This window comes from Sphingomonas sp. PP-F2F-A104-K0414 (assembly GCF_004340945.1).
GTDB lineage: Bacteria > Pseudomonadota > Alphaproteobacteria > Sphingomonadales > Sphingomonadaceae > Sphingomonas.
This window is the reverse complement of record NZ_SLYD01000008.1, coordinates 114,221-196,043: the sequence shown is the minus strand read 5'-3', so window position 1 is coordinate 196,043 and position 81,823 is coordinate 114,221. Positions and strand designations below refer to the sequence as shown.

61 protein-coding genes and 1 pseudogene are annotated in these 81,823 nt (G+C 64.4%); 29 read left to right on the top strand and 33 right to left on the bottom strand.

Annotated elements, in window-relative coordinates; all coding sequences use genetic code 11:
• The first annotated feature begins 497 nt into the window (after positions 1–497).
• Both C8J46_RS17945 and C8J46_RS17940 read left to right on the top strand, forming a co-directional pair.
• Positions 498–1,694, top strand: a complete 1,197-nt coding sequence (locus tag C8J46_RS17945) for an MFS transporter (RefSeq protein ID WP_132741974.1) — start codon at positions 498–500, stop codon at positions 1,692–1,694.
• A 132-nt stretch (positions 1,695–1,826) separates the two neighbouring features.
• Positions 1,827–2,372: a GNAT family N-acetyltransferase gene (locus C8J46_RS17940; protein ID WP_132741972.1), complete on the top strand. Its 546-nt coding sequence runs from the start codon at positions 1,827–1,829 to the stop codon at positions 2,370–2,372.
• A gap of 62 nt (positions 2,373–2,434) precedes the next feature.
• Here the strand turns inward: C8J46_RS17940 and C8J46_RS17935 are convergent, their stop codons facing one another.
• From C8J46_RS17935 to C8J46_RS17920, 4 genes are all read right to left on the bottom strand, one after another.
• Entirely contained in the window at positions 2,435–2,962 is a 528-nt protein-coding gene (locus C8J46_RS17935) for an AAA family ATPase (protein ID WP_132741970.1), read from the bottom strand.
• A gap of 72 nt (positions 2,963–3,034) precedes the next feature.
• Positions 3,035–3,433, bottom strand: a complete 399-nt coding sequence (locus tag C8J46_RS17930; RefSeq protein ID WP_132741968.1) for a VOC family protein — start codon at positions 3,431–3,433, stop codon at positions 3,035–3,037.
• A 138-nt stretch (positions 3,434–3,571) separates the two neighbouring features.
• Entirely contained in the window at positions 3,572–3,850 is a 279-nt protein-coding gene (locus tag C8J46_RS17925) for a hypothetical protein (protein ID WP_132741966.1), read from the bottom strand.
• A gap of 151 nt (positions 3,851–4,001) precedes the next feature.
• Positions 4,002–4,442 (bottom strand): hypothetical protein, encoded by a 441-nt coding sequence (locus tag C8J46_RS17920; protein ID WP_132741964.1) that lies wholly within the window; start codon positions 4,440–4,442, stop codon positions 4,002–4,004.
• 188 nt (positions 4,443–4,630) lie between these two features.
• Between C8J46_RS17920 and C8J46_RS17915 the strand changes: the two genes are divergently transcribed.
• On the top strand, positions 4,631–5,101 hold the full coding sequence (locus C8J46_RS17915; protein WP_132741962.1) for a hypothetical protein: 471 nt from the start codon (positions 4,631–4,633) through the stop codon (positions 5,099–5,101).
• A gap of 506 nt (positions 5,102–5,607) precedes the next feature.
• Here the strand turns inward: C8J46_RS17915 and C8J46_RS17910 are convergent.
• A complete protein-coding gene (locus C8J46_RS17910) occupies positions 5,608–6,696 on the bottom strand; it encodes a DUF5694 domain-containing protein (RefSeq protein WP_165886629.1) in 1,089 nt (362 codons plus the stop codon).
• Between the two features lie 439 nt (positions 6,697–7,135).
• Between C8J46_RS17910 and C8J46_RS21125 the strand changes: the two genes are divergently transcribed.
• Complete coding sequence (locus C8J46_RS21125) at positions 7,136–8,524, top strand: hypothetical protein (protein WP_207894218.1); 1,389 nt, start codon at positions 7,136–7,138, stop codon at positions 8,522–8,524.
• Between the two features lie 162 nt (positions 8,525–8,686).
• On the opposite strand, the gene C8J46_RS17895 is transcribed toward C8J46_RS21125, so the two are convergent.
• A complete protein-coding gene (locus C8J46_RS17895) occupies positions 8,687–9,391 on the bottom strand; it encodes an alpha/beta hydrolase (protein ID WP_243643492.1) in 705 nt (234 codons plus the stop codon).
• A 543-nt stretch (positions 9,392–9,934) separates the two neighbouring features.
• Between C8J46_RS17895 and C8J46_RS17890 the strand changes: the two genes are divergently transcribed.
• Positions 9,935–10,321: a hypothetical protein gene (locus tag C8J46_RS17890; protein WP_132741958.1), complete on the top strand. Its 387-nt coding sequence runs from the start codon at positions 9,935–9,937 to the stop codon at positions 10,319–10,321.
• Here the strand turns inward: C8J46_RS17890 and C8J46_RS20970 are convergent.
• From C8J46_RS20970 to C8J46_RS17880, 3 genes are all read right to left on the bottom strand, one after another.
• A complete protein-coding gene (locus tag C8J46_RS20970; protein ID WP_165886628.1) occupies positions 10,314–10,721 on the bottom strand; it encodes a hypothetical protein in 408 nt (135 codons plus the stop codon). The two genes, C8J46_RS17890 and C8J46_RS20970, sit on opposite strands and share 8 nt — an antisense overlap.
• An 88-nt stretch (positions 10,722–10,809) precedes the next feature.
• On the bottom strand, positions 10,810–11,601 hold the full coding sequence (locus C8J46_RS17885) for a hypothetical protein (protein ID WP_132741956.1): 792 nt from the start codon (positions 11,599–11,601) through the stop codon (positions 10,810–10,812).
• 361 nt (positions 11,602–11,962) lie between these two features.
• Positions 11,963–12,814 (bottom strand): hypothetical protein, encoded by an 852-nt coding sequence (locus C8J46_RS17880; RefSeq protein ID WP_132741954.1) that lies wholly within the window; start codon positions 12,812–12,814, stop codon positions 11,963–11,965.
• A gap of 395 nt (positions 12,815–13,209) precedes the next feature.
• Between C8J46_RS17880 and C8J46_RS17875 the strand changes: the two are divergent.
• Positions 13,210–13,788: pseudogene (locus C8J46_RS17875) on the top strand (recombinase family protein).
• A gap of 249 nt (positions 13,789–14,037) precedes the next feature.
• Here C8J46_RS17875 and C8J46_RS17870 read toward each other — a convergent pair.
• Together C8J46_RS17870 and C8J46_RS17865 are read right to left on the bottom strand one after the other, a co-directional pair.
• A complete protein-coding gene (locus C8J46_RS17870) occupies positions 14,038–14,910 on the bottom strand; it encodes a LysR family transcriptional regulator (RefSeq protein ID WP_132741952.1) in 873 nt (290 codons plus the stop codon).
• Positions 14,911–15,396: 486 nt separating this feature from the next.
• Positions 15,397–15,948: a hypothetical protein gene (locus tag C8J46_RS17865; protein ID WP_132741950.1), complete on the bottom strand. Its 552-nt coding sequence runs from the start codon at positions 15,946–15,948 to the stop codon at positions 15,397–15,399.
• Positions 15,949–16,494: 546 nt separating this feature from the next.
• Here C8J46_RS17865 and C8J46_RS17860 point away from each other — a divergent pair.
• A complete protein-coding gene (locus C8J46_RS17860) occupies positions 16,495–17,088 on the top strand; it encodes a DUF2235 domain-containing protein (RefSeq protein WP_132741948.1) in 594 nt (197 codons plus the stop codon).
• 135 nt (positions 17,089–17,223) lie between these two features.
• Here the strand turns inward: C8J46_RS17860 and C8J46_RS17855 are convergent, their stop codons facing one another.
• The 8 genes from C8J46_RS17855 to C8J46_RS17820 form a co-directional block, all read right to left on the bottom strand.
• Positions 17,224–18,336 carry an MFS transporter gene (locus C8J46_RS17855; RefSeq protein WP_279388910.1) on the bottom strand — a complete coding sequence of 371 codons (1,113 nt, stop codon included), beginning with the start codon at positions 18,334–18,336 and terminating at the stop codon, positions 17,224–17,226.
• 108 nt (positions 18,337–18,444) lie between these two features.
• Positions 18,445–21,306: a beta-galactosidase GalA gene (galA, locus tag C8J46_RS17850; protein WP_132741946.1), complete on the bottom strand. Its 2,862-nt coding sequence runs from the start codon at positions 21,304–21,306 to the stop codon at positions 18,445–18,447.
• On the bottom strand, positions 21,303–23,366 hold the full coding sequence (locus tag C8J46_RS17845; protein ID WP_132741944.1) for a phospholipase C, phosphocholine-specific: 2,064 nt from the start codon (positions 23,364–23,366) through the stop codon (positions 21,303–21,305). The genes galA and C8J46_RS17845 overlap by 4 nt, the downstream gene beginning before the upstream one ends.
• Positions 23,363–25,171 carry a M61 family metallopeptidase gene (locus C8J46_RS17840; protein WP_165886627.1) on the bottom strand — a complete coding sequence of 603 codons (1,809 nt, stop codon included), beginning with the start codon at positions 25,169–25,171 and terminating at the stop codon, positions 23,363–23,365. Before C8J46_RS17840 ends, C8J46_RS17845 begins: the two co-directional genes overlap by 4 nt.
• Positions 25,168–26,505: an ethanolamine permease gene (eat, locus tag C8J46_RS17835; RefSeq protein WP_132741940.1), complete on the bottom strand. Its 1,338-nt coding sequence runs from the start codon at positions 26,503–26,505 to the stop codon at positions 25,168–25,170. Before eat ends, C8J46_RS17840 begins: the two co-directional genes overlap by 4 nt.
• A 15-nt stretch (positions 26,506–26,520) precedes the next feature.
• Positions 26,521–27,900, bottom strand: a complete 1,380-nt coding sequence (locus C8J46_RS17830) for a 6-phospho-beta-glucosidase (protein ID WP_132741938.1) — start codon at positions 27,898–27,900, stop codon at positions 26,521–26,523.
• The gene (locus tag C8J46_RS17825) at positions 27,884–28,819 is read right to left on the bottom strand and encodes a carbohydrate kinase family protein (RefSeq protein ID WP_132741936.1); all 936 of its coding nucleotides are present in this window, start codon (positions 28,817–28,819) and stop codon (positions 27,884–27,886) included. The genes C8J46_RS17830 and C8J46_RS17825 overlap by 17 nt, the downstream gene beginning before the upstream one ends.
• Positions 28,816–30,219, bottom strand: coding sequence for an amino acid permease (locus C8J46_RS17820; RefSeq protein ID WP_132741934.1), 1,404 nt, complete (start codon positions 30,217–30,219; stop codon positions 28,816–28,818). The genes C8J46_RS17825 and C8J46_RS17820 overlap by 4 nt, the downstream gene beginning before the upstream one ends.
• Before the next feature lie 161 nt (positions 30,220–30,380).
• On the opposite strand from C8J46_RS17820, the gene C8J46_RS17815 reads away from it, so the two are divergent.
• The 5 genes from C8J46_RS17815 (at position 30,381) to C8J46_RS17795 (ending at position 41,334) form a co-directional block, all read left to right on the top strand.
• The gene (locus C8J46_RS17815; protein ID WP_132741932.1) at positions 30,381–31,280 is read left to right on the top strand and encodes a MurR/RpiR family transcriptional regulator; all 900 of its coding nucleotides are present in this window, start codon (positions 30,381–30,383) and stop codon (positions 31,278–31,280) included.
• 331 nt (positions 31,281–31,611) lie between these two features.
• Complete coding sequence (locus C8J46_RS17810; protein ID WP_132741930.1) at positions 31,612–34,488, top strand: TonB-dependent receptor; 2,877 nt, start codon at positions 31,612–31,614, stop codon at positions 34,486–34,488.
• Positions 34,489–34,637: 149 nt separating this feature from the next.
• A complete protein-coding gene (locus C8J46_RS17805; protein ID WP_165886626.1) occupies positions 34,638–37,418 on the top strand; it encodes a TonB-dependent receptor in 2,781 nt (926 codons plus the stop codon).
• A gap of 18 nt (positions 37,419–37,436) precedes the next feature.
• On the top strand, positions 37,437–38,987 hold the full coding sequence (locus C8J46_RS17800) for a CehA/McbA family metallohydrolase (RefSeq protein ID WP_243643496.1): 1,551 nt from the start codon (positions 37,437–37,439) through the stop codon (positions 38,985–38,987).
• The gene (locus tag C8J46_RS17795) at positions 38,977–41,334 is read left to right on the top strand and encodes a GH92 family glycosyl hydrolase (RefSeq protein ID WP_132741924.1); all 2,358 of its coding nucleotides are present in this window, start codon (positions 38,977–38,979) and stop codon (positions 41,332–41,334) included. Before C8J46_RS17800 ends, C8J46_RS17795 begins: the two co-directional genes overlap by 11 nt.
• Here C8J46_RS17795 and C8J46_RS17790 read toward each other — a convergent pair.
• Positions 41,318–42,352, bottom strand: a complete 1,035-nt coding sequence (locus C8J46_RS17790) for an SIS domain-containing protein (RefSeq protein ID WP_132741922.1) — start codon at positions 42,350–42,352, stop codon at positions 41,318–41,320. The two genes, C8J46_RS17795 and C8J46_RS17790, sit on opposite strands and share 17 nt — an antisense overlap.
• Before the next feature lie 90 nt (positions 42,353–42,442).
• Here C8J46_RS17790 and C8J46_RS17785 point away from each other — a divergent pair, with 90 nt between their 5' ends.
• Genes C8J46_RS17785 through eutC form a run of 3 tightly spaced genes read left to right on the top strand, consistent with a single transcriptional unit; the run spans position 42,443 to position 46,004 of the window.
• Positions 42,443–43,882, top strand: coding sequence for a glycoside hydrolase family 125 protein (locus tag C8J46_RS17785; protein WP_132742000.1), 1,440 nt, complete (start codon positions 42,443–42,445; stop codon positions 43,880–43,882).
• Entirely contained in the window at positions 43,879–45,261 is a 1,383-nt protein-coding gene (locus C8J46_RS17780; RefSeq protein ID WP_132741920.1) for an ethanolamine ammonia-lyase subunit EutB, read from the top strand. The genes C8J46_RS17785 and C8J46_RS17780 overlap by 4 nt, the downstream gene beginning before the upstream one ends.
• A 2-nt stretch (positions 45,262–45,263) precedes the next feature.
• Entirely contained in the window at positions 45,264–46,004 is a 741-nt protein-coding gene (gene eutC, locus C8J46_RS17775) for an ethanolamine ammonia-lyase subunit EutC (protein ID WP_132741918.1), read from the top strand.
• 7 nt (positions 46,005–46,011) lie between these two features.
• Here the strand turns inward: eutC and iolG are convergent, their stop codons facing one another.
• Positions 46,012–47,001, bottom strand: coding sequence for an inositol 2-dehydrogenase (gene iolG, locus C8J46_RS17770; protein WP_132741916.1), 990 nt, complete (start codon positions 46,999–47,001; stop codon positions 46,012–46,014).
• Between the two features lie 110 nt (positions 47,002–47,111).
• Between iolG and iolC the strand changes: the two genes are divergently transcribed.
• From iolC to C8J46_RS17725, 9 genes are all read left to right on the top strand, one after another.
• Entirely contained in the window at positions 47,112–49,052 is a 1,941-nt protein-coding gene (gene iolC / locus C8J46_RS17765) for a 5-dehydro-2-deoxygluconokinase (protein ID WP_165886625.1), read from the top strand.
• Positions 49,004–50,875, top strand: a complete 1,872-nt coding sequence (gene iolD, locus C8J46_RS17760; protein WP_207894217.1) for a 3D-(3,5/4)-trihydroxycyclohexane-1,2-dione acylhydrolase (decyclizing) — start codon at positions 49,004–49,006, stop codon at positions 50,873–50,875. The genes iolC and iolD overlap by 49 nt, the downstream gene beginning before the upstream one ends.
• On the top strand, positions 50,872–51,747 hold the full coding sequence (iolE, locus tag C8J46_RS17755) for a myo-inosose-2 dehydratase (RefSeq protein WP_132741914.1): 876 nt from the start codon (positions 50,872–50,874) through the stop codon (positions 51,745–51,747). The genes iolD and iolE overlap by 4 nt, the downstream gene beginning before the upstream one ends.
• On the top strand, positions 51,748–52,563 hold the full coding sequence (iolB, locus tag C8J46_RS17750; protein WP_132741912.1) for a 5-deoxy-glucuronate isomerase: 816 nt from the start codon (positions 51,748–51,750) through the stop codon (positions 52,561–52,563). It abuts the gene before it with no gap.
• Positions 52,564–52,906: 343 nt separating this feature from the next.
• Positions 52,907–53,815 (top strand): tyrosine-type recombinase/integrase, encoded by a 909-nt coding sequence (locus C8J46_RS17745; RefSeq protein ID WP_132741910.1) that lies wholly within the window; start codon positions 52,907–52,909, stop codon positions 53,813–53,815.
• Between the two features lie 6 nt (positions 53,816–53,821).
• Positions 53,822–55,015, top strand: a complete 1,194-nt coding sequence (locus tag C8J46_RS17740; protein WP_132741908.1) for an IS91 family transposase — start codon at positions 53,822–53,824, stop codon at positions 55,013–55,015.
• A 765-nt stretch (positions 55,016–55,780) separates the two neighbouring features.
• Positions 55,781–57,562, top strand: a complete 1,782-nt coding sequence (locus tag C8J46_RS17735) for a trypsin-like peptidase domain-containing protein (protein WP_132741906.1) — start codon at positions 55,781–55,783, stop codon at positions 57,560–57,562.
• Positions 57,555–60,593 carry an ATP-binding protein gene (locus C8J46_RS17730; RefSeq protein WP_132741904.1) on the top strand — a complete coding sequence of 1,013 codons (3,039 nt, stop codon included), beginning with the start codon at positions 57,555–57,557 and terminating at the stop codon, positions 60,591–60,593. Before C8J46_RS17735 ends, C8J46_RS17730 begins: the two co-directional genes overlap by 8 nt.
• A 19-nt stretch (positions 60,594–60,612) precedes the next feature.
• Complete coding sequence (locus tag C8J46_RS17725) at positions 60,613–62,532, top strand: DNA/RNA non-specific endonuclease (RefSeq protein WP_132741902.1); 1,920 nt, start codon at positions 60,613–60,615, stop codon at positions 62,530–62,532.
• Between the two features lie 145 nt (positions 62,533–62,677).
• Here C8J46_RS17725 and C8J46_RS17720 read toward each other — a convergent pair whose 3' ends face one another.
• From C8J46_RS17720 to C8J46_RS17695, 6 genes are all read right to left on the bottom strand, one after another.
• Positions 62,678–63,058: a hypothetical protein gene (locus tag C8J46_RS17720; protein ID WP_165886624.1), complete on the bottom strand. Its 381-nt coding sequence runs from the start codon at positions 63,056–63,058 to the stop codon at positions 62,678–62,680.
• A gap of 97 nt (positions 63,059–63,155) precedes the next feature.
• Positions 63,156–63,731 carry a hypothetical protein gene (locus C8J46_RS17715; protein WP_132741898.1) on the bottom strand — a complete coding sequence of 192 codons (576 nt, stop codon included), beginning with the start codon at positions 63,729–63,731 and terminating at the stop codon, positions 63,156–63,158.
• Positions 63,732–63,743: 12 nt separating this feature from the next.
• Positions 63,744–64,886, bottom strand: coding sequence for a DUF4236 domain-containing protein (locus tag C8J46_RS17710; protein WP_165886623.1), 1,143 nt, complete (start codon positions 64,884–64,886; stop codon positions 63,744–63,746).
• A 121-nt stretch (positions 64,887–65,007) separates the two neighbouring features.
• A complete protein-coding gene (locus C8J46_RS17705; protein WP_132741895.1) occupies positions 65,008–65,322 on the bottom strand; it encodes a hypothetical protein in 315 nt (104 codons plus the stop codon).
• Between the two features lie 26 nt (positions 65,323–65,348).
• Positions 65,349–67,853, bottom strand: a complete 2,505-nt coding sequence (locus C8J46_RS17700; protein WP_132741893.1) for a S8 family peptidase — start codon at positions 67,851–67,853, stop codon at positions 65,349–65,351.
• Positions 67,846–69,051, bottom strand: coding sequence for an ATP-binding protein (locus C8J46_RS17695; RefSeq protein ID WP_132741891.1), 1,206 nt, complete (start codon positions 69,049–69,051; stop codon positions 67,846–67,848). The genes C8J46_RS17700 and C8J46_RS17695 overlap by 8 nt, the downstream gene beginning before the upstream one ends.
• A 429-nt stretch (positions 69,052–69,480) precedes the next feature.
• Here C8J46_RS17695 and C8J46_RS17690 point away from each other — a divergent pair, with 429 nt between their 5' ends.
• The 4 genes from C8J46_RS17690 to C8J46_RS17675 are packed head-to-tail and all read left to right on the top strand — an operon-like array spanning position 69,481 to position 74,053.
• Entirely contained in the window at positions 69,481–70,698 is a 1,218-nt protein-coding gene (locus tag C8J46_RS17690) for a nucleotidyltransferase (protein ID WP_132741889.1), read from the top strand.
• Positions 70,695–72,422, top strand: a complete 1,728-nt coding sequence (locus C8J46_RS17685; RefSeq protein ID WP_165886622.1) for a ThiF family adenylyltransferase — start codon at positions 70,695–70,697, stop codon at positions 72,420–72,422. Before C8J46_RS17690 ends, C8J46_RS17685 begins: the two co-directional genes overlap by 4 nt.
• The gene (locus C8J46_RS17680; protein WP_132741885.1) at positions 72,419–72,874 is read left to right on the top strand and encodes a Mov34/MPN/PAD-1 family protein; all 456 of its coding nucleotides are present in this window, start codon (positions 72,419–72,421) and stop codon (positions 72,872–72,874) included. Before C8J46_RS17685 ends, C8J46_RS17680 begins: the two co-directional genes overlap by 4 nt.
• 33 nt (positions 72,875–72,907) lie before the next feature.
• Complete coding sequence (locus C8J46_RS17675; protein ID WP_132741883.1) at positions 72,908–74,053, top strand: SAVED domain-containing protein; 1,146 nt, start codon at positions 72,908–72,910, stop codon at positions 74,051–74,053.
• Between the two features lie 118 nt (positions 74,054–74,171).
• Here the strand turns inward: C8J46_RS17675 and C8J46_RS17670 are convergent, their stop codons facing one another.
• From C8J46_RS17670 to C8J46_RS17645, 6 genes are all read right to left on the bottom strand, one after another.
• Positions 74,172–74,636, bottom strand: a complete 465-nt coding sequence (locus tag C8J46_RS17670) for a hypothetical protein (protein ID WP_165886621.1) — start codon at positions 74,634–74,636, stop codon at positions 74,172–74,174.
• Between the two features lie 161 nt (positions 74,637–74,797).
• Positions 74,798–78,775 (bottom strand): hypothetical protein, encoded by a 3,978-nt coding sequence (locus C8J46_RS20965; protein WP_165886620.1) that lies wholly within the window; start codon positions 78,773–78,775, stop codon positions 74,798–74,800.
• 21 nt (positions 78,776–78,796) lie between these two features.
• On the bottom strand, positions 78,797–79,222 hold the full coding sequence (locus C8J46_RS17655; protein WP_165886619.1) for a hypothetical protein: 426 nt from the start codon (positions 79,220–79,222) through the stop codon (positions 78,797–78,799).
• A gap of 46 nt (positions 79,223–79,268) precedes the next feature.
• Entirely contained in the window at positions 79,269–79,475 is a 207-nt protein-coding gene (locus C8J46_RS17650) for a hypothetical protein (protein ID WP_132741877.1), read from the bottom strand.
• A gap of 525 nt (positions 79,476–80,000) precedes the next feature.
• Complete coding sequence (locus C8J46_RS20960) at positions 80,001–80,174, bottom strand: hypothetical protein (RefSeq protein ID WP_165886618.1); 174 nt, start codon at positions 80,172–80,174, stop codon at positions 80,001–80,003.
• Positions 80,162–80,743 carry an Rrf2 family transcriptional regulator gene (locus C8J46_RS17645; RefSeq protein ID WP_132741875.1) on the bottom strand — a complete coding sequence of 194 codons (582 nt, stop codon included), beginning with the start codon at positions 80,741–80,743 and terminating at the stop codon, positions 80,162–80,164. The genes C8J46_RS20960 and C8J46_RS17645 overlap by 13 nt, the downstream gene beginning before the upstream one ends.
• A gap of 331 nt (positions 80,744–81,074) precedes the next feature.
• On the opposite strand from C8J46_RS17645, the gene C8J46_RS17640 reads away from it, so the two are divergent.
• Positions 81,075–81,707 carry a PAS domain S-box protein gene (locus C8J46_RS17640; protein WP_132741873.1) on the top strand — a complete coding sequence of 211 codons (633 nt, stop codon included), beginning with the start codon at positions 81,075–81,077 and terminating at the stop codon, positions 81,705–81,707.
• The last annotated feature ends 116 nt before the right edge of the window (positions 81,708–81,823 follow it).

Sequence of the window (81,823 nt, the reverse complement as noted above, 5' to 3'; positions counted from 1 at the left end):
GTCTCTAGCCACGGTGCAAACCACGGTGCTTGCACTGTGGCTAACATCTCAGCTCAGACCATCACCCGCCAGATGCCCCTCACCGGATGCAGACGTTGATCGTCCTGCATGTAACTGCGGAAGACGGTGATCGAATCCGGATGGCGGGCCTAGCCGTCCCTGACTTGACCATTTGGCTTACAACCTTCGAAATCAGCACCGTCATTGAGTTGGCTACTGGTTTCGCAGTAGCATGGGGGGCTATACGCCGAGTGAGCGTCTCAGCGGTACTTGCGATCCTTCCTTTTCGCTCTGCTGCACTTACGACGGGTAAGGCTAGACGGGTTCGCAGGAATCGGCGCGGCAGCTGCGCTTCGCCCGTGAACGACGATGAGGATGGGGAGGGACTGTCACTAGCAGGCTGAAACGAAAGGTTGCAAATCGATCCAGGCATCACCTCATTCAATCATACCGGCGTGCATATAAGCGATGTTGAGCTTGGCGCTTGGAGTGCGAACATGCAGGCAATCGACGTCAGAAAGAGATGGGGTTGGCTGCTCCTGGGCGCGATCACGCTTTCAACCATTGGCGACGAAATATCGCTGATAACTCTCGTGTTTCGCACCGCTAACAATCGTACGCCGTTCGCCGTGCCAATGCTGCTCGTCGCGCAATTGTTGCCGGGGTTGATTGCGACGCCTTTCATCGGCCGGCTTGTGGATTCACGCGACGCCGGCCGTTTGCTGACGGTGACGGCGTTGATCGATGCCATCGTCATCGCATGGATGGCTGGGCATCCTGATTTGGCAACGACTATCCTTGGAGCTAGCGTTCTCAGCATTTCCTTCGCGATCGGCGGGACCGCGAGCTTCGCTCTCATTCCGGTTCTGGCCGCGCGACTTGGGATGACGCTACCGCGAGCGAATGCGGTGTTGGAGTTTGTCCGCAGTGCCGGGATGTTGGCGGGACCGGTGGTGGGCGGTGCTCTCGTGGCTTGGGGAGGTGTCGGAAGGGCGCTCCTGATTGATGCGGCCAGCTTCGCGCTATTAGCCGCCGTCGTGCTGGCAAGCGGATTGCGCCGCCCGGTCGAACCGAAGGACGCCGAAAGGCAGACTCTGTTGTCGGAATATATGCCTGTCCTGAGAAACCGGCGAACCACGGTCATGATCGGAGCGCTGATGCTCGAGGTCTACGCGATCTCGATCGCCGATGTGGCGTTCGTGTTCCTCATCACCGTTACGCTCGCGGCCGGACCGACCGCGTTTGGTTTGCTGACTGCATGTTGGGCCGGGGGAATGATGGCCGGTGCTACTGCCTCAGGCACGTTGGCGATGCCGCGTCCTGCACCGATCGCATTCGTTTCCGCGGTGGTGATGGGCGCAACGATGTTGGCGATTGGTATCGCTGCTCTGACGTTGACGGGTGGGGTCATCTTTATAGGCATTGCGTTCGTGTTCGGCGGTGCAGCCAACAGCTTGCAGAACGTTGCAGTTCGCACAATGCTGCAACGAGAAGCGCCAGCAGAATCACGCGGCAAGGTTGCAGCGATATATAGCGCTGGAACAAGCGCGGCCGCCATGCTTGGCTATATGACTGGCGGTTTATTTACGCCAGACAATGCCATTAGCGCGTACGTCTTCGGTGGTGCTCTCGGCATTATCTCCGGCTTCGCTGGTTGGCTGCTTTTTCGGCATTCCAAACCAAAAGACATTTAGTCAGGACTAACAGCTTACGCAGTCCTGAACGGAACGGGTAGCAAGACGTCATAGGCGTTCCCGGAATCGATCGAGATTTGGGAAGCGGGCCAATAGTTGCGGTGGCCACGCACGCCGGTCTATCCAAAAGTAATGAACACCGACCTGTCATTGGGCAATCGGCCCGATCTCGCCACCGAACGCCTATCCCTTCGGCGTCCTAACGATCGCGACGTGGACGCCATTGTAGGCGTGGTAGGGGATTGGGAAGTGGCGCGCCGCTTGGCGCGTGTTCCGCATCCGTATGGCCCGGCCGATTCCCGCTTTTTTTTAGATCATGTCGTGCCTGCCGAATGGGTATGGGCTGTCACTCTGCGGGGGTCCGACACGCTTCTGGGCGCGATCGGCCTGACGCCGGAAGAATGCGCTGACGCCGCTGAGTTGGGTTATTGGCTATCCCCTACCCATTGGGGAAGTGGCATCGCGACCGAAGCCGCAAGGGCCGTCGTTGCCTTTGGCTTTGAAAGTCTCGGTCTTCCGGTCCTCACGTCTGGCTATTTTGAGGATAATCCCCCGTCGGGTCGCGTGCTCCGCAAGCTCGGCTTCGTGGAAACCGGGCGCGTCATGCGGCCTTGCCTTGCGGCAGGTGGCGAGGTGCCGTCGATAAGGATGGAACTGGCGCACCCAACGCGAGGATAACTACGGGCAAAGGCCGCTCATGCAGCCTTCCCGCCAACGATGCTTAAACGAGAATATGCGGCTTAACGTCTCAAGCCGTTGGCGCGGTAGAAGGCCGCCAGCGCCCCGGTCGTAGCAATCTGCATCTTGGGCAGGCTGATGCCATCGATCATGTTGCGGTAGCGGATGCGGTTGGCTCTGGTGGCGACGACGATGTGCCGGATCATATCCCATTTCACGCTATCGCGACCGCCCTCCAGAGCGCCGCGCCGATCTCGCTCGAACCAGCAGCGTCCAACGTACCTATACAGGCTGGTTGTCGTCGGTACGTCGAGAAGAATAAAGCCGGTCGCTCGTTCCATCCGTTGCGGGAGTAGCCGGGAATAATTGCCTTCGATCACCCAGCGGTCGCCAGCAATCGCCTTATAGTGAAGCGCCGCAAACTCATCTGGCGGTCGTGGAACCCAGTCGGTGTGCGGGAGATGGTGTAGCTGATCGAGGTGGACCACCTCCAAGCTCCGCGCTCGCCGTATTGCCTCGGCGAGAATCGATTTGCCGCTGTTCGACGGTCCCATGATACAGATGCGTGTGCCCAGCTCGTCCAGCGTCATGGCGCAGAATACCTCCCCACGGTATGCGATACGTCTGCGGGCGGGATCTCACAACGGATGCTCAATAGGGAATCATTGCTCACCGGCGGTAGGTTCGATCAGATCCCATCGGTTGCCATAGAGGTCCTCGAAGGCAGCCACGATGCCATACGGTTCATGGCGAGGTGCCTCAACGAAGCGGACACCCTGCTGCGTATAGGCAAGATGGTCGCGGGCGAAGTCGTCCGTTTCGAGAAACAGGAACACTCGACCGCCGCTCTGATCGCCGATCGCTTCACGTTGCCTGTTGCCGACGGCCCGCGCCAGTAACAGTCCGCTTGCCGCGCCGTGCGGCGCGACCACCACCCACCGTTTGCCATCTGTCAGCGCGGTGTCGTCACGCAACTCAAAGCCAAGCTTCCCGACGAAGAATGAGATGGCGGTGTCATATTCGTCGACGAGGAGGGCGGTCAGGTTCAAGCGTTGATGCATCCAGTGACGCTGCCCTAATCTGGACGTCGAACCAACGCCTGCTTCCCGTCTAAGAGCGAATTTCGAGAATGTCCGACTTGGGAAGGAAAGCGGACGGGCGGCTTTGGGGGCGATCCGCTGGAAAGCGGACGCCGTGGATTACCGACTTGTAAGCAGCCGCTTCCTATACAGCGCGTCCGGGGCCTTGGCCGCTTCGATCCTGATACGGCGATGTAGCACCCCCACTATCAACGGACCGCCTACTAGAAGTAGGCCGACCAGCACCTCTATGAAACCGGGCAACCAGCCAGCCAGAAGAGCCGCCCCATAGATCAGCGCGAAGAACGCGAACCATGTGAATGCTGCGGCATCAACGAGGAGCAACGGCTTCCTATTCTGATAGCGCTGGTGTGCAAAACGCCAAAACGCCGCCTTCATGCTGCCCCCTGTCTCTATTCCGGACAATCGTATCGTCGGGTTTCAAGAAGCGCCACCTGCACTGCAAGCGGCAACAATTGAGCGTAAGCCGATGGCCGGGATGGGAAGGAAAGCGGACAGGCTGCTTTCGGCGGGACGAAACGCGAGTGTACTAGGTTGGCGCAGCCTCTAGGCACGCCTCTCGCAGACTGCCGTCAAGCAACGCCGCGAAGGCTCGACGGAAAGCATCGAGGTCAGAATAGCTTAGCATGATGGCGACCTGCACGCCGTTGTGATCGGGTTTACTCTGAGGCCAGACAGGTGTCGCGAGGGCGACCCACAGTCGCAACTCACCTCGTAGTCCCGCAGGCTCGATTCGAATCGAAATGTGGGTATGATCAAGCTTGTCGTCGTCACTCCAGAAACCACCGGCCAAGGTGAGTTCCTTTCCCGGCACGATTGGAAATGTGTCGAGGGTTTCACCAAAAGCTCGTAGATGCTCCATGCTGAACCATGCAGATGATCTGCCCGAAAAGGCTCCGTTTTCGACATGGGCTGTAATCTCGCCATGCCGCTCGTCCTCTGGTTGGTATGAAAGAGTGAGCCGCTGCATCTTCGGAACCTGAACGAATGACCGCTGCTAGGCAAAGGCAATGTGGCCCACGAACGTCTTACAATGGGCGTTCTGGTACGATCCGGCTTTCTCGCGAGGGATCATGATATGGGACTGCGCTGCTCGAACCGATCGGATTTCGCAATTGTCGTGGCTTAGCAAAGCATGGCGTGACTAGGAGTGTGCAAGTGAGTAGCGAGGAATGGACGGCTGGCTGGTCAGTCATCGATAACGCAAAGTACCAGTCCCTGGGAGATGATGAGCGGAACAGGTTGCTCATATTCATGGCTTCGCATTCACTATTAACCCTAGCCGATTACGAAATACCGAAGCGAGTAGCAAATGACAGCGTCTCGGCATGCGTTCGCTATATGGAAGATCGATCGGTCGATGCCAGATCAATATCGATCTATCTAAATAATGCCGACCCAAATTTCGACTTGAGTGCACAATATAGTTTTGTTGGCGCTGACATAGCTGCTTACGATGCACTCGATATCGTCTGCTTTGCTACAGGCGCGGTGGCAAGAACGGCCTACTTACATCAAAGGCTGAGCAGCCCCCCTGAACCAGTGATTCTAGCTACACCTAATGTCACAGTTGAAGCATTGGAGAAATTTAGGAGGATGCTCCGGATGGGAATCGTGCGCGCGGATTAGACGTGCCAGTTCGGCTTTTCGCAACGTGATATATGAATCTTCGCGCGGCCGGCTGTTCCCAAAAACGAACGGCCAACGAGAAACAGGTAGCGTTCTCGAAATCGATCGCATTTCGGGAACGCGGGCGTCAAATTTCGTTCGCCTCCGCATGACAGGACCGCCTGAAGTTTAGTGCGGGCCAACAGCCATATTTCCGAAGCGATAACAGTCTCTATTATCGCCCACCATCTTAACGTCCGTCACCCGCTCGGCTGGGTCGGTCGTCACCAACAATGTGCAGGGATGTTGGTCATCGGTAGCTTTCCACGTGTATCTGTTTCCTCCTGTAAAGGGCTCTTTATGATCAGGTTGGCCGTAGCGCTGCTCTAGGCTTGCTAGCGGTTTTCCGTTCAAAGATAAGTTACGGGCCATATTACCGGCCAAACATCCGGTCAGGCCTAAGGAACATGCCGCCACAACGATTACACGATTCATAAATCACCTTCGATAAAATCAACCGCGTCTATTTATCTCAAGACGGTTTCAGCATCCGCCAAGCGAACATCGTGCATCTGATTAAGGTATGCTTCATAATAGCCCTTGTGCGACGCGCCGACGATGGCGAGCATCCGCGTGCCTGGGTAACGCCCCAGCACGTCACGAATGTTTGCAACCATGCGAAGATTCCGCGTTTCCCAATAACCGACATAGTTTCGGCCGAATTGCTGCGGTGATGGCTCAACGAGCGCGGCACCAAAATCTGCGTGGAAGGCGAGCTTTGGCAAGGTCGAAGCGTTTAGCGCACGGTACATCGTCAATACGCCGTCTGGCTTGGCCAGCCCCGCATCAAGCCGGGCATCATCGATTTGCCGTTCGTGGGCAGAGGGGTTGTTCCACGCTTTGGCAATCGCGTCACCGTACGCCTTCCGCTCAGCCGGATCGGGACCATCTGCGGTATCGGCCGAATGATCGTCTACACTCCAAACGCGTTCCAGCCCCAAGCGCGCAGCTAGTGCGGCGCCGATCAAGGTGGACTCGTTCCGCCCGTTGCCGAACTTCGTCAGCGCGGCGGCCAGATCATCGTTCAGACCATCGCCAGCGTGACGCTCTGCCTGTGGCAGCCGCAACCACTGGACCAGCGCAGAGTTGCGCTCTCCAGCTGCCATGAAGATGGCGGCGAGATGCCGACGATCGGTCGCCTTCGGCGAGGCCGGCCAAGCGGCAAGAAGCCGTTCCGCTTCTGCGTTGGCGGCGGGTACATCCAATCCCGTCGCCTGGCCTGCTGCTGTCGGATCGGCACAATAAGTCTGCACGGTTTCCGCATAACGGGAGGGGTAGCGACGAAGGGCATCACATTGGAGGCCGGACATATCCTCCGTCGCAATAGCGGTCGGGTGCCATGTCGCCAGTCGATCGATCAACGGAACAAGCATAGGGGGCTTGAAGTCCTGCGACGCGCCAGACAAATGGGTCGAGCCTAAGACTAGCACGTCGTTAGGATGACCCGCAGGCGGCCCCTTCAATGTTTCGGGCCGAAATACGGGTTGGTAGCTCTGCCCTTGCGCGGGTGAGATAGCGGTCAGAAACGCAATGCCAACGGCCAAAACAATACGCATACGACCTCCGAAACCGGTATGTCGGCCGGTGTATTGAGCACCTACGACCGAGCCATTCTTTCCAATCCATCATGCATATGCTAGATGGTGCTATGCCGTCTTAATACACCGCTACGCGGGTGTCTAGCTGGATCAAGGAAGAACCGTGGCTGCCTATTTCGCAAGGCACCGCCAGCGAGACGGCGAGGGCTTTCCCGAGAGGATCGAATTTTGGGAAAGTGCCTACTGATCTATTCAGCCAGTAGGCTGTGGATGTCAGAGCTAATCCGCACGGTCTGTCAGAGCTAAATGTCACCCGCACCTCAAGGGGTAGCCCGAGCGCGATCAGCCTTAGACGAGGTGGCTTCACAACGAATGATGGTCCGCACATGATGACTTGCAGACAGCGCTCGAACAAGGCCACCTTGCCGGACCACATATTGAGCGCGAAGGCCTAGCAATGTTCAGGAGTATGATCGCCCTATCTCTGCTGGCGCTGGCTGCACCCTCGGTCGCGGCCGAGCGCATTACGAAAGAGCCATCGAACTCCGAGATGACGGCCATCTTCGACGCAGACCAGAAAGCGCGACAAGGCCCAGATGTCGACTGGGCAACGGTTGGTCCACAGGATGAGACGCGTCGGAAACGTACCCAAACGTTATTGGATGTGGGAGCGTTGAAGAGCGGGGATGACTTCTTCCATGCCGCGTTCATTTTTCAGCATGGTGGATCGCCCGACGATTATCTGAAAGCACATTTGCTTGCTATGATCGCCGTTGCGAGAGGTAATGCAGGAGCGACATGGATCGCTGCTGCCACACTAGACCGTTATCTTCAAAATATTGGTAAGCCCCAGATTTTGGGCACTCAATTTCACACCGGCCCTGACGGTCGCACGACCCAGGAGCCATTTGACCGCTCCCTTGCCTCTGACGCCCTGCGAGGCACTCTTGGTGTTCCGCCACTCGCGGAACAGGAGGAGCGCCGTAAGTCGCTTGAAAAGACGGCTCGGCCAGTGCTCCCAACTCTCCCGAAGCCTGCACTTCAAACGCTCGCGCCGGCACCGTCAGCGAGAACGTTCGAAGCCAAGCTGCGCCTCGTACAATGCGGCCCGATTCCTGGGGCGGAGGCACTAATCAATCGCACCGACCTCGGCTGGATTGTGGTGGGAGAAATGCACGGCACCAAAGAGACGCCAGCAATTTTTGGTGATCTCACTTGCCTAGCTTCGGCGTCCCGGCCAGTGATCGTCGCGGTCGAACAAATGACCACCGAACAACCCGCTATTGACGAGTTCATTGGTTCCGATGGAGGTGCCGCGGCGATATCGCACTTCTTGAGCAGCAGAATATGGACGCAGCCGATGAAGGACGGCCGATCCAGTGAAGCGTACTTCCACCTTTTCCAGAGGCTGCGCGAATTACGAGCGGCAGGGCGGATTGCGAGCGTCGTTGCGTTCCAACCCTTGTACAATCCCGGTCGAGGCGGATTCAAAGCGAGCGATTACGAGAATGCACTTGCCTCGTCACTGGTCAGCAGGGTGAGGCAAGGCGCGCGGGCGCTCGTCTTGGTCGGGAACATTCACGCAATGCGAACTGCTCCTACATGGGCCAAGCCAGCTTACCTGCCGATGGCTGGCTACCTTCCAGCCCAGACCACCATCAATCTTGACGCGAGGTGGGTTGGCGGATCCTATTGGGCTTGTACTTCGGACACCAGTTGCGGTGCACAAACTGTGCCCTCATCAGGGACAAGACCGGCTCGCGGTATCACCATGGACGTTACCGGTGGACCTTATGCGGGGGCGCTTAACCTCGGCGTCGAAGTGACAGCTTCACCTCCGCAGTAACGAGCTTACGGCAACATCCGTTAGCTGCCATTACGCCGTCTTTGCAGCAGGTGCAGCGGGTTGGCGTCCGAGCGTGCGGTACACAGTTGGGCGCGAAATTGAGAACACCTCGGCGAGATCGCTGACATCTACAGTAGGCTGTCGCTCACCGCTTCTTCTCGATCATAGCATGCCGATGTTATGCAGCCATTGCTTGACCTGTCCGGGCCATTCCCGCGAAATCGGATCAGCCGTGGGCCGCATTCCGAAAGCGTGCCCTCCCTTGGCATAAAGCCGCATATCGACTGGCACGCCGGCATCACTGAGTGCCAAGGCATAGGCCATAGGTTGCCGGATTGGGTCAGTAGGGTCGTTCATGGCGTGAAGAATAAACGTGGGCGGCGCCTTCGGGCTGATTGTCACCCATGGCTTGAGTTCAAGGCTGTTCCTGCCCTTGCTGTCGTCTAGCATACGCGCCGTGTAGGCGACGATCGCAAAGTCTGGCCGGGGCGATTGCTGGTCAGCCGCATCCGTCAGCGGATAGGTGCGCTCATCCGTGTTGCTCAGGCTCGCTGCCAAATAAGCACCCGCTGAAAAGCCGATCACACCGACTTTATGCGGATCGAACCCGTAGGATGCTGCCTGCTCCCTCAACAGCCCCATCGCGCGCTGCGCGTCCTCCAGACCCAATAGCACCTTCGGCCGTTGTCCCTGCGGCCACGCTTGCGGCACCCGATATTTCAGCACCGCACAGGTCATACCCTGTTGCACCACCCAATCGCAGATTTCGGTGCCCTCTAAATCAGTCGCTATGACTTCGAAACCGCCGCCCGGCAGGACCAGCATCGCGGTGCCGACGTTTCGCCCCTTCGAACGATAGAGAGTCATTGTGGGCCGGGTGACATAGCTCGCCCAATGCCATTTACGTCCTCCCACAAGTCCCGTCCCATTACCGGTCCCCTCAGGCCGATCGCCGGAGTCCGGTTTGACGAGAGGCGTGCTCGCAGGCCAGAGCGGCGTCTGAACCCCCTCCTTAGGAGCCTGCCACGTGCCCGCCCGCTCATTTTTCGGGAGGACAACCTTGGCAGGCAAATTGTTGGCCTTGCTAATCTGCCCGCAGGCCGCACCGGCGATGCTGATTGCAAGGAGAGAGGGCACGACGAACCGGAACCGCGACAAACCATATCTCCTGCTTTGAGGAAGCAACCTTCCTGTGAGATCAGGCGATTGCAGAAGCGGAGGTTAGCGGGCCAAGCTCATCACGCAACTGGTAGCTCCCCGCATGGGAACGGCGCGCGAGACGGCGCGGGCGTTCTTGGAAACGATGGTTTATCGGGAATTGTGGATGCAGGATGGCTGTCTTTCGGGCTTACGCCTGATAGGCTACGCAGTATCGCCTGTAAGTGACAGGTGGAAAGTCCCGGAGGGTGCATGCTGCTTCTGATGACCGCGCTGCTCGTAGCTCAACAGGCTCCGGTCGAACCCGAGCCGACAGAAATCGTAGTTATTGGTCAGCGCCTCTCACGGTGGACAGGCAAGTACGCGATCCGGGGCAGTAAGCTCCGCTGTGCTACTAAAACATCCAGTGGTGATCGAGCTGTTGATGCTATTGGTTGCGAAGCGTTCGATAGTTGCGCTAATCAACTTTCTTCCCGGATAGCGGCAAGCGATGAAAAGTCACTTTCGAAGGAAAGTCGCCTTTCAATAAAGGAGGGCGTCAAGCGCGATCTATCGACCTGCGTTGCTGATAAGAGAGTTGCTCTAATAGCGGATCTTGCCAGTCGCCGTAAAAACCTACTCTCAAATATACCTAATTAGCGTCAGCATCTACCATCTTTTGGACAACCCGGGATAACACAGTTATAGGATCACGCCCGCTACCATAACCGTAGTCTGTTGCCTCTTTCTTGTTGCAGCGCCTCTCACCTTCGAAGATGCCGCACCGTCCAGCGGGTCTTAACGCATCTGTGCCTGTAAGTGCTTCGCCACCGGGGCGATCGCGGGCTAGTTCACGCTCATTCGGAAGCGGCAACCGATAGCTTTGCCGCTTCGTTCCGCAAACCACAATTTCATCACCCGTCGTATTGCCGCTACAACGCTGAACGATAATACTCGATTTCGCGGGACTACGGGTTTGGGTAACGTTTGCTAAATCAAAGACTATCGTCTCAGGTGGCGCTTGGGCTGCCTGTAGAGCGATGGTCAGCCAGAAGGACATGGGTCCCCACAATCTGTTTGATTAGAGTTCCGCAAACTATCGCTGAATGGGCGATCAGAGTTCACGTAGCCGCCATTATTGATCGAACTTATTTCGCGTTATTCCAAGGTGGAGATGCGGATGTTCCAGACCCAATTTCGAGAAAACCGTCAAAGGGGAAATCAGCAGTTACTGGTTGAACCTCTACACCTCGCGGTTTGTCACGAGGCTCGCCGATCGGTTGAGGACCACAGGTTTCAAAACAGACCCAAGCGCTACCAGCGCCTCCCACCATCATCAGAGTGACAGTGTAGTCCTTCGGCAAAAGGCTGGCTGTCGACGGCCAGCGTCCGCTGGGTACGATGATATCGGTTTTCTGGGCATGTAGCCCCCCCATCAAAGCAAGCACCAAGCCGTTCACCTTCGGCTCGATGGCAAGGAGGTTCTTCGCCATTTGTGCATTTCTATCGGCTGAACCGTTAGAGACGATCGGATCAATAGCGACGACGCGCGCGATCTTGTTTGCACGATAGAAGATTCGAAGGCGATCGAACATGTCGAACGTGGCTACGCTCGATCGACCATCCTTGCCCTTGGTCCGCCACATGGGCGCTTTAGCAAACGCCGCCCGAGAGGGGGCATTCCCGTTAGAATGTATGAAGGTGTCGATACTTAGCTGATTATCTACCGTCTGCTCCACCGCTACCGCGAGCGGACGGCGTTTTGTGGCTGCCGAGCAGATGAAATCTGTCATCGCTACTGGCATCTCTGCGGTGCCATGCATCTCGCCCAAAATTATCCACTTGGTGCGGGTTTGATCTGCAATCTCACCCGCGCCAGGCATCGGCGTGCAAGAACTCGCGGACGATGCCGCCATTACGATAAAGCCAAGAATGCTCATGGCTTATCGTGACAGGACAGAGGGTGGGCCGCAAGTCGGTTAGCTGCTTGTGCTGAAAACCGACTCCCACAAACGAACCGTCAGTGAGAAGGCACCGGCGTTCTCGGAATCGATGCAGACCGTGCGAAAACTCAGCGTCGACCTCAATGGGAGCATGTTGCTCGTAATATAGTATCGCTGATAACCGTTCCCACGCGCCGTAGTTACGCGCTTAACGGGCGTAGCGCGGTTATATTGCCGGGCTAGATTCCGTGTTAGAGTTTTCGCACGGTCTTGATGGTGTTACGGGAATGACCTGGTTTGTGTCGGAAGCGCAATGGCGCTTCTGAGTATTACGACACCGGTAAGCTGTTACCCAGAATTACCCCTGCTTACGCAGATAGAATGTAGAGGCATCGCCTCTGGTAGCTGCTTTCGAAGTAGCTTTCATGGTTTTACCATTATCGATTACAGTCATCGTAAGGGAGCTACCGATCACACCATTTATTGCGTCCGTCTCGATTATTGTGTTCGAGTTTGGCATTACCACAGCGGCAGTACCTCCGGCATCATCGCCTTTTATGCGAACAGGAGGGCCGTCAATTAAGGCGTCATACCCCACGCCCTGAGGAGTCCGGAAGCTGATGCGATTACCGTCAACATTCAAGATCCAATCGTGGGCGCCCTCGACAACGTTTATCTCTACCTGTTGCCACGTACCCGATATGGCGTGATCGTTGACGGGCTTACGGCCGATTCGGCGCTGCTTTAGCCTACTATGAACAGCAACCCTATCTGGATTGGCATAGTTAGTTACCTCCCAAGTCAGTGTATTCCCGTCGGGTGAGGCCGTATAAACGACGATATAAACCGTCCTACCACGTATTTTATCTACCTCACGAACAGAATGACTGTTGATGATGGTAACCTCCGCTTGATCGACGTATCCGTCCCCGGGAGTGGAATGAAATACTCCATCCGCCTTAATCCCGCGATCGCCTTTCTTTGAATCTCGACGAAAGAGGCCTTTGCCGAGTGAAATAACTGTTGGCAGAGCGTTCGTTTTGATAGTTGAAGCGTCAGGACGCCACCTGCCGTTGAAGACGCTATTAATTTTTAGCTGCGGCGTATCAGCATAATTTGCGAAATCATTCGTCGAGCGCTGTTCCTGAGTAGCCGTCGATGCACCCGGTTGGCACGCGGCGTTGACCAATATTAGGGTGGCAACGATCAAACATCTGAGGCTGCGAGAACTCATAGGGTTCACGATACGAGGTTCTGCCGACATAAGCTAGCTGGCTCGACTAACAGGTAATGGTTAGGCTATTTTTGGGGTGCGGGTTTGATCTGCAATCTCACCCGCGCCAGGCATCGGCGGGCAAGCACTCGCAGACGATGCCGCCATTGCTATAAAGGTAAGAATACTCATGGCTTTATCGTGACAGGACAGAGGGTGGGCCGCAAGTCAGGTAGCTGCTTGAGCTCAAAACAGATTCCTACAAACGAACGTGGAGCGGGAAGCCGGCGCCGCCAATCACGCTGATGGACGCCTGTGGGTTTCGCTTTCCCAAAATCTGTTCCCGTTTTAAGATTCCCGAAATCGCCAATTTCGATGGGAAAGCGGGAAAGATGCTGATTGGCTATGCGCGTGTTTCGACGACTGATCAGGACTTGGCGCTGCAAACCGACGCCCTGAACAAAGCGGGATGCGAAAAGCTGTTCACCGACAAGGCGAGCGGCGCGAAAGCTGATCGGCCGGGGCTGGTGGAGGCCCTGCGCTTCGCGCGTGCCGGCGACTGCATCGTAGTCTGAAAACTCGATCGCCTCGGCCGCTCGATCCAGGGCCTTATTGCGCTGGCTGCGGACCTGTCGGCACGGAAGATCGACTTCCGATCACTCACGGACGGTTTCGACACGTCCACAGCCTCGGGACGACTCCTCTTCCATATTCTCGCCTCCGTGGCCGAAATGGAGCGCGAGTTAATAAGGGAGCGGACGATCGCCGGTTTGGCTGCAGCTCGTAGGAAGGGTTCTATCGGCAGTGGCCGGAAACCGGTGCTGACGCCGGACAAGGTGGATACGGCACGCAAGCTGCTGGCGGCGGGAGACAAGCCCGCCAAGGTCGCGAGGGTGCTACAAGTCGGCCTATCGACCTTCTACCGTCACTTCCCGGCGAGTGAGAGGGCGGACGTAACAGATGCAGGCTGACTTTTATCTCTGACAGACCCTTGCCAATTTGCGTCGATATCTACAGCTGCATGAATGCTCAAATAGTCGTTCGAATACCCAAATCGTGGATTGCGGACACCGCGAACGCTGCTGTGGCTGAAATTCGGGCGCCGTCGTAAGTACTTGATCGACGTCAGTTGCGAACGTTAACCAGGAGTTGCGTTCGACCGCCTATTCGGGGAATGGGGTGAGAATGTCGGCAAAACCGGTTGACGCCTTTGGATCGACCTACTTGTCGACGCCGATTGGCGATAGCGCATCCGTCAGAGCATCAATGACCCGCCTGCCGCTGAGGTCGATGCCCTTTCGGTAGAATGCCCGTATCTGGGTGGGCTGCGGTTCCTCCCTCGTCATCAACCGTACGAGGCGACCGTCGCCAAGCGCAGCGGCGACGACGAAGTCAGGAAGCTGGGCAAGCCCGATGCCCGCGACGGCCGCCGCAGCTGCAGCGTCCATATCCGGCGTGATCATGGCCGTCTTGGCCATCGCCCGGGTTCGCTCGCCCAACTGCCACGTCGCCGCAGCCCCGTCGTCGACGACGACCGCGAAATGACCATCGAGGTGCTTTGCCTCCTCGGGTGTTCCGTGGGACGCGATATATGCCGGAGAGGCGCAGATGATCCGCCGCGACGAGAAGACATCGCGATACTCAAGGTCCGGCGTCACCTTGGCGGCTATGATGACGTCTGCTTCGCCCGCGTTGGCATGGTCTTGGGTCGCCGCGAAGCGAAGGAGTATCCGCTCGTTTTGGAGCTTGGGGTTCACGCGGGCTATCGCAGGAACCAGCACATGGCTGATCATTGCAGTGTCGGCGGAGATGGTCACGCTTCGACGTTCCGTTTGCGGAACTGCGAAGGAGTCGAGCTCCTCCAGCGAGGCGAGGACAAGCCGTGCCCGTCGTTCGTACTCGAGTCCAACCGCGGTCGCCTCGAAACGACGACTTGCACGTTCGATCAGGGAGACACCTAGTCGCTTTTCGAGATCGGACAGCCGGCGACTGACGGCCGACTTGGCAATGCCAAGCTCAGCGGCGGCGGCATTGACGCCGCCCGCTGACATCACGGTTATGAATGTGCGGAGATCTTCGAATTTATCGGCCACGGTTCGTCCGGTACGGCCAGCGGCATGCCGGCTTCAGCTGACAAATAGCATCTACACGTCGGAAGGTGCCAGCCACGTTAAAAAAAGCCGGACCGGATACGGGTGCGCTTGGTCCATCGGCTCCAACGATGGGCTTCACTATGAGCCGGAAGTCACGCCAGTCACGATGTGGCGAGCGAAAATCCTTTGTACCCGCCGCAACTATCCGGGGCGATCGGAACACGTTTGGCGGTAACGCGCGTCTGCTGCGTCGCCTTTTGCGCCAAAGGTTGGAAAATCGGGAACAAGCCAGTGTGCTTGCCGGCATTCAACAGCGCTTCGCGCAGAGGCCATGCGGGGGCACCGACCGAGGTATGGGTTTTTGACGGAAGAGTAGAGCGGCAAAAGCGAGGGCAGCGGCCCCGCGGCTCCGCCTGTACTGAAGACGAATGCAGAAGTCGTCTCGCGGATTAGATCGGTAGCCGGGTAAGCTACCGATCCCAACCGTCATTCGGCCTGTTCGAAGGTCGTTGCTAGCGCGTCGATGTCGAGCACGGTCATGAGCGCTCCGATCGGCGCCACGACGGGAGCCTTGCCGGGCTTGCGTGCCGCACGCGCGAGGACGGCCTTACGCGCGAGCTCGTAGCCGGACTCGTGGTAGTCGCCGACCATGTCCTTAAAGATCACGCGACCTTTGCAGTTGATCTTCACCACGGTGTGGAGCGCTGGAAAAAGAAGCACCGCCGGGCTTTGGCGGTCCCGCTTCCAAAGGCGGCCATCTGGAATCGCGAGCGCCTGCTTCAGGCCGTCCGTCATGACCGCGTGGAACCCGCAGGGGCCGTCGTGGGGGTTGGACGGATCGAAGGACGCGAAGATCATCTGATAGTTCTTGCGCAATCCAAATCTCGCCAGTTCGGTCTCGTCCGCATGCGATGGCGGTGGTCCGCCAAGAAAGATCGTGTCGACGTCGGCATGCCGACGACCGCGGCGCGGAGTCATTTCGTGGCACACGGCTACGGTCACGTCGTTGATGCCATGTGGGTCGAATGTGCTGCTCATGGTGGGTCCTTCGCTGCGCCCGCGGGCGCGAGGTTCTGATGAATGAAGTCTTCAAGAAGTTTTCCCCTTCCTGACGATCTTCGATCAACAATCTCCATGGTGATCACCAAGCGATAGACGCGTCGAAGCTCCCGCGAGGATCGCTCTCTGCAGTTGTCGAGCATGCGCGCGAATGATGAGGATCTCTACCGGACGCACCGGCCTTTCGGTCCGTGGAATCGTGAGGCATCGGCTGCGCGAAATGTCGGCTTGTCGGTCATCAACCGCGAGCTTGGGATTTTGCCGAACGGGCTGCGTCGCACTGTACGACGCCGGATGCATCTGACCGCTCGCGAAGGTCGGTGCGAGTACCGTGTTCAGCACGATGCGCTGACGGGATGGCGAAAATCCGGACCGCGATTTTGTCTGGCTCCCCAAAACACTGTCGAACACCTTCAGAGTATTCATCTCCACCGGTTGTCGAATAATTTCACGCGTGCGATGCTTCGGGCGGAGGTAGGCGAGGGGGCTGGCCGATCTCTGGAAGCGTCGGTTGGGGAAACGACAATGAGCAAGAACATCGTGATCTTCGCCGATGGAACCGGTCAGGCCGGCGGAGTTCGCCCTGATCAGAGGCTCAGCAACGTCTACAAGCTGTATCGCGCCTGCGGGACGGGGCCGGACAGCACCATCGATCCGGACCGACAGATCGCCTTCTACGATGCGGGCCTCGGTACCGATGACGACGCTGCGGGAGCGCCGACCCGTATGGTTCGGTCGTTGCGCAAGACACTCGCTTCGGTGACCGGCCGCGGCATCACGCGCAACATCACCGACTGCTACGAACACGTCCTCAACAACTACGAGCCGGGCGATCGCGTCTTCCTGTTCGGGTTCAGCCGCGGTGCCTACACCGCCCGCTGCATCGCGAACCTACTCGAACTCTGCGGCGTGCCGACGCTGGGGAAGGGCGGTGGTGCCCTTCCTCGCCACAAGCCGGAGACGCGGGAGATCGCCGACAAGGCGGTTAGGGAGGTCTACGAGCACGGCGCTGGTCGTCTCGCAGCGGATTTCGACGACGAACGCAACGAACTCGCGCGACGCTTTCGCGCACGATACGGCTCCAATGGTCCGGACGGATCGAATGTCCATCCGCGGTGACGTCACGGAGCCTGAAATGGGCTCCTGCTTCCTACACGAATGGGGCCTGACCATAGTTCTTCTCGCCAGGGGGCCAGCTCCGTCGCGCGTCTATGCAGGTGGCGGCGAGGTGCTATTTTCACGGTCACCGGCACTTCAGCCGGAATCCGATTTCCAAGCGACGCTCCAAATCGCGAGGCCCGCTAGCGCCAGGAGGCTACCAACCCAGCCGGTTGCCTCCCAGCCGAAGCCTGCGGTGATCGCGAGGCCACCGGCGAACGGGCCAAGCCCATTGGCGAAGTTGAACGCCGAATGGTTAAGCGCGGCGGCGAGTCCCTGGCCTTCTTTCGCCAGGTCCATCAACCGTGTCTGCAACACAGTGCCGAGACCGCCGCCGAGGCCGATCGCGAAGACCGCGAGGGTGATCGTCCAGAGCGATCCGGCGGCGAGCGAATACAGGCCGAGCATGACCGCGCTCCAGACAAGCAACGCGCCTGCGGTCGGCATGAGCGCGCGATCGGCGAACCGCGGCACGATCAGATTGCCGAGCGTCATGCCGAGGCCGAACACCGCGAGCACCAGCGGCACGATCACTTTCGACACGTGCGTGACGTCCAGCAGCGTCGACGCCAGATAGGTGTAGACCGAGAACAGCCCGCCATAGCCGATCGCGCCGATCGCCAGCGTTAGCCAGATCCGGCGATCGCGCAGTACACGCAGTTCGGCGAGCGGGCTTGCGGCGCGGTCGGGAACGTCGTGCGGCGCGACTAGCGCGATCGCCGCAGCAGTGACCGCGGCGATGATCGCAACGATCCCAAACCCCCAGCGCCATCCGAAGATCTGGCCCAGCGCGTTGGCGAGCGGCACGCCGACGATCGTCGCCACGGTCAGCCCGAGCATGACGCGCGCGACCGCCTGCGTACGTTTGCCGTGCGGGACGAGCGAGGCCGCAACCAGCGACGCGATCCCGAAATAGGCGCCGTGCGGCAGCCCGCTGACGAACCGGAACACGAGCATCGATCTATAATCCGGAGCGACCGCGCTGAGCCCGTTGCCGAGCGCGAACAGCAGCATCAATGCGATCAGCACGGTGCGTCGGCTGAAGCGGCTCGCGGCGACCGCGAGCAACGGTGCGCCGATCACGACGCCCAGCGCATAGGCGCTGATGACATGGCCCGCGGTGGGTTCGTCGACGCCGAGGCCCCCCGAGAAAAACGGCAACAGGCTCATGGTCGCATATTCGGTGGTGCCGATCGCGAACCCGCCCAGCGCCAGCGCGAGATGGACGAGACCGACCGGGAAGACGCGGACATGAGCAGAGGAGGGCGCAAACCCGGGGGCAGCAGAACGAGGCAAGGCGAGACTTTCTGTGGAGCGTCAGGTGGTGGTCGTGGCGGTCACGGTGCCGGCCAGGCCGAACGGGATCGCCCGGCCGCCGGTGTCGAACAGCACTTGCAGCACATGATCGCCCGTGCCGGCGGGCAGCGGGACGATCACGCGCGACGTCGCTGGATCGGCCTTGGTGTGGATCAGGCTGCCGTCGAGCCAGATCCGCGCAGGCCCCGCGACCGCGGCGAAGACGATCTCGCCTCCCGTCGCTGCGACCATGCGACGCGGGGTGAAGACGACGCGGAACAGGATGTAGCGCGAGCCGGTGCTGCCGGTCTCGGTCGATCCGGGCTTGAGCCAGGCCCAGCTGTTCATGTCGCCGTCGGCGATCGGACGGTCGAGATCGGGGAGCGTCGCCGACGGCGGTGCCTGGCGCCATTCGGTCAGGCTCTGGCGGCCATCTTGCTGTGCGACGATGGCGCGCGTGCGCGACACGACCGCGAGCGGAAGGCGCGCGATGGCTAGGTCATCGGCTTCGGCGGTCAGAACCAGTCGCGATCCGCCCGGCGCCTGCACCAGCACCTGCGCCAGGCCGTTGAACAGGAACCGCGCAGCGGTGCGTCCGCCGTTTGTTGGCAGGTCGCTTTCGTGGCTATTGGGATCACCGTTGCCGACGCCCAGGATCGTGCCGCCGTCGATGCGGAAGCGGACCGCGGTGTCCGCGACCGGCACTGCGCGGCCCTTCGCGTCGATCGCCTCGACCGTTACCGGCACCGTGTCGCGGCCGTCGCCGTCCAGGGCACCGCGATCGGGGGTCAGCCGCAGCGCGACGGCAGACCCCGCCGTCTCGATCCGTCGATGTACAACCGCTCGACCGCTGCGATATGCGATCGCCTCCAGCCGGCCCGGCGCATAGGGCAAGGTGATGCTCGCCATCGCGAACCGGTCGACCGGCTGATCCGCGACGACGCGGCCGTTGAGCCGCATCACGACGCGCTCGGCATTGGTAATCGCCATGATCGTGATCGGCTGGCCTTCGAGACCGGGCCAGGTCCAGTGCGGCGACAGTTCGAGGGCGGGTGCGTCGCTCCACAGCGCGCGGCGGATGTGGAACGCGCTTTTCGCAAATCCGCACAGGTCCATCGCGCCGAACGAAGCACCGACGCTCGGCCATTCGAACGGCGTCGGCTCGCCGCGATAGTCGAACCCGGTCCAGACGAACCCGCCCGCCATGAACGGGCGCGTCGCGATCGATTCCCAGGCGGCCCGGTGGCTCAACCCCCAGCCGGCATGCTCGCTGTCGTCATCGGCCAGCACGTGCGCGGCGCGGTCGGTGCGCAACGCGCCGCGCGTCATGTAGGCGGACGTGTCCTCCGAACTCAGCAGCGGCCGATCGGGATAGGTCGCGTGATAGCGATCATAATGCGCGGTGCCGTAGTTGAAGCCGACGACGTCGAGTTCGTCAGCGATATTGGGTTGGGCGAACATCGCGCCGTTCAGCGCGGCGGTGATCGGGCGCGTATCGTCGAGCGCGCGGACCACTGCCTTCATCCGCCCGATCATCGCGACGCCGACCGCGCTCGATTGCAGCGATTCCTCGTTGCACAGCGACCACAGGATGACGCTGGGATGATTGCGGTCGCGGCGGATCAGCCAGCCGAGCCGGTCGAGCGTGTCGTCGGCCGCGCTCAGTTCGCGGTGCTCGTCCATCACCATGATGCCGAGCCGGTCGGCCGCATCGAGCAGTTCGGCGGCGGGTGGATTGTGCGCGCACCGCAGCGCGTTGGCGCCCATCGCCTTGAGCCGCCGCAGCCGATAGTCCCACAGGCTGTCGGGTACCGCGACGCCGACGCCGGCATGGTCCTGATGCGCGCAGACGCCCTTGATCTTCAACGCCTGGCCATTGAGGAAAAAGCCGCGGGCGGGGTCGAACCGGAGTGTCCGGAAGCCGATCGCGGTGTCGACCGCGTCCTCGACTTGGCCATCGCCGATCACGCGCGTCGCCACCCTGTAGAGCGTCGGCGTCTCGGGCGACCAGGGGTGCGGGGTTGCGACCGGGATCGACATTTCCGCGACCGTCCGGCCGTTCGCGGCGATGGTCGCGGTCGTCTGTGCACGTGCGACCGGGCGGTCGTCAGAGTCGAACAGGATCGCTTCGACCGTCACACCAGCGTCGCTCGACAGCGTATTCGCGAGCGTCACGGTGACCGGCACCGACCAGCCTTCGCCATCGGTGCGCGGATCGGCATGGACGCCATCGGTGGCGATATGCACGGGCGCGCGCTTCACCAGCCAGGCATGGCGGTACAGGCCGGCACCCTCGTACCACCAGCCTTCGGTGGCGTTCGCATCGACCCGGATCGCGATCGTGTTGAAATCGTCGCCGAACAGCGCGAGCGGCCCGAGATCGATCGTGAAGCCGGTGAAGCCGCTGAAACTGCGATATGCGAGCGTACCGTTGATCCAGACCGTTGCATGCGTCGCGATACCGTCGAACTGCAGTTCGAGATGACGGCCACGATCACTTGCGTCGAGCGCGAAGGTGCGGCGATACCAGCCGACCCCGCGGCGGCGAAATCCCTGGTCGATGTTCTGCGCGGGCTCGAACGGCTGGCCGAGCGCCCAGTCGTGCGGAATTTTTACACGCGCCCAGTCGCTGTCGTCGTAATCGCTGGCGGCGGCGCCGGTCGCGTTGCCGGCCTTGGCGTTGGCATAGGCTGCCTCGTGATCGAAAATCGGCGGAAACGCGATGTCGCCTTCGTGGAAGCGCCAGCCCTGGTCGAGCGACAGACGCTGGCGGGGCGAGACAAGGGTGCGCTCCGCAACGGCGGGTAGCGATACGCCGGTAGCGGCAAACCCGCCGAGCGCTGCGGTACCGGCGAGCATGCCGCGTCTGGTGGGGGGGATCATGTGCGTGACAGCGGTGGTTCGGACCAGGAGGGGCGTCCGGTTTCGAGCCGGCCGGCAAGGCGGCGGCGGAAGGCGGGATCGGCGGGGTCGGTGACCAAGATATCGTACCAGCCGCCGGTTTTCGCGAGGGACAGCAGATGTGCCCGCCCGTTGCCGCGCCAGCCGCGATGCGCGTCGGTATGGCGCAGCGAAACCGCCTTCAGGCCGGATGGCACCGTCAGCGACAGCGTTTCGCGCGCCGGATCGAGCTGCCACGATACGGCCTTGTCGGTCCCTTGCCCGGCAAAGTGGCGATGGAAGCCGTTCGGGCCGAGCAGCCACAGATCATATCGGCCGTGATCGTCGAGCGGCCAGCGCGCCGCCACGCGGTCGCCAGGCGCGAGCGTGTAGCGCCGCGGGATTTGGTCGAGACGATGGCGATCGTAGACGTGGACGACGACCGGGGCGCCGCGGCAGGCGAGGTCGAGTGTGATGCCCATCGCGTCGATCTGCGCGATCGTCGCATCCAGATCATAGGGGAGCGCGCGGGAGGGCCGGATACCCGGTTCCTGTGGCGGGCGCGTACCGGCAGCCGGTGCGTGCGGTTCGGGCTGCCCCTTCAGGGCGGCGGCGCGTGTGGCGGTCGCGCGCGGGTCGGGCAGCGGGGCAGGGGCTGCGCCGTTTGCGCGGGTGAAGTCGAACGCCGAGGTCAGGTCGCCGCACACCGCGCGGCGCCACGCCGAGATGTTGGGCTCGGCCACCCCGAAGCGCGTTTCGAGGAAGCGGATCACCGAGGTGTGATCGAAGACCTGCGAATTGACCCAGCCGCCGCGGCTCCAGGGCGAGACGACGTAACATGGTACGCGCGGGCCCAGACCGTAAGGGCGGCCGCGACATTCGGGCGTATCGGCCTTGGCCTCGCCGGGGCTGGCGACATGATGATAGTCTGCGGCCGTGGCGATGCTCGACGCGCCCGCGAAACCACCGGGTGCGCTCGCGTCGGGCGAGGGCGGCGCGGGCGGCGGCACGTGATCGAAGAAGCCGTCATTCTCGTCGAACATCACGAACAGCGCGGTCCGCGCCCAGATTTTCGGATCGGCGGTCAGCGCTTCGAGCACCGCGGCGGTATAGGCGGCACCCTGCGCCGGGCTCGACGGGCCGGGATGCTCGGACCCGGCCGCATTCGCGATGATCCACGACACTTGCGGCAGCGTCCCGCCGACGACATCGGCGCGCAACTGGTCAAGCCCGTGCGTGGTCATCGCGCGGTCGTGCAGCGCCGAGCCGGGCGCGGCGCCACGATAGGCTGCGAACCCGGCCAGCGGGTTGTCGGTAAAATTGTCCGCCATGTCCTGATAGATCCGCCAGTCGATGCCGGCGGCCTGCAATCGCTCGGGATAGGTTGTCCAGCGATAGCCCTCGGGCCAGCCGCCATCGGCGGGCAGGCTGTCGTGCGAATTGCCGATCGCCGGGCCGCCGTGCGTGCCGGCGGGATCGTTGGTGCCGGTCCACAGCATGATGCGGTTGGTGTTGGTGCCGGTCTGGATCGCGGCGTGATAGGCGTCGCAGATCGTGAACGCCTCGGCGAGCGCGAACTGGAAGGGCAGGTCGGCGCGTGCGTAATGGCCGAGCGAGCGTTCGGTCTTGGCCGCGGGCCAGCGCGCCATCCGGCCGTGATCCCACGCCGCCTGCGCATCGGGCCAGGTGTGTGGCGTGCCCGCCATCCGCATAAGCGCGAAATGCTCCTCGGTCGACAGATGGAACGGCGCGACGTGGCGGCCGTCCGTCGTTTCCTGCGCCCAGATGTCGCGGTTTCCCGGCCCTGGAACGGGGAGCGGAATCGGTAGCGGATCGGCAAAGCCACGGACCCCGCGCAAGGTGCCGAAATAATGATCGAAGCCGCGATTCTCCTGCATCAGGATCACGACATGATCGACATCGGCGATCGTGCCAGTGCGGACATCGGCGGGGATCGCGAGCGCCCGCCCGATCGCGCTCGAGACGGTACCGGGCAGCACGCCCGTCGTGGCGGCGGCAAGTCCGGCGCCGATCAGTGTCCGGCGGGTGGGATGGTCGATCATCGTGGCTCCAGCATCGAGTCGAGCCCGGCGGGGGCCGGGCCTGCGCGGACCAGCGTCGGATAGCGCAGCCCGCCCGTCCACGCGATCGTGACGAGGCGCTGCATACCCAACTGGCGGACTGTGAGCGCGACCGGACGGCGCCTGCGGATCGCGGCCAGAAGCGCCGCGTCGCTATACGGTCGCGTGCCGACGCGGAGCAGCGTCGCGCCGGGGGCGAGGCCTGCCCGAAACGCCGGACCATCCCAGGCAACCTCGCGCACCGCGCCGCCGGATCCGATCGACAGGCCGATCGAATGGCGCAGGTCGATCACGCCGGCACGATGCTCGATCGAGCGCCAATAGAGTGGCGGCGCGGCGACGAAGGTGAGGCGGTAGCCGCCCCGTTCGATCCAGCCGAGCGGCGGTCGCCCCGGCTCCTCGACATGCGTGCGCAGGAACGCGTCCCAGTCATAGGGCATGACGGCACCGAGCGCGGCGACGACGTCGGCGCGGGCATAGGGTGAGGCGTGGTTCGGATCGCCATCCGCCGCGAAGAACGTCCTCGCGAAATCGTCGAGCGAGCGGCGGCCCGCGGTGCGGTCGCGGATCAACTGGTCCGCCTCCAGCCACACGAGCTTGCCCGCCTCGTAATAATCGGATGATCCCTGATAATCGGGCCAGCCGCGCGTATCCGCCATCACCACGTCGGCGGTGGTGTCGCCGATGCTGCGCCAGTCGAACGCGGGCGCGGTCGCGTAGAAGGCGGCGATCCTGGCCAGACCGTCGAGCGTGTCCTGCCGCGATACCAGTCCGCTGCGCGCCTGCAGGACATAGTCCCAGAACCGCGTCTGCCCTTCGTAGAGCCAGAGCAGATCGCCGTGCATCGGCTGTGCGTAATCGGTGGTCGTCAGGTCGGCGGGTCGCCGATATTTGCCGTTCCACGCATGCGTGAACTCATGCGCCAGCAGGTTGCGCCGTGCCGCCATCAGCGGCCACTGCGTGAAATAGCCCGCCGGGACGCCATTCTCCGACGAGCGACGATGTTCGAGGCCCTGGTTGTCCATCGTGTCCGACAGCCACAGCAGCAGATCGTAATGATCGAACGGCGGCCGGCCAAATATCTTGAGCGCTTGCGCCACCATCTGCCGGTGGAGCGCGATCTGCGTCGGAGTGGCGGCGAGTTGCTCGGGCCGGTCGGCGGCGATGTCGAGGCGGATGTCGGGCGCGAGCGTCTCCGACCGCATGTGGCGCGCGGCAAGCACGGGCGAGTCGACCAGCGTTGCGTAGCTGACCGCCGGATAGGCGACGCGGTCCCCCGACAGGCCCGGCGCGAGCGCGGTCGCGGACCGCCAGCCGGCGGGAAATACGGCGCTGGCCTGCACGCGAAGATCGCCGACCGCGCCCCCGGCGGGGTAAAGCGAGACGGTGTGCCACGACAAGACCGTCATCGCTGGCGTCATCGTTACGTCGCCCTGCGAAACGTCGGTCGGCGAGAGATAGTCGAAGCGGATGATGAGCGGCGTGGCGGCGCGCAGGTTGAGGTGGAAGCTGTACGGATCCTCCACGTCCCTCTGCCAGGACACCGTGCGGCCATCTTGGCTGAAATGCAGTCCCGCGATCCGCGCGATCGGTCCGGACGGGCGGTGCGTGCCCGGTATCCAGCGTGGATAACGCAGCGTCAGCGGCCCCGCCCGGTCGATCGGCAGCGTCTCGGTCACCGCGACGATGCCGTGCGCGACATCGGTCGCGTCGACCGCGAGCGTGATCGGGGGTGGATTGGCGGCGCCCATCAATGCAGGCACCAGCAACAGCGCGAGACGTTTCACGTTTTGCCTCGCGCGCTGACTACGACGGCGATTCCGACGATCGCCACGAAGCAGACGCATAGCAACGGGTTCGACCATGCCATCGTCGCGAACGCACCGGTCGCGAGGATGAGCGCGAGTGTCGGGGCGGCGGGGTAGAACGGCGCGCGATAGGGGCGGGCGAGCGCGGGTTCGCAGCGGCGCAGGTGGAACAGGCTGGCCATGCTGATGATATAGGTCGCGAGCGCGCCGAACGCGGAGACAATCACGAGGCTGGCGGTGAGAGACTGTCCGGCGAGCGAGAAGCGCGCATCCGCCATTATAGCGCCGATCCCGACGATCGCGCCCGCCAGCGTCGCGATATGCGGCGTCTGTAGCGTGGGGTGGATGCGGCCGAGGATCACGGGCAGGTAGCCGGCCCGCGCGAGCGCGAACATCTGCCGCGCATAGCCCATGATGATCCCGTGCAGCGACGCGACCAGCCCGAACAGCCCAAGCCAGACCAGCATGTGCAGCCAGCCGCTCGACCGGCCGACGACGCCGGCCATTGCCTGCGGCAAGGGATCGTTGAGGTTCGCCAACCGCGTCCAGTCGCCCGATCCGCCCGCTAGGATCATCACCCCGAAGGCGAGCAGCGTCAGCGTGCCGATTCCCGCTAGGTAGGCGACCGGGATGGTTCGCGCAGGATCGCGCGCTTCTTCGGCAGCGAGCGCGACGCCCTCGATCGCGAGGAAGAACCAGATTGCGAACGGCACCGCAGCGAGGATGCCGGGGACCGCGCCTGCGGTGAACGTGTCTGCGCCCGCCCATCCGCCACGCGTAAAATTCGTCCATTCGAACGCGGGGGCAACGACGCCCATGAACACCAGCAGTTCGAAGACCGCGAGTAATGTCACGACCAGCTCGAACGTCGCCGCGATCTTCACCCCGACGATGTTGAGCGCGACGAACACCGCAAACGCACAGCCGGCGAACAACTGTGGCGAGATGCCGGGAAACTGGACGTGAAGGTACGCGCCGATCGCCAGCGCGATCGCGGGCGGCGCGAACAGGAATTCGACCAAGGTGGCGAACCCCGCCACCGCGCCGCCGACCGGACCGAATGCCCGGTAGGCATAGGCGAACGGTCCGCCCGCTTGCGGGATCGCGACGGTCAGTTCGGTGAAGCTGAAGATGAAGGCGAGATACATCGCCGCCACCAGGCAGGTCGTGACGAGGAAACCGAGCGTCCCCGCCTGCGCCCAGCCATAGCTCCAGCCGAAATATTCGCCCGAAATGACCAACCCGACCGCAATCCCCCAGAGGTGGAACGCGGACAGCGTGCGCTTGAGCGTCGGGGGCGGGGTGGTGGTCACTGGGCGGTCACCCGATCAGCAATGCTGGCACGTCGGGTCGAGAAGGTCCGCGAGCAGAGCGCCGGTCGGATCCCATTCACCGATCGCAGGGTGGATCAGCAACGCTTTTCGCGCGGTCGGGCGCTCGCCGGTCAATGCCGCCTCGATCGCGGCGCGCTCGTACGCCTTGATGCCGTGGACGAGGCCGATCGCAGGATCGGGTAGCGGCGCGATCGGCAACGGCGTGATGCGGTCGCGTTCGATCCTCGAGGAGGTCTCGACGATGTCGCGATCGGGCAAGCCGGGTATAGCGCCGAGATTGCGCGTATTGACGACGATCGTCGCGGGCACCGCGCCGGTCAGGCCGCTCATCACGTCGATCGCGATCTTGTGATAGCCGCTGGCGACGCGGAACGGATCGATGTCGAAAGTCGAATCGGGGTGGAACGCCGAGCCGCCCTCGGCCTCGAGCTTCATGTACGAGCCCGAACGGCGGTTGAGATAGGCGGCATAGGCGGTGATCGCGCCGGCTCCGTCGTCGGCGCCGAGGCGATCACGTAACGTCGCGATCAGTTCGACGTTGAGTGCCTCGACCTCGGTGCCGCGGCTCGAGCCGTGCTTGCACTGGTTGGCGAGCGCGCGGCGGCGTTCGTAATAGAAGAAGAGATATTCGGTCGGGATCAGCCGCAACGCGCGGATCATCGCCTTGTCGAACACCGGCGCGGAATAGAGCTTATCGAGCACCGCATCGTCGTCGAGCACGCGGTCGAACACGTCCTCGCCGTGGAGGCGGATGCCGCGCACCCAGCCGAGATGGTTAAGCCCGACATAGTCGCATTCGACATCCGCCAGCGTCGCGCCCAGCGCATGCGCGATGTTGTGGAACAGCTCGGTCGGCGTGTCGCAGATGCCGACGATCTTGGCGTTGGTGTGGTTCGCGATCGCCTGCGTGATCAGGCCCGCCGGATTGGTGAAGTTGACGATCCATGCATCGGGGCTGAGCCGTTCAACCAGTCGTGCCTGCTCGATCGCGATCGGTACCGTGCGCATCGCCATTGCCGCGCCCGCCGGGCCGGTGGTTTCCTGCCCCGGATAGCCGTGCTCGATCGCCTTGCGTTCGTCCGCGGCGCGGCCGGTGATGCCGCCGACGCGGATGCTATTCATCACGAACGATGCGCCCTCGACCGCGTCCTCGATCGAGGATGCCTCGCGTACGACCAGGCTGCCGCCCTCCTGCTTGACGATCGCTCGGCCGAGCGACGCCATGATCGAGAGCCGGTCGGCATCGGGATCCCACAGCACCAACTCGCGCGCGCCGAGTGCCTCGGCCGCTTCGTTGACGCCGAACGTGACGAGGGGGGTGCGGACGCCGCCGCCACCGATCAACGTCAGTTTGCGGTCAGTAGGTACGGTCATGGGTGCTCCGGAGTTCGTGACGGTCGGGAATGGCGGCAAGCGCACCCGGTTTGCGGGTCGACAAGGCGCCGGTGATACAGCCGCGTTGCAGGCGGGCGGCGGCGTCGCCACCGTCGAGCAGCGCGTCGATGAAGCCCGCGTCGAACGCATCGCCCGCGCCGGTCGCGTCGACCGCGATAACCGACGGCGGCGTGATGCGGACGATTTGCCCAAACTCTATCGCCGCGGCACCGCGCACGCCGAGCTTGAGCATCGGATGACGAAGCGGCAGCAAGGCTGCGTGCGCGAAATAGGCGACGGGGTCGGGGCTGCCACAAAGCAGCTCCGCCTCCTTCTCGTTGGGCAGCAGGTGGTCGATCGCGGCAAGCGTCGGTCGGTTGGCCGGATCAGCGAGCCAGGCGGGCTGGTAACCCATGTCGAGCGAGGTGGTGATCCCTGCGGCGGCGAGCACCGGCAGCACCGCATCGGCGACGTCGCGCGGCAGGGGCATCGCGAAATGGACATGGCGCGCCTGTCGCAGCACCGCGAGCCCCACGCCGGCGCAGAGCGCGCCGACCCGATGGTTGACGCCGATATGCGTGAAGAACGAGCGGTCCTCCGCGGTCGATACGCTGATCGTCGTGCCCGTCGCGCCATCCCCGACGACCAGCCCGTCGGCGACGACTCCGTAGCGGGCGAGGCCGGTCGCGAACCAGTCGTGGTCGTCGGCACCGACGAGGCCGACCAGCGCGACGGTGCGGCCGAGCCTGGCGAGACCGCACGCGGTCGCTGCGGCCCCGCCGCCCATCGCGCGAACATAGGCGTCGGTGACGACCTCCTCGCCCGGCTTCGGCCAGGATGCGAAGCCGCTGAAGACGTGGTCGACATAGATCTCGCCGATGATGGCGACGTCGAACCTTGGCGTGGGTAGCGCGGTCATGCGAACGGCCAGCGCGCTTCGCGACGCGCGAGCGCGAGGAAGACGAGCACGCCGAGCGCCATCATGCCAAACGCGGCGGCGACGTGGACCGGGCGGCTGGTGCCGACGATGAACAGCCAGCCGACCAGCGTGACGACGATCGGCAGCGGATAGAGCGGCATGCGGAAGATGCTTTTCGCATCGGCGCGCTTCTGGCGGCGCAACGCGACCACCGCGAAGCATTGCGCAGTGTATTGGAACAGGATCTGGACGATGATCAGCACCGCGATGAGGTTTTCGAGCGATACGACCGAGGCGACCGCGGAGGCGACCCCCATGAACAGCAGCGACACCGCGGGGAAGCCACCCTTGGAATGCAGTTTGGCGAACGGCGCGAAGAACTCGCCTTCGGCTGCCGCCGCATAGGGGACGCGCGAATAGCCGAGCAGCATGACCAGCGCCGAGCCCCAGCTGGCGATCAGGATCAGGATCGCGACGGTGATGCCGCCGATCGGGCCATAGATCGCGCTCATGAAATCGGCGACCACCGCCTGGCTTTTCATCGCCTGCTGCCACGGCAGCACGCCGAGGATCGCAAGGTTTAGCCCGACATAGAGCAGCGCGACGAGCGGGATCGACACCAGGATCGCAAGCGGGATGAGCTTGCGTGGTTCGCGTACCTCGCCGCCCAGCATGCAGACATTGTTGTAGCCGCCATAATCATAGACGCCGATCAGCGTCGCGGCGCCAAGCCCCATCCAGAAGCCGTGCGACAGCGTGAACGCGCCGGCTGGAAAGTCGAACGCGCGCGCGGTACTGAAGCTCGGTACGCCGCTCAGGATGATCCACAGGCACGCGCCGATCACGATGACGCTGATCGCCACCGAGAGCCGCTGGATCGAGCCGACGTCGCGGTAAAGGAGCATTGTGTTGAGCAGGCACAGCCCTACCGCGAGCGCGGCGAGGCTCCAGCCGTTCAGCGACGGCCACAGGAAGGTTGCGTAATGTGCGAAGCCGACGGTTCCGGACGCGATCGACATCGGTCCGATCAACAGCGTCTGCCAGAGATAGAGGAAGCCGAACAACCGACCGAGCTTGGCCGATCCGAACGCCTCGCGCAGGTAATGGAACGGTCCGCCCGAGCGTGGCAGTGTCGCGCCGAGTTCGGCCCAGACGAACCCGTCGCACAGGCACAGCAGCGCGCCGAGCAGCCAGCCGAGCAACGCCTGCGGTCCGCCCATCGCGGCAAGCGCAAGCGGGATCGTGATGAAAGGTCCGATCCCGATCATGTTGAGCAGGTTGGCCGACAGCGCACCGGAAAAGCCGATCAGACGGGCGGGCTCGCCTGATGGTAGGGCGTTGCGGTATGTCGGTCCGGCCGCGGTACGCGGGCCGAACCCGGTCGGTAGCGCGGCCGTCATCGTGACAGTGTCCGGTCGTCAGCCATCGCGTTGCCCCTCAGCCCGTGTCTTCATAATAGACAGATATTACCGTATGTTTGTCAATATGGAATTTTCATTCCATGCTGACGGATTGTAATCGTATCGCTGGTTCGTATGATCGCTGACCATAGGAGAATGGAATGAGCGATATGCCAGGTCCGGCGCCTGCGACGGCGACCGAACTGCGTGATACGATCCTCGCGCGGTACGATGGTTTCAGCAAGCGGTTGCAGCATGTGGCGCGCTATGTGCTCGATCATCCCGACGACATGGCGCTGCAGACGCTGACGGTGATCGCGGAACGTTCGGGTACGCAGCCCTCGGCGATCGTGCGCTTCGCCAAGTCGCTCGGCTATACCGGCGCGGGACCGATGCAACGGCTATTGCGCGACAGCCTGCTCGCGAACAACGCCTCGCTCGGGTATGGCGAGCGGGTGCATCAGTTCACCGCGACGGTCGATCATTCGGTGTCCGCGCGCGGCGTCGGCGCGCTGATCGACGAGTTTACCGAAGGCGATATCCGCGCGCTCCAGAATACCCGCGCGACGATCGGGCAGGAAGGGCTGGCCGATGCGGTCGCGCTAATCCGCAAGGCGCAGATCGTTCATATTGTCGGCATGCGCCGCGCGTTTCCGGTCGCGACCTATCTCGCTTATGCGATCCCGCAGGCTGGCAAGCCGACCGTCCTGATCGACGGTGTTGGCGGTTTGGCGCTGCAGCAGTTTCGCGCGATCTCCGCAAAAGATCTGGTCATCGCGATCAGCTATCATTCCTACGCTCCGGAAACGATCAGCGCGGTCGAGGCGGCGTCGATCGCCGGCGCGAAAATTCTCGCGATCTCCGACAGTCTCGCTAGCCCGATCGCCAAGCTGGCGACTCAAACGATGGTAGTCCGCGAGTCGGAGGTGCGCGGGTTCCGTTCGCTATCGGCATCGTTGTGCGTCGCGCAGGCACTGGTCGTCGGCCTCGCCTACGAACAGGAGCGCGGCGCGTTGCGGCGGGGGCGTGGCAAAACTTCGGTCGCGGCGGATGCCTCCTAAGGAGGATAGCCCGCGGATCCCCAATAGTCCCCTGTAGAGGTGGCTGGCGCTTGCCGAACGGAGGGGGCGGACATGAAACAGAAGTGATCGCTTGCTTCCCCCTCCCGCGCCTACAGCGCTCCCCCCCCAATGGGGGAGGGCCGAGACAGGGAGTTCAACCGCCAAAGGCTGTTGATCTACAGCAACCCAGAGTCGCAATTTAATACCATGAAATAGAAAATCCTGTTCAATTTTATATCATTGAGAAAAATCATATTGACATAAAAGTGACATTGGCATTCTTTGCCGTTCAAGAATGCCGGCGAGGGGCCGGGCTGCCTTGGGGGTCATGATGAGCCGGATGAAACTGCGTGCACGGTTGTTGGTGGGGATCTCGCTAGCGGGGGCATTGGCCGGGGCACTCGTCTTGCCGGCCACGGCGCACGCGCAAGACGCGGTATCGGGGCCGCTCCAGACTGACGCTGCGGCGCAGGCCGCCGCCGCGCGCAAGACCGACGCATCTGGACCTGCCCAAGCCCCTGATGTCACGCCGGCCGCTGCCGGCGATGCCGCGGGAGGCGACATCCTCGTGGTCGGCAACCGCTACGATGCAACCGATCTGCAGATGCGCTCGGCTAACACCACTAACGTGCTGTCTGCGGACGACCTGGCGCACACCGCGGTCCATAACGTTGCCGAGGCGCTGGGCCTGTTGCCCGGCATCAACGTGATGAACACCGGTTCGTCGTTTGCCGGCGGCGTCGATGGCGCGTCGCGCGGCGAAGGCATGTTCGTGTCGGTCCGCGGGCTCAACGCCGAATACAACCTCAACCTGATCAACGGCGTCAACGTCGCCCAGGGCAATCCGTACAGCCGCGGCGTCCAGCTCAGCCTGTTGCCGCCATCGGGTCTCCAGACGATCGTCCTCAATAAGACTTCGCAGCCCGACATGTTGGGCGATGCGATCGGCGGCACGATCGATTTCCGTACGCCATCGGCGTTCGATTACAGCGACTCGATGCGGGCTAGCATCACCGCTGGCGGCCGCCTCGAAAGCCGCGCGCGCGCCTATGGCAAGAACGGGCTCGGCTATAATGTCGGCGCCGACTTCTCGACCAAGTTTGGCCCGGACAAGCAGTTCGGGTTCTACGCCAGCGGCTTCTACGACATCCGCCACTATGCCAACAGCTTGGTCGGCGGCATCCAGGCGTCGGGCTGTTGCGATTTCGGCTATGACTTCGCGGTGCAGAACGCCGACGGCTCGAATCCGAGCAACCTCGATCCGGCAGCGAACCTGATCCTGACCGGTGCCAATTTCGGCATGTCGTCGGGATCGACCGAACGGTACGGCGGCAACGCCACGTTTGACTGGCGTCCCGACGACGACACCGCGGTGTATGCGCGCTTCACCTATGCGCAGGCGAACACCGAGCAGAACAGCCACCTGACGCAGATCATCGGGATGAACAAGCAGACCGGCTCGAACGGCACGCCGCTCGGCAATGGCCTGTACGCGCCGATCATCAGCAACGTTTCGACCCGCTTCTGGTACGAGACCAACCCTGCGCTCGCCAAGCTCGGCACCGCGCAGATCGGCGGCGAGAAGCATCTCGGCGCGCTGACGGTCACCCCTAACGTCTTTTACAGCTGGGGCACCAATGCGCGCCCCAACCATATCGAGGTCGCGGCGCGGACGCTGGGCTCGGACGGCAATGGCCTCGCCTTTGGCAGCGGCACGTTGTTCGGCTACAATAACGGCTATCCCGTCCCGCTGCTAACGCCCGCACTTTCTACCGCGCTTAACAATATTCCGGCGATGCCTGCGGCCGGTGGCGCGCCGGAATACACGCCGCAGACGAGCGGTCAGAAGAAGGGCGGCGCCAAGCTCGACCTGCAATATGATTTCGAGGGCAGCGCGCTCAAGTTCATCAAGGTCGGCGCGCGGATCGAGAAAAGCCGCCGCATGCTCACCAACCGCGACTACACCGTGCCCAATTACGGCGGCGCGACGAGCTTTGGCGACCTCGGTCTCATCTCGAAGACCTATCCGAGCGTGTGGCCGGGCCGGTATGGCTGGGCGGTGCCCGAGATCGACCAGGGCAAGCTGTTCGCGTTGTTCGACAAGTTGGGCGGCGCGACCGATGCGACCATCGATACCTGCGGCAGTAACCCGATCAACAGCTTCAACTGCAACACGCAGCGCGCGACCGAGACGGTGTACGCGACCTATGCGATGACGCAGGTGGATGTCGGCGACCTCCAGCTGATCCCCGGCGTGCGCTACGAGCATACCGACATACACAACGTCTTCTGGGTAACGCCGAACGTCAATGGCGTGACCGGCACCGGCGCCTTCGACAGCAATGTCGCGCGGTTCGATGCGGTGCTGCCGAGCATCGCCGCGAACTACCGGCCCAACCGCACCTCGGTCTACCGCGCGTCGATCTGGACCAGCTATGTCCGGCCGCCGTTCCTGCAACTCGGCGGCGGCGCGAACACCGTCGTATCGGGCGGCGTCACCACCATCACGCAGGGCAATCCAGACCTCAAGGCGATCCGCGCGCTCAACCTCGATGCCTCGGGCGAATGGGATTTCGACCAGGGCGGCCACATCATGCTTGCCGGCTTCTACAAGCACCTGCGCAACTATATCTACGACAACGGCAGCAGCGCCGGGATCGTCACCGGGACCAATGTCGGCGTGACGCAGGGGACCGTCACCTACAAGCCGCAGAATGGCGGGGACGGCAACATCTACGGCATCGAACTCGCCGCACGCCAGAAGCTGTCGGGGCTGCCCGGTTTTCTCAGTGGCTTCGGCGTCGCGGGGAACATCACCCGGCAATGGACCAAGGTCGACGTGCTCGGCGACGGCACGCGGATGGACCGGATCCAGAACGCACCCGACCTGCTGGGCAACGCGCAGCTGTTCTACGAGAGCGGTCCGGTGACCTTCGACATCAACTACAACCACGCCGGCAGCTATGTCTCCATCTATGATACGCTCGGCAAGGGGGCCAAGTGGGACAATGTCTGGGTCCGGCCGATCAACCGTGTCGACCTGCACGCCGGGTTCGCCGCGACCGAGACGCTGAAGTTCGACGTGTCGGTGTCCAACGTCTTCAACACCTACAGCTATTGGGCGCATATCGGGAAGAACAGCCTGGCGGTGTCCGACATCGTCAATTCGGGCACCACCTCGCTGCTGACAGCGACCTGGAAGATGTAGATCGGAAAGGGGTTGGGATCTGGAACGATAATCCATTCGCGGCTGCAATATAAAAAAATCAAATTGACTTAAAAATGACTGATACGGTTTGTATCGAGCGAGCTTTCGATGCGCGGACGACGCGCACGTCAGTTCCAAAGGGGGGCTATATGCAACGTCAAGCAAACAAGGGAATTCTTCTGTCCGGTACGATGGCGTTCGCCGTCGCTGCTGCGGTCACCGCTATGCCGATGGTGGCGACTGCGCAGACTGCCGCGACGCCAGCGGCGGATACCGCGCAGACCGCAAGCGAATCTCTGACCAGCGACATTGTCGTCAACGGCCGGCGCCAGCGTACCGCGCTCAACGAGGAGCATGACGCGGTCGGCGTCGTCGACATCGTTACCACCGGCGACGTCGCGATCAACTCGCAGACCGGCGTGGCCGATCTCGCCAAGGCACTACCGGGTATCTCGGTCAGCCGCGACCAGGGTCGCAACCAAAGCGCGACGGGCGAGGCGCAATATGTTTCGATCCGCGGGTTCGACACCGGCTACAACGCCTATACGCTCGACGGCCTGCGCCTGCCGCAGGTCGCGGGCAGCTCGCGCGCGATCTCGCTCAACCTATTTTCGCCGTTCGCGATCGGCGGGATCGCTGCCGACAAGACGCCGGGCGCCGCCAAAGATTCGGATTCGATCGCGGGCATCATCGATCTGCGCACGCCGACCGCGTTCGATTTCGGCGCCGACTTCACCCGTGCTCGCGTGCTCGGCCAGGTCGCGGGGCTCGCGCTCGACCGCAAGCAGAAGGCGTTCGGCGGCGCGGTCGGTATCGACGCGGCGCGCCGCTTCGGGTCGGATCGCCAGTTCGGCGTGTACGTGGCCGGCTATTACGAAGAGCGCGCCAACGCCGCTGAATCGACCGCAGTCCAGAACGATTACAAGACCACCAATTTCAACGTCGGCACCGCGCGCGCCAATGGCGATGCGCTGTCGGCAGACGGTGTGCAGTGGAACTTCTACAACAACGAGATCAAGCGCTACGGCGCGACCGGGGCGCTTGATTTCCGCACCGATTCGGTCGAGCTGTTCGCACGCGTCAACTATGCGACGTATCTGAACACCAACACGATGAACCAGACCGCGCTGCGCAACGAGCTGACTCGCGGCCAGACCAACAGCAATCCGGTCCGCACGCTCAGCAACGGCGGCACGACGCAGGCGTACAACGCCGCCGGTATCTACACCCCGCTCGGCATCAATCCGGCGAGCTATTTCCGCACCGAGGACGTCGAGCAGGAACTGTTCTCGGCGCAGATTGGCGGAAAGGCGCACTGGAACGGCTTCACCGCCTCGCTGGAAGGCGCATATGCCGACGGCCGGTTCGATCAGCCGCAGCGGATCGAGGCGGCGTTCCGCGGTGTCGCGTACAATGGCGCGGCCAGCAACACCGGCGCGTCGAGCGAAGGCGTGGTCGTCGACTTGTCCAACCCGAAGTCGCCGCGGCCCGTGCTGTCGTCCGGCGCGACCGCGTACGTCTCGTCGCTCGATCGCCCGACGCAGCTCTATGTTCAGCAGGGCTATGACTATTTGTCCGAAGTGAAGAAGACCGTGAAGAGCAGCGTCGGCTGGGAAGGCGAGGGCATTCTCGCCAGCGTTTCGGTCGGTGGCCTGTACGAGGATTCGGACCGCAAGGGCCGTACGCTAGCGCCCGACGTGACGCGCTATCGCTTCCTGACGCCGCTCCAGAACGGCAGTGTGCAGGGGCCGACGATCAACCAGTATCTCGGCAACGTCCTGACCGATTTCCTCGATTACTATCCGGCGCGCGGGATCAAGGTGCTCGAGCGCAGCCAACTCGACGCACAGGTCAGCCAGTATGTGAACCAGGCCGCGGTGTCGCAGACGATCATCAACCAGGGGCTGCTCAAGGGCAACGAGAAGCGCAAGGCGGTCTACGCCACGGGCACGCTGAAATTCGGTACGCTGGAGGTGATGCCGGGCGTCCGTTATGAAGACAACAGCTTCACGGCGAACTATTTCGTCACCAATGCGAACGGCGTCGGCGGAACTTTCGTGAATGCCGGTCGCGATTACGATCATCTCGATCCGAGCTTGCTGGCAGCGTGGAAGCCCGACAGCCGGTTCGTGGTGCGCGGTGCGGTCCGGTCGAGCTATGCGCGACCGGCGTTCGATCAGCTTGCGGGCCCGACGCGGCGGAGCGAACCGGATTCTAACGGCGTGATCACGGTCAGCCAGCCCAACCCTAATCTCAAGCCGGTCGAGGCCTGGAGCTATGACGCCGGCGTCGAATATTATGGCGGCGTCGGACGATATCTTCAGGTCGCGCTGTATTACAAGGACCTGAAGAATATCCTCGTGCCGACCGGTACGCGGTCGGTCAGCGAGACCGTCGGCAGCGTCACGACGATCCAGACCGCCAACGGGCGCAGCGGCAATGCCAAGGGGATCGAGGCCTCTGGCCGCTTCACGCTCGGCGACATGGTCGGATCGGGCATGCTCGGCAATTTCGGCGTGGGCGGCAACATCACCTACCAGAACACCGAGGCGACCTATCAGATCTCGGCCACCGACATCCGCACCTCCAGCCTGCCCCAAGCGCCCGACCTGATCTACAATGCCGAGGTCTTCTATGCCGGCGGCGGCGTCCGCGCAAACGTCTGGTACAACCATACCGGCCGGATCCTGGCGGCGGTGCAGGACAGCCAGCCGGACATCTATGTCCAGCCGATCAGCGAGCTGAACCTCGGCCTCGCCTTCGAGGTCACCGAGAACCTCGAAGTCGGGTTCTCGGCACGCAACATCCTCGACCAGCACACCTATTGGGCGACCGTGGGTAAAGCGACCAAGTACATCTCGAACGATCGCAACGGCGGCTATATGAAGACCGGCCGCGTGTTCCAGTTCAGCCTGACGATGAAGATGTGACGAGGTGATCAAGTGACGATGGCGCGGTGGTCGATCCTGTTCCTGCTGGCTTTTGGGCTGGGATCGCCTGCTGCGCCGGTGTTTGCCGAACCGGTCGTCGCGCCGTTGGCGACCGGGTTACCCCGCGCTGCCGACGTGACGTTGACCGGCGTGCTAGAGGGGCGGGACCGTGCGACGAAGCGCGATCTCGCGTTCGAGGTGCCGGCGGGCACCGCGCAGGTCCATGTTACGTTCGCCTATGAAGGCCGCGACCGCGGCGTCACGATAACCCTCGGCGTAGCCGACCCGATCCGCTTTCGCGGCTGGGGCGGCGGCACCAAATACGACTTCTCGATCGGCGAGGCGTTCGCGACGCCGTCTTTCCTGCCGGGGCCGATACCGGCGGGGCGGTGGCGACTGATGATGACCGTGCCGAGCATCCGCGCCGCTGACCGATCGGCCTGGACCGCGCGGATCTGGTTCTCGCGGCAGACGAACCTCGACGAGGTCGCGTTCGCCACGCAGCCGATCCGCACCGGCGCCGGCTGGTATCGCGGCGATCTCCACACGCATAGCGGCCAGAGCGACGCGCGATGCCGCAGCCTGGCCGGGCGCGAGGCAGGGTGTCCGCCATTCTACACGCTGCAGGAGGCGGTCGCGCATGGGCTCGATTTCGTCGCGCTGACCGATCACAACGTCACCTCGCAGTTCATCGAGATGGGGTATCTCCAGCCGCATTTCGACACGTTGCTGCTGATGCCGGGGCGCGAGCTGACCACCCGCGACGGCCACGCCAATCTGCTCGGCTATATGGGGTTCGTCGAGACCGATATCGGTCGCCCGGGCGCCGAGACGCCGAATGCGATGCTCGCCAGCGCGCATGCGACCGGCGGGTTCCTGACGATCAACCATCCGTCGCGACCGACCGGCGAAGACTGCCTCGGCTGCGGCTGGGCACCGACCGACACCGATTACGCGAAGGTCGACGCGATCGAAGTCGTCAACGGTGGCAGCACGATAGAAACGTCCGGCAAGACTTCTGGCGACCGCGAGGCCGCGATTGTCCGCCAGGTTCGCTATTGGGAGGCGCTGCTCGACAAGGGCTACCGGCTGGTCGGGATTGCGGGCTCGGACAATCACGACGCGATCCAGTATCGCGGCAACTCGCCGATCGGCGCGCAGGCGGCGATCGGCAGCCTCGCCACGGTGATCCGCGCCGACGACCTGTCGCAGGGCGCGATCCTGCGTGGGTTGCGGTCCGGACGGGTGTTCGTCGATCTCGACGAGGGTCGCGGGCGCGTGCTCGACCTGACGGCGCGGCGCGGTGGCGACCATGTGGCGATGGGCGGAAGCCTGCCCGTACGCGCGGGCCAGATCGCAGGATCGGCGCATGTCGAGGGCGTCGCCGGTGGCCGGGTCGAACTGGTTGTCGATGGTCGCCGCGTCGCGCTGGCGAACAGCGCGGTCGTGGGCGATACCGCCGATGTCCCGTTTGCGCTGCCCCACGGCGCGCGGCGCTGGTTTCGTACAGATGTTCGCCGCCCCGACGGGCGGCTCTGGTTGATCGGGAATCCCATCTATGTCCGATGATCGTTCGTTCAGCCGTCGCGCCGTGATGGCCGGGGCGGGTGTCGCTACCCTAGCGGCGAGCCTGCCGGCCGCCGCAATGGCCGCAAAGGGCGGCGAAGACCCGTGCGATCTCGTCGATCCGTTCATCGGCACCGGCGGGCACGGCCATACCTATCCCGGCGCCGCGCGCCCGTTCGGCATGGTCCAGCTCGGGCCCGACACCGACAATGCGCGCTGGGACGCGTGTTCGGGCTATCACCATGACGATGCTTCGATGCTCGGCTTCTCGCACACGCATCTGAGCGGCACCGGCGTCGGCGACCTGCTCGACATATTGGTCGTGCCGCGCGTCGGGCCGGTCGTGCTTGATCCGGGTTCGCTCGCCAAGCCGGAAGGCAGCTATCGCCAGCGGTTCACGCATGCCGACGAGCGCGCTTCGCCCGGCTATTACGCGGTGTCGTTTCCTGACAGCGGGATCGCCGCGGAACTTACGGTGACCGATCGCGTCGGCCTGCACCGTTATCGTTTCCCGGGCGGGGGGCATCTGCTCGTCGATTTCGCGCATGGCAGCCGCGACGAGCCCGACGCGGCGAGCATCGGCTTCGATCCGCCCAAGCCGACCCCGGTCACCGACGCGTCGCTGCGGCTGGTCGGGCGAGACATGCTGGTCGGCAGCCGGCGCGTCCAGCAATGGGCGGGCGGGCGCGTGATCCACTTCGCGATGCGGCTGTCGAGACCGTTCGCGGAGGCGCGTTTCTATAGCAACAATGCTCCCGTCGATGGCCTTCGGGTCGCGGGTGCCGCGCTGAAGGTCGCGCTGATTTTTCCTGATGCGGGCTCGGCACCGTTGCTGGTCAAGATCGCGCTGTCTGGCGTCGATGTTGAGGGCGCGATCCGCAATCTCGATGCAGAACTGCCGCACTGGGATTTCGACCGGGCTCACCGCGAGGCGCGGGCGGCCTGGGCGACCGAGCTCGCCAAGCTGACGGTCGAGGGCGCGAGCCAGACTGATCGGCGGATCTTCTACACCGCGTCCTACCATGCGCTTCTTGCGCCGACGCTCTTCTCCGACGTCGACGGACGCTATCGCGGGATGGATACCGCGGTCCACCGCGTCCCGGCGGGGGCGCACAACTACAGCACCTACTCGCTGTGGGACACGTATCGCACGCTGCATCCGCTGCTCACCCTGGTCCAGCCGGAGCGCAACGCCGATCTGGTCCGGGGGCTGGTCCGGATGACCGACGAGAGCCCGCACGGACCGCCGATCTGGCCGCTCCAGGGGATCGAGACGCATTGCATGATCGGCTGGCATTCGGCCGTGGTGATCGCTGAGGCGGCGGCCAAGCGCGTGCCCGGAATAGACTATGCTGCCGCCTGGCCGCGCTTTCGCGCACTGGCGTTCGACCGCGACGTGAAGGGCCTCGATCCGTACCGCCGGCTCGGCTTTATCCCCAGCGACAAGGTGGCGGAGGCGGCGAGCAAGACGCTCGAATACGCCTATGACGACTGGGCGATGGCGACGCTCGCCGAGGTCGCGGGCGCGCCCGAGGATGCGGCCAGACTGCGTGCGCGGTCGCGGAACTATCGCAACCTGTTCGACGCGAAAACCGGGTTCATGCGGCCGCGGCTTGCGGATGGGCAATGGGCAGAACCGTTCGATCCGCGCGCGCTCGGTCACGACACGACGCACTGGCGCGACTTCACCGAATGCAATGCGTGGCAGGCGACCTTCCTCAATCAGCACGACGTCTACGGCCTAATCGACCTGTTCGGTGGCGACGCGAAGTTCGAGGCCAAGCTCGACGCGCTGTTCGCGGCGGAGAGCGGGATCGCTGGCGAGTCGGTCCCCGATATCACCGGGCTGGTCGGCCAATACGCGCACGGCAACGAGCCGAGCCACCACGTCGCCTATCTCTACGCCTATTGCGGCGCGCCGTGGAAGACGCAGGCGCGCGTCCGGATGCTGCTCGCCGGTCAGTATCGCGCCGCGCCTGACGGCCTGTCGGGCAACGAGGATTGCGGGCAGATGAGCGCTTGGTACCTCATGAGCGCGATGGGGCTGTATCCGGTCGATCCGGTCAGCGCGGTGTACGTGTTCGGCGCGCCGCTGTTCTCGCGTGCGACGCTGGCGGTCGGGCAGGGGCGCCGGGTGGTGATCGAGGCGCCGGGCGTCGGGGTCGACGCGGTTTATGTCCAGAGGGCGACGTGGAACGGCAAGCCCTGGACGAAGAGCTGGATCGCGCATGCCGATCTGGCGAAGGGCGGGCGGCTGGTGTTCGAGATGGGCAACCGTCCCAACCCCGCCTTCGGCCGCGATCCCGCGGACCGGCCGCCGTCCTTCGGCGCGCTCAGACCGTCTGCGTGACCTTGGCGAGATGCGGCGGCGCGTCGGGGTTCAACCCGCGTGCCAGCGAGAGCGCGGTGGCCGCACGGTAGAAGCTCTGGAGCATCAGGATCGGCTCGATCGCGGGATGCGTCTTCGCCGCTGGTAGCGCGCCGCCGCCGGTCGAGTCCGCCAGCAGCACGCGTGCGCCACGCTCGGCGAAGTCCTCCGCCACCGCGCGTACGCTCTCGCCGGACACGTCCGATCCGGCGATCGCGAGGATCGGAAAGCCGGGCCCGACGATCGTCATCGGCCCGTGGCGGACTTCGGCAGCGCTGAACGCCTCGGCATGCAGCGCGCACGTTTCCTTCAGCTTCAGCGCCATTTCCTGCGCGATCCCGAAGCCATAGCCGCGGCCGACGACGAACAGGCTGGTCGCCGACACCAGCGCGATCGACAATGCTCGCCAGTCCTGCTCGAAAGCCTTTTCAAGCTGGGCGGGCAGTGCCTCCACCGCATCGGCAAGCGCGGGATCGTCGGCGATCGCTGCGACGATCGCGGCCAGCCCGGCCATCGCCGCGATGCAGGACTTGGTCGCGGCGACCGAGCATTCGGGCCCGGCACTGAGCGCGATCACCGTGTCGGCAAGCGCGGCAAGCGGCGACTCCTCGTCGTTGACCAGCGCGACGACATGCGCCCCCGCGCGCTGCCACGCACCAACCGTTGCCAGCAGATCCGGGCTGCGCCCCGATTGCGAGATCGCGATGCACAAGGTGTCCGCGCCGCCGCCCGCCGGCGCACCGAACAGCGACGCGATCGATGGCGCCGCGGAGACGACGGGCAGGGCCAGCATCGTCTCGAACAGATATTTGCCATAGGATGCGGCATGGTCGGACGATCCGCGCGCACACGTCACCACCAGCCGCACGCGGGTCGCGCGCAGAGTCGTCGCCAGTGCGGCGATCGTCGCGCGGTTCGCGGCGAGCAGCCGCGTCACCGCCGCACCCGCCTCGCGCGCTTCGACGAACATCGCTGTTGTGCTTTCGACAGGATCGGTCATCTTGGTCCCCGCTGGTGATACGTGAACCAAATATTCCATTGCTAGCATAATTGCTAGATTCGTTTCGAAAGTCCCGATATCTTCGTGGCCATGACGTCGACCCCGACCCGCCGGACCGTACTCACCGGCCTTGCCGCACTCGCCGGAACCAATCCGGTTCGTAGCGTCGCAGCCATATCGTCACGATCGACAAGACGCCCGCCGGTCGGTGATCGGCGCTTTGTCAGCCCTGCTGTGGAAACCGAAATCGCGCGCGTCTCTGCGAAGATCGGTGACCCGGAACTGCGCTGGCTGTTCGACAACTGCTACCCCAACACGCTTGACACCACCGTCGAGATGGGCGTCGAGATGGGCATGCCCGACGGCCGTCGCGATGCGTTCGTCATTACCGGCGACATCCCCTGTCTGTGGCTGCGTGACAGCGCTGCGCAGGTGCATGGCTATCTGCCGCTCGCGCACCGCGATCCCGCGCTGCGCACGCTGTTCCGCGGACTTATCGGCCGACACGCGCGCTGCATCCTGATCGATCCCTATGCCAACGCATTCACCCGCGACGCCGGCGCCGGCACGCCGCTGTCTTGGGCGAAGGACGACCTGACGACGATGAAACCGGGTGTCGCCGAGCGCAAATGGGAGGTCGATTCGCTCTGCCACGTCGTCCGGCTCGCGCATGGCTATTGGCGTGCGACCGGCGACCGTGCGGCGTTCGACGCGCAATGGGGCGAGGCGGCACGCACGATCGTCGCGACCTTCCGCGCGCAACAGCGCAAGGACGGCGCCGGCCCTTACCGGTTCCAGCGTGCGGCGGAGAGCGCGACCGATACGCTGATCCTCGATGGCTATGGCGCACCGACGCGGAAGGTCGGCCTGATCCATTCGATGTTCCGGCCTTCGGACGATGCTTGCGCCTATCCATTTCTGATCCCCGCCAATCTGTTTGCGGTCACCGCTTTGCGATGGCTCGCGTCGCTGGCACACGAAACGCGGGGCGACACGGCGCTCGCGACCGATGCGACCGCGCTGGCGGACGAGGTAACCGCGGCGTTGCGCGCGCATGGCCGGATCGGCGAGGGCACGGATGCGGTCTGGGCGTACGAAGTCGACGGCTATGGTAACACGCTGTTCATGGACGACGCCAACGCGCCGAGCCTCTCGTCGCTGGCGATGCTCGGCTGCGTCCCGCGCGACGACGCGTTGTTCCGCCGGACCGAAGCACGGTGCTGGAGCGCGGCGAACCCCTATTTCTTCCAAGGGAAAGCCGGCGAGGGTATCGGCGGACCGCATGTCGGGCTCGGCATGATTTGGCCGATGTCGCTGATCGTTCGCGCGATGGGAAGCGACGACGACGCGACGATCCAGCGCTGCCTCGACATCCTCAAGACCACGCACGCGGGCACCGGCGTCATGCACGAGGCGTTCGGCGCGGATGATCCGTCGCATTTCACACGCCCCTGGTTCGCCTGGGCGAACAGCCTGTTCGGCGAGATGATCGTCAACCTTGTGAAGCGTAAGCCGGGCTTGCTCGCATGAGCTACGCGGCGACGCTAGGCGGCACGCGGTATCGGTTCGACGATCTGCGGATGCTGCTGGCGCATGCGACGCCGCTGCGCTCGGGTGACGAACTCGCAGGACTCGCCGCGGCGACCCAGGCGGCGCGGGTCGCGGCGCGCTATGCGCTCGCCGACCTGCCGCTCGCGAGCCTGCTCGACGCGCAGGTCGTGCCGTATGAGACCGACGAGATCACCCGGCTGATCGTCGACACGCACGACCGCGCCGCCTTTACCGAGATCGCGCACCTCACCGTCGGCGGTTTCCGCGAATGGCTGCTGAGCAATTTGGTCGACGACGCGGTCCTCGCGCGCGTCTCACCCGGGATTACGCCGGAGATGGCGGCGGCGGTGTCGAAGCTGATGCGCAACCAGGACCTGATCGCGGTCGCCGCAAAGCGCCGGGTCGTGACCGGGTTTCGCAACACGATCGGCTTGCAGGGCCGGCTGTCGGTGCGGTTGCAGCCCAATCACCCGACCGACGACCCTGCGGGCATCTCAGCCTCGACGATCGACGGGCTGTTGATGGGCTGCGGCGATGCGGTGATCGGGATCAACCCCGCGACCGACAGCGTCGACGGCGCTGCGACCTTGCTCCACCTGCTTGACACAGTGCGCGAGAGATTCTCGATTCCGACCCAGACCTGCGTCCTGACGCACGTCACCAACAGCCTTGAGCTGATCGCACGCGGCGCGCCGCTCGATTTGTGCTTCCAGTCGATCGCCGGGACCGAGGCGGCCAATCGCGGCTTCGGCGTCGATCTTGCGCTGCTCCGCGAGGCGCACGACGCGACGCTGGCGATGAAGCGCTGGAGCGTCGCCGACAACGTCATGTATTTCGAGACCGGGCAGGGCTCGGCGCTGTCCGCCGACGCGCATCATGGCGTCGACCAGCAGACGCTCGAATGCCGCGCCTATGCGGTCGCGCGCCAGTTCAGGCCTTTGCTCGTCAACACCGTGGTCGGCTTCATCGGCCCCGAATATCTCTACGACGGCAAGCAGATCATCCGTGCCGCACTCGAGGATCATTGTTGCGGCAAACTACTCGGCCTGCCGATGGGCGTCGACGTCTGCTACACCAACCACGCCGCCGCCGACCAGGACGACATGGACAGCCTGCTGACGCTGCTCGGCATCGCAGGCGTCACCTTCGTGATGGGCGTGCCGGGGGCGGACGATGTGATGCTCAACTATCAGTCGACCAGCTTCCACGACGCGCTCTACATCCGCGACCTGCTCGGGTTGCGCCCTGCGCCCGAGTTCGAACGCTGGCTCGGCGAAATGGGGCTGGTCGGCGAGGACGGCCGGATGCGCCCGATCGAACAGCTCGGCGCGCGCCACCGCCTGCTGGCGTCGTCCTGACGATGGCCGACCCGCCAATCTGCGATCCGTTCGCCGCGTTGCGGGCGGCGACCAGCGCGCGGATCGGCCTCGGGCGGGCGGGGCAGGGACTGCCGACCGCAGCGATGCTCGCCTTCCAGCGCGATCATGCGCTGGCGTGCGATGCTGTGCACGCCGTACTCGACGTGGAGGCGCTGATCGCGGGGCTCGGCGAGGACACTATGGTCGTCGACAGCGCGGCGACCGATCGTGCGACGTATCTGCGGCGGCCCGATCTCGGGCGACGGCTCGCCGGTGATGTGACGCTGGAAAGCGGCGATCCGGTCGATCTGGCCATCGTTGTCGTCGATGGCCTGTCGGCGACCGCGATCAACGTCAACGCGGTGCCATTGGTCGCGGCGCTCAGGCCTTTGCTGACGGGCTGGCGGATCGCGCCGGTCATGCTGGTGCGGCAGGGGCGCGTGGCGATCGGCGATCCGATCGGCGCGGCGCTCCGCACGTCGGCGGTCCTCGTCCTGATCGGGGAGCGGCCCGGTCTCGCGGCGGCGGACGGGATCGGCGCTTATCTCACCTGGGATCCGGCGCCCGGCCGCCGCGACAGCGAGCGTAACTGCGTGTCGAACATTCGCGACGGGGGGCTCGCCCCGGCAATGGCCGCGCGCAGCATCGCATGGCTGCTGGCGGAGGCACGGCGGCTGCAACAGACCGGCGTTGCGTTGAAGAACCGCTTCGATGGGCAGGCGGCGCTCGATGACGGCAGCTGACAGGTGGTCAGGGTGCCTCCATCTTGCCCGAGCGGACCGACCGCTCCGCCGCCTCGGCAAGTACCAGCGCAGCGATGCCGTCGTGCAGCGTAACCTGCGGTGCGACACCGTCGATTACGTCGGCAAAGTGCGCGATCTCGGTCCTGTAGGCCTGCGCATAGCGATCGAGGAAGAAATTCTGGAGCGAATCGGTGCTCCCGCCGGTTGGACCCCAGGTTTCCAGCATCGTCTCGGTGACGTTGCCGACGCGGATCATGCCGCCGGCGCCATACGCCTCGATCCGCTGGTCGTAGCCATAGCCGCTGCGCCGGCTCGAACTGATCGTGCACAGTCGTCCGTCGGCGGCGCGCAGGATCGTGCGCGCGGTATCGACGTCGCCGACCGCGGCGATTCCCGGGTCGACCAGGCAGGCGGCGCTGGCGAACACGCCGACCGGTTCCGCACCGAGAAGCCAGCGCGCCATGTCAAAATCGTGGATCACCATGTCGCGGAACAGGCCGCCGGAATTGGCGAGATACGCGGGCGGCGGCGGTGCGGGGTCATGGCTGACGATGTGGATCGCTTCGATCGTACCAATCGCGCCCGACGCGAGCCGCGATCCCAGCGCGGCGAAATGTGGATCGAAGCGCCGGTTGAACCCGATCAGCACGCGCGCACCGATCCGGTCGAGCCGTTCGACCACCGCGCGTGCGCGCGCGAGGTCGAGGTCGATCGGCTTCTCGCAGAAGATCGCGCGTCCGGGGTGCGCTTCGGCGGCGGCGAGCATGTGGTCACAATGCAGCGCGGTCGGACTGGCAATCACCACCGCGTCGATCGCGGGGTCGGCCAGCGCGGTGGCGACATCGCGCGCGACCGAGCCATGCCGTGCAGCGAGCGCCTGCGCGGCGTCACTGGCGACATCGGCGACACAGGCGAGCCGCAGCCGGGGGTGCGCAGCGACGTTGGCCGCATGGATGCGGCCGATGCGCCCGGCTCCGATCACTGCGACGGCGTGCACGTCTTCCTCCTCGACCCGTTGTCGGCTCCATTCCACGTCTGCGCCATGTCGGGCAAGCACCACGTTGTCAAACCGGTGGGATCACCTTATGCGCCGGGATCGTGGAAGCGATGCGCAGCGAACCGATGATGAAGCTGGAGCTGATCACAGTCGGGCGGTCCTGCGTCGACCTGTACGGCGAACAGATCGGCGGCCGGCTCGAGGATATGGCGAGCTTCGGTAAATATGTCGGGGGCAGTCCGACCAACACCGCGATCGGCGCCGCCCGGCTTGGCCTGCGCAGTGCAGTGCTCACACGGGTCGGCAATGACCACATGGGGCGCTTCATTCGCGAGCAACTGGTGCGCGAAGGTGTGGCGACACGCGGCGTGCTGACCGATCGCGACCGGCTGACGGCGCTGGTCCTGCTCGGCATCCGCGATCCCGAGACGTTCCCGCTGATCTTCTACCGCGACGACTGCGCGGATATGGCGCTGTGCGAGGCGGACGTCGATCCGGCGTTCATCGCCACGGCCGACGCGGTGCTGGTCAACGGCACCCATCTGTCGCAGCGGGGCGTGTTCGCGGCGAGCATGGCGGCAGCGCACATGATGCACGAGGGCGGCGGGCGCGTGGTGTTCGATGTCGATTTCCGGCCCGTGCTCTGGGGGTTGACGCCGCGCGACATGGGCGAGAACCGATTCGTCGCGGATTTTGCCGTCACCGCGACGATGCAGCAGGTGCTACCGCTGGTCGACCTGGTGGTCGGTACCGAGCAGGAGATTCACATCCTCGGTGGTTCGCTCGATACGTTGGTGGCGCTGGCGGCGATCCGGCGGCTGACGGCGGCACCAATCGTGGTGAAGCGCGCGGCAGCGGGCAGCGTCGTCGTCGAGGGCGACAGTCCCGCCAGGCTCGAAGACGCCTGCGTGGTGCCAGGCTATCCGGTCGAGGTGTTCAATGCGCTCGGCGCGGGCGACGCGTTCATGGCCGGGTTCCTGCGCGGCTGGCTGCGCGGCAAGACGCTGGCGACCTCGGCGGCATGGGGCAATGCGTGCGGCGCGCTGGTGGTGTCGCGGCATGGTTGCGCGCCGGCGATGCCGGGGTGGGACGAACTGCGCGGCTTTCTCGCGCGGAAGAGCTGGCCGTACCGGCTGCGCCAGGACCGCGATCTCGAACAGCAGCACTGGATTGCCCACCGCGCGCGGCGGTATGACACGCTGACCGTGCTGGCGGTCGATCACCGGACGCAGTTCGACGAGATGGTGCGGATGTCCGGGCCGGACGCGCGCGGTCGGGTCGCGAGCTTCAAGATGCTGGTACTGCGCGCGACCGATCGGCTGGCGGCGGGGGATCGCAGTTTCGGCGTATTGCTCGACGGCGGCGACGGCGCGCGCGCGCTGGAGGCTGCGGCGGACCTGCCATACTGGACGGGGCGCCCGATCGAGGTCGCGGGATCGCGACCACTGAGGTTCGAGAGCGGCCTCGATCCGGCGGTGACGCTGCGCGGTTGGCCGGTGACTCAGGTGGTGAAGTGCCTCGTCTACTACCGGATGGACGACGCGGACGATCTGCGCGCGATGCAAGACCGCCAGCTGGTCCGGCTGTTCGAGGCGTGTCGGGCGACGCGGCACGAACTGCTGCTCGAGGTGATCGTGTCCGCGCACGGCGATGTGGCGCCCGACACGACCGCGCGGGTACTCGACCATCTTTACGGTCTCGGCATCCATCCCGACTGGTGGAAGCTGGAGCCGGCCGAGGATCACGCCACCTGGAACCGGATCGCGGCGGTGATCGATACGCATGATCCGGCGTGCCAAGGGGTCCTGCTGCTCGGCTTGTCGGCGGCGCCTGCGGTTCTGCTCGAACGGTTCGAGGTCGCCGCCGCCTATCCGATCGTAAAGGGCTTTGCGGTCGGTCGGACGATCTGGCACACCGTCGCGACGCAGTGGCTGGACGGCGCGATCGACGAGGATGCAGCGATGAGGCAGATCACGGCGAATTTTCAGGTGCTTGTCGAGGCTTGGCGTACGGCGCGGGCGCGATCCCTGCCGGCTGTGGCGGGCGGGTGAACGGCACCGCCCGGCTAACGGCCGCGCAGGCGCTGGTCCGCTGGATGACGGCGCAGCATGTCGAGATCGACGGCGTCGCGACGCGCTATTTCGCGGGAGTTTGGGCGATCTTCGGCCACGGCAACGTCGCCGCGCTCGGCGAGGCGCTGGCCGGCGTACGCGAGACTTTGCCGACCTACCGCGCTCATAGCGAGCAGGGCATGGCGCATGCCGCAATCGCGTTCGCCAAGGCGCACCGCCGCGACCGCGCGATGGCGTGCACTAGTTCGATCGGTCCGGGCGCCACAAACATGGTTACCGCCGCGGCGCTCGCGCATGTCAATCGTTTGCCTGTGTTGTTCCTACCAAGCGATGTGTTTGCCAGCCGCCGCCCGGATCCGGTGCTGCAGCAGGTTGAGGCTTTCGCGGATGCGACAGTCAGCGCGAACGACTGTTTCCGCCCGGTGTCACGGCTGTTCGATCGCATCGTCCGCCCTGAACAGCTGATCGACGCGTTACCAAGGGCGATGGCGGTGCTGACCGACCCTGCCGCCTGCGGTCCCGTGACGGTGTGCCTGTGCCAGGACGTGCAGGCCGAGGCGTTCGATTATCCGCTGTCGTTCTTTCGCGAAAGAATGTGGCGACGGCGCCGTCCCGAACCCGATCGCGACGAACTTGCCCGGCTCGTCGCAGCGGTGCAGGGGGCCAAGAGGCCGTTGATCGTTGCCGGCGGCGGCGTGCTGTACGCGCGCGCGGAGGCGACCCTGGCGGCGCTGGCGACGGCGACCGGCATTCCCGTCGCCGAGACTCAGGCGGGGAAGGGGGCGCTGGTCTGGAAGCATCCACAGTCGCTTGGCGGGATCGGCGTGACCGGGACGGCGGCGGCGAATGCGGCAGCGGCGGCGGCGGACGTGATCGTCGCGGTCGGTACGCGGTTGCAGGATTTCACGACCGGATCGCGTACTTTGTTCGCTGCGGATGCGGTGCTTTTCCAGGTCAACGTCGCGCTCCACGACGTCGCCCGGCACGATGCCGAGCCGGTGCTCGGTGATGCCGACGTGACCTTGCGCGCACTCGTCGACGCTTTGAAGGGATGGCAGGTGCCGGATGCTTGGCACGCGGCCGTCGGTAGCGCCCGGGCGGCGTGGGATGACGCATGGCGGGCGACGACAACGCCCGATGGGGCCATACCCTCCGATGGGCAGGTCGTCGGGGCGATCTGGCGGCAGGCTACGACAAATACCGTGGTCGTGTGCGCAGCAGGCGGGCTGCCGGGCGATTTGCACAAATTGTGGCGTGTGCTGCGACCGGGCGGCTATCATGCCGAATACGGTTATTCTTGCATGGGTTACGAGATCGCCGGCGCGCTTGGCGTGGCGATGGCGCTGCCGGTGCGCGACGTAATCGCGACGGTCGGCGACGGCAGCTATCTGATGCTCAATTCGGAACTGGCGACCGCCGTGATGCTGGGCGTGAAGTTGACCGTGGTGCTGGTCGATAATCGCGGTTTCGGCTGCATCGAGCGGCTTGCGTGCGCTAGCGGCAGCGAAGGGCTCGGCAATCTCCTTCCCGACGCCGCGCCGCGGATCGATTTCGTCGCCCACGCGCGCAGCCTCGGCGCAGTTGCGGAAGCGGTCGATGATATCGCCGCGCTAGAGGCGGCGCTGGCCCGTGCTCGGTCGGCGCGATCGGTAACAGTGATCGTCGTTAAGACCGATCCCGCACGCGCGACGGCAGCCGGCGGCCACTGGTGGGATGTCGCGATCCCTTCGGTATCCTCCCGGCCAGGTGTGGTCGCTGCCCGCGGCACCTATGAGCGCATTGTTCCGCGAGTGACGTCGTGATCCGCTGGGGTGTCAGTCCGATCGGCTGGGCCAACGACGACCTTCCCGCGCTGGGGGCGGGGACGACGCTTGACACGATCCTGTCGGATGCGCGCGCGATCGGGTTCGACGGCATCGAGCTCGGGCATCTCTTCCCGCGCGACCCTGCGATACTGGCGCCGATCATGGCGGCGCACGGCCTTGCGACGATCGGCGGCTGGTATGGCATGCGGCTGCTCGAGCGCGACGCGGAAGCGGAGATCGATGCCATGACGCCACATCTCGATCTGCTGGCTGGTGTCGCTGGAGGAATAGTGATCGTCGCGGAGACGTCTAACTCGACGCATGTGAATGGAGCGAGCCCATTAAACCGGCCGCCACGATTGCCAGCCGACGCATGGCCTGAATTCAGCCGACGGCTCGATCAAGTCGCGGCGCATGTCGCATCACGCGGCATGCTGCTCGCTTATCACCACCATCTCGGCACGGTCGTCGAGACCGTCGACGACCTCGACCGGTTGCTTGCAAACACCGGGCCGGCGGTGGGCCTGACGATCGATACTGGACATGCGCGCTATGGCGGGATCGACCCGGCGGCGGTGGTTCGCGACTGGCCGAAGAGAATCTTCCACGTCCACGCCAAAGACGTTCGCCCCGATCGTCACGTCGCAACCCTCCGAACCGGCGGAAGTTTCCTCGATGGCGTCGCAGCGGGCATCTTCACCACCCCAGGCGATGGCGAGTATGATTTTGCGCCGTTGATCGCAGCGCTGCAGGGGATCAACTATGGAGGCTGGATCGTAATCGAGGCTGAACAGGATCCGGCCATGGCCGATCCACGGGCGTATGCCGCGTCTGGTTTCGTCACGATGCGACGATTGGTAGACCGCTGAATGTCTCGCTTGCGGATCGCCTCGAGCATACCGGCGGATGACGGCGTCGTCGTGTCGGTGACGCCGTCGAGCGCCGGATGGACGCACGTTGGGTTCTCTGTCGTCAGGCTCGCCGCCGGACAGCGGTATCGCGGCGGCGATCCGACGCGCGAACTATGCGTAGTGATACTGTCCGGGACGGTCGATATCGTCGCGGGCGACCGATGCTTCACGACATTGGGTAGCAGACGCACCGTATTCGACGGGCCGCCCGTCGCGATGTACCTGCCGGCCGGGTGCGACTATACCATCACCGCTTCAACAGTAGCGGAAATTGCACTCTGCACCGCTCCCGGCACGACGCAGCGATCGGTACGTGTGATTCCGCCCGACGCGATGCCGTGCGAAGTACGCGGCAGCGGCACCAATACCCGTTTCGTCCGCAATATTCTGCCGGAAGGTGCGGAGGCGGACAGCTTGCTGGTCGTCGAAGTCGTCACGCCTGGTGGCCACTGGTCGAGCTATCCACCGCACAAACACGATAGTGACTCTTTTCCCGAAGAGACGCAGCTAGAGGAAACTTATTACCACCGTCTCTCGCCACGAGAGGGCTTTGCGATCCAGCGGGTCTATACCGATGATCGCAGCTTGGACGAGACGATCGCCGTCAATGATGGCGACGTGGTGCTCGTCCCGCTTGGCTATCACCCTGTCTCAGCCTCACCCGGCCACGACCTGTACTACCTCAACGTGATGGCTGGGCCACGACGTTCCTGGCGTGTTCGCACCGACCCCGACTATGTTTGGCTCGATTTGTCCGCCCCGCCACCGATCTGATGACCTACGTGAAACATCGTCGGATTTTAGCGCGTCGATCTTGCCGTCGTAATCTGATCCTGACGTTGAGAGGAGGCAGTGGAGCAGGAATTTGCCCTGGCAGAGATCCAGATTAGCGGGCAAACTTTGTGAGCTAGTCGTGACGACGCGCCAGCTATCGCTGATAGGACTGTACTGATCAGCGCCTTGACGTAACGCATCTACAGTACTTGGTGGAAGCACGAACCCGCTGCGCGGGAGGGTCGTGCGGGGGGCGGTTGACGTGACATCGCAGGTGTAGCGCGCCGGTTGAGCGCTGCGGGCGGCAGGCAGAGCATCGGGGTTCCACGAAAGGAGCCCTGCCATGACCATCCTCATACCCGTTGTTGCCGTCAGCCCGCTACGCCAGCGTCTCATCGACGAGATGGACATACGGCGGTTCGGCCGCGAGACGCAGCGCAACTATATCCGCGATGTCGGGCGGTTCGCGACGTTCCTCGGGCGCTCGCCGGACACGGCGACGGCGGAGGAGGTGCGGCGGTTCCAAGTCGAGCAGTGTGAGCTGGGCGTGCCGGCGCCGACGATGAACGCCATCGTGGCGGCGCTGCGGTTCTTCTTCACGCAAACGCTCGACCGGCCGGACCTGGCGCGCAAGCTGGTCCGCATGCGGCACGTGCGCAAGTTGCCGGTGGTGCTGAGCCAGGACGAGGTGGCGCGGCTGCTGGCGGCGACCACGTGCCTGAAGCATCAGGCGGCGCTGTCGGTCGCCTATGGTGCCGGGCTACGCGCATCCGAAATTGCGGCCCTCAAGGTGCGCGACATCGACAGCGAGCGCATGCTGCTCAGGGTCGAGCGCGGTAAAGGCGGGCGGTATCGCAACGCCATGCTGCCGTCCGGTCTGCTGGCATTGTTGCGCGAGTGGTGGCGAGTTGGCCGGCGGGAGGGCGTGTTGCATGTCGACGGCTGGCTGTTCCCGGGCCAGCACTATTGCAGGCCGCTCAGCACCCGGCAGTTGCACCGCATCGTCGTCGAGGCGAGCGTAGCGGCGGGCATCGGCAAGCGGGTCGGGCCGCACACGCTGCGGCACTGCTTCGCAACGCATCTGCTCGAGGACGGAATCGACGTCCGCATCATTCAGACGTTGCTCGGGCACGCCAAGCTGGAAACCACCGCCTATTACACGCAGGTCGCTACCCGGGTGCTGCGCAATGTCACCAGCCCGTTCGACAGGCTGGCGACGGCCGCCATGGAAGCAACGACGTCCAGCGGCTGAGCGGGCATGCGCGCCTCCATCGAGGTCGCCGACATCTTCCGCGCTGCCGGACCCGCGTACCGGGCCGCCCGTGCAGGACACCAGAGCCTCGACCAGTTGAAGGTCATGTCGGCCATCGAACATTGCCGTACCGCCGTCATGGGCGGGCACGTCGAAGCCTGCACCGACTGCGGGCACTGGCGGGTTGCCTACAACTCCTGCCGCAACCGGCACTGCCCGCGGTGCCAGGGCGCGGCCGCACGCACCTGGCTCGCCGAGCGCGAGGCCGATCTGCTGCCGGTTGGCTACTTCCACGTCGTCTTTACCCTGCCGGCCGAGGTCGCCGACATCGCGCTCCAGAACAAGGCGGTGGTTTATGGGCTGCTGTTCCAGGCAGCGTCGGAGACGATGACGACCATCGCGGCCGACCCGAAGCATCTCGGCGCCCGTATCGGCATCACCGCGGTGCTGCACACCTGGGGCTCGGCGATGACCCACCATCCGCACATCCATATGATTGTCCCGGGCGGCGGGTTGTCGCGGGACGGCAGCCGCTGGATCTCGTCACGGCCGGCGTTCCTGCTGCCGGTCCGCGTGCTGGGCAAGCTGTTCCGCCGCCTGTTCCTGACCCGGTTGATGGCGCTGCACGGTGCGGGACGGCTCGCATTCCACGGTAGCCTCGTGCATCTTTCCGAACGGCGTGCGTTCCTGCGTCACCTGGCGCCGGTCCGGAGGAAGCGCTGGGTCGTCTATGCCAAGCCCCCGTTCGCCGGACCGGAGACGGTGCTTGCCTATCTGTCGCGCTACACCCACCGCGTCGCGATCTCGAACAGCCGGCTGCTGCGCTTCGACCAGGCCGGCGTCACCTTCCGCTACAAGGATTACCGCCGGGGTGGCGGTGACCGCCAGCAGGTCATGACGCTGGCCGCCGACGAGTTCATCCGCCGGTTCCTGCTCCATGTTCTGCCAAAGGGCTTTCACCGCATCCGTCACTATGGCTTGCTCGCCGGCGCCACTCGCAAGGCGCATCTCGAACGCGCCCGCGAGCTGCTCCGGGTAGCACCGCTCGCGGCGCCCGACACGCGGGCCGAACCGGACGACATACGGCCGCCATGCCCGTGCTGCGGTGGGCGTATGGTCGTCGTCGAAACCTTCGAACGCCAAAGTCAGCCCCGCGCACCGCCGGCCCATGCTCTTCTATCCGGGATGCAGGCGTCGTGACCCGGCACGGCCCAAGGACAGCATACCCCGCAGCGCCTGTGCTTGCGGAGACGATGTCATTTGCGCCGACCGCCGCCAGAGAGGCAATCGCAACATACAGAGCCGAGCTACCCGCGCTGGCGAGCCCGTCAGGCCGACCTGAAACCGGCCGGTCCGCATTCAGGTTCGCGCCCGCGTCCTCCGTGTCGCTGCTCGCCGCACCCGGCCAGAAACCGAAAATCCCATAGCGCACCGCCTGTCGCCCGCGGGTTCGGGCTTCCAAGACTTTCGTACGCCTACCGGCATCCGAAACTCTTCAGGAAAGCGGCCGGTCCGCTTTTGGGCGGTGATTGCGGTAAATAGACGTTCGTTCATTTGGTGGGGCAGGGGGGCTAATCGGCCGTTTCCTGGTGGATTACAGCCTGACCGCTTTCGGGGTTGCAACACCGCTCGATTGCTACGCGGACGCAGCCATTCGCTCATTTGAGTAGACTGATCACCTCTCCGTCCCTTTAGCTATGTCGGAGGACCGTCTGGAATGTCCGGACCGCTACTTGCGCGGGCTGTCGCAGTTGCTAGCATCCTGGGCGGGGGGACAAGCTGTCGACGTTGCTCAGCCTTGCGACCGACGCCGGCATGCTCGAACAGCCTCTGTCGGACGGCGACGTCGTCTAAACCGTGGCGGAGTCTTGAGGTACATGAGGTCGATGGGCAGCTCCAGTTGGGCCGCGTCGCTGCGAGCCGGCATGTGCAACCGTGGAGCTTTGTTTCCGGGGAGCGCCAGCCGTGTTCACGCCTGACGAGATAGCGATCGCTGTGGAGGCGAACCGCTTCGCGGCGGCGGACGCGCTGTCCGCGGTTCAGCTGCTCGATCGTCCGGATGCCGCCGCGACAGGGGCCCGCAAGGTGCTTGTGGCTGATGCGTTGGACGCAATGGCGGACCAGTTGGGAGAGCCCAGAGGCGAGTTCTGGGTAGGAAGGATCGAGGCCAAGCATCTACTTCCGTCGTTCGCGCGGGCGCTGAGCGTCCGGGGGGTCGAAATCGATCTCGACGCCGACCCGATGGACGAGACACACGTCGACACCGAGACGGCTGCGAGATTTCCGGCGGAAGCGATGTCATTCCGGTGCCGCATCCTTCGCGGCGGAGCGCTGTCGGGGTCCGGAGTGCTCGTAGGGCCGAGCACGGTGCTGACCGCCTGGCATGTGGTCGCGCCATCCGCCGCCTACGACCCAGCGGCTGATATTGCGGGCATCGAGGTCCGACTTTCTGACGGGCATACTTACACCGCGTCAGTCATCGCCTTCTCCCCCTGCTCCGAGAGCGAGTTCGGTGCTAAGCTGCCGAGCGACGACGGCGCCGTGGCGGACCTTCACGACATGGCCTTGCTCAAGCTGGATGCCCCGGCGGGGGCCGCCTTGGGCTATGCGAGGCTGCCCGCGACGCCGACGCCATACAGGAAGTCGTCGCCGATGTTTCTCGTGCACTATCCAAATGGCGTCGACTGTGGGCTTGGCTCGGGCGTGACGGGGAAGATCAGAAGCATCACCTCGCGTGTGGGCCACAGCGTCCAGTCGCTCGGCGGGTCTTCCGGTGGCGGATGCTTCGACACGAAGCGTCAACTGATCGGCATTCACCAGGGTAAGCAGACCAACGGCAATGGGCGCTACGTCCCGCTGGAGCGCTTCGTGGACAAGGCTCGGGACATCGTGACGGCGGACGTTGCCCCACCCAATCTCTGGTCTTCGGACGACACGCCGGACGGACGGCTGGTGATCGGTCGACGGAGCTTGTTTCAGTCCTTTGCGGCCGCAACGGTCGGCGGCAGGGTAAGGGGAATCCACGTCAAGCGGACTGATCCAGAGGGCGAGGCGGGCCAACTTGAGTTCACATATGACATTCTTCAGAGCCTCATCGCCCGGAACCCCGGCTCCCGCCTGTGTCGCATCACTCTAGGGACCCTCATCGAAGACATCCCCGCGGAGATCGTCAGGCGCGTCGCCGACATCGGCCTTGCTGTGGGGACGATCGAGGAGCGACCCGGGGTCGCGACTGGCGAGACCGCGCCCGAGGCCGTCGGGGCCGACCGTGGCGCGCGCGCCGCCGACATGGTCGAGCGCGCAGCGGCCGGCGCTGGGGTCATCCTGTGGCTATTCTTCGACCAGCCGCGGGTATCGTTCGGCGACGAGCAAAGGTCGGCTCTCGAGGGCTTCATCGCCCGTCTGCAGAGGATGGAGCATCTTCGGATCGTGGTCGCGGGACTTGAGGCCGCTGCGGTCCCGGGTCAGGACTACTATCCCGGTGGCGCGGCGGCCGACGGCGCGGTGGGTCTTATGGTAGACTACGTCAGAGGCTTTGGTCGTGTAGATGTCCTGGCTGCGCTGAAGGCTGCGGCGTCAGCGGCCAAGCGTGACATTGACGACGCTGAGGCGGGTGCTCTCGCCGATCAGGCACTCGCCGGTTTGGCTTCAGCCAACGGCATCTACGCCCCTAGCCTATCTGCGTCGGTCGCCGATCGCCTGGCAGCCGACGTCCGCGCGCTGTTCGAGGATCCCGCAAATGGTTGAGTGGCGTACCGTGCCGGGCCCAAGGGGGCTGGCGGAGGCACTTGAGTTCGCGGCGCTGTCTGGCCCGTTTGATCCCGCGTCCGCCCTGACGGCCGTCGATCGCAAGTCGCGTGAGGCAAGGGCGGAGGTCGCGTCTGCCCTGGCCAAGGCCTGCGATACCAACCCCGACCAAAGCAACAGGTGGCTGATGCTCGCGTCCCAGCGGCAACAGACCTTGCGGCGCCTGGCAGACTCCGGTGAGCTCCAACCTGCGATCGGCAGGCGTCGCGCGGCAGACCCCGACGACAGGACGCGCGATCTCCTAGACGCGCTCACGGGGGAGGGTCAGTTCAGCTTCGACAGGGTGGAGGCCGCGTTGGGGACCGCCGCCCGCGAATGGCTGGTCCGCCTGACCACCGTCCTTGACTGGGCGGGTGGGTTCGCGGATGCCGGCAGCCTGCTCGAACCGTCGCGGACTGCCATGAAGCGCCTGGAGCGCACGGAGCGGCGCAAGGATGTGCTGTCACTCCCGTTCGTTGGCCGGGACAGAGAACTGGGCCAGCTCATGTCGCGCTTGGCGGCGGCGCCCGGGAAGGAAGTGAGGGGCGTGTTTCTGAGCGGCCCGCCCGGCGTCGGCAAGTCGGCGCTGCTCGAGCAGGTGATCGCGCGCCACATCGACGAGCATGGCAGCGTCGTGGTCCGCCTGGACTTCGACCGCGCTGGCCTCGACGTGACTGACCTGCGCATGCTCACGATGGAGGTCGCGCGACAGATCACGGACCGAGTGATCGACGGCACGGAGCAGCTCGCTACGGCCCGGCTGCAGACGGCCGGATACCGCGAGGATGCGGAGAGCGTCGTCGAGACCCGGCGCGCTTTCCCCGCTGCGCTCGGGAGAGAGATCGCCCGCACTGTCGGGGTTGCGCGGAGGCCGCTTCTCGTAGTCGTCGATACACTCGAATCCCTCCAGGCCCGCGGTGCCACGCATCTCGACCAGTTATTTGCTTGGCTGCAGCAGCTCGCGGACCATGGCGTCGCGGACATGGCGGTACTGGTGGCCGGGAGGGCGGCTCCTTCTCCTGAGTTTCGCAGGGTCGTCGGGAAGCCGCTGGCGCTCGAAGGCCTTGCGGAGTTCGCCGCCCTGGAATTCACTGAGCGCCTGTCGGTGCTTCCCGCGGACAGGCCGGTCGTGGTAGATCGGGCCGCCGGGATACCACTCGCGATCAAGCTGGCTGCCGACATCGTGAGGACCGACGGCGTCAAGGCCCTCCCCGCCGGTCGGCCGAACGCCAAGCTGGCCAGCGCCCTCCTCTACCGTATCCTCCTGTCGCGCATCGACGACGACGTCCTGCGCCGGCTGGCGCACCCGGGTCTGATCGTGCGGAGGATCAGCGCGGACCTGCTGCGCGACGTTATCGCCCCGGCCGTGGGTCTGCCCAGGCTGGCGGACGGCGAGGCGCGGTCGCTGTTCGATGCGCTCGCGCTCCAGCACTGGCTGGTTGAGATCGATCCGGCCGATCCGAGCTTCGTACGTCACCGCAGCGACATCCGGCGCGATCTGCTGCCGCTGATTTACGAGGACAAGCCCGCACTGTGCGCCAAGATCGACCGCGAGGCGACGCGCTGGTTCGCCGCCCGAGGCGACCGCGAGAGCCAAGTCGACGCGCTTTACCACCGGCTCCAGCAGCTGCGGCGCAACACGACGCGGCCGGCTGTGTCGGAGGATCTCGCTCGGTCGCTCGACGCCGCCACGCTGGAGGAGCTACCGGATAGCGCCAGGGTGCTCGTCAGGCAGATCGCCGGCGAGTTCAGCGGCGTGGCGCAGAGCCGCGCGGTGGGGTTAGGGGCCAGCGACGACCCCCGGCTCGTCCGCGAGCTGGTCAACATCCTGGCGAAGTCCGACTGGGCCGAGGGTCGTTCGCTCGTCGATCGCTACGCGAATACGGGCTCGCTCGACCCGAGAAGCCGCCTGGCCGACGCTGTACGGGCATTTTGGTGGCGCGCGGGCCAGTGGTACGACGCGAACTGGCTGCTGCGTGAGCGCGACCGCCTCGGGGGGGACGACGCCGACATTGGGGAACTCGAGCCCGTGCTCGCGGTCGCGCGGATGGAGATGCGGGGGGAGTACGGCCGGGCGGCCAAGCTGCTGGGGGATCCAAAAGCGCTTCTGGAGCGGACACCACTGCGGTCGAGCGCCACTTCGGTCAGCAGATACGGCGGACTGGCCTTTCGCCTGAGGAAGGCCAGTCCGGACATCCTCGCGGCCTTCGAGCTCGAGGAGGCACCCGATCCCGTGTCGCTTGCCTTCGACCGGTGGACCTACGACCCACCGGCGCCCTGGAACGCCCATTCGGTCGAGTTCGCCCACCGTCGCCTGATGTCGGTCGGGCCGACCTTTAGGGGCCCCGCCAGGCCTTGGGTCGAGACCCAGACCATGGCTTCGCTTACGCCTTACGCCGGGGTGGTCGTGAACCTCGCGCAGGGCGACAGGCGGCTGTCCACCCTGGCGCGCGAGGCCGCGCAGACCTTGCTCGGGGGGCACCATTCCCCGCTCGCCCTGGCCGACGAGATAACCGTCACGTCAAGCGTCGGCATCGATATCGAGCCGATCGCGGCGATCGCGAACGCAGGGCTTTTAGCCGAGTGGGCGGAGGCGCTCGGCTTCGTTCTCGAGCATCCCAATCTGCGAAGTGTCGGTCGCGCCGCAGACAATTGGCGGAGGACGATGGCGGGCGACTGGAGATACGGGCGTCCGCCGAGGGGGTGGCGCCCCCGGGGCATCGACGAGGTACTTGCCGCCCGGATCGACCGCCACCGCGCGAGCCACGATCCCGTAACGCTGGCGTTCCTGCAGCTCGCTGCTTGGGTGCCGCACGTTGGATCCGGCGAGGATGTGTGGGACCTCATCCGCCGAAGGGCGCCCGGCGCGCTGGAGTCGGCGTCGATGGCGCGGCGGGAGGGCGGCACTGAAGCCGCCGCTGCGAAGCTCCGCCGCTACAGGATTCCGACGGCGTTCGTGCCGTCGGTTATCACGCTCATCGAGGTTGGATAACGACAAGGGGAGACGAGGCATGGACGACGTCAACATCGAGACACTGCGCAAGGCGATGACTCCGACGATGATCGAGGCGATACGCGCGAAGGTCGCGCGCGGAACGCTGCCGCCGGGCGCGCTCGAGGCGATGTCCCAAGCTGCGATCGAGTCGATCGCCGCCGACGCCGCGCCGCTGGAGAGCGTGGTCCCATTGGCGGCGCTCGAGGCAATCGTCCAGCTGACCGGGCGGCCGCCGCTCGTTGTACGCAATGGGGCGATCGTGATGGAGCCACTGACCGATCTGCCGACAGGAACCGACGGGCTTCTGGTCGGCATCGAGAGGCTTCTTCCGTCCGTCGGCCGGGTCGAGTTCCGGAACTTCGACATGGCGTGGGGCGGCACGGGCTGGGTGATCGGCCACGACAAGGGGGATATTTTGGTCGTGACGAACAGGCACGTCGCGAAGCTGGTAGCGAAGCGGACGGCGGGCGGGGGAGCAGTCTTCATGCGGTCACCGCAGGGCCCGCTCTACGGTGCCGCCATCGACTTCGGCGAGGAGGTGTCCAGCCCCGTAGGCGACGTCTCCAAGACGGTCAGGGTCACCGACATCGACTATCTCGCCGATGATCTCGAGGCTGACGTTGCGCTACTGCGGGTCGGATCGCCCACGTTAAAGCCGACGCCGCTGGCTCTGGCGGCGACGGAGGCAGCGCTCAAGGACCCGGTCGCCCTCATCGGCTATCCGGCCTACGACTCCCGGAACGACGCCTCGGCGCAGTCGCGCTACTTCCGCGACCTCTACGATGTGAAACGCGTCGCTCCGGGTCTCATCACGCAGGCGCTGGGTGGCGACAGTCTGCTGCAGCACGACTGCACTAGTCTGGGCGGGAACTCGGGATCGCCGCTGATCTCGCTTCAGTCCGGCGAAGTCGTGGGCCTCCACTTCGCCGGGCTCTACGGCAAGGGCAACAGCGCGGTCGGCGCGGGCACCCTCAGGAGGCTGCTGGACGGTGAGCGGCTCCTCGTCAGCGTGCCGGAGATGCCAACCGAGGCCAAGGACGGCGTCCATCCGGCAGAGCACTTCAAGCACAGGGCGGGTTTCGAGCAAAATGGCTACCTCGACGGAGTGTCGACGCCGTGGCCCGCACTCTCGGCCGAGGCGGGGGCTGGCCTAGCGAAACCCTCGGACGCTCCGCCCGAAGCGGGTGAGCTGCGCTACACGCATTTCGGCGTTAAGTATTCGGGACGCCTGCGGATGCCGCTGATGACCGCGGTGAACATCGACGGCGGGGCGGCCGTTAGGATCAAGCGAAGCGGGGATCAGTGGTTCGCGGACGGCCGGATCCCGCTCGATGTCCAGCTGGTCGCCGCGAACTTTAAGAATCTCGAGATCGACCGCGGCCACATGGTCAGGCGCGAAGACCCGAACTGGGGCGAGGACGCAGAACGCGCCAACTTCGACACGTTCCACTATGTGAACGCGGCTGCGCAACACAGTCGGCTCAACCAGGGCAAGCAGCTGTGGCAGGGCCTGGAGAACTTCATACTCGACAGCGCCCGCACCGCTGGCTTTAAGCTGTGCGTGTTCACCGGTCCCGTGCTGCGCAAGGAAATGGAGGAGATCGATGGCGCGCTCGTCCCACTGGAGTTCTGGAAACTCGTGGCGGCGGTGAACGCGGAGACCGGCGGACTGCACGCCACCGCGTACCTGCTGAGCCAGGGCGACCTCATCCGCGATCTCCTCGAGAAGCGCAGCCAGTCCGAGGGAGTCGAGGGGGTGGCCCTCGGCGCCTACCGGACCTTTCAGATCGCGATCGCGGACCTGGCCGAGGCGACGGGACACGACTTCTCGCACTACGTCGGTGCCGATCCGCTGGCTACGGGCACCGAGGGCCCGGCTAACGCGGCACTGCCTAGGTTCGTGCCGCTGGAGGTGCTCGAGTCGATCACCTTGTGACGGGCTTGCCGGCGGTTGGATCGGCCCCCGACACCCCTTCTTTGCGACTTGTCGTTTGCCTGATGGCCGACGGTCGCTCAGGGAGCCAGGAACTGGACGCGCGCGAGGTCGGACCGGCAGCGGTCCATGTCCGCGAGCAGCTCCGTCAATTCGGCCTGCGTGGTCCTGATGGTCCGGCGGTGGCCCTCCTCGCCTTGCTCGCAGGCGGCTCGCCGCGTGAAGGGTCGGCGTTCACGCCCGCCAAGGAGTGGACGATCAGGTTCCGGGCTTGCCGTACGCGGTCGATCCGGTGCGTCAGGTCGGCCAGGTCGGGATGAAGCCCTCCCTCGCGCTGGGCCAGCGCATCCAGGTGGGCGCGCATCGCGAGCGAGTGCTCGTGGAAGGCGCCGCCTACGCGGCGGCCCGTCGCGGTGCGGCATGCCAGCGCCAGCGCTTTCTCCAGCCGGACCCACAGAAACATCAGGCTCCCGAGGCTCTCCTTCAGGAGCCGGAACTGCTCGCCCGGGTCGGGTCGCTCGTAACTCACGGTCCGCCGATGCCATGCGCGCTCGGTCCGCACAACGTCGGGTCGGCAGGTGTCCGTCGGCGGAAACGCGCGGACGCCGCCGCCGCCCGTCTGCGCTTCAGAGCTGCATCGCCGCTTCCGCGTAGCGGTACTGAAAGTTGATGTTGAGGCACCCGATCGCCTCGTGGAAGACAAGCGAGACGTTGATGCCGTCCGCCGACAGCCACTCGCCCGTCGAGAAGCTGTCCGGACTGTCCTTGAAGGCGACCTCCCGGCCATAGCGGAGGCGCAGGGCGTTCGCGATCCCGTCGAAGTCGGCGGCGGACGGGCCGCCGTTGGTGGCGATCGTCACTTGGGTCAGCCCGCCGTCTTTGAAGTAGAACTGCACCGAGTAGTCGTGGCCGGCGAGCTGGAGGCTAGGGATCTGGAGCAAGCTCGCCGTCCCGTCGCCTAGTAGTCTGGCGTCGATTGAGGGCACCGCCTCCGGGCGGGTCCACCGCACCTCGCCCGGTGTCATTCCGTACGCCACGTCCTGCCACAGCGGGGGCTTGGCGGCCGGCGGCGTGATAGGCACCGGAAGGTCCGGTGTCGGTGGCTCCGGGTAATTTGCAGTGGTCGTTGGCGGAGCCGCGACGGGCAGCTGAGCCGCCACGGCATCCGCTGCGATCTTGCGGCGGAAAAGGCCGAACACCATCGCTGTTTCTCCTCAGAGTGCGGGCAGCGCGGCCGTCTGCTCTCGGGCGCCCAGCACCGACGCAAGGCGCCGGGCTGCCGAGGCGAGCGGCTGGGCTCGGCCGTTGGTCGACACCTGCAGAAGCTCGTTCAGCCCGTTGCCGCTATGCAGGTGGATTGATTCATAGAGGCAGATCGGCAGCTGGCGGTTGTTGGCGAACCGGCGGTCCGGGCCACCGTTCTTGTTGGGATGCTTCCAGGTCTGCCCCACGACCTGCGCGTCGCGCGGCACCGCCTCCTCCTCAATGAACCGGGAGTCCTGCCACTGGACCGTGAGCATGTCGTAGGCGACCGCCCCGACCTTGCCGCTTTCGACCACCAGCAGCACGTCCGGCAGCCAGTACAGGGTCTCTTTGCCGACCTTCATCGATGGCGGCGTTACATTGGTCTTGAGAACGCGGGGAAGCCCGTAGCAGAACTCGGTCGGGCGCTTGTTGAGGATGGTCGTCGCGCCGGCGTTGCGTTTCCAGGTGTGGAGGTCGCGTACGGCACCGCCGGAGTCGACGTGCCACTTCATTGTGGAGGCAGCAAGGTCGTCGAAGGCCTTGGTCAGCGTCTCGTAGGCCTCGGCTGCGTCCCCCTCGAGGTCGTAAAGCACTACCGCGGATCGCCGGTGCGCGTCCAGCCTCGATCCAACGAAGAGCGCGGCCGCCACCACGACGGCTCCCGCCGCCGCCCCGTTGATCCCGGCGGCGATGGTGGCGAACAAGGCGACCACGCCGGCGACCGAGCCCAGAACCACCAGCGACGACACGGCGTTCTGCTTGGAGTTCAGTTCCTGGAGCAGCTCGCCGTAGCGCTCGTCGGTCATCCCGAGCACGCTCGCGGAGGAGACGGCCACCATCTCGACGTTCGGCTCACGGGGCTGCCGCGGAGGGCGGTACCTGGGTGGAGGCGTCGCCTGTGTCGACGTCGAATGGCCCCGGCCTCGGCTCTGACTGTCCCCGCCGAGCGCTGACCTGTAGTAGAGGCCGCCGCGGCCGGCGTGCACGTAGTGGCCGCGCGGCCCCGTCCCGAAGCGCAGTCCCCGGACGCCGACCGACACCCCGACCTCGCCTGACAACAGGTTGAACCTGAACGGCCCCGCCGAGACCGACTTTCTGAAGTAGAATGGCAATGGGCGCCCCTCCCTTGTGCGTTGGGTGACACGGGGCATGGCGTCCGTCAAACCGAATAAATGGTCAATTCGGCGACGTTCTATAAGTTCGCTGGCCGTGCAGCCACATCCCTCGACCCGTCTACCCAGCGATGGCGCTCAGGGCCTTCTGCATCGAGAACCGGCCGGTCGATCCATCCTCGTACGTAATTCCGAAGCACTGCGTCGTGAACCCTGGGCCGCGTTCGTGGACGGGCTGGAAGGTCGCCGCCGGACTCGGCGTGGTCCATCCCGTCTTGGCGCAGTACGCGTCGTAGGCGGCACGGATGTGCTCCTCGTCGGCACCGGCGAAAGGCTCCTTCAGGTCCTGCGCGTCGAGCATGGCCGAGAAGTGTTCGACGCCCGCCGAGATCGACCCGAACTGCAGGCCCGTGGTGAGAGTGACTGACTTCGGCATGGCGATCTCCTTTGCTAAACGCGCGGTCAGACGCGTGGCGTGATGCGGGCGGCGGTGCGGATGTCGGCGATCTGGGTTCCCAAGGCCTGGAGGTTCTGCCGCATGTCATTGAAGACGGGCTGCTCGTTCTTCGGGTCGCTGATCGTGACGATCGCCGTGAAGGGCACCCCTTCCTCGGGCATCACCTCGCCGGTGCGCGTCAGGTAGTCGACGAAGAGGCGCCAGTTGGATGACGCACCGACCCCCTGCGGGAAGGTCTTCGCCAGCACCTTCACCGGGCTCCACTTGAGGTCATGCTCGATGCGCTCGGCTTCGATCGCGGGGGAGTCTCGCCTGGACGGGAGGTAGAGGGGCTCGAGCTGCCCCTTCCACCCGCCATTCTCCTTTTCCTGCTGGAGCGTCGCGTTGATGTTGATGCGGACGAACTCCGATCCGAACCGCGCGTCAAGTGGCGGGGTCGACACGAGCGTGATTTTGGCCCGGCCGCGGCACTTTCCGCCCGGTCCCACGAGCGATGGCGGCCATGCGAAGCGGAAGTTGATCTGCTGGTCCCGCTGGATGCGCGATGCGAACACAAGCGTGATTGCGTGGTCGCCGCTGTCGAGAATGCGTTCCGCGGGAGGGGGCATCCCGAACCCGACCAGGTGCCTGGCGACCGGGGCGAGTTCTTTCGACCGGAGCGACGCAGGCAGCTCGGCATGGTGGACTAGGAGCCCGATGAGGGTCTCCCGCGACACCTCCCCCTCGATCGCATGGTCGAGGACCGCGGCGGTCTTGGCGGCTAGCGGCGCGGCGTAGCTCGTGCCGCAGCCGTCGATGATCGTCCCGTCCGGCAGCAGCGAGAACAGCCCGTGCCCCAACTCGGCATGTCGGGTTCCGGAGCCGCCGACGTGCGCCAGGTCCGGCTTGACGCCCGCCCTCATCCCGGGTCCGCGCCGGCTAAACCGGCTCGGCGCGAACGGGACGCAGCCGCCGTGGCCCGGCGGGTTGAGTGCGGCCACCGCCACGTTGCGCGAGCTCTCCGCGGGCGTGAGCAGGCCGTCGTTCCGCGCGTTGACGAGGTTGGCGAGGGCGGCGCTGGCGTCGGTCGGCCATTCCCCGCGCTCGTCCTGCTTCCCGATGTTGCCCGCCGAAATGAAGATGATCGCGTTGTTAGCCTCGGCGATCTGGTCGAGGCGTGCCGCGTGCTGACTGTAGCGGTCGGGCGTGGTCGGCTGCAGGACGTTCAGGCTCATGTTGAACACGCGGACGCCGTGACGGGCCCGCGCGTCCGACACGGCGTTCGCCATCTCGTCAAAGAACTGTGGCAAACCCTCGGGATAGTAGGACGCAAAGGCTCCGGCCTTAGCCTCGTCCGGGAACACCGCGACGTCCACCAGCTCCGCGCCGTCCGGTTCCGGGCATGTCTCGACGCCATTTAGGGTGCCGCCAACGGCCGCCAGGCCGCCGATGAACGTTCCATGCGCGTGGTCGGTGTCCTCATCTGCGAGAACGTCCCAGCGGTCGATGACCCAGTCCGAGAGGGCGTCGCTGATCCCGCCGTCGATGATCCCGATCCGGGGATGGGTGCGACGGCTGTCGCGGATGGGCACGGCGAGACCGGCGGGGCGCGTCCGGGCGGACTGCACGACGGGGGCGTCGGACCTCACAACGATGCCGGGGAGCTCGATGCGGCGGACGAGTGGATGGTTGTCCAGGAACGACAGCAGCCGGGCATGCCGGTCCACGTCGGGGTTGAACCGCGCGACCGACCGCCGGCGGTCAATCTGGGAGGTGTCGCTAAGCCGCAGGATCTGATCGGCGGACTGGTCGAGGCGGACGGAGAGGACAGGCTGCCGGTTGCGACCGCTGGGGAGACGCTCTACCGCGACGCCCTGCCCGAACGCGGCGAACCCGGCGATGAAGCTTTCGAGTAGCTGGCGCCGGCCGGGGTCGAGCCGGTCCCATTCCGATCTCGCGGGCGGGCTGTCGAACAGCTCGACGAGGTAGTTGCTGCCGGTCATCGGGTTGGCCAGCCACGCGACCGCCTCGTCGACCGAGAAGCTGCGGCGGTCCGCGGGCCCGTACATCTCGATCCGCTCGATCGCGCCCGCCTCGCTCTTCCGCCCGCTCGGATGCGGCACCTCCTTCTGCTTGTACTCGTTGTACCTCATCTCGGTGTGGATCTCCGCCTTCGCGACTTCGGCGGAGACCTGAGCGAGCGAGGTTGGGCGGACTTCGACCAGCATGACGCCCAGATCTCCGCCGCCGACCACTGGCGTGCGGTCCGGTCTGAACAGGCTCGCCACGGGCCGGTGGCTCTTTGCCCACGCCTCACGCCGCAGCACGACCTTGGCGAAGCCGACGTCGCCTTGGCGTTGGGCGCTGAGGACCTCCGAGATCGTATCGATCTGGCTGATCAGCGCCGAGCGGTGGATTCGGAACTCGTTGTCTCGATGGGCGAAAAAGTCCTTCCGCCCGCCGCCACCCGCCGTTTCGCGCACTTCCTGATAGTTTTCCGGATTGAGAACGACCTGGATCGGGCTAGCCATGTTGCACCTCGCCCTCGTCCACCCGTGCCGCTCTGCCGATCTGTCGGCTGACGGTGGACTTGTCCCTGCCTGCGATCTCGCCGATGTCCGTCATCGAGAAGCCGAGGTCGGGATCGTCGCGCATCGCGCGGAACAGATTGCTGGTGTCGTCGAAGAGCAGCGCGCGCCGCTCGCTCTGCACGCGCGCCGCATTGAGCGTCGCAAACTGTCTGAGCGTGTCGAGCAGGCCCCGTCGATCCCCCTCGCGGATCGCAGTCGCCTTCTTGTAGCTTCTGACCAGCGACTCGATCTCGGCGCCCGTTGCCCCCTCCGTGAACCACGAGATGAGGCGCAAGTGGGCGTCGGGCGCCTGTACCGGGGGCGCGAAGTGCGCTGCGATCGCCTTGCGCATCTCGAAGTCCGGCTTAGGAATCTCGAGCTGGACCTCGAAGCGGCGCCACACCGCCGGATCTAGCAGCTTGGGGTGATTGGTGATGCCGATGGTGAAGCCCACGTCGCGGCGGACGTCCAGATTCTGCAATAGGGCGTTCACGACCCGCTTGATCTCGCCTACCTCCTGCGGGTCGTCACGCACCTTGGCAATTGCGTCGAACTCGTCGAGCAGAAGGATGCAGCGGTAGCGGTTCGCAAAAGCGAACAGGTTGCCGATGTTGCGAGCGGTAGTGCCCAGGAACGACGACACGAGACCGTCGAGCTTCACGAGCACAACGGGCAGGTCGAGTTCTTGCGCGATCCAGAGGGCGAGCCTGGTCTTGCCCGTCCCCGGTGCTCCGTAGATCAGGCAGGTCTTCGACGGCCTGATGTCGATCTCGGCCAGCGCGTCGAAGTGCGCCCACTCCTCAATGATCGTGCCGACGGCCTCGCTCACGGTCGGGTTGAAGAGGGGAGCGGTCGGCTGGATGTCTGCAGGGAAGATGATGTCGGCAAGCGCCGCGGCCGTTTCCCGGTCGACGGGTACCGGTGTGCTCCGGGTCAGCGCCTCGCCGGCGATCGGCGCTCTCGATCGCTCGATCCGGCTTGGCGACAACTCCCTCGTGCGCTCGGCCGCCGTGAGGATGCTTGTGATGGCTGCCGCCTGCTTCGGATCGCCGTCCTTTGCGATCGCGTCGCGCAGCCGCTCTATCTGCTTGCGAGCCGCCGGTGAAGCGTCAGCGATGGCCGCCCGACAAAGCGCCTGAATGATGGTGAAGTGTTGCATGCAGCTCCCGTGACGCATTGCGCCAATCGAATTGTCTGTTGCACTTAAACTGCAAAAAGGTGCGTTGCAATCTTAATTGTTGCGTATTAATTGATAATCGGTGCATGAAACTTGATGTCGTTGCACGTAAGGAAGGGGTTGGTTTAATGGCGGTGATCCCGACAAAGATACGTTTGGCGACGATGACGAACGCCGAGTCTGCGGCCGAGCCGGGCCAGCGGTCACCGTCGGATGGGCCCCCGAGTAGACCGACGAAGGAGCCATTTAGATACATGTCGTCTTGCGTCAGCAGGCTACAGTCGTCGAAATTCCATCCGTAGCGGGCTCTTCCTGTGAATTCTGTGGAAGGTGCTCAGGCCCACGTGGAACGCAACTGCAGTGAAACCTACAAGAACAAATCACGAAATAATTTCCATGGGGGACTAATCGATGCCTTCGGCCAATGCGTCATCTAAGCGTTATCTCGCCGCGCTCGCGGAAGAGCTCGACATCAGCGACACACGCTACGAACAGGCAGAGAAGAGCTACAATTCGCTAGGTCGCTGGCTGAATAGGCCGGAGTCCACGCTGAAGGACTACGGTCCGGCGGTCTACGTGCAGGGCTCCTTCGGCCTCGGTACGGTGATCAAGCCGCTCAACGAGGACGAGGATTACGACGTCGATGCGGTCTGCGAGCTCAAGTATATCGGTAAGACGCAGCTGACCCAGCAGCACCTTAAGGAGCTGCTGCGCGTGGAGATGGAGTCCTACCGGCGCGCCCAGAGCATGAACAAGCCGCTTCACGAGGGGCGTCGGTGCTGGACGCTAAATTACGCGGATGGCGCGCAGTTCCACATGGACGTCGTGCCGGCTCTTCCGAACGGGGAAAGTGTGCGCAGGATTCTGCAGACCAACCGCTACGACGCTCGCTGGGCTGGGACTGCGATCGCAATCACCGACAACGAGCACTGGGACTATCGCCACATCACCGACGATTGGCCGCGCTCAAACCCGAAGGGCTATCTGGAGTGGTTCAAGAGCCGGATGGCCGTCGTCCTCAACGAGCGCAAGCGCGCCCTCGCGAGGTCGATGAACGCCAGCGTCGAGAAGATCCCGGACTACAAAGTGCGGACGCCGCTCCAGCACTCGATCATGATCCTCAAGCGCCATCGGGACATGATGTTCGCGAGGGACGAGATCAACTGCTGCCCGATCTCGATCATCATCACGACACTGGCCGCGCACGCGTACGAGGGTCAGGAGGATGTCGCCGACGCATTGCTCTCGATCCTCTCGGGAATGGAGCGGCACATTCTGCGCGACGGCCACAATCGCGCCCACATCGCGAACCCGAGCGATCCCATGGAGAATTTCGCCGACAAGTGGGCAGAGCATCCGGAGCGCGAGCAGGCCTTCTACACGTGGCTGCGTCAGGCGCAGGCCGACTACGCGAGGGTCGCGGCGATGGAGCAGGGCTCCAGCATGGCCGACGCACTTTCGCCTCACATGGGAACCGCGCTCGCGAAGCGTGCCGAGACACGGTTCCGCGGTGGATCCAGCGGACTTTTGCGTGGTGCAACGGCGGCGACGGCCGCGACCGTGGCCTCGTCGACTCCGTCGTTCGGGTCCGTCCCGCGGGTTCCGAGCAAGCCGCAGGGCTTTGCGTGATCTGGTGGACCGCGCAGCCCAGCCGTGCGCGCAGCGAGGGTTTCGCGATCGACGCGCTGCAGGAGCAGAACGAATGGCTCAGGAACGTCGAGTGGACCGTCGAGAAGGGCGGCAGCCTCTCCGCTAACTTCGAGATCGAGCGCCTAGGTCGGCTGATCCCGCTGACGATCAGCTACCCGCGCTTTTTCCCGGACATGCCGCCGCAGGTGTTTCCACGGGAGGAGATTCGACTGTCCAGCCATCAGTGGGGGGCGGGGGGCGAGTTGTGCCTCGAGTATCGACCGGACAACTGGGTTCCGGCCTTCACTGGTGCGATGATGATCGAGAGCGCGCATCGACTGCTGCAGGGCGAGGAGCCGGCGCAGGGTGTGGCGGCGCGCGTGGAGAGCGCGCACGCGACCACCGTCGGGCAGGACATCCGCGGCTTCCGGATGCGGTTTCTGCTCACGGACGACTTCGCCGACGCCGTGTCGTCGCTGGATATCTGCCGGCCGGTAGAGCTTGAGCTGTCCGAGAAGGCGATTGCCAGCCACTGGGTGGCGGTGCCCAGCCAGCTCGGCCCCGAGGACGCGGCGCTGTGGTCGGCGGGGCCCGACGTGGCGCGGTTTCGCCGGCGCAAGGGCTTCGCCGTGCGGATGGGCGGCGGCGTGAAGGCGACCATCCGCACCGAGTATGATCTGGTCAAGGTGATCGCGGAGACAATTGGCCACGAAGGCCTTCTGGAGGTCGTCAGGGGTTCGGAGGAGGACGCCGTCGTCCTGGTCGAGTGTGATGGCGACTTCCACCTCATGTGGCTTCCCAGTGGCCGGGGCCCGCGCGAGATGCTCGCCTACACCACCGTGAAGGCTCCCTCGAGCGCCAACAGGCTGCCGGGCGCGTATGACCGGCTGGCGTCCGCATCCGTCGGCATTGTCGGCTGTGGGTCGGTGGGCTCGAAGATCGCCGCGTCGCTCGCCCGGGCCGGGTTGAGCCGGTTCGTGCTCGTCGACGGCGACGTCCTCTTCCCCGACAACCTCGTCCGCAACGATCTGGACTGGCGCTCCGTGGGCCTCAACAAACCCGATGCCGTCGCCAAGCGTATCCGCGAGATTAAACCGTCCGCTAACGTCACGGTCAGGCGACTGGTCTTGGGCGGCCAGGAGAGCTCGTTGTCGACGGATTCTGCGCTGGTCGATGTCGGGGGCTGCGACCTGATCATCGACGCAACGGCCGATCCCCAGATCTTCAACTTGTGCGCGTCGGTCGCGCGAAGCGAAAAGAAAATGCTGGTCTGGGGCGAGGTGTTCGCCGGCGGGATAGGCGGGTTCGTCGTCAGGCTCCGACCCGACATCGAGCCGGCTCCGCACGCGGCCCGTCGGCAGCTGCTGCGCTGGTGTGACGATCGGGAGCGGCCGATGCCGCTGGGAGAGGGGGTCCAGTATGCGCTGGCTCTCGACGAGAGCCCTCCGCTGATAGCCGACGATGCCGACGTCAGCGTGATCGCCGCCCACATGACCCGGATGGCCCTAGACGCGCTGACGAGGCAGAAGACAGCCTTCCCGCATCCGGCATATGCCGTGGGTCTGAAGGCGGAGTGGATATTCGAGGCGCCGTTCGACACATGGCCGATCAGCCTTGTGCCCGAGGGGGAATGGGGACCTCAGAAGGACGAGAATGCGGAGGCCGAGCTAGCCGCTCTAGCCAAGCAGCTCTTTCCAGACGCGGGAACGGGCGATGCGGTATGAGGCTGGCGATGCCGCACGAGTTCAGGACGCGCCTCCACGGGGCGGTGAGGGAGGCTGGTCGGCGCGAGATCGGCGGCGTGCTAATGGCCGAGCAGATCGAGCCGGGCAGCTTTCGCCTCGTCGATTTCTCAGTCGATAGCCGCTCCGGCGGTGCCGCGCACTTCGTTCGGTCGGTGGAGCATCATCAGGAGGCGCTCGAGGCGTTCTTCGAGTGTACCGGCGCGGACTATGGCCGCTTCAACTATCTCGGCGAGTGGCATTCGCATCCAAACCACCTGCCTGTGCCCAGTGGCGAGGATGCAGCCTCGATGCGGGATCTCGTCGGCGGCGAGCGCGACATCCCGTTTGCGGTGCTGCTGGTCGTGCGCGCTTCGAGACGGGGTCTGATGTGCACGGCGACATTGTTTGAACATGGCGCGGACGTTGCCGAGATCGCTTTGCAAACGGAGTGAATCGGCGCGTCAGCTAACGGAGAGTTGAAGAGAATGGCGAAGACGAAGCCCCCTCAAAAGATTGCCGCCGCCCTGTGGGCGCTCGCCGGTGGGCGTTGCGAGTATCGCGGTTGCAACGAAAACCTGGTCGGAGATTTGATCTCAGGAAAGCGGGATGCGCTGTTCGGCTACATCGCCCACATCGTCGGCGACAGCGAGGATGGCCCCCGGGGCGACAAGGTTCTCTCGCCGAAGCTCGCGAAGGAGCTGAGCAATCTGATGCTGCTATGTGGAAGGCATCACAAGCTCATCGACGTCGACGATGAGGAGGGGCACCCGGTCGAGTTGCTCCACGCAATGAAGGATGCCCATGAGACGCGCATCGCCACGAACACCGGTATCAGCGAGGAATACGCATCGCACGTCCTCCGCTTCGGTGCATCCATTGGCAACCACGAGGCGCTCGTGTCGACGCAGGCGATCTTCGCCGCCATGCCCCCCGACCGGCATCCTGCCACCAGCCAGACGATCGATCTCGAGATGCTCAACCAAGCGATCAAGGATGACGAGCCGGAGTTCTGGGAGCTGCAGCGGAAGAACCTCGACCGGCTGTTCGCGGATAGGATCGGCGGGCGGATCGAGCGGCAGGAGATCCGTCATCTCAGCGTCTTCGCGCTCGCTCCGCAGCCATTGCTGATCGAGCTTGGCCGTCTGCTGAACGAGATCGTCCCGATAACCGTGCACAACCGCCACCGCGAGCCGACGGCGACATGGAACTGGCAGCGGGACCGGCCGGTCCTCGACTTCCTCGTGTCGCGTCCCGAGGCTCGGGCGACGGGGAAGATCGCACTGAAGATCGCGGTGAGTGCGACCGTGAACGACGATCGGATCACTAGGGTGCTCAGTGACGACGCCGCGATCTGGACCATCACGATCGCGAAGCCCGGCAACGACGTCGTCCGCCAGCCTGAAGATCTGTCGGTTTTCCGCACAACGGTCCGCGACGTCTACAACGAGATCAAGGCGCGGCACGGCGATGGTCAGGTGATCCACCTCTTCCCGGTGATGCCGGCATCGCTCGCCGTCGAGACGGGACGGATCTGGATGCCGAAGGCCGATCTCGAGATGCTCATCTACGACCAGAACAGGGAGAAGGGGTTCGTGCCCACGTTATCGATCGGGGCGCCGGTGGCGAAGTGATGCCTGCGGTTGTCGGGAGCCGCAGCTCTGCTCCGGTTGAACTCGGCCCCGGATAGGTATCGCCAGGTCGGGACCAATGGCTGGACGTCGTGCCTTAGGGGAGATGCATTGGCTCGGTCTACTGACGGATGTCCGTCCCGATCAGCAGATCTAGTTCGATGTTCACGGCCCGGAGCTTCAGTACCTTAAAATGTGCATCGGTTCCAAAATAGGTCGCCGGCGCTTCCGGGGTCGACGCAGAAGCCACATGCATGCCGACCGGCGCGCCCTTCGTGAGCCAGCCGCTGTAGTGAAAGAAAGCGGAAAAGATCATGTTCAGCGCCGCCGTCTCGCGATCCTCATACAGCCTGCGAATGGACGCCATCACGGATGACAGGGCCGCGATATACTCTCGCGCCATCGGAATAATGAGGATGATGGCCTCGCCGCTCGGTCCTTCTCGAACCATGGCATCCGCCTCGTCGAGGACGGACGTCTTGAACTCCCGTTCATTCGGAGATCCGAGAGCAGAAGATAGGGCGTGACCGTGACGTGGTGCCGTTCGCTTTCCGGGCTCGATCCGGTTGGCCTCGTCGCGGAGCACTGGGACGTCCTGCAGGAAGAGGTGTCGGCATCCGAGACGGTGAGCGGCAACGCGATGTTCGAACCGGCCGGGCCCGCGGCTCGCTGAGCTTACTGTGGAGGCCCGACGCGGCCGATGGAACGTCGCGCCGGGCCCCCGTCTTCCCGATGGTACGCGGCTCGTCAGCCGGGTTCCGCGACGTCCACGACGATCACGCTGATGGACTGCGCGCCGTCAGCCGGCAGGTTCGCAACAAGGAGGTCCTGAAGCTCGGCGGCACTGCCGGGGCGTGCGGTCCTTCCCGGAGGGGACGGAACGGGCCGGTCGGCGCCGAACCAGAACACGAGATAGATGCCGTGGCCGTTGGACCCCGCGGAACGGCAGTATGGCAGAAGCTGATCCTCGACCGCCGTCCATAGCTGCGCGTTCCAGTGCCGCTTCGCCTCGATCGGGACCGAGGCCGACCCGTCTCCCAGCACGATCATGACGTCGGCGCGCCGGTCGTCGCCGCTGCGGTCCTCCGTCTGAACCTGCCGTACCGGAATGCCATATCGACGGAGCCGATCCGCGAGGCGATCGGTGAGCAGGTCGCGGCAGTCGTTCTCGATCTTGGGCGTGTTGACAGGTTCCGGCACTTTGCTGGTCTTCGAAGGCCGGTTCCAGAAACCCTTCCAGGGCGACGTGTCTCCGTGGCGAATGTCCTCCGCCAGCTCCTCGATGCTTTCCCTGATGATCGCCCGAAGGTCGCCGGCGGTCGCTGGCGGACCGGCCGCCAGCGCGGCCGCCACGGCGGCGGGTTCCGGCGGTCTGAACTCCGACCGCCGACGAAGCTCCATCTGGCGAGCCAGCTGATGCTTCAGCTGCTCGTGCCACGCTGCGAGGTCGGGCGCCGCGAGGAAGGCACCGATCATGTCGGACGCGGCGACGGTCGGTATCTGCGAGAGCTGAGCGATGGACGCGGCGACGGCGCCGACAGCGCCGCCCCTGAACGCCTCCATGTCCCTTCGCGGTTCGTGACGAGGCGCAAGTCCGTCGATCACCGTGCGGAGACGGGTGAGCGCCTCTTCCCCGTCCATTTTGGCGAGCTTGCCCAGATCGCCGGCGAAAAGCTCGGCGAAGAGCTCGTTTCCGTCCGGCGTCGAGAACTCGCGGGCCAGGATGTCGGGCTGGCTCGCCGGATCGAGCATGAAGGCTACGAACGCCCATAGACGCCTCGAATTAGTCGGTAGCGGTCGCGCGAGCGCGTTCCGTGCCAGGGAAAGCAGTGTCGACGGACCCAGGGCCAGCGCGGCCAGTCGCAGGGCCTCGCGAAGTGCCTCCTGACGCAGTGCCGGGCGACGCTGAAGGAAGGTACGAAGCGCACTTCGGACGACCGGACGAGCGGGATCGAGGTCGTGGGCGAAGGGCAGGCCACGTGCTCGACCGGCAAGAGCCCCCGTCCAGAACGCCACGATCGCGTCCGCCGCTTCCGGCAGATCGTAGATCCGGGCGAGCGCAGCAGATCGTACCGCCTGATCCCGCTGGTTCGGCAACGCGAAGGCGGTGTGGGCGACCGTGAAGAGCGTCGGCATCGACAGATCCAGCCCTTTGCCTGCCGCCACGCAGACGTCGGCCCATGTCACGCACACCATGTCGGCACGATACACGGTCGAGCTTGCGGAACGACGCCCGGCCTCGGCGGCCGTGCCGCCCTGGCTCTCGGAGAAATTCTGCCAGCCGGTCAGGATCGCTTCGACGATCTCATCGCCGAACATCCCGCGCAGTCGATCGAGCGCCTTTCCGTCGCCGGGGGCATGGCCCAGATACTGATCCGCGGCGAAGAACAGCCCTTGGCCGGACGTGCCCGATCGAACCTCGTCGAGATGCGCGCTATACCAGTCGGTCTCATTCGCGCGCATCCTGGCCTGCTCGGCGTTTCGCTCCCGGTTCCGTTCCGCGTCGCGGACATGCCAGTCGTGAAGGGTACAGGTCTTCAGATCGGCGAACAGTCCGGACCCCGGCGTCCGCCCGTGTAGCGTCTCCCAAAGACGCCAGAAGAGCTCGGGGCAGGCGTCGAGAGGCCGCATCATCGAGAACGCGATGGTCGCGACACGAAGGAGGTCGACGTCGGCGGCATTCTCCGCGCGTTCCACCAGAGCGGTGCGCAGAGGAAGGAAGACGTCCGTACCGACCAGACGCTGGAAGTCGTGAAGCACCTGCCACGCCCTGGTTCCCTCGTTGGCCGCGACGACGGCGTCCAGCAGTTCCAGTTCGCGACCGGCTTCGGCGGCTAACCATTCCCGGATGGCCGTGCGGATGATGTCGTCCGGCGTGCTGAGATCGTCCAGGCTGGCGTTCGCAAGCCAGGACAGAAGCCGAACGGCGCGAAGATCGCTGGTCGCACGTATAGCCGCGGCCAACGCGCGATCGAGAAGGGTGCTCACCTCGTGATGGCGGGCCTCACCCGTGTGTCGCCTGATCTCGAGAGGGTGGTCGAACAAGGCGGGTTCGGGGAACTGGTTGAGCTTGGTGCCGAGCGGTCGTGCATATCCCATCGGACCGTCCCGGGTGGCCGCGTAGGCGAGGAGGGTCGCCCGTATCTCTTCGATCGCCGCGCCCGGGATCAGATTTGCGAGAACCTCCACGCGGAGCTGAACCGACGCTGCCGAGGTCTGCTTCGAAATGGCGTCGAGGACGGCGCGATACGTGCCGGGCGTCGCGCCGACGATACCCTCGTAGGCGCGCAGCGCGAAGCGCCGCTCGAAATGATCGTCGGCGTCTTCGCTGGTAAGTATCTCCCAGACCTTCCCGGCAAGTTCGGGAACGGGCTCTCCGTCCCCGAGGGCGATCAGCACGAACGTCCGGCGGTTCGCGGTCTCGTCCGGATCGACGAGGATCGCCTTCATCTGTTCGGCGAGGTCGCTGCGTGCGAAGCCAGCAAGTGCGGTGGTGCCGTGATTGCCACCCAGGAACCATGGGTCCTCCCGTCCGACGGCATCGAGCAGCGCGCGTCGATGGGCGGTCGGCAGCATCGCCGCGTCGCCGTGGAAGAGTATCGCCTCCGGATCGCGCTTGACGAGTTCCAGGGCGCGGTCGGCATGGACGGTCTGCGAGAGCGCGGTCACGAACCACGCGTAGATGCCGGTCAGCGCCGGCGCCGGGCGATCGTCGTCACCGTGCAGAAAGGCGATCGCGCGGTTGAGGGAGAGCGCGGCCCTGCCAGGATCGGCGGGCGCGGTCGCTCGCGCCAGCGCTCGGCCCCCGAGGTACTCCGCCACGAACCGGTGCGTTGGGACGAACGTCTCGCCGTCGCCGCTGAACATCGGCGTGTCGAGCGCCGCGCGCAGCGCCTGCGTATCGACGTGAGCCGGAAGAAGGTCGTCCCGCGTGACGAACAGCCGATCGGTCGGCACCGCTGCGTGCATCCAGAGGTCGGTTCGGACCGAAAGCAGCAAGACCAGGCATGCAGCTTCCGCGGCTTCCATGATCCGGGACGGCGGCGGGCGGTCCGATCGCTCAGGCATGGCCGGATTGACCTCATGGGCCATCTGCCGCGTGGCCTCGGCAAGGAGTCCGCCCCGGGTGGTGATCGGGACTTCCGCACGGTCGAGGGTGTCGTGCAGCAGAAGGAGGGTGGACGGGTTCCCCATCAGTGCGGCCGCGCTCATCGTCTCGACCCGCCTCTGGAATGCCGCCGGGTCGGATTCGCCAATCGCGCTCAGGATGCGACGCTGGTCGGCGAAGTCCAGCGGTTCGAGCTGAAGAGTGGCGAAGTCGCCAAGCCGATCCTCGATCCGAATGGCGTCCGATGGCGGAAGCGAGATCGCCCGGCACGCGATGCGCCACTGGTCGTACCCGCACGTCTCGAGCGCGTCGATCAGGGACTCCAGCCGGTCGACGCCCACCTCGCCGATGCGATACTCCTCCATCGCGTCTATGAATACCGCGCGTCCATTAGGCCGCTTCCCGGCGACGAACTGTCGCGCGGTGGTGATCCGGGAGCCGACCGCGCCAGCCTCCCGTGCGAAGGAGGTGGACTTCCCGCTACCCGGCTCACCGAGGAGCACGTAGCTCGTCAGATCCCGGAATTCCGACAGGCGGCGGCGCTCAGGCGTGTCTTCTCCGCGGACGCTGACGTGACGATCGACGTCGGCGGAGGTCCTCACGCGCTGCAACCTCACTGCGGCCGTTCTTGTGAAAGCCTATGCAAAGAACGGGTCGTTCAGCTGGTGAAGACGGCAGGTCGCGAAGTCGTTCGGGCCCGTCCACTTCGTTTCCGCGGACTTGCGTTTATCGGAATCGAAATAGGGAGCGGTCAAAGCGGTAATCACGCGCTTTTCGAGCTTGATGGTCTGCCCGAGTTTTGTCGCGGTCGCCGCCAACGCGGCGTCAAACGCCGCGATAGCTGCGTTGCGATCGGCGAACGTTCCCCACAGCGTCGTGTTCGGCAGCCGCAGAACTTTGCGAGTTCCCTTCGTCTGGTAGATGTACAGCAAGCCTGACGGCTCCGCCTGCAGCAGGAATTCCTTGTGGGGATCCTTGCCTTGGACGGCAGGTCGTAAGTGATCAGAAAATCCGGCATCTTTCCCCCTTACTTGGTAGATGGGGACAAACAATGCGGCTGTCACTCCCGCAGGCGGAAACGTACTACCTTTGCGACGATGTCGACCTGGATCAACTGTCCAGGCGGAGCTGCTTCCTCAGCGCCGTGTCGACCGAGGAGGCGGGAGCGAAGCGCCGGATGAAGGCCACCTTCCGTGCGACCGAGCCGGCCGGGTAGCGCATCCTTGGCTTTCCGTCGGTGGCGGCCCTCAGCACTGCCTGCCCTACGACGTCCAGCTCGTCGGCCTTTTCCATCGTACCGACCAACATTTTCTGCATGTGCCTGCGCGGCGTCGTACTCTTTGAGCGGAGCGTCCAGCTGGATCATGTTCTTGTCGAATGACGTCCGCATATATGCCGGTTCGATCAGGCTGACCTGGATGCCGGCATGGCGCAGCTCATGATCCAGCGCTCTGAGTACCCTTCACGCCGCGCCCGACGCCAAAGCATGCCCCCTGATCATGGGCGGCGCGCGACAACGTGCGCGAGCATGTCGGTGTGCAGGCGTGGTTGAACCCGCGAAGTGAGGGCTGCCGCTTCCTTCTTTTCCACGCGAACGGGGGGCGGCCTGCCCTCGCCTCTTTCGCCCAAAAGTGGAGATCCGCTTCATGGCGAGTCCTGCCGTTCGAAATATCGCCCTGGAACGGCAGGAATGTCCCAAACCTTTCCGTCGACCGAAATCGTTTGGCCCGATGGACAGGCGACGCGTAGCACATGAACCAATGTCCGCTTTCGGGAGGCCGTAATAGCGCTGCGAATGGCCGGGTATGGGTCTTCAAACCAAGGTAGCATTATGACGCCTACCTACAGTCGGCCTTGCTCGGAAATTTCAGCGATGCGATCACGAACAGTCTGAAGGCATTCATCCGCTCGAATACCAATCAAAAGCTCATTGCATTGATCTGCAATATAAACGGCGTTCTGGGCGGCTTGCTCGATCAAGGCCAGCTGCTGCAAACGGGCTTTCACTTCTGGCATATTTTTACCTCCGTCATCTCAGCAGATTTCGCGATGCCCTCTAGCGAACTCGATGTTCGCCGCCTCGTTTGAGATCTGTTTTCTAGCCATATTCGGGTCTCTTCCCGAAACTCAGCGGGAACCCGCGTGGCGGCATGATCAGCCATGTCGCGAAGTGTTCTCGCTTTCAGAACATCCTTCATCCGCGCGTCGGCTTCCAGCATCACGGCGTGGATCCCGCATACGCCGGACGTCGCCCAGGCAGGGGGCGTTTGACCGTACAAGGGGCATGCATGCCTAACATTGCGGCAGTCGAAGAGCGCTTTTTGGCCGTCGACTGCGATCACGACGTCATAAAACGATATTTCTTCAGCCGGTCGGGCGAGGCGAATGCCGCCCCGCATACCCTCGGTCGCGACGACTATCCCCGCCTTGTTAAGCTTGGTCGTCACGCCTGCCATGAACTTCACTGGCAGTGCGCGCAGCGTAGCCAGATCCTTGGAACTTGGCGCCGCTGCGTCGTCAGGCAAGTCAATGATGTAGAGCAGGGTATGAAGTGCATACTCGACTGCCGTACTGATATGGCTCACGTGAAACTCCGACCCGGCGGGTGGTAGTTAAACCAATCGCTCGCTCACGGCAAACGCTGAGTTTCTCACGCTACCGAGCACCTGAGCGTTCACTCCGCCCACGCTTTGACGCCAGCGGCAAAGGGTCTTACCGCAGTCGATTGCCAACAGCATCAAACCCCGCATCTTTGTGCGTTTTCGATCGTCTTTTAGTTGTGCTAGATGGGGGGGGTAACAACCGGTAGCAGTCACGTGCCAAGCATACGAAGTAAGCCGATCTCGTAAACCTTGAGAAAATTAACTTAAATTATTCGGAAGGCGCTGAATGCCCGTCGCTCATTGTGTATCCAGCATGGCAGGGATCATTCTAGATTTTGATGACGGGTTCTGTCGACTGGTTCAGCGCAGGCCTGATCAGTTAATTGGTATATCGTACAAAGCTATTACCGCTCCTGCTGATCTCTCCAGAAGTAGTAAAATGCTTACGGGGCTGATAGATAAGGCCGCTCCAACCCATCTGCGCAAAGCATATGTACGTCCCGATGGCAGCCTTATAAAAGCGGATCTTTTGGTATCCAAGTTCGGCGATGAAGGACGTTTGATAACGACATTGTCTTGGATTGACGGGAGGCAGGAACCGTCACCGTCACGGCTTTGGAAAGCAGCCCTTCGGGTCAAGCATGTTTATGACGCGCGGCTCATCGAGTTAGGAAAAGATCTTTTTAGCGATCATGTGGGCCTGATTCTACTTTACATGTATCTGGCAGAGGCGGAAGGTCGTGTGGTGACGGCTTCACAAGTCGCAAAATTAATTAACCTTCCAGAACAATCTATGGATCGATGGGTAAAAGCTCTGGTTCATCGTGGCCTCGTAGAAATCCCGGTCAGTAATTTGGGATACATTCAGCTAAGCCAGGACGGAATTATAAGGCTTGAACGCCTGTTTTTCGCGACGTTAGCGCCTGAGCCGCTCGCAGTTGCCTAGGCGGACCTTCCTTTTTCGCGTTTTCGCCGCAAGTAACAGTTAGATGGCTCTCTCACCCGACTATTATTCTGTTCTAGGCGTGCCCTCGACGGCAAGTCGCGAAACTATTCATGCCG

Excerpts from the sequence above, each read along its gene's own strand:
- iolB (WP_132741912.1), top strand. The coding sequence starts at position 51,748 with ATGTCTCGCTTGCGGATCGCCTCGAGCATACCGGCGGATGACGGCGTC.
- C8J46_RS21125 (WP_207894218.1), top strand. The coding sequence starts at position 7,136 with ATGTTCAGGAGTATGATCGCCCTATCTCTGCTGGCGCTGGCTGCACCC.
- C8J46_RS17925 (WP_132741966.1), bottom strand. The coding sequence starts at position 3,850 with ATGAAGGCGGCGTTTTGGCGTTTTGCACACCAGCGCTATCAGAATAGG.
- C8J46_RS17740 (WP_132741908.1), top strand. The coding sequence starts at position 53,822 with ATGCGCGCCTCCATCGAGGTCGCCGACATCTTCCGCGCTGCCGGACCC.
- C8J46_RS17640 (WP_132741873.1), top strand. The coding sequence starts at position 81,075 with ATGGCAGGGATCATTCTAGATTTTGATGACGGGTTCTGTCGACTGGTT.
- C8J46_RS17650 (WP_132741877.1), bottom strand. The coding sequence starts at position 79,475 with ATGCAGAAAATGTTGGTCGGTACGATGGAAAAGGCCGACGAGCTGGAC.
- C8J46_RS17890 (WP_132741958.1), top strand. The coding sequence starts at position 9,935 with ATGCTGCTTCTGATGACCGCGCTGCTCGTAGCTCAACAGGCTCCGGTC.
- C8J46_RS17945 (WP_132741974.1), top strand. The coding sequence starts at position 498 with ATGCAGGCAATCGACGTCAGAAAGAGATGGGGTTGGCTGCTCCTGGGC.
- C8J46_RS17935 (WP_132741970.1), bottom strand. The coding sequence starts at position 2,962 with ATGACGCTGGACGAGCTGGGCACACGCATCTGTATCATGGGACCGTCG.
- C8J46_RS17795 (WP_132741924.1), top strand. The coding sequence starts at position 38,977 with ATGTCCGATGATCGTTCGTTCAGCCGTCGCGCCGTGATGGCCGGGGCG.
- C8J46_RS17745 (WP_132741910.1), top strand. The coding sequence starts at position 52,907 with ATGACCATCCTCATACCCGTTGTTGCCGTCAGCCCGCTACGCCAGCGT.
- C8J46_RS17675 (WP_132741883.1), top strand. The coding sequence starts at position 72,908 with ATGGCGAAGACGAAGCCCCCTCAAAAGATTGCCGCCGCCCTGTGGGCG.
- C8J46_RS17695 (WP_132741891.1), bottom strand. The coding sequence starts at position 69,051 with ATGCAACACTTCACCATCATTCAGGCGCTTTGTCGGGCGGCCATCGCT.
- C8J46_RS17910 (WP_165886629.1), bottom strand. The coding sequence starts at position 6,696 with ATGCGTATTGTTTTGGCCGTTGGCATTGCGTTTCTGACCGCTATCTCA.
- C8J46_RS17845 (WP_132741944.1), bottom strand. The coding sequence starts at position 23,366 with ATGATCGACCATCCCACCCGCCGGACACTGATCGGCGCCGGACTTGCC.
- C8J46_RS17815 (WP_132741932.1), top strand. The coding sequence starts at position 30,381 with ATGAGCGATATGCCAGGTCCGGCGCCTGCGACGGCGACCGAACTGCGT.
- C8J46_RS17690 (WP_132741889.1), top strand. The coding sequence starts at position 69,481 with ATGCCTTCGGCCAATGCGTCATCTAAGCGTTATCTCGCCGCGCTCGCG.
- C8J46_RS17780 (WP_132741920.1), top strand. The coding sequence starts at position 43,879 with ATGAGCTACGCGGCGACGCTAGGCGGCACGCGGTATCGGTTCGACGAT.
- iolC (WP_165886625.1), top strand. The coding sequence starts at position 47,112 with ATGCGCAGCGAACCGATGATGAAGCTGGAGCTGATCACAGTCGGGCGG.
- C8J46_RS17825 (WP_132741936.1), bottom strand. The coding sequence starts at position 28,819 with ATGACCGCGCTACCCACGCCAAGGTTCGACGTCGCCATCATCGGCGAG.
- C8J46_RS17680 (WP_132741885.1), top strand. The coding sequence starts at position 72,419 with ATGAGGCTGGCGATGCCGCACGAGTTCAGGACGCGCCTCCACGGGGCG.
- C8J46_RS17700 (WP_132741893.1), bottom strand. The coding sequence starts at position 67,853 with ATGGCTAGCCCGATCCAGGTCGTTCTCAATCCGGAAAACTATCAGGAA.
- C8J46_RS17725 (WP_132741902.1), top strand. The coding sequence starts at position 60,613 with ATGGACGACGTCAACATCGAGACACTGCGCAAGGCGATGACTCCGACG.
- C8J46_RS17800 (WP_243643496.1), top strand. The coding sequence starts at position 37,437 with ATGGCGCGGTGGTCGATCCTGTTCCTGCTGGCTTTTGGGCTGGGATCG.
- C8J46_RS17785 (WP_132742000.1), top strand. The coding sequence starts at position 42,443 with ATGACGTCGACCCCGACCCGCCGGACCGTACTCACCGGCCTTGCCGCA.
- C8J46_RS17920 (WP_132741964.1), bottom strand. The coding sequence starts at position 4,442 with ATGCAGCGGCTCACTCTTTCATACCAACCAGAGGACGAGCGGCATGGC.
- eutC (WP_132741918.1), top strand. The coding sequence starts at position 45,264 with ATGGCCGACCCGCCAATCTGCGATCCGTTCGCCGCGTTGCGGGCGGCG.
- C8J46_RS17705 (WP_132741895.1), bottom strand. The coding sequence starts at position 65,322 with ATGCCGAAGTCAGTCACTCTCACCACGGGCCTGCAGTTCGGGTCGATC.
- C8J46_RS20960 (WP_165886618.1), bottom strand. The coding sequence starts at position 80,174 with ATGCCAGAAGTGAAAGCCCGTTTGCAGCAGCTGGCCTTGATCGAGCAA.
- C8J46_RS17930 (WP_132741968.1), bottom strand. The coding sequence starts at position 3,433 with ATGCATCAACGCTTGAACCTGACCGCCCTCCTCGTCGACGAATATGAC.
- C8J46_RS17940 (WP_132741972.1), top strand. The coding sequence starts at position 1,827 with ATGAACACCGACCTGTCATTGGGCAATCGGCCCGATCTCGCCACCGAA.
- galA (WP_132741946.1), bottom strand. The coding sequence starts at position 21,306 with ATGATCCCCCCCACCAGACGCGGCATGCTCGCCGGTACCGCAGCGCTC.
- C8J46_RS17820 (WP_132741934.1), bottom strand. The coding sequence starts at position 30,219 with ATGACGGCCGCGCTACCGACCGGGTTCGGCCCGCGTACCGCGGCCGGA.
- C8J46_RS17895 (WP_243643492.1), bottom strand. The coding sequence starts at position 9,391 with ATGACTCTCTATCGTTCGAAGGGGCGAAACGTCGGCACCGCGATGCTG.
- C8J46_RS20970 (WP_165886628.1), bottom strand. The coding sequence starts at position 10,721 with ATGTCCTTCTGGCTGACCATCGCTCTACAGGCAGCCCAAGCGCCACCT.
- C8J46_RS17790 (WP_132741922.1), bottom strand. The coding sequence starts at position 42,352 with ATGACCGATCCTGTCGAAAGCACAACAGCGATGTTCGTCGAAGCGCGC.
- C8J46_RS17830 (WP_132741938.1), bottom strand. The coding sequence starts at position 27,900 with ATGACCGTACCTACTGACCGCAAACTGACGTTGATCGGTGGCGGCGGC.
- C8J46_RS17865 (WP_132741950.1), bottom strand. The coding sequence starts at position 15,948 with ATGAGCAGCACATTCGACCCACATGGCATCAACGACGTGACCGTAGCC.
- C8J46_RS17715 (WP_132741898.1), bottom strand. The coding sequence starts at position 63,731 with ATGGTGTTCGGCCTTTTCCGCCGCAAGATCGCAGCGGATGCCGTGGCG.
- C8J46_RS17805 (WP_165886626.1), top strand. The coding sequence starts at position 34,638 with ATGCAACGTCAAGCAAACAAGGGAATTCTTCTGTCCGGTACGATGGCG.
- C8J46_RS17730 (WP_132741904.1), top strand. The coding sequence starts at position 57,555 with ATGGTTGAGTGGCGTACCGTGCCGGGCCCAAGGGGGCTGGCGGAGGCA.
- C8J46_RS17885 (WP_132741956.1), bottom strand. The coding sequence starts at position 11,601 with ATGAGCATTCTTGGCTTTATCGTAATGGCGGCATCGTCCGCGAGTTCT.
- C8J46_RS17810 (WP_132741930.1), top strand. The coding sequence starts at position 31,612 with ATGAGCCGGATGAAACTGCGTGCACGGTTGTTGGTGGGGATCTCGCTA.
- C8J46_RS17860 (WP_132741948.1), top strand. The coding sequence starts at position 16,495 with ATGAGCAAGAACATCGTGATCTTCGCCGATGGAACCGGTCAGGCCGGC.